95 protein-coding genes, 3 tRNA genes and 3 pseudogenes (2 of these 101 only partly in view) are annotated in these 115,343 nt (G+C 41.8%); 43 read left to right on the forward strand and 58 right to left on the reverse strand.

Annotated elements, in window-relative coordinates; translation table 11 throughout:
* From groL to NRI_RS02690, 4 genes are all read right to left on the reverse strand, one after another.
* A protein-coding gene (gene groL / locus NRI_RS02675; protein WP_015816424.1) for a chaperonin GroEL crosses the window boundary here: on the reverse strand, positions 1-1,373 show its 5' portion. It extends 274 nt beyond the left edge of the window; the window shows 1,373 of its 1,647 coding nt (coding positions 1-1,373); the start codon lies at positions 1,371-1,373; the stop codon falls past the left edge of the window.
* On the reverse strand, positions 1,373-1,669 hold the full coding sequence (locus tag NRI_RS02680; protein ID WP_015816477.1) for a co-chaperone GroES: 297 nt from the start codon (positions 1,667-1,669) through the stop codon (positions 1,373-1,375). Before NRI_RS02680 ends, groL begins: the two co-directional genes overlap by 1 nt.
* 146 nt (positions 1,670-1,815) lie before the next feature.
* On the reverse strand, positions 1,816-2,727 hold the full coding sequence (locus NRI_RS02685) for a hypothetical protein (protein WP_238522977.1): 912 nt from the start codon (positions 2,725-2,727) through the stop codon (positions 1,816-1,818).
* A gap of 32 nt (positions 2,728-2,759) precedes the next feature.
* Positions 2,760-4,523 (reverse strand): SurA N-terminal domain-containing protein, encoded by a 1,764-nt coding sequence (locus NRI_RS02690; protein ID WP_238522978.1) that lies wholly within the window; start codon positions 4,521-4,523, stop codon positions 2,760-2,762.
* Positions 4,524-4,528: 5 nt separating this feature from the next.
* Between NRI_RS02690 and NRI_RS02695 the strand changes: the two genes are divergently transcribed.
* Positions 4,529-5,707, forward strand: coding sequence for a CCA tRNA nucleotidyltransferase (locus tag NRI_RS02695; RefSeq protein ID WP_015816479.1), 1,179 nt, complete (start codon positions 4,529-4,531; stop codon positions 5,705-5,707).
* Between the two features lie 223 nt (positions 5,708-5,930).
* Here NRI_RS02695 and NRI_RS02700 read toward each other — a convergent pair whose 3' ends face one another.
* Positions 5,931-6,824 carry a hypothetical protein gene (locus NRI_RS02700; protein ID WP_015816489.1) on the reverse strand — a complete coding sequence of 298 codons (894 nt, stop codon included), beginning with the start codon at positions 6,822-6,824 and terminating at the stop codon, positions 5,931-5,933.
* A gap of 296 nt (positions 6,825-7,120) precedes the next feature.
* Positions 7,121-7,753, reverse strand: a complete 633-nt coding sequence (locus NRI_RS02705) for a 3,4-dihydroxy-2-butanone-4-phosphate synthase (RefSeq protein WP_015816490.1) — start codon at positions 7,751-7,753, stop codon at positions 7,121-7,123.
* A 1,166-nt stretch (positions 7,754-8,919) separates the two neighbouring features.
* Here NRI_RS02705 and NRI_RS04290 point away from each other — a divergent pair.
* From NRI_RS04290 to NRI_RS02745, 9 genes and pseudogenes are all read left to right on the forward strand, one after another.
* Positions 8,920-10,206: pseudogene (locus NRI_RS04290) on the forward strand (DNA translocase FtsK); the annotation flags it as partial.
* 78 nt (positions 10,207-10,284) lie between these two features.
* Positions 10,285-10,455: pseudogene (locus NRI_RS04295) on the forward strand (DNA translocase FtsK); the annotation flags it as partial.
* Between the two features lie 177 nt (positions 10,456-10,632).
* Positions 10,633-12,063, forward strand: a complete 1,431-nt coding sequence (locus NRI_RS02715; RefSeq protein ID WP_015816483.1) for a hypothetical protein — start codon at positions 10,633-10,635, stop codon at positions 12,061-12,063.
* 40 nt (positions 12,064-12,103) lie between these two features.
* A complete protein-coding gene (locus NRI_RS02720; RefSeq protein WP_015816493.1) occupies positions 12,104-12,850 on the forward strand; it encodes a hypothetical protein in 747 nt (248 codons plus the stop codon).
* A 53-nt stretch (positions 12,851-12,903) separates the two neighbouring features.
* Positions 12,904-13,722 carry a hypothetical protein gene (locus NRI_RS02725; protein WP_015816484.1) on the forward strand — a complete coding sequence of 273 codons (819 nt, stop codon included), beginning with the start codon at positions 12,904-12,906 and terminating at the stop codon, positions 13,720-13,722.
* A gap of 51 nt (positions 13,723-13,773) precedes the next feature.
* Positions 13,774-14,610 (forward strand): hypothetical protein, encoded by an 837-nt coding sequence (locus NRI_RS02730; RefSeq protein WP_015816494.1) that lies wholly within the window; start codon positions 13,774-13,776, stop codon positions 14,608-14,610.
* Between the two features lie 51 nt (positions 14,611-14,661).
* Positions 14,662-15,393 carry a hypothetical protein gene (locus NRI_RS02735; protein ID WP_015816485.1) on the forward strand — a complete coding sequence of 244 codons (732 nt, stop codon included), beginning with the start codon at positions 14,662-14,664 and terminating at the stop codon, positions 15,391-15,393.
* Positions 15,394-15,672: 279 nt separating this feature from the next.
* Positions 15,673-15,939, forward strand: coding sequence for a hypothetical protein (locus tag NRI_RS04180; protein WP_148205720.1), 267 nt, complete (start codon positions 15,673-15,675; stop codon positions 15,937-15,939).
* 300 nt (positions 15,940-16,239) lie between these two features.
* Positions 16,240-16,656: a hypothetical protein gene (locus tag NRI_RS02745; protein WP_015816486.1), complete on the forward strand. Its 417-nt coding sequence runs from the start codon at positions 16,240-16,242 to the stop codon at positions 16,654-16,656.
* A 402-nt stretch (positions 16,657-17,058) separates the two neighbouring features.
* On the opposite strand, the gene NRI_RS02750 is transcribed toward NRI_RS02745, so the two are convergent.
* The 9 genes from NRI_RS02750 to greA form a co-directional block, all read right to left on the reverse strand.
* Complete coding sequence (locus tag NRI_RS02750) at positions 17,059-17,823, reverse strand: GNAT family N-acetyltransferase (protein ID WP_015816496.1); 765 nt, start codon at positions 17,821-17,823, stop codon at positions 17,059-17,061.
* Positions 17,824-17,851: 28 nt separating this feature from the next.
* Positions 17,852-18,289 carry a hypothetical protein gene (locus NRI_RS02755; RefSeq protein WP_015816497.1) on the reverse strand — a complete coding sequence of 146 codons (438 nt, stop codon included), beginning with the start codon at positions 18,287-18,289 and terminating at the stop codon, positions 17,852-17,854.
* A gap of 469 nt (positions 18,290-18,758) precedes the next feature.
* Entirely contained in the window at positions 18,759-22,478 is a 3,720-nt protein-coding gene (locus NRI_RS02760) for an FAD-dependent oxidoreductase (RefSeq protein WP_015816498.1), read from the reverse strand.
* Positions 22,479-22,751: 273 nt separating this feature from the next.
* On the reverse strand, positions 22,752-23,207 hold the full coding sequence (gene fabZ, locus NRI_RS02765) for a 3-hydroxyacyl-ACP dehydratase FabZ (protein WP_015816499.1): 456 nt from the start codon (positions 23,205-23,207) through the stop codon (positions 22,752-22,754).
* 6 nt (positions 23,208-23,213) lie between these two features.
* Positions 23,214-23,834, reverse strand: a complete 621-nt coding sequence (locus tag NRI_RS02770; RefSeq protein ID WP_015816505.1) for an OmpH/Skp family outer membrane protein — start codon at positions 23,832-23,834, stop codon at positions 23,214-23,216.
* Positions 23,835-24,029: 195 nt separating this feature from the next.
* Positions 24,030-24,770 (reverse strand): 3-oxoacyl-ACP reductase FabG, encoded by a 741-nt coding sequence (fabG, locus tag NRI_RS02775; RefSeq protein ID WP_015816500.1) that lies wholly within the window; start codon positions 24,768-24,770, stop codon positions 24,030-24,032.
* A gap of 433 nt (positions 24,771-25,203) precedes the next feature.
* Entirely contained in the window at positions 25,204-25,659 is a 456-nt protein-coding gene (gene rnhA, locus NRI_RS02780) for a ribonuclease HI (protein WP_015816501.1), read from the reverse strand.
* A gap of 416 nt (positions 25,660-26,075) precedes the next feature.
* Positions 26,076-26,855: a class I SAM-dependent methyltransferase gene (locus tag NRI_RS02785; protein WP_015816507.1), complete on the reverse strand. Its 780-nt coding sequence runs from the start codon at positions 26,853-26,855 to the stop codon at positions 26,076-26,078.
* 2 nt (positions 26,856-26,857) lie between these two features.
* Positions 26,858-27,331, reverse strand: a complete 474-nt coding sequence (gene greA, locus NRI_RS02790; RefSeq protein WP_015816502.1) for a transcription elongation factor GreA — start codon at positions 27,329-27,331, stop codon at positions 26,858-26,860.
* A gap of 291 nt (positions 27,332-27,622) precedes the next feature.
* Here greA and lpdA point away from each other — a divergent pair, with 291 nt between their 5' ends.
* On the forward strand, positions 27,623-29,008 hold the full coding sequence (lpdA, locus tag NRI_RS02795) for a dihydrolipoyl dehydrogenase (RefSeq protein ID WP_015816517.1): 1,386 nt from the start codon (positions 27,623-27,625) through the stop codon (positions 29,006-29,008).
* Positions 29,009-29,041: 33 nt separating this feature from the next.
* On the opposite strand, the gene NRI_RS02800 is transcribed toward lpdA, so the two are convergent.
* On the reverse strand, positions 29,042-29,686 hold the full coding sequence (locus NRI_RS02800) for a hypothetical protein (RefSeq protein ID WP_015816509.1): 645 nt from the start codon (positions 29,684-29,686) through the stop codon (positions 29,042-29,044).
* A 2-nt stretch (positions 29,687-29,688) separates the two neighbouring features.
* Positions 29,689-31,479 (reverse strand): translational GTPase TypA, encoded by a 1,791-nt coding sequence (gene typA, locus NRI_RS02805; RefSeq protein ID WP_041351507.1) that lies wholly within the window; start codon positions 31,477-31,479, stop codon positions 29,689-29,691.
* 321 nt (positions 31,480-31,800) lie between these two features.
* On the opposite strand from typA, the gene NRI_RS02810 reads away from it, so the two are divergent.
* Positions 31,801-34,251 carry a DNA polymerase I gene (locus NRI_RS02810; RefSeq protein WP_015816510.1) on the forward strand — a complete coding sequence of 817 codons (2,451 nt, stop codon included), beginning with the start codon at positions 31,801-31,803 and terminating at the stop codon, positions 34,249-34,251.
* A gap of 99 nt (positions 34,252-34,350) precedes the next feature.
* Here the strand turns inward: NRI_RS02810 and NRI_RS02815 are convergent, their stop codons facing one another.
* From NRI_RS02815 to NRI_RS02885, 15 genes and pseudogenes are all read right to left on the reverse strand, one after another.
* Entirely contained in the window at positions 34,351-35,172 is an 822-nt protein-coding gene (locus tag NRI_RS02815) for a cytochrome c oxidase subunit 3 (protein WP_015816519.1), read from the reverse strand.
* A 35-nt stretch (positions 35,173-35,207) separates the two neighbouring features.
* Positions 35,208-39,336: pseudogene (gene rpoC / locus NRI_RS02820) on the reverse strand (DNA-directed RNA polymerase subunit beta').
* Between the two features lie 57 nt (positions 39,337-39,393).
* Positions 39,394-43,470, reverse strand: coding sequence for a DNA-directed RNA polymerase subunit beta (gene rpoB / locus NRI_RS02825; RefSeq protein WP_015816512.1), 4,077 nt, complete (start codon positions 43,468-43,470; stop codon positions 39,394-39,396).
* 36 nt (positions 43,471-43,506) lie between these two features.
* Entirely contained in the window at positions 43,507-43,920 is a 414-nt protein-coding gene (locus tag NRI_RS02830; protein WP_148205722.1) for a ribosomal protein L7/L12, read from the reverse strand.
* 41 nt (positions 43,921-43,961) lie between these two features.
* Entirely contained in the window at positions 43,962-44,486 is a 525-nt protein-coding gene (gene rplJ, locus NRI_RS02835) for a 50S ribosomal protein L10 (protein WP_015816513.1), read from the reverse strand.
* An 11-nt stretch (positions 44,487-44,497) separates the two neighbouring features.
* Positions 44,498-45,127 (reverse strand): ribosomal L1 domain-containing protein, encoded by a 630-nt coding sequence (locus tag NRI_RS02840; RefSeq protein ID WP_015816522.1) that lies wholly within the window; start codon positions 45,125-45,127, stop codon positions 44,498-44,500.
* Between the two features lies 1 nt (position 45,128).
* Positions 45,129-45,551 (reverse strand): 50S ribosomal protein L11, encoded by a 423-nt coding sequence (locus tag NRI_RS02845; protein WP_015816514.1) that lies wholly within the window; start codon positions 45,549-45,551, stop codon positions 45,129-45,131.
* Positions 45,552-45,579: 28 nt separating this feature from the next.
* On the reverse strand, positions 45,580-46,101 hold the full coding sequence (gene nusG, locus NRI_RS02850; RefSeq protein WP_015816523.1) for a transcription termination/antitermination protein NusG: 522 nt from the start codon (positions 46,099-46,101) through the stop codon (positions 45,580-45,582).
* A 13-nt stretch (positions 46,102-46,114) separates the two neighbouring features.
* Positions 46,115-46,333, reverse strand: coding sequence for a preprotein translocase subunit SecE (secE, locus tag NRI_RS02855; RefSeq protein WP_148205724.1), 219 nt, complete (start codon positions 46,331-46,333; stop codon positions 46,115-46,117).
* Positions 46,303-46,375, reverse strand: a tRNA-Trp gene (locus tag NRI_RS02860). The genes secE and NRI_RS02860 overlap by 31 nt, the downstream gene beginning before the upstream one ends.
* A 5-nt stretch (positions 46,376-46,380) precedes the next feature.
* Positions 46,381-47,673 (reverse strand): elongation factor Tu, encoded by a 1,293-nt coding sequence (tuf, locus tag NRI_RS02865; RefSeq protein WP_015816524.1) that lies wholly within the window; start codon positions 47,671-47,673, stop codon positions 46,381-46,383.
* Between the two features lie 29 nt (positions 47,674-47,702).
* Positions 47,703-49,781, reverse strand: a complete 2,079-nt coding sequence (fusA, locus tag NRI_RS02870) for an elongation factor G (RefSeq protein WP_015816516.1) — start codon at positions 49,779-49,781, stop codon at positions 47,703-47,705.
* Positions 49,782-49,789: 8 nt separating this feature from the next.
* On the reverse strand, positions 49,790-50,317 hold the full coding sequence (gene rpsG, locus NRI_RS02875; RefSeq protein ID WP_015816525.1) for a 30S ribosomal protein S7: 528 nt from the start codon (positions 50,315-50,317) through the stop codon (positions 49,790-49,792).
* Between the two features lie 11 nt (positions 50,318-50,328).
* Entirely contained in the window at positions 50,329-50,697 is a 369-nt protein-coding gene (gene rpsL, locus NRI_RS02880; RefSeq protein WP_011452072.1) for a 30S ribosomal protein S12, read from the reverse strand.
* 66 nt (positions 50,698-50,763) lie between these two features.
* Complete coding sequence (locus NRI_RS02885) at positions 50,764-52,803, reverse strand: ATP-dependent DNA helicase RecG (protein ID WP_238522979.1); 2,040 nt, start codon at positions 52,801-52,803, stop codon at positions 50,764-50,766.
* A 156-nt stretch (positions 52,804-52,959) separates the two neighbouring features.
* Here NRI_RS02885 and NRI_RS02890 point away from each other — a divergent pair, with 156 nt between their 5' ends.
* The 5 genes from NRI_RS02890 to NRI_RS02910 all read left to right on the forward strand — a co-directional run bounded on the left by NRI_RS02890 (position 52,960) and on the right by NRI_RS02910 (position 57,963).
* Complete coding sequence (locus NRI_RS02890; RefSeq protein ID WP_015816530.1) at positions 52,960-54,375, forward strand: complex I subunit 4 family protein; 1,416 nt, start codon at positions 52,960-52,962, stop codon at positions 54,373-54,375.
* Positions 54,372-55,748 (forward strand): NADH-quinone oxidoreductase subunit N, encoded by a 1,377-nt coding sequence (locus tag NRI_RS02895; RefSeq protein WP_015816527.1) that lies wholly within the window; start codon positions 54,372-54,374, stop codon positions 55,746-55,748. Before NRI_RS02890 ends, NRI_RS02895 begins: the two co-directional genes overlap by 4 nt.
* Positions 55,749-55,974: 226 nt before the next feature.
* A complete protein-coding gene (locus tag NRI_RS02900; protein ID WP_015816531.1) occupies positions 55,975-56,655 on the forward strand; it encodes a biotin--[acetyl-CoA-carboxylase] ligase in 681 nt (226 codons plus the stop codon).
* Positions 56,656-56,831: 176 nt separating this feature from the next.
* A complete protein-coding gene (locus NRI_RS02905) occupies positions 56,832-57,602 on the forward strand; it encodes a polyprenyl synthetase family protein (RefSeq protein ID WP_015816528.1) in 771 nt (256 codons plus the stop codon).
* Positions 57,603-57,890: 288 nt separating this feature from the next.
* Positions 57,891-57,963: transfer RNA gene (locus tag NRI_RS02910), tRNA-Thr, on the forward strand.
* Between the two features lie 161 nt (positions 57,964-58,124).
* Here the strand turns inward: NRI_RS02910 and NRI_RS02915 are convergent.
* Positions 58,125-58,964 carry a glutamine synthetase gene (locus NRI_RS02915; RefSeq protein WP_238522980.1) on the reverse strand — a complete coding sequence of 280 codons (840 nt, stop codon included), beginning with the start codon at positions 58,962-58,964 and terminating at the stop codon, positions 58,125-58,127.
* A gap of 145 nt (positions 58,965-59,109) precedes the next feature.
* On the opposite strand from NRI_RS02915, the gene NRI_RS02920 reads away from it, so the two are divergent.
* The 3 genes from NRI_RS02920 to NRI_RS02930 are packed head-to-tail and all read left to right on the forward strand — an operon-like array spanning position 59,110 to position 61,490.
* Positions 59,110-59,862 (forward strand): MlaE family ABC transporter permease, encoded by a 753-nt coding sequence (locus NRI_RS02920; protein WP_015816542.1) that lies wholly within the window; start codon positions 59,110-59,112, stop codon positions 59,860-59,862.
* A complete protein-coding gene (locus NRI_RS02925) occupies positions 59,852-60,580 on the forward strand; it encodes an ABC transporter ATP-binding protein (protein ID WP_015816543.1) in 729 nt (242 codons plus the stop codon). The genes NRI_RS02920 and NRI_RS02925 overlap by 11 nt, the downstream gene beginning before the upstream one ends.
* A complete protein-coding gene (locus NRI_RS02930) occupies positions 60,573-61,490 on the forward strand; it encodes an ATP-binding cassette domain-containing protein (protein WP_015816544.1) in 918 nt (305 codons plus the stop codon). The genes NRI_RS02925 and NRI_RS02930 overlap by 8 nt, the downstream gene beginning before the upstream one ends.
* A 152-nt stretch (positions 61,491-61,642) precedes the next feature.
* Here NRI_RS02930 and tsaE read toward each other — a convergent pair whose 3' ends face one another.
* Positions 61,643-62,059 carry a tRNA (adenosine(37)-N6)-threonylcarbamoyltransferase complex ATPase subunit type 1 TsaE gene (gene tsaE, locus NRI_RS02935; RefSeq protein WP_015816545.1) on the reverse strand — a complete coding sequence of 139 codons (417 nt, stop codon included), beginning with the start codon at positions 62,057-62,059 and terminating at the stop codon, positions 61,643-61,645.
* Between the two features lie 161 nt (positions 62,060-62,220).
* Here tsaE and NRI_RS02940 point away from each other — a divergent pair, with 161 nt between their 5' ends.
* From NRI_RS02940 to NRI_RS02955, 4 genes are all read left to right on the forward strand, one after another.
* Positions 62,221-62,808 carry a ribonuclease HII gene (locus NRI_RS02940; protein ID WP_015816546.1) on the forward strand — a complete coding sequence of 196 codons (588 nt, stop codon included), beginning with the start codon at positions 62,221-62,223 and terminating at the stop codon, positions 62,806-62,808.
* A gap of 190 nt (positions 62,809-62,998) precedes the next feature.
* Positions 62,999-63,466 carry a hypothetical protein gene (locus NRI_RS02945; protein ID WP_015816547.1) on the forward strand — a complete coding sequence of 156 codons (468 nt, stop codon included), beginning with the start codon at positions 62,999-63,001 and terminating at the stop codon, positions 63,464-63,466.
* Between the two features lie 195 nt (positions 63,467-63,661).
* Positions 63,662-65,914 carry a transketolase family protein gene (locus NRI_RS02950; protein ID WP_407635189.1) on the forward strand — a complete coding sequence of 751 codons (2,253 nt, stop codon included), beginning with the start codon at positions 63,662-63,664 and terminating at the stop codon, positions 65,912-65,914.
* A gap of 228 nt (positions 65,915-66,142) precedes the next feature.
* Positions 66,143-67,519 (forward strand): proton-conducting transporter transmembrane domain-containing protein, encoded by a 1,377-nt coding sequence (locus tag NRI_RS02955; protein WP_015816550.1) that lies wholly within the window; start codon positions 66,143-66,145, stop codon positions 67,517-67,519.
* Here NRI_RS02955 and mnmG read toward each other — a convergent pair.
* Together mnmG and NRI_RS02965 are read right to left on the reverse strand one after the other, a co-directional pair.
* Positions 67,511-69,397: a tRNA uridine-5-carboxymethylaminomethyl(34) synthesis enzyme MnmG gene (mnmG, locus tag NRI_RS02960; RefSeq protein ID WP_187146002.1), complete on the reverse strand. Its 1,887-nt coding sequence runs from the start codon at positions 69,395-69,397 to the stop codon at positions 67,511-67,513. The genes NRI_RS02955 and mnmG overlap by 9 nt on opposite strands.
* Complete coding sequence (locus NRI_RS02965) at positions 69,394-70,014, reverse strand: hypothetical protein (protein WP_015816551.1); 621 nt, start codon at positions 70,012-70,014, stop codon at positions 69,394-69,396. The genes mnmG and NRI_RS02965 overlap by 4 nt, the downstream gene beginning before the upstream one ends.
* A 90-nt stretch (positions 70,015-70,104) precedes the next feature.
* Between NRI_RS02965 and NRI_RS02970 the strand changes: the two genes are divergently transcribed.
* The 5 genes from NRI_RS02970 (at position 70,105) to nuoF (ending at position 75,843) form a co-directional block, all read left to right on the forward strand.
* On the forward strand, positions 70,105-70,434 hold the full coding sequence (locus tag NRI_RS02970; RefSeq protein WP_015816552.1) for a hypothetical protein: 330 nt from the start codon (positions 70,105-70,107) through the stop codon (positions 70,432-70,434).
* 39 nt (positions 70,435-70,473) lie between these two features.
* Positions 70,474-71,025, forward strand: coding sequence for a LolA family protein (locus tag NRI_RS02975; protein WP_015816553.1), 552 nt, complete (start codon positions 70,474-70,476; stop codon positions 71,023-71,025).
* 409 nt (positions 71,026-71,434) lie between these two features.
* On the forward strand, positions 71,435-71,971 hold the full coding sequence (locus NRI_RS02980) for a nicotinate-nucleotide adenylyltransferase (RefSeq protein ID WP_049751178.1): 537 nt from the start codon (positions 71,435-71,437) through the stop codon (positions 71,969-71,971).
* Between the two features lie 492 nt (positions 71,972-72,463).
* Entirely contained in the window at positions 72,464-74,197 is a 1,734-nt protein-coding gene (gene recJ, locus NRI_RS02985; protein ID WP_015816555.1) for a single-stranded-DNA-specific exonuclease RecJ, read from the forward strand.
* A gap of 404 nt (positions 74,198-74,601) precedes the next feature.
* Entirely contained in the window at positions 74,602-75,843 is a 1,242-nt protein-coding gene (nuoF, locus tag NRI_RS02990; RefSeq protein WP_015816557.1) for an NADH-quinone oxidoreductase subunit NuoF, read from the forward strand.
* 58 nt (positions 75,844-75,901) lie between these two features.
* On the opposite strand, the gene NRI_RS02995 is transcribed toward nuoF, so the two are convergent.
* The 6 genes from NRI_RS02995 to gyrB all read right to left on the reverse strand — a co-directional run bounded on the left by NRI_RS02995 (position 75,902) and on the right by gyrB (position 86,049).
* Entirely contained in the window at positions 75,902-77,200 is a 1,299-nt protein-coding gene (locus tag NRI_RS02995) for a bifunctional folylpolyglutamate synthase/dihydrofolate synthase (RefSeq protein ID WP_081436407.1), read from the reverse strand.
* Positions 77,201-77,626: 426 nt separating this feature from the next.
* Positions 77,627-79,279, reverse strand: coding sequence for a tRNA uridine-5-carboxymethylaminomethyl(34) synthesis GTPase MnmE (gene mnmE / locus NRI_RS03000; RefSeq protein ID WP_015816559.1), 1,653 nt, complete (start codon positions 79,277-79,279; stop codon positions 77,627-77,629).
* Between the two features lie 3 nt (positions 79,280-79,282).
* Positions 79,283-81,481 (reverse strand): outer membrane protein assembly factor BamA, encoded by a 2,199-nt coding sequence (gene bamA, locus NRI_RS03005; RefSeq protein WP_238522981.1) that lies wholly within the window; start codon positions 81,479-81,481, stop codon positions 79,283-79,285.
* Between the two features lie 40 nt (positions 81,482-81,521).
* Entirely contained in the window at positions 81,522-82,622 is a 1,101-nt protein-coding gene (rseP, locus tag NRI_RS03010; RefSeq protein ID WP_015816561.1) for an RIP metalloprotease RseP, read from the reverse strand.
* A 208-nt stretch (positions 82,623-82,830) separates the two neighbouring features.
* A complete protein-coding gene (locus tag NRI_RS03015; RefSeq protein WP_015816562.1) occupies positions 82,831-83,670 on the reverse strand; it encodes a 4-(cytidine 5'-diphospho)-2-C-methyl-D-erythritol kinase in 840 nt (279 codons plus the stop codon).
* A gap of 27 nt (positions 83,671-83,697) precedes the next feature.
* Positions 83,698-86,049 carry a DNA topoisomerase (ATP-hydrolyzing) subunit B gene (gene gyrB / locus NRI_RS03020; RefSeq protein ID WP_041351511.1) on the reverse strand — a complete coding sequence of 784 codons (2,352 nt, stop codon included), beginning with the start codon at positions 86,047-86,049 and terminating at the stop codon, positions 83,698-83,700.
* Positions 86,050-86,475: 426 nt separating this feature from the next.
* Here gyrB and bcp point away from each other — a divergent pair, with 426 nt between their 5' ends.
* The 4 genes from bcp (at position 86,476) to gmk (ending at position 90,872) form a co-directional block, all read left to right on the forward strand.
* Entirely contained in the window at positions 86,476-86,964 is a 489-nt protein-coding gene (gene bcp / locus NRI_RS03025; protein ID WP_015816564.1) for a thioredoxin-dependent thiol peroxidase, read from the forward strand.
* 168 nt (positions 86,965-87,132) lie between these two features.
* The gene (locus NRI_RS03030; RefSeq protein ID WP_015816565.1) at positions 87,133-88,539 is read left to right on the forward strand and encodes a sodium:solute symporter family transporter; all 1,407 of its coding nucleotides are present in this window, start codon (positions 87,133-87,135) and stop codon (positions 88,537-88,539) included.
* A 31-nt stretch (positions 88,540-88,570) separates the two neighbouring features.
* On the forward strand, positions 88,571-90,226 hold the full coding sequence (locus NRI_RS03035) for a pentapeptide repeat-containing protein (RefSeq protein ID WP_015816566.1): 1,656 nt from the start codon (positions 88,571-88,573) through the stop codon (positions 90,224-90,226).
* 25 nt (positions 90,227-90,251) lie between these two features.
* Complete coding sequence (gene gmk, locus NRI_RS03040) at positions 90,252-90,872, forward strand: guanylate kinase (protein WP_015816567.1); 621 nt, start codon at positions 90,252-90,254, stop codon at positions 90,870-90,872.
* An 83-nt stretch (positions 90,873-90,955) separates the two neighbouring features.
* On the opposite strand, the gene NRI_RS04080 is transcribed toward gmk, so the two are convergent.
* Together NRI_RS04080 and NRI_RS03050 are read right to left on the reverse strand one after the other, a co-directional pair.
* A complete protein-coding gene (locus tag NRI_RS04080) occupies positions 90,956-91,357 on the reverse strand; it encodes a hypothetical protein (protein WP_015816568.1) in 402 nt (133 codons plus the stop codon).
* 54 nt (positions 91,358-91,411) lie between these two features.
* Positions 91,412-92,137, reverse strand: coding sequence for a type 2 periplasmic-binding domain-containing protein (locus NRI_RS03050; protein ID WP_015816534.1), 726 nt, complete (start codon positions 92,135-92,137; stop codon positions 91,412-91,414).
* Positions 92,138-92,341: 204 nt separating this feature from the next.
* On the opposite strand from NRI_RS03050, the gene NRI_RS03055 reads away from it, so the two are divergent.
* Positions 92,342-93,538, forward strand: coding sequence for a citrate/2-methylcitrate synthase (locus tag NRI_RS03055; protein WP_015816570.1), 1,197 nt, complete (start codon positions 92,342-92,344; stop codon positions 93,536-93,538).
* A 161-nt stretch (positions 93,539-93,699) separates the two neighbouring features.
* On the opposite strand, the gene NRI_RS03060 is transcribed toward NRI_RS03055, so the two are convergent.
* Together NRI_RS03060 and eno are read right to left on the reverse strand one after the other, a co-directional pair.
* The gene (locus tag NRI_RS03060) at positions 93,700-94,623 is read right to left on the reverse strand and encodes a SurA N-terminal domain-containing protein (protein WP_015816571.1); all 924 of its coding nucleotides are present in this window, start codon (positions 94,621-94,623) and stop codon (positions 93,700-93,702) included.
* Positions 94,623-95,864 carry a phosphopyruvate hydratase gene (gene eno, locus NRI_RS03065; RefSeq protein WP_015816572.1) on the reverse strand — a complete coding sequence of 414 codons (1,242 nt, stop codon included), beginning with the start codon at positions 95,862-95,864 and terminating at the stop codon, positions 94,623-94,625. The genes NRI_RS03060 and eno overlap by 1 nt, the downstream gene beginning before the upstream one ends.
* Before the next feature lie 79 nt (positions 95,865-95,943).
* On the opposite strand from eno, the gene ppa reads away from it, so the two are divergent.
* The gene (gene ppa, locus NRI_RS03070; protein WP_015816573.1) at positions 95,944-96,462 is read left to right on the forward strand and encodes an inorganic diphosphatase; all 519 of its coding nucleotides are present in this window, start codon (positions 95,944-95,946) and stop codon (positions 96,460-96,462) included.
* A gap of 264 nt (positions 96,463-96,726) precedes the next feature.
* Here ppa and NRI_RS03075 read toward each other — a convergent pair whose 3' ends face one another.
* The 11 genes from NRI_RS03075 to ribA form a co-directional block, all read right to left on the reverse strand.
* Positions 96,727-97,302 (reverse strand): 3'-5' exonuclease, encoded by a 576-nt coding sequence (locus NRI_RS03075; RefSeq protein ID WP_322785198.1) that lies wholly within the window; start codon positions 97,300-97,302, stop codon positions 96,727-96,729.
* Positions 97,244-97,600: a 3'-5' exonuclease family protein gene (locus NRI_RS04245; protein WP_015816776.1), complete on the reverse strand. Its 357-nt coding sequence runs from the start codon at positions 97,598-97,600 to the stop codon at positions 97,244-97,246. The genes NRI_RS03075 and NRI_RS04245 overlap by 59 nt, the downstream gene beginning before the upstream one ends.
* A gap of 59 nt (positions 97,601-97,659) precedes the next feature.
* A complete protein-coding gene (locus tag NRI_RS03080; protein WP_015816575.1) occupies positions 97,660-98,889 on the reverse strand; it encodes a glutamate--tRNA ligase in 1,230 nt (409 codons plus the stop codon).
* 98 nt (positions 98,890-98,987) lie between these two features.
* The gene (locus NRI_RS03085) at positions 98,988-99,545 is read right to left on the reverse strand and encodes a glycerol-3-phosphate acyltransferase (RefSeq protein ID WP_015816576.1); all 558 of its coding nucleotides are present in this window, start codon (positions 99,543-99,545) and stop codon (positions 98,988-98,990) included.
* 226 nt (positions 99,546-99,771) lie between these two features.
* Positions 99,772-101,697 (reverse strand): type IV secretory system conjugative DNA transfer family protein, encoded by a 1,926-nt coding sequence (locus tag NRI_RS03090; RefSeq protein WP_015816577.1) that lies wholly within the window; start codon positions 101,695-101,697, stop codon positions 99,772-99,774.
* A gap of 31 nt (positions 101,698-101,728) precedes the next feature.
* A complete protein-coding gene (gene virB11, locus NRI_RS03095) occupies positions 101,729-102,724 on the reverse strand; it encodes a P-type DNA transfer ATPase VirB11 (RefSeq protein ID WP_015816578.1) in 996 nt (331 codons plus the stop codon).
* A gap of 6 nt (positions 102,725-102,730) precedes the next feature.
* On the reverse strand, positions 102,731-103,972 hold the full coding sequence (locus NRI_RS03100) for a TraB/TrbI/VirB10 family type IV secretion system protein (RefSeq protein ID WP_015816579.1): 1,242 nt from the start codon (positions 103,970-103,972) through the stop codon (positions 102,731-102,733).
* Positions 103,950-104,108 (reverse strand): hypothetical protein, encoded by a 159-nt coding sequence (locus tag NRI_RS04205; protein WP_015816580.1) that lies wholly within the window; start codon positions 104,106-104,108, stop codon positions 103,950-103,952. Before NRI_RS04205 ends, NRI_RS03100 begins: the two co-directional genes overlap by 23 nt.
* Positions 104,109-104,114: 6 nt before the next feature.
* Positions 104,115-104,840, reverse strand: a complete 726-nt coding sequence (virB9, locus tag NRI_RS03105; RefSeq protein WP_238522982.1) for a P-type conjugative transfer protein VirB9 — start codon at positions 104,838-104,840, stop codon at positions 104,115-104,117.
* Positions 104,824-105,501, reverse strand: coding sequence for a VirB8 family type IV secretion system protein (locus NRI_RS03110; protein WP_041351643.1), 678 nt, complete (start codon positions 105,499-105,501; stop codon positions 104,824-104,826). The genes virB9 and NRI_RS03110 overlap by 17 nt, the downstream gene beginning before the upstream one ends.
* 274 nt (positions 105,502-105,775) lie before the next feature.
* Positions 105,776-106,837, reverse strand: a complete 1,062-nt coding sequence (ribA, locus tag NRI_RS03115; RefSeq protein ID WP_015816535.1) for a GTP cyclohydrolase II — start codon at positions 106,835-106,837, stop codon at positions 105,776-105,778.
* Positions 106,838-107,066: 229 nt separating this feature from the next.
* Here ribA and NRI_RS03120 point away from each other — a divergent pair, with 229 nt between their 5' ends.
* The 8 genes from NRI_RS03120 to NRI_RS03155 all read left to right on the forward strand — a co-directional run bounded on the left by NRI_RS03120 (position 107,067) and on the right by NRI_RS03155 (position 113,563).
* Positions 107,067-108,065, forward strand: coding sequence for a pyruvate dehydrogenase complex E1 component subunit beta (locus NRI_RS03120; RefSeq protein WP_015816583.1), 999 nt, complete (start codon positions 107,067-107,069; stop codon positions 108,063-108,065).
* A gap of 348 nt (positions 108,066-108,413) precedes the next feature.
* Positions 108,414-108,692, forward strand: a complete 279-nt coding sequence (locus NRI_RS03125; protein WP_238522983.1) for a hypothetical protein — start codon at positions 108,414-108,416, stop codon at positions 108,690-108,692.
* Between the two features lie 168 nt (positions 108,693-108,860).
* A complete protein-coding gene (gene zapA, locus NRI_RS03130; protein WP_015816584.1) occupies positions 108,861-109,184 on the forward strand; it encodes a cell division protein ZapA in 324 nt (107 codons plus the stop codon).
* Between the two features lie 5 nt (positions 109,185-109,189).
* Positions 109,190-109,273 (forward strand) — tRNA-Leu (locus NRI_RS03135).
* A gap of 27 nt (positions 109,274-109,300) precedes the next feature.
* On the forward strand, positions 109,301-110,602 hold the full coding sequence (tig, locus tag NRI_RS03140; protein ID WP_015816537.1) for a trigger factor: 1,302 nt from the start codon (positions 109,301-109,303) through the stop codon (positions 110,600-110,602).
* Between the two features lie 12 nt (positions 110,603-110,614).
* On the forward strand, positions 110,615-111,244 hold the full coding sequence (locus tag NRI_RS03145) for an ATP-dependent Clp protease proteolytic subunit (RefSeq protein WP_015816585.1): 630 nt from the start codon (positions 110,615-110,617) through the stop codon (positions 111,242-111,244).
* On the forward strand, positions 111,228-112,430 hold the full coding sequence (clpX, locus tag NRI_RS03150; RefSeq protein ID WP_015816538.1) for an ATP-dependent Clp protease ATP-binding subunit ClpX: 1,203 nt from the start codon (positions 111,228-111,230) through the stop codon (positions 112,428-112,430). The genes NRI_RS03145 and clpX overlap by 17 nt, the downstream gene beginning before the upstream one ends.
* Before the next feature lie 833 nt (positions 112,431-113,263).
* Complete coding sequence (locus NRI_RS03155) at positions 113,264-113,563, forward strand: hypothetical protein (RefSeq protein ID WP_011452136.1); 300 nt, start codon at positions 113,264-113,266, stop codon at positions 113,561-113,563.
* Here NRI_RS03155 and glyS read toward each other — a convergent pair.
* Positions 113,558-115,343, reverse strand: partial view of a glycine--tRNA ligase subunit beta gene (gene glyS / locus NRI_RS03160; protein WP_015816586.1) — the 3' portion only. Its footprint extends 305 nt past the window's final position; 1,786 of the gene's 2,091 nt are visible here — the last part of the coding sequence; its start codon lies beyond the right edge, outside the window; its stop codon occupies positions 113,558-113,560. The genes NRI_RS03155 and glyS overlap by 6 nt on opposite strands.

Below are 115,343 nucleotides of genomic sequence, written 5' to 3' on the forward strand. Positions count from 1 at the left end.
TTTTCAACAATCTGAGAAATAGGAGCCTTGAGCGCAGACTTCACGATATTAATACCAGCTTGTTCATCGTCATCATCAGAAGAGAGCTTTTCCAGAACAGCGATTGCACTAAGCAACGTAGCACCACCACCAGGAACTATACCTTCCTCAACTGCGGCACGTGTAGCATGTAGAGCATCCTCTACACGATCTTTGCGTTCTTTAACCTCAACTTCTGTAGCACCACCAACCTTGAGGACAGCAACACCACCAGCAAGTTTAGCAAGTCTCTCCTGAAGTTTCTCCTTGTCGTAATCAGAGGTAGTCTTGTCTATTTGCGTCTTGATCTGCTTGACCCTCGCATCAATGGATGTTTTTTCGCCCCCACCATCTACTATAGTCGTGGAATCCTTAGATATAATGATGCTCTTTGCAGTACCGAGATCTTCAACAGTAAGGCTCTCAACTGTCACACCCAAATCATCACTTACTAGTGTTTTAGCACCGGTAAGTATTCTAATGTCTTCGAGCATCTCGGATCTGCGATCACCGAAGCCTGGAGCTTTAACAGCGCAAGCTTTCAAGCTACCCCTCATTTTGCTAAGAACAAGAGAAGTAAGAGCTTCACCCTCAACATCCTCAGCAATTATGACGACCGCTCTGTTAGAACGAACGATCGTTTCCAACAGAGGAACCATTGGTTGTATGCTAGAAAGTTTTTTATTCGCGAGAAGGACATAAGGATTGTCAAACTCAACAATCATTTTCTCCGGATTTGTTATAAAGTAAGGAGAAACATACCCTCTGTCGAAGACCATACCTTGGACAACGGATACAGAAAACTCATCTAATCCTTTACCTTCTTCGACAGTAATAACACCCTCTTTACCAACTTTATTCATAGCTTCGGCAATCTTGTTACCGATTTCACTATTGCCGTTAGCAGAAATTGAACCAACTTGTGCTATCTCTTCCTCCGAATTTATCTTCTTGGCAACTGATTGAATATACTTCACAACCTCATCGCGTGCGCGTTTCATACCGGATTTAAGCTTCGTCCGGGACCTTTGAGCAGCGATGTGTTTGTGAGCATTTTTAATCATGTTGCCCACTAAGATAGTAGCAGTAGTAGTCCCATCCCCGGCTTTTTCATTCGCCTGTGAGGTAGCCTGGTTTAACAACTCGACTATCTTTGCAATTTTCTCATCTTCCGGTTTAAGGTTGTTAATTACCTTGCAACCATCCTTAGTTACTTCCGGGCCACCATAGGACTTACTCATTATGACTGGTCTGCCTTCAGGCCCAAGTGTTACACCAGCACTTGATACAACCAAGTCAGCCGCATCACGGATAACTTTCTGCAACTGTTCACCACTTATTACTTCGTTCGCCATTATTTACCCTCCTTAATAGCAATAATATCAGTCTCCTTCATCACCACGTATTCAACACCGTCATGCTCCACTTCGCTGCCTGCCCATTTCCTGTAAAGGACAACATCTCCCTCTTTAACACACATAGGATCCAGAGTGCCGTTTGAGTTTTTTGCACCTGCTCCAACAGCTACGACAAGACCCATTGTTGGTTTCTTCTTTGCTGAATCAGGAATATATATCCCACCAGCACCATCCTTTTCTTCATGAGGCCTAATAAGGACCTGATCATGTAACATCTTTAATCCAACTTTCATAAGTATCTTCTCTCCTATCAATCTCGATTAACCATTCTAATGACCTACAGAATCAAATATCGTAATCGCTGTGATATTTTTCAAGACCTACATCACATGCACATATGAATTTGCCAAGTTCTATTCTCAACAAATGAGTTATTTCGCTACAAACAAACGGATTGTTTCATTTGAGCAAACAGACTTGATAATCCCGCTACAAGTAGAGTGAACCTTCTCTCAGGAAAAAGCTTATATTGTGTTTCTAATTTTGGCAGCGCAAGTAGCATCACCTTAGCCCTATCCCGATAGAAAACATTTTCCAGTGCCTGATCAATAATTTCTAGGTCATAGAATTGCTTTTTACGCAAGTCCTGAATAATTTCATTTTTTGGAATGCCGCGTACGGCGCTCGTAACAACATCAAGAACCGCATCACAGTATTTCATCAAACTGCGAATCACTAACATCCCTTCTGTCTCCGAGAACCGACCTATACTATCGTAAAAGTCATGCACCTCCAGTGCGAAAATACTACGACAAAAGCTATTCACCGAAGGCGACGCAGGTTCACATAGAGTAAGCATATCATCCAACGTGATATCACGCGCACCAAAGTAGTGCTTGAACTTTAGCATTTCCGTATCTACTGCAAAGGCATTCCTTCTGAGATGTTGAACAAAAACCTTGATCGCCTCTACACAGAAATTCAAACAATACTTACTTGAATAATATGTGACTAACTCTTCTAGTGTCGCGTCTGAAAATACTATCCTTACCAGATCGTCCCTTTGTAGACGAACATTGAAGCCATCTCGAGAATATAAACAAAGATAATTTTCTATCTTTCCTATCTTCGATAGAGGAAGTTTTGGATCGTCATAAGTAAAAAATATTCTTCCAAAACAAGAGGGAGAGTGCAATTTCTCCAACAAAAGTCCATGCGGACAGTCCTTACAATAAACATGTTCTACCAATAGCTGCCCGTTTCTCTTGAAGATTTCCTGTATCTCCTTGACATAGGCCAAATAGATCAACTCAAGCTGACCCTCAAAAAGGAAAATCCGCTTTGAAGCCAAATCGCTAGACAGGAAAGTGGTTATGCCACACATTACAAAAGGTCTTTTACGAGATCTGAATTTACCTTTACCTTAAACTGCTTCATCGCAGCTTGAGTTAACTCACTTAGCATTGAAAACCCAATTTCTTCGCGCAGCTTAGCCTCAATTTCCGCAACTATTGACTCATCTAGCTCAGGATTTCTGTTACCCAGAACTTTGCCAGAGAAAAATTCCACATCCGACTCAAAAACTTTTGTTGTGCCCCCAGAATCAATCTGAAATACTTCTGCTATGAATTCATCAGGATAGTGGTAGCTCAGCCCTTTGCGCTTCGCAATCTCTGGTCGGTATAGAGCCACTTTTTCTGTGTTTTCTCCGTTTTCCTGCTGCTTCTGTAGAAGCTCAAATGCAACTTGCATTTGTCTTTTTTTAGACAGTGCTTTTATCACCTTGCTCCTAACTTTATTGAAAGGTTGCTTAGCCACTGGTTCAATAGAAGTAACACGAAACAGTATAAACTCATTCTTAGTAGTTATAGTTTCACCTATAGCACCTTCACCAATTGAAAAAACCTGCTCCAATAGCTCCTCACTTACTTTAACTTTCCTCCCTTCCTTATCCAACGAAAGTCGACAAACGGGAACAAGGTAATCTATTTCTCCACCATATTTTCCTACTATTGCTTTCCAATCTTCACCTGAATGAACCTCACTTCTTATTTCATCGACTATTTGATTTAGCTTATTTAGACGCATGAACTTTCGGAGCTCATTTAGATTTTTCTCTTTCTCCTCTGGAGAAACAGAAACTATTTTGACAACTGTGTAAACGTAAAACTTGCCCATATACTTTGCGAGGAACCATTTATTTCCATCCCATTGGATATTCTTCGGCAGAAAAGCTGGCAAATCTGTCTTAACTGAACCCTCTATCCGAGTTAGATCATTTGCGTAGAACTCTGGATTTGCAGAAATAGATTTCTTCATGCGCTCCGCTTCGTCACGTGAGTCGAACTCCACGTAATTGATGTAATACCTTTTTCCTAATTGCAGATTCTCAAAGCTTTTCTGTACATCTTCATCTGCTATTTCGACCAACTCGGGCTTTACATTGTCCTCCGAAATAAGGATGTACTCAGCAGTTCTGTACTCATCACTGAAAAACTTGTCCTTATTTTCTTCATAGAAAGATACGAGCTCACTCTCGGTTGGTACAGGCAGAATAGGCAACGCATTTTTATTGACTTTCGTAATACTGACCTCTCTCAATCCATATTCAAAATTGTAGAAAAGTTCAGCCAACTTCACATACTCACCTTGAATATTAAAAAACGGACCAAAAACAAAGTCTTTACCGATTTCACACTTCACCTTTCTTATATACTCTCTTTCCGTGAGATCGTTACGATCAAGAAAATCATCAAGTTTAGCTCGATCAAATTTTCCATTTTCATTAAAAGCAGGATTTTTCTTTATCTTGTCAATTGCGATCGAAGTATCAATATGGAGACCCATCTGCTTAAAAAGCTGTTCTATTACCTTATCTTGGATTAGGGTCGTGAGAACAATCCTGCCAACTCCGATATCCTTAAGCTGTGTATCTGTGAGTCCAAAGCCAAACATACTTTGAAAATAGCGCTCGTGCTTCTTGTACTCAGAAACGAAATCGTCAACCAAGATTTTCTCCCTTCCAACCGAAGCGACTACGTCAGACCTGCTACCCATAATGGATGCGTTTATTGCAGTAACCAACAGTGCTAGAATCAGGAGTACAAGGATTAACCATTTCGGAGAAAAAAGCTTCTTTAGTCGCATAGTCAATGAAGGTCGAAACAAGCTGGACTGAGGACCTAAGAACCCTCGTTCAAATAATACGTAATAATGGCGGAGAAGCAAGATTCGTTGGCGGCTGCGTGAGGGACCAGCTTTTAGGAAGAAAAATTAGTGATATTGATCTAGCTACAACCCTCAAACCGGAAAAAGCGATTAGGGCGCTCAAAATAAACGGTTTAGTAACTATTCCCACCGGGCTTAAGCACGGTACCTTCACTGTTCTAGTCAATTCAAGAGCAATTGAGATAACAACACTAAGACAGGACCTACAATGCGATGGGCGTCATGCAACTGTTTCATTCACAGATAGTTGGAAAAAAGATGCCCAAAGACGTGATTTCACATTCAACGCAATGTATATGGACATTGAGGGTAATATTTATGATTATTTTTCCGGATTGGAGGATTTACAGAACAGACGATTAAAATTTGTCGGAGAACCTCATCAGCGAATCGAAGAAGATTACCTACGTATATTGAGAGCATTTCGTTTCCAGGCATCTATTTGCAAGACACCGCTATCAGAGGAAATACTTCATGCTTGCACAAAGTACAGAAAAAAAATCTCTTCACTTTCGGGTGAGAGGATCCAAGGAGAAATGTTTAAGCTACTTTCTTATGTGAACTTCCTTAGCACAGTTTTCACAATGCAGGAAGCAAAAATAATAGACGAAGTTCTAGGTGCAAAAGTGTCCTTCTCAGGATTAGATTATGAAAAAAGTCGGCTTATACAGGATCATATCGCAGCTTTGACGCTACTCATAAGAAATACAGAGAGTAGCTATAACCTACAATGGCTGTATTCACGATGGAGAATCTCGAAAAAGGTACACCAGGCTATTTCAATTCTTTTAGAAGAAAAAGAAATGCACTGTCCAAAAAAGACCCTGGCAAAGCTTGGCAATGAACTCACAAGAAAATTGATTAAAATTCTGTACGCGGAAAATAAACTGACCAACACACAACATAAAAATTTTATGTTGGTCATAAATAACTCTGAAAGACCAATTTTTCCGGTAATGGGTAGAGATCTTATACCACTGGGTTATACCGGACCTGAGATAGGAAAGAAATTGAAGCAATTAGAATATCTATGGAGGGAAAGTAGTTGTGCCCTCAGTAAAAACGAGCTCCTTTTGATGGCAACTGAGAAACAAGCAAATTAATCCCATTTTTCAGATAACGCAGAACTGCAGAATCCAGCCTTAAAAAGTGAAACCTAGTAAATTTACGACACCAACCGAGGCAGGACACAAGTACTACTCATTTGATTAGAATTACTGCTCGACACGGCGTAAAAGATCTAAGAAGCATTTTCCCATATGTTTGTGTTCATAACCAAAAAACAAGATATCTCATCTTGTAGAACTCGCGCATACAATCAAGAACTTACCTACCCCGATCACTTTCCTTGGATTTTCTGTCAACAAAAGGTGTGAATCCAGCACTGATATTGCTTCCAACACCAACATTGGAGGCTTTCTCAGTGAAAATACCGAGACTATTATTCACCTTAGCTAAGGTAAGCAACCCTTGAGACCTATTTGGAACTCTTGTTGCAAGTCGTCCGAAATCTTCTCCCCTAATCAGATTAATAATAGATTCAAACTGAGTAGCAATGAACGACTGAATTTTACTCACCGAAAGACTTGCATTACCAGAAATGCCTTGAGCATTTAACCTCAATAAAACGGCTGCACTAACAACACCTGCCCTCACGAGATCTTTGAGTGAAACTTGCCCTTCCCTTCCGTATGTCTTTGCGCTTCGAGCATTTGACTCTATGCTTTCACCAGCCCTACGTCTTGGGTCCATCCTCGCTGCAATCATGCAGATGAGTAATCTCTTTAAAATTTCCTTTGCATCTTGCTTCTGCTTTCTTTCAGATAGCTTTGCAAGCAAATCGGTTCCAAGTTCTTCTTCGATTTCGTCTTTTCTTTCTTGCTCGTCTTCCCTTTCCTCTTCTTGCTCCTTTTCCCTAATTCTAAGCTGGTCCCTCTCTCTTGTATCTGAAGAACTTAGATTCTCGATAATATACTGGACTTCCTCTTTAAATAATTCTTTTCCGATTGGCAAAACCCTTTTCTTGCCCACAAGGATAACTATCTCCTCAATAGTGCGTAGTGGGAGACCAGATATCTGGGCAATCTTCTTCTGCTGTTCGTAAAAGTATTTGTAGAGTCTTTGATAGTACTTAGAATCTGCACCATCGAAGCTTGCTAATGCTTCTCTGATAGAACGCTTTATCTCATTGACAATTTCTTCAGCTACTTTCTTTTCCACAAAAACGAGAAACTGACCTACAATGATATAGTAAAACAAGTAAAAAAATTGCAACGCACATGCGACAGCAAAGAATCTGCCGCGCAGAAGGAAACTAAAGTAGACCACTATAACAGCGCTACATCAACCGCAACCACCCAGAACATAAAACGCATATACCACGAGGATCGAACCAGCTTTTCATAGATGACTGCATTAGGAGAAAAACGAGCAATCACAGACAAACAAAGGAACCCCCCAATAAGAGAGAAACACCCCCTAAGAAGCTCCATAAAGAATCCCCATCGTCTGACTAATTAAAAGAGAATGCTACTACCTTTCTCTTTCAGATAAGCAATTAAAAGATCTATGCTAGTAAGGCAAAGATCATGCTTCTTTGCAAATTCGCTTAAATAGGGCAGTCTAGCTGCATCACCAGCCTCATCAAGTATTTCACACAGCATGGATTCTGGTTTAAAACCAGCTAAACAAGCAAAAGTCGCAGCACCTTCGGTATGGCCAGAACGCACCATCAACCCTCCTTCTTCTATCATTAAGGGGAATACATGCCCAGGTGAAACAAAATGACCCTTTTTGACATCATCATCTACCAGCAGACGCATTGTACGAACACGATCACGAACAGATATTCCTGTACTCACACCCTCTTTTGCCTCTATGGTAGTGACAAATCTAGCAACGTTGGAAGACTCACATGAATCAGATCGCTTGATTAGCTCTAACTCGAGTTTTTCACATAAACTTTTAGTCACACAGACACATGGAAGACCACGACATTGTGTAATTACAAAATTCATGATCTCGCTCGTCAGTATTTGAACTGGTACCACTATATCACCCTCGTTCTCTCTATCACCGGAGTCAACAAGAACAAAAGGCTTATTTCTTTCTCTAAGCTGGCGTATTACCTCTTCTACCGTGGAAAACATTTATATAGCAAGTTAGGCAATGTATAGAGTAAAGCATGTTCCCATAAAAATCCAATGTCTAGGCCTAACGCAATGCAAAAATAACAGTCAAAGGTAACATACCTCTACCCGGGTGGTACGTACCCAAGTATTCTCATGATTCACACAATAACGTGTCTCCATAGTTGCGCTAAGGCCATTTACCGATCCATCTTTCGGTATTTCGCTCTCTTAAAGTGGTCTTAAATCAATGCTACACTGCTAACCCGTATCAAAGACAGGGCTCAGCGAGGATGGTACGAAAAATCAAAAACTTTCTTTACATACTTTTATCAATCACGTGCAGACTTGGATTGCTTTTTTTAATCATTTGCAGCTTAAAAAGTGGTGAGAACATACCTTCCTTTACCACTGCAGCAGAAGCACACAGCAGCAAATTGATATTTTTCGGTCGGTTAGCAGCAACTTATCTAATGACTCTAATCGGAGTGGGATTCTATCTACTCTGTGCGCTACTCATATGCAGTTTCGCCCTTTCCAGAGGGAAAGTAACACTCCTAGGAGTGTTACTTCTTATACTAATTACACTACTGTCAAAGGTGCCACCTTCCGATGAATGGCTATTCGGCTCATACGGGGGAATCGTAGGTTCATTACTCGCAAGTTATTTGGACCACCAACACGCGTCACACTTTTTGATAGCGCTGACAATCATTCTAGGCTTATGGATTTCCAATTTCCTCACGATCAGGAAAATGAAAAAAGTTATAAGAAAAGTATTTCGCACTGTGAAAGTGCTCGCCTCGTTACCGCTGTTACTGCTGAAGAAGAAATTAAAACCCAAGTCGCACAATAATAAGGGCAACACGGTTACACAAAAAGGGCATATACATAACGAGATGCTGGAAGAAGACCTTCCTGTAAAGTACACATACAACCTCATCAAAGAGAAGGAGCCACACGCAAATGAAGAAGATAAAGGTCAAACTTTGCCTGAAATAGATAAGAAAGCTTCCCATGAAGTTCTAACACCTACGATTGGACCCGAGAAAAAATCATCACTCAAGGAGAGGATAGAATCATCGGGTACAAAATCATTTTCACAGAAGAACTCTATTCCGGTTGATGAAGAACATGTCAAAACCGAAAAAACAAGCGAGTTTTCCTCTCTCAAAGAAAGCTCCATTATGAGAAAGTTTACGTCTCACAAAATCAGGAAGAAATCCAAATCCAGTACTTTTTCTATCAAGACAAACACAATACCCCCGCTTGAGCTACTTAAGGAACGTAACCCTGAACCTAAACAACCAGAAGATACACAAAAAGAAGGTGAGAATCTAAGAAAAGTACTAGAAGACTTTAAAATAGAGTGCAAAATGGTCGAGATCACAGTTGGACCTGTAGTGACGCTATACGAACTACAGCCCGCAGCTGGCATAAAATCATCCTCAATCATTGCCCTTTCAGCAGATGTTGCAAGAACAATGAGTGCTATCTCGGCAAGAATCTCGATCATACCAGGACGAAACGTAATTGGAATAGAGCTTCCAAATAAGCACAGAGAAGTCGTACTCTTGCGAGAAATTTTAGAATCACATGAGTACCAGACACATAATAAGGTCCTCCCCATAGCACTAGGTAAAAGCATCAATGGTGAACCAGTAGTCGTCGATCTTGTAAAAATGCCACATCTTTTGGTTGCAGGCACAACAGGATCCGGAAAATCCGTGGCAATAAACGCAATGATCCTCTCATTGATATACAAACTTGAACCCGACAAATGCAAGCTCATAATGATAGACCCAAAAATGCTTGAGCTATCCATTTACGATGATATTCCTCATTTACTTTCGCCTGTTGTAACAGACCCTAAAAAGGCTGTAGTCGCTCTAAAGTGGGTAGTCAAGGAAATGGAAGAACGCTACCGACTCATGACAAAACTCTCTGTGAGAAATATTGAAGGCTACAACAAAAAAGCTGAAGAGTTCATTGAGGAAGGTAAGCTTTTCGAATATGAGGAGACAATTGGAATAGATCCTACGACAAAAGAGAAACTCACTCGTACAAGAAGCATGGAACTCGAGAAGTTACCCTTTATCGTAGTTGTAGTTGACGAGATGGCAGATTTAATGCTTGTTGCAGGAAAGGAAATTGAAACATCCATACAGAGACTAGCACAAATGGCTAGAGCTTCTGGAATTCATATAATAATGGCAACACAGCGCCCGTCGGTGGACATCATCACTGGTGTAATTAAGGCAAACTTCCCAACTAGAATCAGTTTCGCGGTTACCTCAAAAATTGATAGTAGGACTATCCTTGGTGAACAGGGAGCGGAACAACTTCTTGGACGTGGTGACATGCTGTACATGGCCTCTGGCCAAGCACCAGTAAGAATACACGGACCGTATGTAAGTGATTCCGAAGTGGAGAAAATTGCAGAATATTTAAAAAAATCTGGCAGTCCGCAGTACAACGAGAACATTATGCTCGAGGAGGAATCAGATGAAGATGTAGCAGTCAGTGTCGCTGGCGGCGACGACTTTGGTTCGCTCTATGCCCAAGCAGTCGAAATAGTAAGAAAAGATAATAAGGTCTCGATCAGTTACATCCAAAGACGACTCTCAATTGGATATAACAAGGCCGCAAAACTTGTTGAAAAAATGGAAGAGGAGGGTATTGTTAGTCCGCCAAATAATGCGGGTAAAAGAACTCTCCTTTAGCAAATTTAGCACTGTCAACCAGAATAAACTTCGCAGGATCAAGAGGCAATCTCTACCTAGAGAGAATCAAGGCACTCGTAGCAAGTAATCTATTTTGCTAAAAAGTTAATAGTGCTTTCAGCGATAAAAAGTATTAATAATTTAACTATTATTTACCTTTAACAAAGGTTCAAGTAAATGGATAATCCAACTGGTAAGCAGCCTAACCCAACTGGGCACGGCAACGAAGAGCAAAACAATCCAGAACAACAACATGACAATGTAGGAGCATCCAGTAGTAGCGAAGAGGAAGAGATCTTTCAAGATGCGCAAGGTGCCGCAGGGGGAGCAGATGCACAGCAAGCTGCTAACGCAGAAGAGCCCAGTAGTAGTGAAGAGGAAGAGATCTTTCAAGAGGCAGAGGACGCCATAGGGGGAACAGATACACAGCAAAATGACCCCCAACCGCCTGAGGGAGAACAAGGTGCTGAAGGAAGAAGCCGAAGAAGAAGTAGATGTCGCCGTAGTCCTCGAGGAAAACCTCTTTCTATACCGGACACAATTGAGGAAGAGGGTGAACAACAATCAGAGCAAGATGCTGTAGAAGAATCAGAACAGCAGGACCCACAATCATCTGATGGAGAACAAGGTGCTGTAGGAGGAGCAGTACAGCAAGGTACAGACGTAGGAGAATCCAGTAGTAACGAAGAAGCTGTATCTATCCCTCAAAGGCTTGCTGCACAGCTATTTAGCCCTAGAGGCGTTGTAAGGATAACAGGCTACTCTCTTGCACTTGGATATGGATTTAGTACATCTTTCCTCCTTGCTGCACTTACATTTGTCAGAAACCCTGCTTTACAAGGGGCAGTTCGCCGACGTCTAACTGCAACAGGGCGTTTTAGCCCAGAAGACCTTGCAGCAATAGAAAGCCCTGCTCCACGAAGGCCACTGACACGCACCAGCAGCGCGATACTTCTTTTCGGAGATCTCTCAGCACTTGTGCTTGCCGCATTCTTTGTACTCTATGGAGCACTTGGACTATGGCTTGCAACTGGCACAATAAGCCCTCTTAGAGAACAAAGAAGAAATCCTGGTCCTAATAGGGACAGTGGAAACCCAGATGATAATCAAGACCAAGGTGCCATAGGAGGAGCAAGCGAGCACGAAGAAGCTGCATATGCCGCTCACACCCCTGCTTTGCAGTTATTCAACCAGGGTGTCCTCATAACAAGAACAGCTGGTATTCTCGCCGAGGGAAGTGGAATTTGGTACGCATTCTTAATTGTTGCATGGGCACTTCTCAGAAACCCTCGTTCACGAAGTATAGTTCGCCGACGTCTAACTGCCACAGGGCATTTTAGACCAGAAGACCTTGAGGGAATGGAAGGACCACAAAGACCATTAACACGTACTGCCAATATCACATCTCTTCTTGGGGATTGCATACTATGTATGCTGGCCATTGGAATTGTACTCTTTTTAGCACTTGGACTATGGCTTGCAACTGGCACAATAAGCCTTTCTAGAGAGCAAAGGAGAGATAACAACAATGATCACCAACCTCCTCAAGGAGAACTTGACGAGCCAAGAGCAGATGAAGCCCATCAAGGAGGACGAGATTTTGACTAAGTTTTTAGCTAATATAGTTTAGTAATATAGAAAAACGAGCATGTTAAACCCAAACGATAGAGGTCTTAATCCTAACGAAAACGAGGAAAACCCAGTAAATGAGCAGAATCAAGGTGCCGCAGAACAGCACGAACAAGAAGGGGCTCAACAAGATGATCCTCAACCGCCTGATGGAGAACAAGGCGCTGTAGGAGGAGCAGCCGCACAGCAAAATGACCCCCAACCACTTGATGGAGAACAAGGTGCTGTAGGAGGAGCAGGTGCCCCACACGATGACCCTCAACCGCTTGATGGAGAACAAGGTGCCGTAGGAGGAGCAGGTGCCCAACCACATCCCGAGGACAACCCATTACAGGAGTTAGCCGCGCTACTAGAAGATCGTATTGTTCTTGCCAGAGCATATGGTCTTTTTGCAATCATCTGTGCTGCTGGGTTTGCATATGCTTCCACTCCACGTATGCGGATGTTTTTCCGCAGACATCTACTAAGAGCAGGTCCATTTGGTGGAATGTTTCCAGAAGAAAGAATTGTACATAGAGAAGGACGACTAGCAGCACTCAGAGAGGGTGCAGTACTTTTGCTGAATATGCCGTTGGTGATGCTTGGTATACTAATGGCCTTATGCACGATACTTAAAATGTGCATATGGTGTCTAGCATATCTCGCATTTGATGCACTAGGCCTTTTTGAAGGACAAGGCGGAAATGAACCACCCCCACCTCCTCAAGGAGGACTTGACGAACCCAGAGCAGATGGGGTAAACCAAGAAGGGCAAAATCATCATTAAATTTTTAGTTGATGTTTGCTTGATATGGTTTAGTGAAATAGAAAGTAATAAATATGTTAAGCGCAAATGATAAAGATCTTAATCAGAGCGGTGATAGCACAGTAGATAATCAAAACCCGGGGCAAGGTGCTGTAGGAGGCACAGGACAAGAAGGTGAACAACAAGGTGCCATAGAAGGAGCAGGCGGACAACAGGATGCTCTACAACCATCTGGTGGAGAACAAGGTGCTGTGGGACAGCAAGAACAAGGAGGTGAACAACAAGGTGCTGTAGGAGGCACAGGACAAGAAGGTGAACCACAAGGTGCCATAGAAGGAGCAGGCGGACAACAGGATGCTCTACAACCATCTGGTGGAGAACAAGGTGCTGTAGGAGGCACAGGACAAGGAGGTGAACAACAAGGCACTACAAGAGCCCGAAGGAGACATAGACATCGCCATGGTCACGAAGGACAACAAGTTCTGGCAACAATCGAAGAGGGTGTAGAAGAAGAACAACAAGGGGGTGGAGAAGCACACAACATTGACGAAGGTCCACAGCCGGCAGGTGGAGATCCTCGCCTTCCTATTGGGGTTGTTACATGCACGCTTGCGGGCAATCTTTTCCTTCGCGAAGGGATCAGAACGGCATATGAAGAAGATCATGAAAGGAGCACGGAGTCTGGAGGACCTATTACCCTTGTGCTATTTGCCCTCGCTGGAATACTGTATTTGCTTACGTTAATTTTTGCATGGATGATGTATAGAGAAGGTTCTCTAGGCCTTGAAGAGGGAAATAGAGGAGATCCAGGAGCACCAGGCGGGGGAGGTCCAGGAAGGCTTGACGACCCAAGTGTAGATGAAGCAGGACAAAGACAGCGCGATCTCTCTTGAGTTTTCATTCAGGATCTGCTAGCAGTTTATCCATACAATAAAAAAGTAAATATGTTAAACTCAAGTGGTAAAGATTCTAATCAAAACGGTGATAGCACAGGAAATAATGATAAAAACCCCGAACAAGGTACTGTAGGAAGCACAGGACAAGAAGGTGAACCACAAGGTGCCATAGAAGGAGCAGGCGGACAACAGGATGCTCTACAACCATCTGGTGGAGAACAAGGTGCTGTGGGACAGCAAGAACAAGGAGGTGAACAACAAGGCACTAAAAGAGCCCGAAGGAGACACAGAGATCGCCATGGTCACGGGGGAGGAGAACAAGCTCTTGAAAGAAGAAGCCGAAGAAGAAATAAAAATCGCCGTGGTCGTCGAGGAAAACGTCTTTCTATACCGGAAACAATTGAGGAAGAGGATGAACAACAAGCAGAACAGCAGGACTCACAAACATCTGGTGGAGGGCAACAAGTTCTAGCAACGATTGAAGAGGATGTAGAACAAGAGGGCGAACAACAAGAGGGTGGACGACAAGGGACTGAAGGAGCGGTACAAGGACATGCCGAAGGTCCGGGAGGAAGTACTTTCCATTATATTGTTCTTGTTTTATTACTGCTTACAGGAAATTTTTGCCTTCGTGAAGGAACTAGACAGACACGGGAAAGCAACCGAGAAGCACCTAGAAGAGAAGCTAATGAGGTTAATCCCCTACTGCTATGCGCAGTGATAATATATCTCGTTGTGATCATTTTAGCGTTTTTTCTTTTGAGGAGAGGCAGAGAAGTAGACAATGGAAGAGGAGATACAAGAGCACCAGGCGGGGGAGGTCCAGGAAGGCTTGACGACCCAAGTGTAGATGAAGCAGGACAAAGACAGCGCGATCTCTCTTGAGTTTTCACTCGGAACCTGCTAGCAGTTTATTCATATAATAAAAAAGTAAATATGTTAAACTCAAGTGGTAAAGATCCTCATGCCAATGGAAATGGAGATACGAGAAATGACAATCAGAACCCAGCTCAAGGTGCTGAAGTAGTGCAGGAGGGGAACCAGGAACAAAATGATGATCAACAAGGGGTCGTAGGAGGAAACCAAAGTGGCACAGAAGAAGGCTGCAGCCAACAAGCAGCTGGGAGAGCCCGAAGAAGACGTAGGCGCATAAGAGCAGCGGGGGGGGGTCCGCATGAAGGTGTTGAGGAAGAGACAGGCAGCGTAGGAGGGGAGGATACCCATCAACTGGACGGTGCCGAACCACAAGGAGCCATTCCAGAAGGTGAGGAAGGAGAAGAGCTTCAGTACGTTTGCATACTCATTGTTGCTGCATTTTGTCTAAATTACATACTTCGGGCATCGCTTATTGATATAAGAGATCAGGCTAGAAGCATGCAGGGTGTAAGTTCCCCAGAAGGAAACGGAGAAAAAGAAAGCCCTCTACCACAAATCGATCCCTCCTACATGTTGATGGTGGGTTGGTTCTTGTATGCTTTACTAGCACTTGTAACGGCAACAGTAGGTTCCCTTGGATACGCAGGCAGGCGAGTGAGAAGATTTTTACAGAGTGGAGGAGCAGATACAGGACAGCATGAAGAAAATAACCAACAAGAAAGAGGGGAACTTGCTGGTGAACTTGATGATCCAGAAGCAGAAGGGCATGGTGAAGGCAAGGGTTTTGGTTGAAGCCTAAGACACAAAGAAATGTGTGGAATCCTAGTAACCATCTTAACGTCAGCACATCAGAAGATGAAGCGGATACTCAGGGAGCACAGGCAAGTGCACAAGAAGACGAGTACACTCCTACGCAAAATACACCTGACAACGAAGGGGCCGCATCTACAGTTCTAAATCTTGTGGAAGTGCCTAATGTAGGTACCGCAGCAGACCCAAATTCACTTGACCTCTTTATCATTATTTTTGCTACCCTGCTCACACCCTGTCTGCATTTTTTTATTGCATCACATGATCTCGTCTTCCCTCAATCGGACCATACGTACTCCGGATTTGAGGGAACTAGATCAAGAACACGAAATTGACTCTCCCGGGAATGGGGAAATTGGTTTACATCTTTTGCTATTCCCACTTTCCATATTGCTCTGCTTTTTATGCACTTGTTGGATTCTAGGATTGGAAATTGATATACAAGAAGCCGAGCAATCACCACAGGGAAATATTAACTATCCCGAACCAGGGGAAGGAGCACAAGGGCATGATGCAAGATCAGTATAACATTTCAAAAAAAATCAGTACCTAAGCAACTAGCAGCATGAATAACCTCGAGATACTTTGTCCTTCAATGGTATAAGTGCCCAAGTCATGCCTCACTTAGGAATATTTTTGGTTGCAGCAAATAAAAATTAACCGATGGATTAATACCTTGTCGTTCAGCGGTATAAGTGGTGCTAAGTGACTCAAGTCATAATTCAGTAAGGAATATTTCTGGTTGCAGTCAATAAAATAGTAAAGGAAAATTAATCGGATTTTTAATAAATTAAATCTATAATAAACTATTCGGTTAGAACACTACGCATGCCACATCCAAAGCACCGAAAACCAGTAACGTTAAAAGAGTTCCTACCTGAAGGCTTCATAGATTCTTCAGAGAGTGAAGAAAAATCATCTGCAGACGTAACATCTGGAGCACAGGGTGGAAAAGATACGTCAAATAATGCGGGAAAAGGAGGAACTGGTACAAGTTCCCCAGGAAAAGATACTGCTCCCCTGGCAGCTCCAGTGAGTCTTTCGCCAGAGATGCAATACCTGAAAAAAATTAGACAAGCAGCGAGCTGTCGGAACCCTTTTGGACCTTTTCCTCAGAGCAAAGTACCTTTTTCTCCTGAAGGCCTAAATCCATCTGAAACGGCACCAGCGTCAAGAGTAGCTGTAGGAAACGTAGAAACACACGAGACGGATCGCGGTAAAGGTCGTGGCGGTGGAAACACATGAAAACACCAAGAATTAACAGACTATAGTCTACTTTTCATAGTACTGTCGGTGGAAAGTGTGAGATCATATGGCGTACCTACTCTGTCAATCTCTGATGTATACTTGTCGATGTCTAAGTGAATGTACCTACTTACTTCCCCAGCAATATTTCTCTTAGTATCACAGGAAAAAGACGCATTGCTTTCTGTTCACCTAATGACATCCAGTCACAAATGCGTCTCCTGGTTTCTCTAAAAATACACTTCTTGAAACTACACAATAAAAAAGCGCACACAAAATCGATATATACTCAGTGACGCCTAGTTGGAAATTATTGCTGCCTGCACTTCTAAAAATACAGCACTCAGAAGCATACAACAGGAAAAAGCAGCTACAAATTCATCAGAAAAACATGGAATGTACTCAGGCACACTTTGAGTAGTACAATCCTAGCCCGCCGAGCATCTTGAAACCCATTTTCCTGTATAAGCTCTCAGAAATTGGATTGATACAGTGAGCAATTGCTACATCGCAACCTAGCTCCTTAACCAATGCAAGCCGCTGTAGTACCAATTGCACTCCTATACCACGTTGCCTATATTCCTGAAGCACACCATCAGCATAAAAACACGCTACGCGTTCATCAAGATAGAAACCACACACCCCCACGATTTTGCCATCCAAAGAAACGAGAAAAAATCGAAGCCTATTCGGATCAGCTTCTCCTATACCTCGAAATGATGGCACTAATACCCCGGGCCTATGCCAGAAAATTCTCGACGATAAATCATCAAATAACTGTACTTCTTCGAGTGTGGAAATCTGCGTAAATTTGACAGAAGTATCAATCTTACCCGAAGGTATTGTATATCTCGAAAGATCCAGGAAAGCTTTTTTCGGATTACTTGTGCGCCTGATATTATACTTACCTAGGTACATTTTTAGGACGCTCATACCTGGCTCAACAGCCCAAGACATGTCCCAACCACGCTCATTGAGCTTCGCCAGAATCGTTACAAACTCAGATTCAGTTATTGCACCCGAGCAAAACACATAATTGAACAAAGAGTCCTTGACGCCATTATAAACGATAAGATGATCCCCCACTGCAACAGTCTCCCAGTTGGAGATCTCCGCCAGATGGCAAACATACTGCTGAAGGTTACGAGAATGAAGCAAACCACTCATAGTTCACGGAATCCAGATCTTTGATGCATTAGTGATCAATACCTCGACCCGCGCTCGGTCCCAAACTAGGTGTAGAATCAGGTGATAAAATCGGACCTGCACTCTGATGAACAGGCGGAGAAACGCCCTCAAGCCTTAATACACCAGCTACCCTGCTGGCTTGTTGGGCTAATTCTGACTGCAACTCTCTAGCTTGGCTAACCACATCTGGTAAATTAAAGATGCTGAGGTCGGAGAGTTTTAACATCCCTTCGAGGAGGTTTCCCGATAAAAGACCCATTGCACCGCCGATCTGCTGGCCCACTTGATCTATGTTACCAGTTTGTGCAGAAATAACACTAGTGTTAACACCCTTTACCGGTTCAGCAACGTTCACAACGCCCCCACTCCCACCTTCTTTAGCCATCTTGGATTGGAGCATTGCCTGCTGCACTGAACCCATGCCACCGCCACCTGAGCCTTCCATAATCCTTAACTAAATTTTCAAAAACGCTTGCATGAATTCTACCATAGTGACAATAAAAAATCTCCTAAACACGGCCATCCTTTGCGCTAAACACCTCTAAGGAATACACTCTAGAACGTATAGCACGTGGGAACAAACCGAAATTATCCTCTCCTATCGAGAGTTGTATGTAGGAAAGATAAACCGCCGCCTCTCACTGCACATAAATAAAAAGAAGATAGAAGCTGTTACCCCTTACCGAAGTGTAAGTGAGAAAAATAAGCTAACACCTCTTGTGTAGATGAGAAAGACAAAAAAATTTTGAACAACCGATCTATCTCTACCAATACATCGCATGCACTACTCGTGCACAATACACCATTTTGCCTTTAATAGGTCATGAAACGGGAATACTCGCACTATTTTGTTCCACCCGAGCCTTATAACGTAAATTTCTGCATTTAATAGGTCATACAACAGAAGCACCACGTTATTTTTGTTCCATCTGGGACTTACAATACAAGTAGTTTAATTTTTCTGTTAGGGAGTTCTGTTTTAGTCTTTGAGAAAGAAAGTAAAAGTCCGTAATCTCCATATCCTGATCTTGGTTGACACAACTGTATACGTATTCTTCTTTCCCATTGATGTGTCTCCTCTGTATACACTGAGCGCATATACCTTGCATCATACACTGCATCGGCGAATTAATCGATGCAATCGCTTTTAAGTTGGGTTTGAGGATATGTCTATGCTTAGTAATAAATCTCTGTACAGCAAACATCAAGGAATCCGAACCTATAGTAATAACACGATCAAGTGCTCCAGCTTTTATAGGAAGTAATATTTCTCCTTTGATATACTTTTCTAGAGCCATTATCATATTACCCATAAGAGAAGCATCACAAGTCCTGTTAGAAGGAAATTTTCCTTCGTCGCAAACCCAGACAACACAGTCTGAAAAAGCCTCTATCATGTCCACCTTGAAACGATCGTTAAGCTTTTTGTAACCAGAAAAATAAAGCACATTACAGCCATTTTTTTTCATTGCCTCAGCTACAGAGAACAGCACTGCATTACCAAGTCCCCCTCCGATCAGAAGTACATTTTCATTTACTGGAATCTCAGTAGGTGTGCCGAGTGGACCGGTAAGAACAACCCTTTCCGCTACTTTCAGAAACTTACATAGATAGGAAGATGCACCTACCTCTATAACAATAAGCGAGATAATACCATTATTTTTGTCAACACAAGATCCTGTTAAAGCAATAGCCTCTATCTGGAAAGGAGAGTGAAAGTTTTGCAGTTTGTAGAACTGTCCGGGCATGAAATTCCTAGCAGCAAGTGGCGCACAAATACGAAGCTCATAAATATTATTTGTGAGAGCTACTACTTCCACCACCTCTGCCTTGAGCAGATGCTCCATCATCCCTAGAAATCTTCTGTTAGCGGTCTCGGGAGAGTAATCATTAACAATGTGCCTGTCGAAAGTAGGCTCTTTTGCAGGGATTGCACGGTAGTTATTGGCCTCACCGCAATCTAAGGTGTAATTGTTTTCCGCAACCTTAAGATCACCTACTTTGCTCTGGAGACTGTAGCAAGTAATGTCTGAAGCACCCAAACTGACATCACTAGATTTATGCACAGTGTGAGATCCTATCATGGAACCTGCTGATCTATGACAATGTGTATCACTCGTTTTTGATTCACTAGAAGCCCCACCGTTGCTACACTTATCACTGGATTCATGGTAGGCGAAGAAATTTTCAGCTATTTCTGAGAGAGGAGCTTTCAGCAGCTTCTCTGTTATGAGATGGTATTTATCTTTTGCACTAGCCATCGCACTAACAACGCTCCCAGCATAATTCTGATCTAGATCACCAAAAAAACTGATATTACCTTCCAAGTTATCGTACCATGAGGGAAATGTGTCCTTCAAAGCCGTACTGGCCTTAGTCCCTGTCGCTATAATAACGCTCCTTGCCTTTATTGTAAGTTTCTCACCATTTTTAAGACACAGTACTACTTCTTTTGCAGAGGCATACTCATCTAGGAGAATTTCTAATGGCTCAACCTCCTCGATGAACTCTACACCTTCACGTAGCGCGTTATCTAGTTCCTCGAAATTTATACGATATGCTGGACTATCCTGTATTCGCCTACGGTAAACTATCTTCACACCACCAAGCGATTTAAGAAATTGTGTCTTATTCTGCGTTGTTCTGAGCTTTCTAGCATGTGAAAGAAATTCGTATGCTATCAGCTTTTCCTCGTCGTTCCAATTTTTTTCTATTTCTAGAACACCGTATGTACTGATTAAGTAATCATATCTTTGTAAAAATTTCTCGACCTGAACCTTATAGTAAACGAAAGCCTCTGTTGCGGAATCCACAGCAGTAAGCCCCCCACCTACAACAACTACAGGCATACGCATTTGCAAGCAGGTCATCGAATCCTTTTTAAATGCTCCCCCAAGGTGAAGTGTCATTAAAAAATCTGAGGCAAACCGTACACCTCTAGCGAGAACATTAGTTATATTGGGGATATTGGGACTACCACTACCAACACACAGTGCTATATGCCCAAATCCTAGCCTGTTACAATCTTCAATGGTAAGGTTAGACCCAAATCTCACTCCACCAAAAACATGGAAGTTTTCCCTTCTCTCAAGGAGTAACCTTATCAATTTTAGGTAATTTTTATTCCATCTAACCGTGATGCCATACTCCATAACTCCACCAAACCCTTGAACAACTCTTTCATCAAGATTTTCGTAGAGCTCATTAATATCCCTAATTAATGCAAAGTCGTTCTTACTTTTGACTGAGCATCCATCCGCAATGGGAAAAATCTCTGCTGAACACAAATCTTTCCCTGCTGCAGTAAGATCTTCAGCACAATCTAGTCTGCGTGGCCCTGCTAAAGCATGCCCAGAACACTTATCTGAACAAGAACTTTTGCATTCATAACCCGCCCTTCCTGTATACTTTGATGGTAAAGACTCTATTTTGACACCATCTACTAAAACTACTGTGTGTCCCTCATTAATGAGATAATGCGCTAGGGTAAAACCAGCTGGACCAGAACCAGAAATAAGTACTTTCCTACCCGAGAGCTTCTTTGGAAACTGGTTTTCAGGATGTAAAGGATTCCACCTTGTTAGAAGGCTATAGATTTCAAAACCGAATGGTAACTCCAGAACAGCATCCAGAATTGCAGTCTCTATTCCCGGAATATTAACTGGCTCCTGCTTCTGGTAAATACATGAACGCATGCAGTCGTTACAGATCCTGTGTCCAGTAGCAGCACACATCGGATTATCGAGTGTCACAACAGCCAACGCAGCTATAATTTTACCTTCTGAGTATAATTTATTCATCTCAGAAATTCTTTGTCCAAGCGGACAACCTTTTTGTGTAATTCCCAATACTGATTTCCTATACCCTATCCCTGTCGAGGAAAAACCAGTTCTGCAGGTATCCTTTTTGCGGAAATGACATATTAAGCAATAACAAGCTTGATCCACACTGGACGCTTCATCCAATCCAGCATCGGCTAGGTAGAAACCATTACGTGGTTGATACCCACTCTTTTCTAGAATAACCAATCCATCCCTTTCAACACGCTCGAACCGTATAAGTGATTCAAAATTAAGCCTTTTAGGCAAATGAAATAAACCACCACAATATCCTTTGGGAGGACAGTTTGATAGAGATACACTAGAATGACACTGGCAAGTTTCCCCTGGGACACGGAAAGCGCCATCTGCCTTGTCTATGGCTTCGACCATATACAGTGCATACTGGGCAGCAATATTCAACTCTACCGAATATTTTTCTCGCTCCTTAAGCCATTCAAGGACTTTTTCCGCATACAAAAGTTCATCAAACTTGGGTGCGTTTAGAATAGTTCTTAGTCTTTGCTCTACTGTAGGAAGAGGTATTGTTTTTGTATATTCTCTTAAAGCAATCCTCTCAATAAAACTCCGCTTGCAGAGATGTATTGCGTTCGCTCTTCTTATAGAATTAGATTTTTCTTCAAATATCCCTTCTATACAGAAGAGTTTCACTATAAAGGCCTCTAAAGCAGATGCAAGTAAAACTATATCTCCCACTGGCTCCTTAAGTGAAGATAAGAATTTCGCATGCAGTCCTGCCAATTTTTCGGAATCATACAGTTCATCAACCTTTGGAAGACTGCGCCCAACAGACATTACAGTTAGAAGAAAAAATTCGTGCTAATAAAAAACGCCCAATCGCACTTCCTGAGTGTAGCACTCCTCAAAACTCTAACACAGCACTTTTCCACCCTTAAGTCAGGAGAACAATGGTCACACAGCGAAATCTGCACATCTTTACCAGGAAGGTAGCTAAAGGAAAACAACAGTTAGGCACTTGTGAAAAGCCCGCTCAAACGAAAAAGCGCATCGGAACAATATACCTGTTTGTTCGAATAAATTGAGAAAACGAACAATTTATTGCATTCATCATTCTGACTGAATTGTCGCCATAATTGTCGCCTCTACGCAGAGCTCATCAGCTATATAAGCCCCAGCTTCAAACTTCCAAAAACTCATTGATTTCTTTAATAAAGTCGCATTTAGGAGAACTTGAGTGTCCGGCAAAACAGGCTTTTTGAACTTCGCTTTCTCAATGGAGGCAAAAAAGAACGGCTTCTTATGGTACTTTTCCTCGACAGTCATCATAGCATATACACCAGCAGCCTGAGCAAGGGCCTCAATGAGCAATACACCCGGGGTAATTGGAAAACCAGGAAAGTGCCCTTGAAAAAACCAGGCATTAGAAACAGGCCTCCAACGACAAACTATAGACTGAGATTCCCTGTCAATCTTAACTACCTCGTCCAAGAAAAGGAAAGGATCCCTATGAGGGATCTTCTTTTTTATCTCCTCACAAGATAACAAGACGTCCCTAGCATCCATCACAGTCTACTTTTTCTTAGATTTAGCTGACTTCTTTTTTGAGTCACCCTGCTCAGAGAGACTGCCGTTAACATCAGATTTTATGTCAGAAGGTGCAGAACTAGACTTCACATCGCCCTCATCAGCTTTCGTCGCATCGAGTTTCGCAACAAGCTCACCTGTAATATCAGCAACTGTACCAGAATGGTACAACACTTGATTTGCACTCAAGACCAGGTCGAATTTCTCTTTGACAGCATAGTCATCGACAAATAGCTTCACTTTCTTTCCTATGTCCTCCACACGGGACATGTATTCATTCTCAATATCGGAAGCACTCTTGGCAGCATCTTTTTCAGCTGAAGAGACCTCATCTGAAAGAGCCTTTGCCTTCTCATCAAACGCCTCCTTTGAGAGGACATCTTTCTGTTTCTCAAGCCCTTTATACCTTTCCTCTATTGCGGCCCTAGTAGAAATAAACTTTTCCCGGACGGCACGCTGCTTCGCCTTTATGTCTTCCATAAGTGCTGATGCTTCTGAGGAACTTTCGAAGATGACATTTACATCGGCCACCGCGACCTTTAAATCGGCAAACGCTAAGTTAGTAGAAAGCAAAGAAACTACGAATAAAAAAGGAAGCTTACGCATCACACAAGGGATATTCAAAGACAGGTCGAAGTATACACGATAATGTCATCCAAAACCACTCATAATAAAAACCATTTCCCAAGAAAACAACAGGTAACTTCTATTAGAAAAAGCCAGCATAGCCAATGAGGGAAGCCGGACTTAATGTGCAATCTACTTGGATTAAACATCAAAAGTCCTCAGGTGCACACAGAACTATACCATCAACATTCCACCGTTCACGTGGAAAGTCTGACCTGTAATATAGCTTGCCATATCACTAAGGAGAAGAGCGACAATGCCACACAGTTCTTCAGGTAATCCAACCCGCTTCATCGGAATAGTTGGGAGCACTTGCGCAAGTTGCTCTTCGCTGAGCTTATCCGTCATGTTAGTTTTTATGAAGCCAGGTGCAATGCAATTCACCAGTACCCCCTTAGATGCGAACTCGCGAGCGAAACTCTTTGACATACCTATGATTCCAGCTTTTGCCGCACAATAGTTCACTTGACCTGGGTTACCCGTAGCCGCAACGACTGAGGAAATGTTCACTATTCTCCCATATCTTTGACGCATCATTAGCGCTGCAGCATTCTTGTTGAGTATAAAACTTGACGTCAAATTGACATTGATAACCTTCTGCCACGAATCTAGCCCCATACGTAGGGACAATTTATCATCCGTAATTCCAGCATTACAAACTAATCCATCCAGACCACCTAGTTTTTCCTTGCAGCCCTCTATAAGCAGGTGCACATTCTCCGAATCTGAAAGGTCCTGGACGATAACATGTGCTCCGCCGTCAATACTTGCATTCAGGGCGTGCAATTTTGCCTCTTTAGTACCCGAAATAACAAGTCTGGCTCCCAAAGTATGGAGATACCTAACCAAGGCTTCTCCTATACCTCCAGATGCCCCAGTAACCAGTATGCGCTTACCCCGGAGACCAAAATCCATATCAAGGACTGATAAAATAGAACCAAGAGGCAGTTTAGCACCATGCGTGCGCAAAAAACAAGAACAGATCGAGAACTATACACAACTGCTTCTAAACCTTCACGTTAATAAACCATTGGAGGAGCAAAATAGCCTTTTGGGTGAGTTCCAACCACATAAACTAACCCTCCGTGGTGACCCTAGATCGTCAAATCCTTTCTACTGCTTTGCACCATTTTTAGATATCTAATTCGTAACCTTGCACACTTCGCTTATTGAAACTTTGCCCATTCAAAGACTACGCAGAGATAGAATTAAAAGACCGTTTCGCCATCCACACCACATAAAAATCAGACTGCAATTCTGAACACTGGAAAGTCCCAATAAGACACCGTGGTCTCTTCATTAGAAGAAATTAATCACCAACGACAACACACCTAACACAACAAAAACTTTATTCAGGTTCGCAACTCATAAAAGAGGCAGCTTCTTTTCGCGCTACCTTATCAACAATCTCGTTATAATGGTCACCGTTATGAGCCTTGACCCACAACCATCGTACAGTATGTTCGGCTGCAATTGCATGTAGCCTGACCCACATTTCCTTGTTTTTCACGGCTGCTCCCGATGAGTTACGCCACTTATTTTTCATCCAACTCTTTATCCAAACAGTGATACCTCTGTGGACATAAGTACTATCCGTATACACAGTGACTCTTTTTCCTTTTTGCTCAAACGACTCCAGAGCTTTTATTACGGCAAGCAACTCCATCCTGTTATTTGTGCTATCCGCTTCTCTTCCGGAAATTATCTTTTCGTCGGCACCTCTCTGAATTATCACGGCAGCCCAACCACCGGGACCTGGATTACCTAAACATGCACCATCGGTGTATATCACGCATTCTTCCATACTGAAAACCCTAGATCGTCAATATCTTATCAATTCGGAATGAACAATGATATCGAATTATCCCTTTTCACACGCATAATTTGGTAACTATCAGTGCCATAACAGGTACATAGCTTTTGCAGCACTGACAAAATATCGTTTGAAATGAACATACTACCCTTCATTCCATGGTGTCTTAACACATGTGAAGCATCTTCGGGCTAGATTATTCATCTAACTCAACAAGTAGTTAGCCATAACTATCCTTTTTCTGCATTGTCTGAATGTATACACAACCCATTTGGGTTGAACTATGTGTCTAACTCGACAATAGTATCGATGCTATCCATTTCTGCACTGTCTTAACACATTTTGTCTTATTTTAGATCATCGAGATGACCCACAACTATAACAGTGCAAGTACTAAAAGCAGACATTCAGGCACCTTTCATTGCGACAAGCGCTAGTACTTCAAATGTGGCTTTGATTCCATCAGGACAAAGTCTTTCATATTCCGTTATGATTCTCTTGAGAGTGCCCATGGTGGTCATACCATAATTGATCCCGAAGATTGCACTACTTTGCGCAGTAGCATGTATGTCAGTGAAAAGCTTATCTACGCTTGAGTATTCGACTACTACTTTTTCACTCGTCACAACAGGAAGCACAAACCCAACTCTTTGTATAAGTCTTCCTGCATCCTTAATGTGAATAAAAGGAGAAACTCTAGGCACAAAACCATTACCATCATCTGCATTAAAGATAGCTTGTTTGAGTTCCATCAATGTCTCAGGACCAAAAAGACTAATAAGACACATACCCCCAACCTTCAAAGACCTGTATATAGCTGAAAAGGCGCCTACCAAATCGTTCACATGATGCATAAACATACCACTTATGACAAGATCGAAATTATTTTCCCCAAGTTCAAAGTTGTCATCTTCGACGACAATTTTCTTACCAGATACGGATGCTAGCATTTCGTGACACACGTCCAGGTGGACGATATTTTCAAAAGAAAGAGCTTCAAACTCTTTCAAACTGACAAGAAGTTCTCCCCTGTGGGCACCAAAATTGAGCACGTTATTGAAGTTACCGCTTATCTTCTCAAGCAGGAGTGCATATATCTCCAGTAAAAGGTAATAATGGGAGGCATCCACCCTAGCGAGACGCTTTCTACGGGCAATTATAGCTCTTGTATCGAAGAGACGCTTCAACTTTACCTAAATTCCACACCCAAGATTTTATAGGTTTTCTTACCACTCGGGAGATCTATTTCCACGATTTCACCAACCTCCTTATTCATTACTGCCTTTCCTATTGGTGAGGACACAGATATTTTTCCTTCCTTTATATCAGACTCGAGGTTACCTACAATTTGGTAGACCAAAACACTCTCATTTTCCATATTTTCTAGCGTCACGGAGGCACCAAATTTCACACGTTCGCCCGTAAACTGGGAAACATCTATCACTTCCGCTTCAGAAAGATGTAACTGCAATTCCCTTATTTTTCCTTCAACGAAACTTTGCTCCTTTCGGGCTTCATGGTATTCAGCATTCTCAGAAAGATCACCTAATTCTCTAGCCTGAGCAACTGCAGCTATAACTGACGGCTTCACCACTTTGACAAGTTTCTCTAGTTCTTCCTGAAGCTTACAATACCCCTCCCTAGTGATAGGTAACTTTCTCATCTTGTACCCTCCCAAAGACAAATATTATGCCAACAAAATAAAAGCAAGCGCCGTGATTCTACATCAAAATCCTCTAAGAGTACACAAATCATGATTTCTCCGGGACTAAAATACTTAATAAAGGAGACGGTACACAGTTTCCCTATCAGGGATTTTGCCCCTCGTTAGGGCAAGTCTGTGCAGCAGAGAACTAACCAAAAAGGAATTTCGGCGTAAAATAAAGAACAGAAAAAGATTTCCAGCACAAAATTTTTGTAATACCATTTAGGCTTGTGTCGCTTTTTTGTGAGAATGTCCGAGAAAGAGTTTGATGTAGTTGTCATAGGCGGTGGCCCTGCTGGATATGTGTGTAGTATAAAAGCGGCACAACTCGGTATGAGGGTTGCATGTGTAGAAAAACGCACTTCTCTCGGTGGGACTTGTTTGAACGAGGGATGTATCCCTTCTAAAGCGCTACTTCACTCGTCCTACGCTTACTACTCTGCTAAAAAGCACTTTGATGTTCTTGGTGTAGAATGCTCTGATGTAAAGTTGAACCTAACAAAAATGATGGAAAATAAATCCAGAATAGTGACGGAATTGTCCCAAGGCATCGAGTTTTTATTCAAGAAAAATAAGGTTACGCGGTTTACTGGAACGGGCAGCATAATAGACAATGGTGATACAGAGAAAAAATCCATCATTATTGACAAAACTGAGATCATACACACAAAGTATGTTGTTCTTGCAACTGGTTCCGAGGCGGCTGAGCTTCCATTTATAAGATGTGATGAGAAAAGCATCTTATCATCACGTGGAGCACTAGAACTGGACTCCGTGCCCAAAAGCATGATTATCGTTGGAGGAGGAGCAATAGGACTGGAAATGGCTTCCATTTGGTCAAGACTTGGCACTGAAGTCACCCTTATAGAATATGCGAACAGGATCGCAGCAACCTCAGATGGTGAAGTCAGCAACTATCTTCTGAAATCACTAACAAAACAAGATATCAAGTTCTATCTCTCCAGTAGGATTACGGAGATAAAAAAAGAAAAGTTTCTTTCTGCAACCTTTGAGAAAGATGAAAAAATAGAAAGTATATCAGCAGAAAAAATTCTAGTCGCCGTTGGCAGGCGTCCATACTCAGCCAATATCGGTGTTGAGCTAGAGAAGAACCCATCTGGTTTCATAAAGGTGGATAAGAATTTCCAAACCAGCATTCCTGGAATATATGCCATAGGGGATGTAATTCCAGGGGTAATGCTAGCCCACAAAGCCGAGGAAGAAGGGGTGGCTGTCGCGGAAATCCTAGCAGGTAGGACAGGCCACGTTGGATGGATTCCATCTGTGATATATACTCATCCAGAAGTTGCAAGTGTAGGGAAAACCGAAGAAGAATTGAAAGCCATAGGTGTAAAATACAAAGCCTCCAAATTTCCATTCGCAGCCAATAGTAGGGCTAAAACGACTAATGACACAGAAGGTTTTGTAAAGATGCTAGTAGATGAACACGACACCATACTTGGTGTGCACATAGTCGGAGCATCTGCCTCTTCACTTATCGCTGAAGCCGTCCTGGCAATGGAGTATGGTGCTTCAGCAGAGGATATCGCAAGGACCTGTCACTCCCACCCAGATCTAAACGAAGCAATGAAAGAAGCCGCCTTAGGAGCATTTTTCAAACCAATACACTCTTAAGTAATCCCAGTTTGGAATTACTTGCTACATGTTTTACAGTCCGTTGGTGCAGTACGGGTTTGTTTGTTGTGTATCATAAAGCAATTTCTCCTCTCTCTCCGTCATCGTAGAAAGTGTTTCGGTCATAGAACTTTGGCTTGCAAGCACATCGTCTAGAACTGAATTCAGTTTGTCAACATAGACTGATGATTCTCTACGGTCCACAACCGAAGAAAAAGAAGAAAATGACCCCAAAATAAAGAAAAAGACCATTAAGGCAGCATAGCCCGAAACTGCAAGCCTTCCCTCTTTGTAAAAAAAGGTAACAACTGTAACGCCAACAGTACTGATTACCTGAGCCAGTACTTCAGCAATGAAAATAGGTTGAATGCACCTGTTTAGCTTTTTCGACGGAACACTCCTATCTCTTGAAGGAGACAAAATTATACAAGCTTTTTCGTAGGCAGTTTTTATATTATTGCACGTACCACTTCTAGTATAACTTACATAAAGTACAGACAAAGAAATAAAAACCTGCAGCAAAATGCTCGTCGCCAGGAGTATGTAAGTAACTTTTTTTTGCCCACGCACCATGCTCAAAGCCATGGCTGCGCCCCTCAACCCCGCCACAAACAAGACTTCTAGGAATACGCCAAAATACTTACTCTGTACGTTTTTCTTGCTTTTTGGATACTTCATCTTTAGATGTTCCGTTTTTTCCTCATATTGGGATCCAATACCTTTTTACGCAACCTCAGAGACAATGGTGTCACTTCAACAAGCTCATCATCGTTAATATAAGCCATCATTTCTTCTAACGTCATCAGCAGGGGTGGACTAAGCCTAACCGCCTCATCACTACCGGCAGCACGAATATTGGTTAGCTGCTTACCCTTGAGGACATTTACATCAAGGTCATTACCTCTGTTGTGCTCACCCACTATCATTCCACAGTAGACTGGATCCTGTGGTTTTACAAACATTATGCCCCTATCCTGTAAATTGAAGAGTGCATAAGCAACAGCCTCACCTTGTCCATTCGATACCAAAACACCATTAGATCTACTATCTATTTTCCCAGAGTATGGTGCATACCCATAAAATACTTTATTCAGTATACCACTTCCTCTCGTATCTGAGAAGAACTTACCATGATATCCAATCAACGAACGTGCAGGAATATGATATACCAACCTCACCCTTCCTCCCGGATAGTTTTCCATCGATTGCATGATCCCTTTCTTTGTGTTTAGGGTCTCCATTACTATCCCTGCGTATTCTTCATCCATATCGATTGTAAGCTCTTCGATCGGCTCCATTTTTTGACCATTCTCGTCGATTTTTATCACTACCTTTGGCCGTGAAACAGATAATTCAAAGCCCTCTTTTCTCATGTTCTCGATTAGAACACCGAGCTGTAATTCCCCACGTCCCATAACTTCAAATTGCCCTTCTCCTTTTTCTTCCATTTTTATGGAAACGTTTGTCTTTATCTCTTGTAGGAGGCGTGCCAAAATCATACGAGAAGTTAGTTTATTTCCCTCTTTACCAGTGAAAGGAGAAGTATTGACAGAGATGTTTATGGAGATGGTAGCAGGATCAATTGGAATAGCATTAATTGGTATACCTACGGACGGATCACATACAGTATCAGTGACCGATGTATCTGCGAAACCAGCAATAGCAATTATTTCGCCTGCTTCTGCGTTTTCAACAACCTTCTTCACCATGCCTTCAAAAATTTGCAACTTAGTTATGCGGGAATTCTCTAACAATTCCCCATTCAAATTTATTGCCTTTACGAGTGCATTCACTGAAATAGAACCCTGCTCTATCTTGCCAATTAAAATCCTTCCAAGGAAATTGTCATTTTCAAGCATCGTAACAAGCATTGAAAAAGGTGCCTCTCTATCATATTTCCGGACAGGGGTGTACTCTATTACTGTTTCCAACAGTGGGACGAGGCTTTCTCGCTGATCATTGAGATCACGGACACACCAACCGTCTCTGCCAGATGCATACAAAACCGGAAAATCTAGTTGCTCATCATCCGCTTCCAGAGCGAGAAAAAGGTCAGATATTTCATTGATGACCTCTTCAATTCTCCTATCTGGACGATCAACTTTGTTTATTATCACTATAGGCCTCAATCCTACCTTAAGCGCCTTTGAGAGGACAAACTTTGTTTGCGGCATAACACCCTCCGCACTATCAACGAGTAGCATAACAGAGTCCACCATTGACAGGATGCGCTCTACCTCACCTCCAAAATCTGAGTGTCCTGGTGTATCTATCAGATTGATTTTCACATCCCCATAAGATACGGAAGCAACTTTTGAGAACATTGTAATACCACGTTTCTGTTCCAATGGATTCCTATCCATGCCGACTTCATCCAAGACATTTGCCTGCCTTAGCAGATTATTAGTTAACGTTGTTTTTCCGTGATCCACGTGAGCAATTACGGCTATGTTTAGAGTCTTGTTATTCATATAAACCCAGGGCTACTCGTGGAATTATAGCATAAATAATATTGAGGACACCGAGATTTCATATCAAGATGCTATTTTTTTTACAAAAAATTACGTGAGCAAATACAGTAGCTTGGGAACACACTAAATCTTGAAAAGCACACACAACGCATCGCCGAGAAGAATAAAATAATTAAGAAACTAAAAAACCTTCCTTAAATTGAGACAGTTTCATCAAATGATGAGCCAACAGTACAAGTCACTAATCCTATACAGTATAAAACGTGACTAACCATTCATATGTAGTACAATTCACACTCTGATACTAGGGAAAGGTACTCAATGTCTGAAACCTTAATGATAATAGACGCATACAACTTCCTTTTCAGTGCGTACTTTGCTCTGCCAAACCTTACACATAATGAACTGCCAGTGGGGGCGGTATACGGTTTCCTAAACATATTGCTAAAACACCTTCGAACCAAACCAGAATATTTAGTGGTTGCACTGGATAATGGCAAATCCACATTTAGGGAGACTATATACAACAATTACAAAGCAAACAGACCTCCAGTTCCTGGAAACCTGACCCCACAGTTCGCTCTTCTTAGGGAATGCGTAGATGTTTTAAATCTTAATCCACTCGAAATTGAAGGGTTTGAAGCTGATGATATCATAGCAACTCTGGTAAGAAAGTTTTCTAAAAGTGACCTAAAAATAAAAATACTCTCGACTGACAAGGATCTTATGCAACTTGTAAGTGAGAATGTACATGTCATAAATCCGATAAAGAACAGGATCATAGGGGTTAACGAAGTTAAGGAAAAATTTGGTGTATTTCCAACACAAATGACGGATTTTCTCTCCCTCGTTGGTGACACATCTGATAATATTCCAGGAGTACCTGGAATTGGTGTGAAAACAGCTGCAAAACTTCTTAACACATTCGGTGCAATAGACAACTTCAGACTTAACGAAGTTTCACCAGCAAGAATTAAAGAAAGTCTTCTTAGACATCACGGTCAGCTTACGCTATCAAGGAAACTGGTCTCGCTTGTAGATGATATAAACATTCAGTGTTCCCTCGATTGCATACGCTATCAGCAACAAGACGGTACAAAACTATTAGCCTTTCTAGAAAAATATGGCTTTAAAAACCTTATTCCAAAGCTAGTCAAAAGTACTCCTAAACAGTCACTACATGTTACAAAATCAACAAATAAAATCAATGATTTTAGTCTTAGTGCCAAATATGAAGGCCAGATAACCATTTATAAAAATGGAAAAGAAATCATTTTTAGTACACGAGAAACCTCAATCGTAGGAGATCTAAACACGGTCCAAGACCTACTTACAGATCAATCAATAAAGAAAATTTTTCATAGTGACAACATACCACACCCCGACCCTGCAAATGAATCTTTTGAGGATCTAAAGGTAATCGCTTATCCTCTGAATACTTTGAACACAGATCTTGAGTACTTGTTCTCACACTACCTTGGAGAAACTTCTCCAGAAGCATTTCATAAAAGACTAAATGAACTTTATGACAAACTACGCAATGCAATGTTCACAGAAAAGGTATTGACTCTCTACTATAAGGTGGACAAACCTCTGATTAATGTCATAAAACACATGGAAAAAAATGGCATATCCCTGGATGTAGAACAACTCCTCTCACTATCTACGCAAATATCAGGTAAATTAGAGGAGATAGAAAACAAGATTTTTGATACTGCCGGAAAGACTTTTTCTCTGCAATCACCGAAGCAACTCGGGAAGGTATTATTCGAAGAAATGCAGATACCTGTGCAGAAAAAGTTAAAAACTGGTTTGTCCAGTACAGACAACGAAGTGTTAACTAGCCTGAGTAGTCAGGGGTATGAGATCGCAGATTACCTTCTCTCTTGGAGACACTATATTAAGCTGAAAACTGCGTATATAGATCCACTTCTTCTTAAGGTAAATCCCAGCGAAAAAAAACATCGTATCTCCACTACCTATTCCACAACACTTACACTTACAGGCAGGTTGAGCTCGTCGAATCCAAATCTTCAAAACATACCAAGAGAAAAAAACATACGAAAAATTTTTACAGCAAAAGAAGGACATTATTTTTTATGTGCAGATTACTCTCAGATTGAACTAAGGATTCTTGCATACATCGCAAACGTAGAGCGTTTGAAATGCGCTCTTGCCAGTGGCACAGATCTACACACACTTACAGCAAGTCAAATTTTTAAAACGGATAAAATTACACCAAATTTGCGCAACAAAGCCAAGGCAGTGAATTTCGGCATAGTCTACGGAATAACAAACTTCGGACTATCAAAACAGCTCGCGATCTCAAAAGAGGAAGCAGCCTCATACATACAAAAATATTTCGATGAGTATCCAGAAATCAAAAGCTATATGAATCACATAAGAAATCAAGCAAAAAAAGATACTTACGTCAAAACGATAATGAACCGTAAATGTCCCATTCAAAATATAAATAGCGATAATCGTGCGATCTCACTCATAGCAGAGAGGTCTGCTATAAATGCTCCTATACAGGGTACTGCCGCAGATATAATACGCGCAGCAATGGTTCGAATGGCACAAGAAAAAGAACTACTCTCACATATGGTAATGCAAGTACACGACGAGCTTGTATTCGAGCTCGAAACAGATGCAATCCAACAACTAGCAAAAAAAATAAAGCAAATAATGGAAGAACCCCACGGAATACCACTCTTAGTAGAGCTGAAACACGGGCCAAACCTCGGAGAACTGGAGGTATTAAAACTATAGCAAAACTCCTGAACCCAAAAAGAGCCGAGCCCTACAACACGCAGGGCAAGGAAAATCAACTAGAAGACACGTATCCAGCGCCTGATGCATCAGTGCAGACTAAAAAGTTACACTCAGCCAGTACAAAAATACAAAGAGCAAAAGCCAGACTACATCAACAAAGTGCCAATACCAAGCAGCAAACTCAAGCCCCAAATGATTTTGAGCAGTGAATTGTCCAGCTCTGGCGCGAAAGTAGCAGACTGCAAGGAAAACCGTACCAATAACCACATGAAGCCCATGGAAACCGGTAGCTATATAGAAGTTAGATGAGTAAATCGCCTTATAACCTTCCTCAGCAAGAGCGAAAGTAGAATGGTAATATTCGTAGCCCTGCAGGCAAGTAAAAATCAAACCAAGCACCACGGTATACAAGAGCCCTCTGACAACGCCGTCGTTATCACCCTTAAGTACAGAACGATGCGCCCAAGTCACAGAAGCACCTGAGAGAAGAAGAATCATCGTGTTAAGAAATGGCAAATTCCACGGATTGACAGCTAAAATACCCTCAGGAGGCCAAGCCAATCTGACTCCAGGCCAGGGACCATCCATAACATATGCTGGGTCAAGCCAAGCCTTGAATATCGACCAGAAAAACGTAAAAAAGAACATCACCTCCGTAAAGAGGAACAACACCATTCCTATCCTCAATCCTCTCCGAACAATGGAGGTATGCGCTTTACCTGTGACACCTTCAGCTATAACATCACGCCACCAGTAAAACATACAAGCCAAAAGGAGCCCTGTGCAAGAAAAAAGCGCAAATTGGCTATAGGGAAACGAATGCATGAAAAACGCAGCCGACGCAAGCATCCCAAAAGAAGAAGCAGCTGTAAAAATAGGCCAGGGACTAGGATTCAAAACATGGAAACCACCACTCATATTCAACTACACCTCGAAAAACAACAAACAGCACACTACACGGAGGTCACGTCACTATCCACTCCAACAGACACCTGTTTACCTTGTCGTTCGCCGATAAACTCGCGCTTTAATTTATCGATAAAGTATCCAGCACCAACAGGTAACAGCCTGCCTGCTATAATATTCTCTTTCAGACCTCTTAGTCTGTCAACCTTACCGGCAACTGCAGCTTCAGTTAACACCTTGGTAGTTTCCTGAAATGACGCTGCCGAAATAAACGACTCTGTCTGCAAACTTGCTCTCGTAATACCTAACAGGACTGGTATATAAGAACAGCATCTCAACCCCTGCGACGCCATAACCTCATTGATCCGCTCTACACGAGACTTATCAATCTGCTCCCCAATAAGGAAAGTCGTATCACCAGCATCAGTGATCTCAACCTTTTGTAGCATCTTACGAATTATAACTTCTATATGTTTATTATTGATTTTAACACCCTGCAACCTGTAGACGCGCTGTATCTCGCTAATCATATACTCCGCAAGAGCCTCCAAACCAAGCACCCTGAGAATCTCGTGCAAATCTGGGTCACCATCCATGAGGGGCTCACCCCTTCTAATAAAATCACCCTCACTAACAATCAAATGTCTACCCTTTGGTACAAGGTACTCATAAGTCCGTTCTTTATCTTCACGCGACCTGACAATAACTTTCCTCTTTGATTTATAGTAATCCTTTGCGAATTCAACGTAGCCATCAATTTCACTAATCACTGCGTTAACTTTAGCTTTCCTTGCTTCAAACAGCTCGATCACGCGAGGCAGACCACCAGTAATATCACGAGTCGTCGTTGACTCCTTCGTGATCTTCGCAATCACGTCTCCAGCTTCAACAACATCGCCATTCGACACATTAAGTATCGCTCCAAGCGGCAGTAGATAAACCGCATCTTTAGAGTGCTGGCACGTTGCAACTGAACCACCCTCATCAAGTATCTCAACACGCGGACGCAACCCCGAAGAGTACTCTGCTTGACGCCAATCAACAACCATCCTATTTAGAATGCCGGTACTTTCATCATGAACTTCATTGTATGAGACACCTTCTATCATATCCGCATAGGATACCGTACCGGATGCTTCTGCTATTATAGGTACAGTGTACAAATCCCAGTCGGCTAACTTCTTCCCAATCGGAACGACCTCACCCTCTTTGACATATACGGTCCCACCATACTGCACCCTACCTTGGAAGTGTTCTATACCAAGAGAATCAACCAGCAAGATCTCAAACGACCTACTTAAGACAACATAGTTGCCATCACGGTCCGTAATCAAGTTCGCGTTTGTGAACTTAACCTTACCCCCACAAAACGCAACCATACTCGAATTTTCCACTCTGCGCGTCGCTGCACCACCAACGTGGAATGTTCTCATCGTGAGCTGCGTTCCAGGTTCGCCCACCGACTGGGCAGCAATCACACCTACTGCTTCACCAAGGGCAACCAACTTCCTATTTGAAAGATCTGCACCATAACACTTGCGACATATACCGTGTTTACTTTTGCATGTGAGAACCGAACGAATCCGAACCGAATCTATACCAAGTGACTCTATTCTTTCAATTGACTTATCATCGAACATCTCTCCTGCACGCACTATGACGGAACCATCCGATGGATCTATAATATCAGTCGCGGAAACTCTACTGAATATACTGTCACTGAGCGGTATAATCACCACACCACCCTCAACAGTAGCACGAACCACTAACCCATTCGAGGAGCCGCAATCCTCTTCAACGATAATGGAATCCTGTGCTACATCAACTAGCCTACGAGTCAGATAACCAGAGTTCGCAGTTTTTAATGCTGTATCTGCGAGTCCCTTACGGGCGCCATGCGTAGAGTTAAAGTACTCTAAAACGCCCTGTCCTTCCCTCAAATTTGATATGATCGGATTCGGGATAATCTCACCGGATGGCTTAGCCATCAGCCCACGCATTCCAGCAAGCTGCTTTATTTGCGCGGCGGAACCCCTAGCACCAGATTGTGCCATCATGAAAATGGAATTCATCTCTGCAACACTTTCGTACCCAGAAATTCCGTCCATCATGTCTTTTGCCACAAGGTCTGTACATTTTTGCCACGCATCAACAACCTTATTATATTTTTCGTGTTTGGTAATCAAACCCTCTTGATACTGAAACTCGTATTCCTTAACTTCTTCGTTTGCTCTTCTCACATGCTCCGCTTTTGTCGGAGGCACAACCATATCATCTTTCCCAAAGGAAATACCTGAGAGCGTCGCATACCTAAAACCCAATTCCATGATGCCATCTGCAAACTCAACAGTTTTGCCGTGACCACAAGTCCTATAGACTAAATCAACCAGATTGCTTATATCTCTAACCGTAAGCACCATGTTTATACTTTGAAACGGCACGCCTTTCGGAAGAATCTTGAATAACTGTAATCTACCAAAAGTTGTTGTATAAACCTTTATTTCACCATCTAGTTCAATTCCGCATTTGATTTTAGTATGAAGCCCAATATCACCATTTGCAAAAGCATACTCAGCTTCCCATGTAGCACAAAAAGTCACCGGATGAACAACATCTCCTTTCTCCTCGAGGCTCAGATAATACACACCTAGAACTATATCCTTAGATGGGACAATAATCGGCCGCGAATTCGCTGGATTGAGGACATTATTCGTCGACATAACAAGCAACCTAGCTTCAACTTGTGCCTCAATAGACAAAGGAACGTGAACAGACATCTGATCACCGTCAAAATCAGCGTTAAATGCAGTACAAACCAACGGATGCAATTGTATTGCCTTACCTTCAATAAGAACTGGCTCGAACGCTTGGACACTCAGTCTATGGAGTGTAGGTGCTCTATTCAAGAAAACGGGGTGCTGATGAATAACCTTTGCAAGTACATCCCAGACTTCTGGCTGTTCATTTTGCACCATCCTTCGAGCAGTCTTGATCGTCGGCGCAATTCCATAAAGCTCCAGTTTGGAATATATAAAGGGCTTGAACAACTCCAGCGCAATTTTTTTTAGGCAGACCACACTGATGGAGCTCTAGGGCCGGACCAACAACTATCACGGATCTCCCAGAATAGTCTACGCGTTTACCAAGGAGATTTTGCCGGAACCTACCTTGTTTCCCCTTCAGCATATCACTAATGGATTTGTAAGGTCGTTTGTTACTACCTTTAATAACTTTTGCACGACGCCCATTATCGAAAAGTGCATCTACAGCTTCCTGTAACATGCGCCTTTCGTTATTTATGATGATATTAGGCGCCTTCAGATAGATCAGACTTTTCAATCTATTGTTCCGGTTAATCACCGATCTGTACAACGCATTCAAATCAGAGGTCGCAAACCTTCCGCCATCCAACATAACAAGTGGCCTAAGATCAGGTGGCATTACCGGTATAACATCTAAAATCATATCAACAGGCCTACTGTCTGATCCAAGAAACTGTTCTACTAGACGGAGCGTCTTAATAATCTTTTTCTTCTTTACTTCAGAATTTGTTGCAGCCGCTTGAGAGCGCAATTTCACTGCCATCTTTTCCAGATCCAGTGAGGCAAGCATATGCCTAATAGCCTCAGCACCTATCATCGCAGTAAACGAGTCAGGACCGTATTCACGAACTGCGTTCATATAGGCGTCATCGGTTATGAGCTCGTTTTTAGTAAATGTAGTAACGCCCGGATCGATTACTATGTACATTTCAAAGTAGAGCACCTTCTCCACATTTTTAAGCGTCAAGTCCAACAAGATACAAATCTTCGATGGAAGAGATTTTAAAAACCATATGTGCGCAACAGGACTAGCCAGTTCTATATGCCCCATACGCTCACGGCGCACCCTAGAGGAAGTAACTTCTACACCGCACCTCTCGCAGATTACCCCACTGTATTTAATCTTTTTATACTTTCCACAGAGACACTCGTAACTCTTTGTTGGACCAAAAATTTTTGCACAGAAAAGACCATTTTTTTCTGGCTTGAATGTCCTGTAATTAATAGTCTCAGGCTTGGTGACCTCCCCATAAGAGAGAGACCGTATCTTATCAGCACTCGCAAGGGAAATCTTGATACCATCAAAATCAACCGAGCCGCCCCCGTTCTGGCGAAAACTCCTAAAATCTCCCATAAACAAAAAGTACCACCCCTATAGAAATCGAAAGCAAATATTATTTTTAATCAACTACTACCGTCCCGATACCGCTAATGGAAGATCACTAAAATCTTCCTTTCTTTCCAAATCGGAACAAAACTCAACATTTAAACACAAAGCCCTCAGCTCATTCATCATCACATTAAAGGACTCGGGAACACCATAGTAAAAATCATTATCACCACGTACTATCGAATCATATACATTGACGCGACCTACTACATCGTCAGATTTGATAGTAAGCATCTCCTGTAACGCAAATGTTGCACCATAAGCCTGCAACGCCCAGCATTCCATTTCACCAAAACGCTGTCCACCAAAATGTGATTTCCCTCCGAGTGGCTGCTGCGTTATCAAACTGTAGGAACCGATAGAGCGCGCATGAATCTTATCGTTTACTAAGTGATGCAATTTCAGCATATACTTGCATCCGACAGTAACCTTCCTATCAAACTTCTCACCAGTTACACCATCATACAGGACTTCCTGACCCGAAGGATCTTTACCTGCGAGAACCAAAAGCCTTTCTATCTCGTCTGTTTTAGGCCCTTCAAAAACCGAAGCCGCAACAGGAACACCCCTTCTCAAAGAACGCGAATATTCGACTATTTCAGTATCTGTCATCCTCTTAAGTCTCGCCATCATTTTCCTATCGTTCTTGTAAATCTCAAGAATCAACGACTTCACCTCAGAGTAGTTACCTTCATCGAGCAATTTCGAGATTTTTTTACCCAAATTATATGCAGCCCAACCAAGATGTGTCTCGAGAATTTGACCCACATTCATCCTTGAAGGTACACCTAAAGGATTAAGTATGATATCCACAGGTGTACCATCAGCTAAGTAAGGCATATCCTCAGCCGGAACTATCCTGGAAATAACACCCTTATTTCCATGCCTACCAGACATCTTATCACCTGGCTGAAGGGTATGTTTCACAGCAACAAAAACCTTGACCACCATCAGGACACCCTGTGCCAAATCATCATCACCTCGAATTTTTTCGAAATTCTCCTCATAGGTCTTGTTAATTTCGTCAAAGCGATCAACAAACCTCTGCCTCAAAAGCTTTATCGAAGAGATTTCATCAACACTAAGCTTCCACCAACTCTCCCTATCTATCTTTTCAAGAGCCTCTCCCGTAATCAAATCACCCTTCGAGATTGGTGCTAAAGTATTAAGAGCAACCTTACCAACCAACATCTCCTTGAGGAGCGAGTAGATATAGTTCGTCAACACCGCAAGCTCATGATCACGCCTTGCTTTTTCGGCATCAATCGCCTGTTTCTCTATTAACAATGCCCTACCAACCTTTTCTATACCTCGGCGCTGTAGTACCTTTACATCCACTACACAACCAGATACACCAGGCGGTAAGTACAGAGACGAATCTTTCACATCAATCGCCTTCTCTCCAAATATGGCACGAAGCAACTTTTCTTCAGGTGTCACAGGCGAACTACTTTTAGGCGTCACCTTTCCTACCAGAACATCTCCAGCCTCGACGTTTGCCCCAACACACGCTATGCCAAACTCATCAAGACAGTGTAAAAACTCTTCTGCCACACCAGAAACATCCCTTGTTATTTCCTCAGGACCCAGCCTTGTATCGCGAACAACGCATTCAAAACCTTCTAAGTGCACTGAAGTGAAAAGATCATCACGGACAACATTACTCGAAATGACAACGGAGTCCTCAAAGTTGTAACCACGCCACGAAAGAAAAGCCACCACCAAATTCCTTCCCAGAGCTAGTTCACCCTGTTGAATCGCTGGTCCATCAGCAAGAATATCACCTTTTTTAACACGCTGCCCCTGATAGACAACACAACGCTGGTGTATGCACGTATTGTGATTTGACTTTCTAAACTTACACAACGTATAAGAATCAATCCAGAAATCGTCCTTTGACTCCGACGCAACAACGATATTCCTGGCATCTATATACTGTACAATACCCGCACGTTTGGCAACTATTACGGCACCAGAACCACGCGCCACATAGCCTTCCATCCCGGTCCCGACCAATGGTGCTTCAGGCACGATAAGTGGTACAGCTTGTCTTTGCATGTTGGAACCCATGAGAGCTCTATTTGCATCGTCATTTTCCAGAAAAGGAATTAAAGAGGCAGCGACCGAGACTATCTGCTTAGCGGATACATCTGCAAACTGAACTTCACTACGTGGAATAAAAACATTTTCATAATTCCTACGACAGTACACCAGATCGTCGAGTATATAGCCTTCTTCATCAACACGAACGCTAGCTTGACAAATATTTGCCTTTATTTCATCAATCGCAGAAAGATATGTAACCTCGTCGGTAACACGGCCGTCACGTACATAGCGGTAGGGTGTCTCTATAAAACCATACTTGTTAATCTTTGCATATATAGCAAGACTATTTATCAGTCCAATAGTCGCACCTTCTGGTGTCTCCGTTGCACAGATTCTACCGTAATGCGTGGTATGCACATCTCGTACCTCGAATCCTGCCCTGCCTCTATTCAATCCACCCGGGCCCAAAGCTGATATACGACGTTTATGTGTAATTTCTGAAAGCGGATTAGTCTGATCCATGAACTGCGACAGTGCCGAAGACATGAAAAATTCACGAATGACAGCTCCAAGAATTTTAGAATTTATCATTTCACACGGCATCACCGTATCAAAATCGGCGGTTGCCATATTTTCGACAATGACCTTGGCCATTCTCACAAGTCCGATGCGAAACTGATTATCCATAAACTCTCCAACAGACCTAACGCGCCTATTGCCAAGATGATCTATGTCATCAACGTCCCCGACCTCCCTTTGTAAAAGGGCCAACTCTCTTACCGTACAAAAAATGTCCTCCTTCGTCAAAACAGTCAGACTCTCGTCATGACTCAGATTAAACTTAGCATTTAACCTGATTCTACCCACGTTCAGGAGATCGTATCTCTCAGGAGAAAAAAAGAGCGACTCAAACAGCTTCTCTGCAGATTCAATAGAAGGGATCTCACCTGGTCGAATAACTCTGTATATTGAGAGCATTGCCTCTTCATAAGAGCAATCGTACTGCAAAACGGTACTGAATATGTAATTACCCTTCAGCTCGACCAACTTAATAGAATCCACATCAAGAAATTCCAATTTTGCAACATGCTCCTTGGTCAACCTTGTACCATGTGGAAGAAGAACTTCTCCTTTAGCCGAAACAAGATCATCAGCAAGGTACATGTCCTTCATGACTTCCAAATCCATATAGCAATAACGCAACCCTTTTGCATATAGATTTCGCGCCAATACTATGGAAATCCTGTTACCCTTCGCTAAAACTAACTCACCTGTCTCCGCATTGATAAGATCGTACTGAAGACGAACCCCCTTGAACCTTTCCGGAACAAAGCAAACAGTCCACTTACCATCCTTCGTTAAGCGACACTCCGAGACCTCACAAAACTGAGCAAAAATATCCTTATTCGACAACCCCAGAGCTCTAAGCAAAAGAGTGACCGGAAGTTTTCTCTTTTTATCTATTCGAAAATACAATACGTCCTTAGCATCAAACTCAAAGTCCAACCAAGAACCCCTATAAGGTATGATACGCGCAATATAATTGAGCTTACCGGAGATCGACCTAGCCTTGTCATTATCGAAAAACACTCCAGGTGCACGGTGCATCTGAGATACGACAACCCTCTCCACACCATTTATTATGAACGTCCCGTTCTTAGACATAATGGGTATGTCACCCATGTATATCTCTTGTTCTCGTACATCCTTTACCGCTGGTTCAGTCGACACCCCCTCACCACCTTCACCAGATGTCTCATCACCAAAAACAACTAGCCTAAGTATCGCCCTGAGCGGCGCCGAGTATGTAATACCTCTTTCAACACATCCATATTCGTCATGCTTGGGCTCACCCATTCTGCAGCTCACAAACTCAAGGGAAGCCCTACCATATCCATCATTCACTGGAAAAACGGATGCAAAAATATCGTTGATTGAAGAGACAGCATCACCTCCACCTACAAACGAAGCGTAAGAATCCTTTTGGACTTTCACCAGATCAGGGAAGTCAAAAAGCAGCTCATCGAAGTATAACCTGTGAAATCCAGACATAAGAGAAGAAACAAGAAAACGATCTACGTAGAAGAGTTATTCTCCTTTCAATTCAGGTTCACATTCAGCTTCCTTTAAGATCTTTGCATATGCATCAGCCTTTTCTTTTGTGAGACCGGAAAGAACATCTACGGGGACAGCTTCAACTTTATCTTTAAGCTCCTTTAAACCCATATCTTGACCTAACTCTTGCTTGAAGATCGTCTTCAACGCTTTGATGGCATTTGTCTTCTTTTCACCGTAACCCTTTAAGATCAAGGTAAACTTGGATGCCTCACCCTTCTTTTCAACGGACTCAGATGTCGCAGGCGCAGCAGCTACAGCAGCAGGAGCCATAGCAACATCAGGCAAGTTTAAAACCTTTTTCAACTCAGCAGCGAGCTCAGCCGCTTCAACAAGGCTCAAAGATAAAATCTTTTGAGCAATTTCAGAACACTCAACTTTAGACACAAAAACCTCCAAAAAAACAGGTAAGGACAACAACTTTTTAATCAGCAATTAACATTAGCACTTTTCACATAGGAATCAAAATAACCTGCCAAAAGCCTTGCGGGACCATCCAAAGAGTTCACTAGCGCAATAGGAACAGCATTTATAGCATTGATGAGCGACAAGTACACATGCATTTCGTCAGGCAGTTTAGAAAACTCATCCATCAACCGACGGTCAAAGAGGACTTTATCATATTTGCCACCAAGAATTTCCAATCTATCTTTCCCATACTCAGCTGAAAACTTAAAGATACAACGTAGGAATTCCGGAACATTCTTACCACAGTGGACAAAAGCAACACTCTTAGAAAGGTACTCAGACAGGAAGGACAGACTTGAATTTTCAACAGCAATCCTGGCGAGCGAATTCTTCACAAAATTGAAATTACCCCCAAAATCCCACAACCTTTCACGAACACTAAACACTTCCTGAGCACTAAGCGAGGAAACTTTCACGACAAGGACAACTCTCTGCTCAAGTATCACCTCAAGCTTCGCCAAAAAAGCCGCTTTTCTCTCATTCATAACAAATTCCACTACAATGCTAGAAAATCTATAAAGCACCCATCTCCCATGGTACTACTCACACTAACGCTGCGCACATAACTTTGCAAGCCAACGTTCTTAGGCCGAGTCGCAAAGACAGATTCACAAAAAACCTGCAAATTCTCCCTGAGCTTATCGAAGCCCATACCTAAATTTCCAATTTTAGAGTGCATAACACCCGCCTTGTTAGTTTTAAAGAGCGCTTTACCCCCTAATATCGCAGCAACCGCAGCAGCAATATCGTGCGTTACTAAACCATACTTACTGTCTGGCATCAGACCCCGCGGACCCAGAATTCGAGCTATCTTACTTAATTTTGACATCATCGGGGGACTAGCTAGAGAATACTTATACCCCTTAACAAAATTCTTCTTGGCCTTAATTCTCTCTATAAGCTCTTCGCCACCACACGTTACGCTCTCATCAATCACCTCAGCCATCTGCGGTTCCCCACAAAAAACAAGAACACGCCCAAAATAAAAAGGATATTTAAAAACGCAACCTACCTTAACAGAATCTTTTGAAGAAAAATGAACCGCGACGTCAACTGACTCATTAAACTTGCACGCTTTTCCAATTAACTTTCTTAGAGCATCATCTGCACTTACTATCTCTCTCATTCTAATCTCCTGTCACCTTTATGCCCATTGATGCCACTTTTCCCGTAACCATCCGAACAGCAGCATCAAAACTCCTAGTGTTCATGCAACCAATCAATTCCCTTGCAATCTCAGATATCTTACTTTGCCCAACCGAAGCTATAATACTTTTCCCTGGAGTAGAAGAACCTTTACTAAACTGCAAGAAAGATTTTATGACATCCGTAGAATTTTTACCCCTCACGACAACATCAAAAGTTTTATCCTGATATACAAGAACCCTCACTCTTATGTTACCTGCAAGTGAAGCAGTCAACTCATTACACGCCTGACAGAACTTCATAAGATTGACCCCTTTTGGTCCAAGCGACGAAGCTATAGCAGGAGTCGGAGAAGCCTTACCCGCTGGAACACGCAACTTTAACCTAGCAACAACTTTCTTCATACAGCAACACTAAACACAAAGAACAACACTATTCAACTAACTTTAGCTGATCCAAATTGAAGGACACCACCACATCCTGGCCACAAAAAACTATCTTTACTTTGGCCTTCGATGTTCTTTCGTCGATCTCATCAACCTCACCCACACATGCCTCAAAGTATTCACAGAGAATAGCAACACGCGAACCAACCGAAATTTTTCCAGATTCGGGTGCAACCTCAGGAGAAAGCATAAAATTTCTCATTTCGTCAATATCTTTATCCGACAAAAACTTAGGCGAACCAGCCTGATTAAGAAATCGGCAAGGAATACCATACAAACTGCGCATTATGGAGACCTCGTTTAGAAAAGTTGAACCCGGAGCAACCTTGATAAAGATATAGCCCGGAAGAAACCTCTTGGAAGCAGAAGCATCAAACCTTATAAGAGCCGGTGAGAAGAGATCAACAACCTTATCACTGCAGCGACTTTTGATAAGGTCGCACACCTTTGATTCACTGCCGGACCTTACACGCAGAACACACCAAGTATGATCGGAATTACTACTCATACAAGCCAAAAGTTTAGTAAAAAAACCGGACCATTAAAAAAATAACATAATCCACAAATGCAAAAAGCAGCGCAAAAACCGACGTAACGGAAAGTGCAAAAAGGGAAAAAGACACAACCTCCCTCCTGGACGGCCAAGCTATACCTCTAAATTCCGCCAAAACGCTACGAAAAAAACTTACCCAAAACATACATACAAGAACAGGAGCGATAGGACTCGAACCTACAACCATCGGTTTTGGAGACCGAAACTCTACCAATTGAGCTACGCTCCTAAGATTCAACTCTTCACGGCTTTCACAACTCTGAACATCTTTGCTATTTCAGCATCGGTCTTAGAATCCATAATCTCCAATACTTGACCAGCGCCTACTGTCACTCCCCCCTCTCTGATTGCAAACCTGGACCCTTTCTCCATTGCGATCGGATTCAAGAGCTCTACAAAAATCTCCAAATCATCGCCTGGCATGACAATTTCCACCCCATCCACAGGCAAGTATGCTGTACCAGTAACATCTGTCGTACGGAAATAAAACTGCGGCTTATACCCAGACACAAACCCTGTCCTTCTACCACCTTCCTCTTTTGTAAGAGTCACAATCCTCGCTCTCAACTTCCTATGAGGAGTAATTGAACCCGGCTTACAGAGAACCTGTCCCCTACATACATCTTCTCTTTTCGAACCACGGAGAAGGATACCAACATTAAATCCAGCCTCACCTTGTTCAACAAGCTTGTTAAACATTTCGACACCAGTACACGTAGTTTTTTGCGTATCCCTTATACCAACAATCTCAACTTCATCACCAACTTTGATACGGCCCCGCTCGATTTTTCCTGTAACAACAGTCCCACGTCCGGAAATGGAAAAGACATCCTCAATAGACATGAGAAAATCACCATCAACCGCCCTTTCAGGAAGTGCAACATACTTATCGCACGCAGCAAGCAACTTACGAATAGAACCCTTACCAAGGTCACTTTCCTCACCATTAAGCGCCAATAGCGCGGAACCCCTTATGATTGCTGGATTACTTCCATCATCATTATCCTCTGGTAAATCGAACCCATGTGATATCAAAAGGTCTTTGATGTCACTTTCAACAAGCTCCAGAAGCTCCTCATCAAGCTCAGAAGAATCACACTTGTTTATGTAAACGACTATACTCGCAACACCAACTTGCTTCGCCAAAAGGATGTGCTCCTTTGTTTGCTGCATGGCACCATCTGTACCCGCAACCACAAGTATAGCACCATCCATTTGCGCAGCACCCGTGATCATATTCTTGATATAATCCGCGTGTCCTGGACAGTCCACGTGTGCATAGTGACGCTCAGGAGTCTTATACTCAACGTGCGCAGTGGAAATGGTAATACCACGCTGCCTTTCTTCTGGGGCCTTATCAATATTGTCATATGCCCTAAAATCAGCTTCATAGCCACCACCTTCCTCTGAACAAAACTTGGTAATCGCAGCAGTCAAGGTCGTCTTTCCATGATCAACGTGTCCTATCGTACCTATATTTAAATGCGGTCTATCATTGACGAAGACCTGCTTCTGTTTAACAGCCATTTCTACTTCTCCTTATTATCTCACAACATCTAATTAGCAACACGCTTGTCAACCAGCTCAGCAGCTATATGGTCGGGCATTTTTGCATATTCTTTGAACTCCATCGAGTAGCTAGCGCGCCCCTGGGTAGACGAACGCAAATCATTGACATAACCAAACATCCTAGACAACGGCACAACACCAGAGATAACTCGTGCATTACCCTTAGCCTCCATTTCAGCTATTTTTCCTCTTCTGCTATTCAGGTCACCAATAACCGTACCAGTATACTCCTCAGGTGTGACGATTTCAACACTCATGAGAGGCTCCATAATCTTAAGCCCTAGCTTTTTAGCCGCTTCCTTAAACGCATCTCTCGCTGCAATCTCAAACGCAAGCACACTAGAATCCACATCGTGGAAGGCTCCATCTATTAGCGTCACTTTAAATCCGATGATTGGGTAATTAGCTAACAGCCCTTTGTTCTTTACAGAAACCAAGCCTTTTTCAACACCAGGTATGTATTCCTTTGGTATAGCACCCCCCGTAATCTTGCTCTCAAAGAGAAACTCCCCATCATCATATGGTTCAAACAACATTTTCACACGAGCAAACTGACCTGCACCACCGGTTTGCTTCTTATGTGTATAATCTATTTCGTAGGACCGCGTGATGGTTTCTCTATAAGCAACCTGAGGGTCACCAACATTCACATTGACATTAAACTCACGCTTCAGTCTGTCCAAAATGATCTCTAAATGCAATTCCCCCATACCCCTGAGTAAGGTCTGCCCTGTTTCCTCGTTACTCGCAACTTTTAATGAAGGGTCCTCTGCACATAACCTAGCTACAGCCAGCGCCATTTTCTCCTGCTCAGCTGTGGACTTCGGCTCAATTGCAATTTCAATCACTGGATCAGGCGCAGAGATCCTCTCCAAGGTTAACACCTTCCCAGAAGCGCAAAGCGTATCACCAGTACTGGTATTTTTAAGTCCTGCTAACGCGACAATATTACCAGCTGTTTCACTTTTCACGTCTTCTCGCGAGTTAGCATGCATCAGGAGCATTCTCCCAATCCTTTCTTTATTATCTCCATGAGAATTAATCACTACGTCTCCGCTGTTCAGAGTACCCGAATAAATTCTCACAAATGTCAACGAACCAACATAAGGATCGTTCATCACCTTGAACGCGAGGCCAACAAAAGGAGCCTTTGGATCCGGCTTTATATTTACTTTCTCACCCTTTTCATTCTCACCAACGATATCTTTTGTATCAACCGGAGAGGGAAGATAATCCACAACTGCATCAAGTAATGGCTGCACGCCCTTGTTTTTAAACGCAGAGCCACAGAGAACAGGTACAAAGTGATAGCCAATCGTACCAGCCCGAATTGCCGCCCTTATCTCCTCCTCAGAAATCTCCTCCCCACCGAAATACTTATCCATGAATTTGTCGTCTGTCTCGGCAATCTTTTCCATCAATTTTTCCCGATACAAGGCGGCTTGTTCGGCCAAATCTGCTGGAATCTCCCTATACTCAAATTTCGCACCGAAATCATCTCCTTGCCAGTAGATAGCCTTCATCTTTACGAGGTCTACAACACCAACAAACGACTCGGACACACCGATAGGTAGCTGAACTACTACAGGATTCGCACTGAGCTTACTCACTATCATTTCAGCACAACGATAGAAATCCGCCCCCATTCTATCCATTTTATTGACGAAACACAGACGTGGCACATTATGCTTATCAGCCTGCCTCCAGACCGTTTCGGACTGAGGTTCCACACCTGCTACACCATCAAAAACTGCAACGGCACCATCTAAGACCCTCAGTGAACGCTCAACCTCTATTGTGAAATCAACGTGGCCAGGCGTATCAATGATATTAATTTTCGCACCCTTCCACCAACACGTAGTTGCAGCAGAGGTGATAGTAATACCACGCTCCTTCTCCTGCTCCATCCAGTCCATCGTCGCAGCACCTTCATGGACTTCCCCAACGGTCCTATTTACACCAGTATAAAGGAGTATCCTTTCTGTCGTGGTGGTTTTACCAGCATCAATGTGAGCCATGATGCCTATATTCCTTATTTTTTCTAACTCAACAGACGAAGCCGACACGAAAACACCTACCTATTACCACCAATATTGTTACTAGGATTGCTTCTTCTAGCACCCCCAGTATTGAAAAACCTAAAATGCGAAAATGCGCGGCCAGACTCGGCAACTTTCACATTCTCCTCAAACTTCCTGAACGCACCACCATGACTAGAATGAGCATCCAAGAGCTCCAGCGCTATCTTATCTCTCGAACACATACCTTTCCGCTTGCGCGCTTCAGATAGCAACCACCCAAATGCAATAAACCGAGATCTCTCTTCCTTTATTGGGACTGGGATTCTATAGTTCACACCCCCAGCTCTGAAGGAACGCAACTCGACAGCCGGAGAAATATTCGACAGCACACCCGTCAGCACATCCATCGCTGGAACTCCAAGCTGCTTTTCAGCTTTCTCCATAGCACCATAGACTATCTTCTCCGCCAGCGCACGCTTACCCTTTTTCATCACGTGATTTATAAACTTCGCAACGATCTTGCTGTTATACTTTCGATCCGCAGAGACCTCACGTTTTTTGGCTACATTCCGTCTAGACATCTAAACTCCTGTCAACTCTTCTTAGCACCATACTTAGATCTTCCTTTTTTTCTTCCTTTGACACCCTCGGTATCAAAAACCCCTCTGACTATGTGGTAACGCACACCAGGTAAATCCTTTACACGTCCACCACGTATACAAACAACAGAGTGTTCCTGAAGATTATGCCCCTCACCAGGAATATACGCAATCACCTCAGCTCCACCGGATAATCTTACCCTTGCAACCTTCCTCAGCGCAGAGTTCGGCTTCTTAGGTGTTGTCGTGTAAACCTTAGAACATATCCCTCTTTTCAAGGGATTCTTATTAAGCGCCGGAACCCTGTTTATCCTAGCAGGAGTCTTCCTGGGCTTCCTAACCAACTGATTGATCGTAGGCATCAAATATAATTTAGACCGAAAACAAAATTTTTCCGAAAATAGGACACAGCGCGGATTCGAGCCGAGCTACAGGTAATAATTATTATCTGAAAAAAAGACTTTTATCAACACCTCATATTGAGCTATCCTGCCCATATTTATAGCATCCTGTGCTTCCCTTGATGCACTATCAAAAAATGAGTGTTCGAAAGGTCTATCTAAGAACTTAAACTTGTAAAATCCGGATTGCCTGACCCCGAAAATATCGCCAACACCCCGCAGTTTAAAATCCTCTTCCGCTATGAAGAAACCATCACTAGATTCTCTAAGTATCTTTAACCTCTTCTTTCCGTTTTCGGTGATTTTCTGGGAATCATACAGGAGAATGCAGAAAGAATTTTTGTTTCCGCGACCCACTCTACCCCTAAGTTGATGGAGCTGAGCCAATCCAAAATGATCTGCATCTTCAATAACTATTACGTCCACATCAGGAATGTCTACACCAACTTCAACAACGGTCGTGGCAAGTAGTATTTTCGTTTTACCATTGCGAAAGAGAGTGAGTTTCTCCTCCATTTTTTGCGCTGACAACACCCCATGGACACAATCTACTTCATCGGCAAAGTGCTTCTTAAGCAGTCGAAACCTTTCTGTTACAGAAACAACTTTTGAATTTTCGCTTTCCTCAATCACAGGACAAATCCAGAACACTTTGGATCCTTTTCCGAGAATCACTCTAATTCTCTCAATGAGCGTTGTAATTTTGCTTTTTGTTACTGTAGAGGTAGTTACAAGTGGTCTAGACTTAGGTTTTTCCCTAAGGTTGAGCAAGGTGATCGAACCAAACAACACTTGCCCTATTGTCCGAGGAATCGGGGTAGCACTGACGAGTACCAGGTCGGCCCCAGGATTCTCTCTGATCAACTTCGTCCTTTGATTTGCTCCAAATCTATGTTGTTCATCTATAACCAAGAGTCCCAGATCAAAGAAAAGTACCTCAACAGCCAAAATTGCATGCGTGGCAACAATGACTTTCACATTCCCAGATCTAATGTCTTGTAAAAATTGCTCCCTCGAACAAGCAACTTGTCCCCCAGTTAGAAGTACAGGTTTGAGTTCCGGAACCAATTTTTGCAGAACCTCAAAATGTTGCTTAGCTAATACAATAGTTGGTGAGAGTAAAACGACTTGCTTACCCATCTCCACTGCATTAAGCATGGCAAAAATCACAACAAGTGTCTTTCCACTTCCGACATCACCCTGTAACAGCGCTATCATTCTTACAGTTTGCCCCTGCAACACATGTATTTTTTCTATCACCTCTTCCTGACCCGCTGTTAAACTGAATGGCAATCGTGAACGTAAAAGAGCAGTCATGCTGCCATCACCTTTTATGGGCTCCTTCTTCTGATTCAAGACTTGAGCATATAGACTGTTATTCACCAAATGCATTGCAAGAATCTCATCATAAGCAAGCCTTTTGCATGCCTGTTCGAACTCCACTTCGGATGATGGATGGTGCAACTGCTCAATTGCTTTTCCCCATGATATTAGGCTGTTCTTTTTTAGGGATGCTTTTTCTAGCCACTCTTCAGGAGGTTTAGATGACTTGAGCAATCTGTCAACTAAAGACAAAAACTGGTGGTTAGTAACACCATCCGAAAGTCGATATTTTGGCTCGAACGCGGATAGTTTAGCCAGTTCACTGAGTCTTAATATCTTGTCAGGATGAAACATTTGAGCACTTGCTCCCATTCTCCCGTTTACAAGGTACCATTCCCCTATTTTTAGCTTCCTCTGTAGGTAAGTTTTTGCAAAAAAAATCACTTCTAAGGAATCTTCATTTTTGTCTTTGAAAAAAAATTTGTGAAATCGTTTTACTCGTCTGAATCTGTGAAAATGCTCCTTTGATCCCTCGTACCTTGCCTCAATCGTTACAAATTCCCCCTCGACTGAATTTGCGATCGCCTTAAAGTTACACCTATTTACAAATCCCCTTGGCTTATAAAGCAATAGATCGACAACTCTACTTCCAGAAACAAGGTTACATACCACCTCGAGCATCTTCTCCTCGAGTAGAAAAATCTTATCTATTGGATCAAACAAGTCGGCCATGTGATTCGCCACCGATAAACGGATTTAGACATTATATTGCATTCAAGATCAAATCTATGAAACGCTCTTCCTGAAAAAGAGAGTACCACCCAATCCTGAACACAATTACTACAGCCCAAACAAGCCCTAGTTTTAGATGACAGAATTTATTTACTTGTACCACCAAGGATGGTACAACTTGTGCTCGTTCGTTGTTCAAGAGGTGTTATCCCTGGCCAAATAATGACGCCACTGTTTCTAGCGCTTCCCTTACTTGCGTCACTGCTTGTACCGTTTTTTGTTTCGAGCAGTAGATACTATCTTTCCGTTCTCTTTTCTGCATCCACATTTTTAGCTTCAGTCATTGTAGCTGCGCGTGCTGGTTCTGAGTTTATGGTCTTCCAACTGGGAGCAATCACCCTAAAAGCGGATGAACTTTCATGCGTAATGCTGCTTTTGACGTCCTTGCTTACGATGCTCTGCGTGATCATGGCAAAGGACAAGTCCCCTGGTTATTTTGGCCTGTTGTTTTTGCTTGAGTTCGTGCTTGCAGTGTTCTTTTTGGCAACGGATTTACTTACTTTCTACATAACGTTTGAGCTTTCGCTCATCCCAATTTTTTTCATTATTGGTCTTTGGGGAGGCAAGAAGAGAGTATATGCAGCGTTTAAGATCTTCTTATACACACTGTTTGGATCGGTTGGATTTCTGATATCGATTTTGTACCTATTTGCAGAACTTGGGACACTCGAAATTAGCTCCTTGGTATATTTAGTGGAGAACACAATCCCGATTGCAGCACAAAAACTTATTTGGATTGCCTTCTTCCTTGCATTTGCCGTCAAAATACCGATGTTTCCATTGCATACTTGGCTGCCGGATGCGCATGTTCAGGCACCAACTGAAGGTTCAGTAATGCTTGCAGGTGTACTGATAAAACTAGGGACATATGGAATGCTCAAAGTCTTGTTGCCAATTTTTCCGTCACTTAGCAGAGAATTCTCTACTTTAGTACTTTCGCTAAGTGCGATTGCAGTGATCTATACCTCGTTAGTTGCACTCGCACAGACAGACATAAAGAAATTAATTGCATACTCGTCGATTGCACACATGGGAATCGTGACTGCTGGTCTTTTTGCATTCAATATTGAGGGGTATAAAGGAGCCGTATTTCAAATGGTAAGTCACGGTTTGGTTTCCTCAGGGTTATTTTTCTGCATAGGCTCCATCTACGACCGTAGCGCAACAAGACAAATCGCTGACCACTCCGGCATAATGAATTTCGCTCCCAAGCTAGGATTTGCGTTTGTGCTCTTTTCACTTGCGGCAATTGGCCTTCCTGGTACCGCAGGCTTCGTGGGTGAGTTCCTTGCACTTACAGGGCTATTTCAAAGCAGAGAGACGTTTGCGATACTCTGTGCTACTGGTGTAGTTTTAGGAGCATGTTATATGCTCTACCTTTGCAAACGAATCATATGGGGTACTCCTGAAGGCAAAATCTTTCGAGATATTCACCTACACGAGTCTATACCTCTCATTACTTTAATCATCCTAGTGATGTTTCTGGGTCTCCACCCAAGCCTTCTTCTTAATTTTTTGAGATGAATCAATATCTGTTTTTACTACCTGAGATTACACTTTTTATTCTTTCTTGTTTGCTGCTTTTCTTAAAAAGCAGGAATGAATTTGGACTAATTGCAGTATTGATTACTTTAGCAGCGACATTTTTCAGTCAGACTTGTACATCAGTCGAAATCCTAAACGGGATGCTATTAATTTCCCCTTTCACACAGAATGTCAAGCTTGTAATACTTGCTTTTACATGTGTCTTTTTCATACAGGCCATCGCAGTGAAACAATCATACTCAAAAAATTTTTCAGTTTTAGTACTGCTTTCACTACTTGGAATGCTACTCTCTGTTTCGTCAAGCACTTTAGCATCCCTATACCTAGCTGTGGAACTTCATAGCATAGGACAATACATACTGGCTTGCATAAAACATAAATCGATCAAGAGTGCAGAGGCAGGTGTGAAGTATACACTTCTAGGAACATTCATGTCAGCAGTAATGATATATGGAATATCGTTAATCTTCGTGGTCTCTGGTGACCTTTCACTAAAAAGCCTTTTTATAGCGAACAGTAAGATCCACTCTATAGGAATTCTGCTATTCATTTCAGGACTAATGTTTAAGGTTGCTGCTGCACCCTTTCATGCATGGATAGGTGACATCTACGAAGGAGCTCCTACGGTTTCTACAACATTTTTTGCTGTGCTACCAAAACTTTCACTCATCGTGGTGTTAGTTTCACTTATCTCTAACTTAGAACCTATTGCGTACACTGGATCCACCTACTCTACTGAGCTAATGGAAAATTCTCAGTATCTTAGGAACATACTCTTCACTTCTGGCATTCTATCCATTGCTTTTGGTACGTTTTCTGCATTTGGACAAAAAAATATTAAGAGATTTATAGGATTTGCATCTATTGCACACGTGGGTTACATGCTGCTTGGGGTAAGCAACTCAGCAAGTTTGTCGTTTGGAAATCCAGGAATTGCCTATGCACTGGTATATTCGTTTACAAACCTTGGCATTCTTTCTGTCGTATTAATGCTGAAAGACAAACATATCACTTCTCTTAAAAAGCTCAGATGCTCGAATAACTTGGTTGCTCTTGCATTTGTGCTCTTGCTCTTCTCCTCCGCTGGAGTACCACCGTTTATAGGGTTCTGGAGCAAGGCATATGTAGTGAAGACTCTCGTTGAAACAAATCACATTCCTACTGCCATTTTTTCAATGCTTGCTGGCGTGATTTCTGCTTTTTACTACGCAAGAATAGCTAAGGAAACCTACTTTACAAACATGGCAGAAGAGAACATCGAAGCAAGCTTGAGACATAATACACTTCTCACTTCAATAGTCGTTTTGTGTGCACTGTTCTCAACATTTGGGTTTGTACTTCTGATCTATTAATCCGTGCAATTATCATTCCCAATGTCAGTTTCTCGTACACAGAAGTTGCTACTGCGCCTGTATAGTCACGATCAGCATTACAACTGTATCGCGTACATACTTAATATCCTCTCTTCACATGTTTCGTTGGGACTGGCCCTTCGTTGCAGCAGCATCGGTTCGATATTAAGCTATTTTACAGAACATTCGTTAAATATGTTCTGTTTTGCTAATTTGCACTCCTCTAATGTTTTCGCGTCCTCTTAACTTAATACGCCTCAAGTCTCCAGAAAACACGAATGATGCTGTAAAAGACTTTATCTCGAAGGACAATTGTACACTCCTCATTGGAGAAAAACCGCTTTTTGGAAAAACAAGAAATGGGAAAAGTGATTGGAAAATCATGGAAGGCAACCTTTTCATGAGTATTGGTCTATTCAACGAAGATGTAAAAACAGGAGAAATTGTTCTTAAGGTGGTTGTTGCAATAGGTGAGTTACTCTCAAGCTGGATAAAGAATCTTCAGTATAAGTGGCCTAATGATATCTTAGTTGATGGGAAGAAGATTTGTGGAACATTACTGGAATATAATTCTGGCAAATTAGTCATAGGAATAGGGATAAATGTGTTACATTCACCATATGAATGGACTACCTGTTTAGACAAATACCACCAGATTTCTCTCAATGAACTTTCACTACAGATCCTAGCTTCACTTAGAGAACACGAGAGCAAACCAATTGAACAAATCATTACAATATGGAGAAGTAAGGCATTCTTACTGGGAAAAGAAATCGACTTTAATGCAAACGGAAAATTAGAAAGGGGGTTTTTCATTGACGTAGCACCAGATGGCGCTCTCGTGCTCGAAGATCTCTATACTAAAGAGCAAAAAAAATTTTATTCGGGGTCTATATGTACTACGTAATTACCGCATACCTTGTATACATTGGATTATTAGGCTGGTGCAGCTGGAGAATCATACAGCGATACATCGATTCTCAACGAAAGTTACGTGATCTTGACTACCGAAGGTAAGACATTACGCTGCTATATCCCCCTATTTTCGACATTTTTTATTCGTAATGTGCACCAAAATCAGATATGACAGTTAAAAAGAAATTGCAAAAAGCATCAAGACTGATCCACGAGACTCTAAAAGAGAATCTATCTCTATTTCCAAGTGAAGATAAACTTTTTCAAGCAATCAGATATTCCCTCCTTGCAGAGAGCTCACATATTCGTGGATTTTTAGTGTTAGAACTTGGCACATTATTCAATATCCCATACGTGGACACTATAGAAGTTGCCGCTGCAATTGAAATGATCCACTCTTTTTCACTCATCCATGACGATCTCCCCGCCCTAGATAACTCAAATGAAAGAAGGAATCAGCCTGCATGCCATATTGCTTTCCAAGAGAGCACCGCCATACTCGCCGGAGATGCCTTGTTAGTTTTAGCTTATCAGATACTCAGTCATTATGGTGCACCGCTTGTACAAAGGACTTCCAAATACGTATTAGAAATGATCACAGGACAGGTTCATGACGTCATAGGTAGTTCTACACTCACCGCAGATGAAATCAATAAAATGAAATCTGGCTCACTTTTTGCATTGAGTTGTTCTAGCGTTGGTCACCTTGCGAATAGTGCACAAAGCGAGCTGACTGTATTAGAAGCATTTGGGTACGAAATAGGCATAATTTTTCAAGCTGTGGATGATATAAAGGATGGAGACGCTAAAAATGACCCTCAAAAGAGTATCACTGTTTCTCTCAAAAAGATTAAGGGAATTATTGACACAACATTTCTGCTTGAAAAAAAGACACTCATAGACGAATTAGTTAGCTTGATTATCAACGGATCGCTCTAAGAATCCGCAGAACAAAAATGCTAACTTACAGGATCCGTTTTTGGGCTAAATGGGTTATCAGAAAATGATTTAGCCGACACAAAGTCAAAAATACTCGAGACCAATTGGACAAACACTCAACAGAAAGTACCAACGCGACTACAACTAAAGTGAACCTCAAAACATATTTTCGAAGATAAGTGAAGCATTTCAGCTATATACGCCAATTTCTCTTACTACAACCAGCCAGTATACCTTAGGAAGTTAGTATTGTTTGCAAAGCAGGATTGTAGTAAGATTCCAAGTGCTGCCCGCGTGGCTCAATTGGTAGAGCAACTGACTTGTAATCAGTAGGTTGGGGGTTCGAGTCCCTCCGCTGGCACGCCTTCCTCTTTTTCTACAGCAGTAGCCTGACACTCTTTATTTCTATGAACACGTCGCCCACCTGTGTTCCGCCAGTTGTACTTCATCTACCGGCCACGTTTTGAAGAAAAACACACCTTACAATCCAAGTTTATCCACCACCGATTCTGAGGAATTTAGCTAGTGACGGCATAAACACTTTCCCACGCCAACGTCGCCTGCATGATTCTGAATTCCAACACTATTCATACACATCACACCTTCAAAACAACCGTGCTCACCGCCATGAATTATAGCTTCAGAGTATGAAAGTGGCAGCCTATCCTGAAATGCCTCTGCATATTGACTCTCTCCAAAATTTGGCGCTTTTGGAACGACTTCATTGCAAATACCATACTCGATCGCCCGCATTATTTGTCCCAATACTTTTGAAGGTACTGCATCCGCCCCCGCTACTCTATGCTCTATCGTGTCATAAGTAACTCGTACAGCATTAGTTTTGTTCTCTTCAAAACCCCAATTTATAAACCTGGGTGTGAACTTATCGTAATATTGGAAACGCCTATAGGACTCAATACTGGGAGCGAAGCACAGCATAGAAGAACGCATTAAATGACAAAATCCACCAACAATAAAGCTTCTTAGCTTGGGCTCTAGCCTGGTGATATTTTTTTGAGACTCTTTATCGTGCAAACTGACATGAACATGCAAGGCACTTCCAGGCTGGTCCAAGCGTAGTTTGGCTGAAAAATCTGCTATTCCACGTACAAGACTCTTAAAGTTGTTTATCTCATTTAAAAGAAGAGATATGTTATCAGTCGGAAGTGTCGAGATTTCATATTGTCCATCCCCTCTTTCTTCAGCAACACCTTCAATCAAACCAAAGTGCTGAGAAACCAACTCCTTAAAGAACTCGATTTTTTCACTACTGTAGAATTCCAACTCGATCCCTAATTTTATCCCAAAGTTAAACCGTTCATTCAGAGTTGCCAGAGTCATATTAGTTACATTTTCCCACAATTATCACCTATATCTTTCGAATCTGAAAGTTCATCAAGAACACAGTGAACTTGATTACCTTATCTTCAATTGATATAAGAGCAGGACGATCTTTTCTACTTTTCTGACTAGAAAAGAACATTCGTGTTCGTACGGACATTGCACGATGTATAATCATATTAAAAATACAATTAAGATCCTCGGTGATTTTACGCTTTTCAACCTAAACATCTTCCTGAGCGGTAGGAAGATGTATTTTCTAGAAATAATAAAACAGCTATTCCTGATAGGATATTACTCGATGCCAATCGTTGCATTTTCTGCTGTGTTTATGGGAGCAATGTTAGCGCTCCATACCTATACTGGCCTTGATCTTTTTCAATCACAAACGATGGTTGCGCAAATCCTAGCAAAATCGATCACTCGGGAAATAGGACCCGTTGTTGTTGGTATAGTAGTTGCAGGACGAGTTGCTTCGACAATAGCAGCAGAGATAGGAACAATGCGAGTTACAGAACAAGTGGACCTATTGAGGTCACTCTCGATCAATGTGCATGCGTACCTTGTACTTCCCAAGATCATCGCAGCATTGATTTCTTTTCCTGTGCTAGAAATAATTTCCGCACTGTTTGGAATGCTTGGTGGTTACCTTATAGGAACATATAAATTTGCCTTTAGCAAAATGCTTTACATATCAGACACACTTACCTTTATCACGTACGCGGATCTTATGTCTGGAATGACAAAAGCATTCTTCTTTGGCTTTATTACAGCAAGTGTAAGCTGCTTCAATGCTTTGAGAGCCACACATGGTGCAAAAGGGGTCGGAATAGCCGTAACGAACTCAGTGGTGGCATCCTTTGTCCTAATACTGTTGTCAAACTATCTGATTACATTAGCGATATTCCATGGAAAATAAGATCAGTGTTCGTGGCCTTTCGGTATCTTTCTACAACAGAAGCATCTTAGATAACATAAACCTCGATCTCTCTCCTGGAGAAAATTTATCCGTGATTGGTAAGTCTGGTGAGGGTAAATCCGTTTTACTCAAGTCGATTATCGGACTTATACCAAGAAACAAGGGTGTGGTCTTCGTTGACGGTAAGGAAGTCAAAGAGAATGTAGAAGAAATTATGAAAAAACACAATATAGCAATCTCTTTTCAGAACGACTGCCTTTTCGACAGCATGACAATCTTGGAAAACTTATGTTTCCCGCTGACCCAAAGGAAAGGAATGAGTAAACAAGCAGCAATTGAATTATCCAAGAAAATCCTTTGCAAGACTGAGCTACCACTCACGATCTTGGCATCATATCCATCGGCACTATCTGGAGGAATGAAAAAGAGGATAGCCGTCGCAAGAACGATTATCACACAGCCAGAAATCATCTTCTTTGATGAGCCAACAACTGGACTCGATCCAGTAACTGCTAACAAGATAACAGAGATGATCAGAGAATATACCATGCAAGAAAAGGTCTCCAGTATAATCGTGACACACGACCTTAAGTGCAGCAGAAAAGTTTCAGACAGAGTTGCTATGCTGCACTTGGGGAAGATCATATGGCAAGGAGACACGGGTTCATTAGACACAATCGACAATCCATATGTAAAAGACTTTCTTTCGTATGCTTAGAATAGATGGAAAAAATATCGGTTTTGCTAGGGAGGGAATACAGATTCTCTCAGATGTAAACTTCTCCGTGAAAAGTGGCCAGATTTTGTGGATTAGAGGCGATAATGGAACTGGGAAAACAACACTTTTACGCATCATTGCGGGGGTGCTCAAAACCTTTTCTGGAAGCATATCATTTTATTCACAGGAAGAAGCCAGAAATAATGAGCTAAAAGATATTTATAATGAAGAAGGAAAACAACATGATAAGACACTCAATACAGAAAGAATTGAAAAAAAGGAAAACCTAGCCAGAAACCACACTGAAGTAGAAAACAAGTCAGTTAAACAATCAGAATATACGCACTGTCCTTATAAAATTGTCAACAATCAAAGCCTGGGTGACACACACAACAAACTAAAAACTGCAAATGTGGCAGAGAGCGCTTTGTGCAATAAAGCCAAGCATGATGAGAAAAGAGAAACCAAGAAGTTTATGGGCACAGGTGTTGGAGAAAATTTTACTCAAAAAATTCAGCCTCATAGTGAGATCACTTATATTGGAGAAAAACTAGCCTGTGATGAGGAACGTACTGTACTAGAGAACCTCTATTTTTGGGCGAATCTCAGAGATCGTACCCATTTACTCCAAGCTACATTAGAATTTTTCGACCTGACGAAAATATCGAACATAGAAGTAAGAAAACTCTCTAGCGGCTGGAAGAAAAGAGTGAGTCTGTCAAAATTGCTGCTCTTCAACTCGAAGATTTGGATACTTGATGAACCTTTTATCCATCTGGACAAGAAAAGTATAAAACTATTCACAGAACTCTTCGATTTAAGACTAGCACGCAATGGAATTATCTTGCTCGTGCATCATAATGAATTGGATATCGATGATAAAAAAATAACGGGACTAGAGCTAGGCTGATCATTCAGTAAGCAGAACTCAAAACGCACCTTGCATTCTGATTTTCTAAAATTCACACAATTGAGATGGCTGCGCTTTGTAAGCCATCAGAAATACGGTACGTAATAGCATCATCAGAATTGCGCTTGCAAAACCAAAACAGCAACGCTTCATCAATCTAAGCGAAGCATTCTCTTATCGTCTCCTATCACGGTGATTGTAATATGAAGAATTCCAGATGCATTAACAGAAAAATTCTTCATAACTTCAGGCCACTCTATTAGACAAAAGTAGTTTTTGAGGACCTCCTGCAATCCAAGTTCGTACAATTCTTCTGTACTCTTAATACGGTAGAGATCAAGGTGAGCTACATCACAAGCATCAGATCGATATATGTTTACGATACTGTAGGTTGGACTTTGCACGATTAAATCCATCTTTGCGAAAAGACATCTTATTATTTCAGCAGAAAGGTGTGTCTTACCAGCACCAAGGTCTCCATATAACAAGATAGTTCGTTTGCCTTCCAATATGGAAACGATCATCTTGGCGACTTGGTTTATTTCATCAAGAGCATATTTTATTTCCATCTTCTCGGTGTAAGCTAACCAGAAATGATATCACCACACCAAAGGTTGCCTAGCCTACCATTTTAAAATCACTCTCTGCAAAGTAAAATCACGAAGTTACTATACTCTGGGCACTCACAAATTCGTCATTGCGAAAATAGCTCAATATCTAAATCTAGTACATGGTATACAGAAAATCAGAAAATGGACTCATTGCAGGAGTAGATGAAGTGGGAAGAGGTTGCTTAGCTGGACCGGTCGTGGCATGTGCAGTTATTTTAACAGAAAATCTAGCAATCCCCGGGGACTCAAAAGTACTTTCTCCTGCTGCAAGGCTATCGTGGTATGAGAAAATTATGAGTAACTCCTATAATGCTATAGGAATGAGCACTGTGAAAGAAATAGAGACAATGAATATTCTGAATGCAACCTTGCTGGCCATGGAAAGAGCACTAGAAAGACTTCCCGTAGTACCAACAACAGTACTTATAGACGGTAGAGATATTATTAATAATGCAGCAAAATATAAAGAAGTAAAAAGTGTAGTCTCTGGTGATAAGATTTATGAAGAAATAAAGGCTGCCTCAATTGTTGCAAAGGTTACTCGGGATAGGTGGATGGAAGAATTAGACCTGACATATCCGTATTACCGTTGGAGATTTAACAAAGGTTATGGAACAAAGGAACACCTCGAGGCACTAGCAAAATACGGAGTTACAGATCACCATAGAAGAAAGTTTGCTCCAGTAAAGAGGATGCTTCTTAGATAAAATGCAAATCAAAAAGAAAAGGATTATGCTTCGTGATTTTGTTTTGAGACACGTATTAATCGTAAAAGTTGAACGATTGCACTGCTGCTGCAGTGAAGTTGATATTAATCGTAGGATCTTAAGATAGATTGGAGACTTTATAGAACTCAACAACCGGTAATATTTCGTGAGTTAAGCTAGCTTGTAAGATATGGGAAAGCTTTATGTTTTTGTAAAAAAAATTCTTGTACGTTTCTACAATGCGGTTGCACCGTCGAAAATATTTTCTGTGAAAGTTGAGGGAAAGAAGAAGCCCTTTTCCAAAGTTCTCCAGTTAATAAAGTACGAAAGAGAGAAAATACCTCTTCCAAAGGTTACTCTGCCCGAACTTCACGACGAGAAAGATGAAAAGCTAAGTGGGGCCAACGAGGAAAGCGCATTCCAGCACTACTACTTGTATCAGTTTATAAACACGGAAAAACAACAAGAATTCGAGAGAAGACGCAAGAAAAACCAAAAGCAGCTAGCACACGTGATAAGTTTTATGCACTTTCTGTCAATGACTTATCCAGCATCAAAAGCTAGATGTGGTCCAGCAATGAACGTGCGTCTGTACAATCCAACCATTCAGTCGGTTACCTTTAATGTAGGCAAGTCAGAAAACCAGCTTGGCAGATAGAAATCTGCCCTTCAATGACAACTCAAAGATCAGAAGTACGGTACTTGCTTATAATTTCTCTTTATTAACCTTTAAACAGGTAACAACAAAATGTATGCACTTGAATATCGTCCAGTGTTAAAACTAAGGACTCAGGAATTAGCATGTGTTATAATCTCCCTTTTCTCATGACCAGAGCAAATAACTATGAGGAGGATGTCTGCAGCAATACGCGCATTGACTATAGATGCAGTGAGCCGTGCAAATTCTGGGCATCCTGGAATGCCCTTGGGAATGGCAGATGTCGCAACTGTCCTCTTCACAAAGTTCCTCAAGTTTTGTCCTAACGACCCTGACTGGCCTGATAGAGATCGTTTTGTATTGTCAGCAGGCCATGGCTCGATGCTATTGTATTCTCTACTGTACCTAACCGGTTATCCGGACTACACGATTGAAGAACTCAAAAATTTCAGGCAGTTGCACTCGAAAACACCTGGACACCCTGAGTACAGGATCGCAAAAGGAATAGAAAATACGTCTGGACCTCTTGGACAGGGTCTTGCAACGGGCATAGGAATGGCACTTGCAGAAGCAACATTAAACAGCCGCTTCGGGAATATCATAGACCACTATACTTACATCATTGCTGGAGATGGATGTCTTATGGAGGGAATCAGCCACGAAGCAGCATCTTTTGCTGGCCACATGAAACTCCGTAAGATAATACTTTTTTTCGATGACAACGGAATTTCAATCGACGGGAGCACATCATTATGCTCATCAGATAATAATCTAAAACGTTTTGAAAGTTATGGATGGGATGTGCAGCAAATAGATGGCCACGACTTTGCTGCAATAGAGGGTGCAATAGCAAATGCCAGATCATCTGATAGGCCATCTCTGATTGCGGCAAAAACAGTGATAGGCAAATTCATGCCAAAGGAAGGTACCAACAAGACCCACAGTGGTGGCCTCACACGAGAAGAAGTAATCGCATTTAGGAAAAGGTTGGAATACACATTAGAAGAATTCTCTATCCCCGAAGACGTCCTACGGAAGTGGCGCTCCTTGGGCAGTCTAGAAAAATATCAGGAATGGCAACTCGCTTACAATAATCTTCCTGCAGAAGTTTCATTAGCCTTGGGAAAAACAGGAGCCAGCCGTAACACTGATTTTCTTTTGAGCAGTTGCAAAGCCTCAACCAAAACACAAGGTAATCCTTCAAATGAAGAAGATTATATTTCTGCATCAGTAACACCTTATCTAGAGGGTATGAATAATTCCTATGGAGAACCTCAAAAGCAGAACGACGTAAATGGTGGTGTGTGCAATAGTCCTGAACTACTGATATCCAGAGATAAACAAGCATTGTGTCATACTACAACCTCAGACAGCAGTATTGGTAAGTCCAACTCAAAAAGCTCAATGCAAGATCTATGCACCGAGCCACAAGAATATCATCCACTAAAATACACAGAGATATTCGATGAACTGAAGAATTTCAGTCAAGAAGTTTTCTCCGAAGCAACAAGGCAATCTTCAGGAAGAGTGGTAAAATTTCTCACAAGTAAAATACCTGAGATGCTTGGTGGTTCGTGTGATCTTACTGACTCCAATAACGTGATCCCAGAACCATTTAAACCAATAAGTGCCCGTAATTATAATGGTAATTACATACACTACGGTGTCAGAGAACATTTCATGGGAGCATGTATGAATGGTATGGCTCTACACGGAAACATTATTCCATATGGCGGAACTTTCCTTATCTTCTCAGACTATATGAGGCCCTCTATCAGGATGTCTGCGTTGATGGGTCTACAAAGCATATATGTGATGACGCACGATTCAATAGGTGTTGGTGAAGACGGACCGACTCATCAACCGGTTGAACAGCTAGACAGTTTAAATCTTATTCCAAATTTGTATGTTTTCAGGCCATGTGACCATATAGAGGTAGTGGAATCCTGGCAAGCCGCTTTGAGTATTACAAATGCACCGTCAGTAATAGTTTTGTCTCGGCAAAAGGTAAATTATTTGCAAAGGGAATTCCCAGAAGAAAACATGTGCTGTAAAGGTGCATACCTGATAAAGAAAGCATCTCAAAAAGCAAAGGTTTCCCTTTTGGCAAGCGGGTCCGAAGTTAGCATCTGTGCTGAAGTTCAAAGTGCATTGGAAAAGTTAGGCTATCCAACAGACCTGCTATCTGTGCCCTGCATTTCCATTCTCAAGAGAAACTCAACTAACCAAAATAGGAAACAATTAATTGAACCTGACAGCATACCATTTGTTGTCGAAGCAAGCTCAGGTTTAATGATTAGCTCCATGTTTGGTGTGGATTCAGAGTCACTTTTTAATATCACGGAGTTTGGTGTATCCGCACCGTACGATAAGGTGTATAATCACTTTGGTTTGACTGTTGCAGCTGTATTAGAGCGTTGCCTGGAAAAGTTATCGAAGTTCGCGTGACAGATGGTTTGTTTGCCTTCTCATCTGCGTAGAGCTGCCCCATTGAGGTGAGTTCTATAGGTGAAGTCGGTTTGTACGGTCTCGTGATTGCCCTAGCTATCTCAACTCTTCCCTATTTACGCTGCAGTAGGTGTCACTGATTTTGGAGAGGTGTAGCAGTGAACACAAATATATTGCTTCACAAAATTGATTTAACATACCACATATATAGGAAGAGTTGATTCAAGAATGTACCAAACTCTTTTAATCCTAGAGGTGATCTCACCCCTGCTTGCCGCGCTCTTATTGGTCTTTTCAAATGGGAAAGTCTATAAGCGTGCGCTCTTGCTTGTTGCACAGACGTTTGGTATTGGCAGCTCAATCGCGATATTTGCACACACCTCACAAGGAACGAAAATATCACTCACGGTTGGTGGATGGGAGTCCATCTACGGAATCGAAATTGCAGCCGATCACTACACGGCAATTATGCTACTTCTCCTCAATACGGTCACAGCCCTGACCGTACTGCACTCATTCCAGAAAGATAGAGAAAGTCTTTTCTATAGCATCTTGATGCTGTGTCACACTGGTCTTTCGGGGATGGTAATATCAAACGACCTATTCAATATTTATGTCTTTCTCGAACTCTCCTCGCTAGCAAGCTACACGCTTGTTGCAACTAAAGGGACACAAGAATCATATAAAGCAGCATTTGAATATCTCATAATTGGAACAATTGCTGCAACGTTCTACTTGATTGGAATCGGACTCATATATGCAGTCACTGGACACCTGAATGTTGGAATCATCACCTCCATGTCAGACATAGTACTAAGTTCACATGTCGGCAGGGCAGGTGCAACACTCGTAATACTTGGCATAATAGGCAAATGCGCTTTATTTCCTCTACATTTCTGGTTGGTACGTTGTTATAGCGCTACAAGCACAACCGTAGCAGCATTTTTGTCGGGAGTGAGCTCAAAAGTTGGGTTGTATCTATTAGCTAAGTTTGTGTACACGATCCTTGGTGCACGTGTCTTGGTCCTTTCTGGCTTTCCTTTGAACATGGTGATACTGATTTTAAGCACGCTAGCAATTTTTGTATGCGGTCTGCAGGCAATCACAACGCAGGACGTAAGGCAAATGCTTAGCTATTCCAGCATTTCACAAATTGGTTATATCTCCTTGACACTTTCACTTGGATCTGATTACTCTGTTTCGGTTGCAATGCTCCAGATGCTTGCACACGCAGTGACCAAATCAGGACTGTTCATGCTAGCCGGAGGACCAATACATCAGACTGAAAAAAGACACAAACAGTCGCCCATGAGAAACATCTATCTTCTTATTGCAACACTCAGCTTAGCTGGAATCCCCTTTACAGCGGGGTTTCTAGGAAAGCTTGAGCTCCTTCTTCTCACGGTACACATGCACCACTATTTAACTTTGCTGATTCTGATAATTGGAAGCATTATCACTGCGATCTATAGCTGGAAGATTTTCAATGCATTACACAATTTTGAAGCAGGGAATTCGATCCTATTTCACGTACCGCTGTCAGCACTTTCTCTGATAAACATTGTCATTCTACTAACGAGTGGATTCTTTTTGAAACTAATTTAACTGGTTAAGAGCCGGATCCAAATCCTTAGGAAAAGACTGGGATCCTTCAGCACTTAATCTTCTCAAATGGATCAAAATTGACACAATTGCAGCAGGCGTAACACCTGAAATCCTCTTAGCCTGGGCAAGCGTTTCCGGACGCACAGCTTGAAGTTTTTCTATTATTTCCGATGAAAGGGTCTTTATAGCACCAAAGTCAAAGTTTGAAGGAATAACAACTTTCTCGTTATTTCGAAGTAGCTTTATATCCTGCTCCTGCCTGAGTAAGTACGGCTCATATCTAGCGTTAATAGTAAGCATTTCTCTATATTCTTCCGGCACCTCAGATAACTCAGACCAAATTCTCAACAAATCTTCAAAACCAAAAAGCGGTTGTGTTATAAGATTCCACGCACTTTTCCTTACTCCATCCTGAGCGACTGAAATCCCTTCAATTTTTGCTAGTTCGTAAGGAGTAGTTGAAAGTTCATTAAGCTTACTTTTGTACTTATGAAAAGTTTCGTATTTCTTCCTGTACGCTGCGTAGCGTTCTTCATCAACCAAACCTACTCTATATGCTTTTTCAGTGAGTCGAAAATCCGCGTTATCAGGACGCAGATTAAGCCGATACTCTGCCCTAGAAGTAAATAACCTATATGGTTCACCGTTGGTACCAAGCGTGATGAGATCATCTATCATCACACCAATATAACCCTCGGACCTACTAATTATCAGACCTGCACCCGCAGCATTACTTCCAGCAACAATACCCTGACCAGCCGCTTCTTCATAACCCGTCGTTCCATTTATCTGACCAGCAAAATAGAGATTTTTTACCCGCTTACTCTCCAAGGTAGAACGTAATTCTCTTGGGTCAATATAATCGTATTCTATCGTATACGCGTATCTTGCCACCCTTGCTTTTTCAAGACCCGCGATACTGCGAATAAATTCTTCCTGTATCTCCTTAGGAAGGGAGTTGGAGATCCCATTTGGATATATGAGTTCTGAGTCTAAACCTTCTGGTTCTAGGAAAATTTGATGGCTATCCTTCTCGGCAAAACGGACAACCTTATCCTCGATAGACGGACAATAGCGTGGCCCCCTAGCAGATATACCATTTCTAATTGCAGAAAATTTAAGTGAATTTCTTATTATCTCGTGAGTCTTACCATTTGTATGAGTTATATAGCAAGAAACCTGTGGTACCGTTATTTCAGTATTCATATATGAGAACGGTATAGGCGGCGAATCACCTGGCTGCTCAACAAGCGCAGAATAATTGATAGAGTCTTTGTAAAGACGTGCCGGGGTTCCCGTCCTTAACCTAGCAATTTTGAAGTGTCGCCTGAGTGTATTTCCCAAGCACTGGGATGCCTTTTCACCAAACCTACCACCCTCTACCCTCTCCTTACCAGTCTGAATAACACCATTTAAGAAAGTCCCAGTAGTTAAAACAGCAGCACTACATCGGATAGTTCCGGTTTTTTCTCCGACAACACCCATAAGACGATCATTTTCAATAACAAGATCAGTGACATGGTCTTCAAGAATACTGAGCTTCTCATACTTGGTAAGCAACCCAAGCACTGCACACTTGTAAAGTTTCCTATCAGCCTGGGCGCGAGGACCCCAAACAGCAGCCCCTTTGCTCCGATTAAGTATCCTGGAATGTATACTGGCTCTATCTGTAGCCAGAGCCATGACACCCCCCATGGCATCTATTTCTTTTACGACATTGCCCTTCCCTATTCCCCCTATCGCGGGATTGCAGGACATCTCACCGATGTTCATTACACTGTTTGTCACGAGGAGAGTTTCGACACCAAGCCTTGCGGATGCAGCAGCAGCTTCAACTCCAGCATGACCCCCGCCAATCACAACAACGTATTGCATCAATCACGAGGAAAAATACGCAACATGAACTCTTTAGGCTCAAAGGTAGTATTGATGTGCAACCCTAAGTCCATCAAAAGCCTCTTTATGTAGTACAAGTGTGATCTATGGTGCTCTGGAAGTTCTATTTCATCCTCGGAACCAGAAACAATACAGTCAAACAATTTAAGTCGCTTTTCATCTATTGGAGTATCAGAAACCACAGCGAACTTCAGCTCCATATCGGCTGCAAAGACATCAATTTTAGCATAGTCGGTAAGCAATCTACTTAGGAGGAGCAACGAATGCAACATCAGGACAAAAAATTCGTCCTGGATAGATTCAATACCAAAGTGGAAAACTGCCTTTTTTCCTTTATAGAGCAAATACTGCTCAATATCTGCTAATGCTCTCGCACCTTTACTTCCTTCGAGGAACATATACTGCAGGACACGCAAGTTTATGAGCATTCGAGAATTTACCTCAAGCAACTCGTTAAAATCAAAGGCCTTTGGGTCATCTCTATTGACCTCGACCAACAAACTCAATAGAGAAACACAATTACCAAGATCGTGAAAAACGCTAGAAATTAATAAATTCAATATACTTTGAGTCTTACAATCCTTGTTAAATATAGACATCTAATTGACTAGCTACCCTTTTAAAGGTTAACATGGTCGCAGGAGTTTTGATACAGAGCAGCTTCAAGAGTTTAGATATCCGGGGGTTTTATGGCTGATAACATAAAAGGTGATGATGCAGATTTAGATTTGGATCTCGAAAATTTATCCGAAGAATACATGGCTTCTGTGCAGGAGCAGATTAAGAAATTCACTGAGAATCCAGAGGTTCTCCAGAAGGCTTTGGCTCCTTTTATGAAGCTCCAAAGTGAGTATATGAAGGACCCTGAAAAGCTTGGTAGCCTTATGTCTGGCATAGAAGGAGCAGGTGAGGATACGTTTAAGACTGAGGTTCAGGAATCACTGAAAAAACTGCGCGCGCGTCTTGCAAAAATGGATAAAAGGCTTGACGAGATTATGGCGCTCTTGTCTAAGAAATAGTACTGAGAGTTTTACTTTTTCTTTTTAATTGGGTGTGCAGTGTCAGTGAAGAGGTTTGCAGTTTTGTTCTGTGTCCTCGCTTTTTGCTGCGTGCGTGCGTCTTGCGCCCTTGATAATGCTGAGCTAGTCAGTTATCTGGCCTCACTCAGGACGCTTTGCGCTACCTTTGTTCAGTATAACCCTGATGGCACACTCAGTACCGGAAGTCTTTTTCTTTCTGTCCCTCATAAGTTCAGGGTTGACTATCACGAGGAAGGTGTCTCTGTCGCGATGAACAAGGGCATGATCACTTATCGTGATGCCACTTTAAAGGAATCCAGGAGCTTCTTCGTCGGTAAGTCGGATCCTCTATTATTAGCAATATCGGATCTCGGAGCCTTACATAGGTATAAACAATCTATTAGGGGTGGACTCTTTTATCTTGAAAGATCCTCGAAAAACAGAAAGTATGTCCTCGTGCTTAGCCATTCTCCAGCCGAAATAAGGGAAATACTTTTTGAGGACGACTCTAAACAAATAACTAGAATGATTCTTAGCGATGTGTGCTATAATGCCAGCCTTGATAGGAGCATTTTTGATATAATCAAGTGATTCCTGCCTAAATAGACACATAAGAATCTAAATCGCAGTTTTACCTCTTTTATCATCTTGTTTTAGGTCTAGGCAAGAACTTCTAATCAACGAAACGATAACGGATGGATTCTCGCTCACATGCATTACTCAATCAAAGTAGAGTTTCTTAAAACCCACATTACCAACACAAAGAGCTTCTTTATCGATGTCAGAAAATATGATACGGTTCCGAGCGCTTCAGATGCTTCAAGTGTGAGCAGCAATCGTGTACCTACTTCTTTGACATCTTTATTGTATATCGACCCCGTTTCGCCCTAATGTTCATCACCATTATTGTTGCTAAAAAGGATTTGACAAAAACAGACCTTCGATAATATTCTCCGCTTTCGAACATTTACCTATCATTTCCCGACCATAATCTTTTCCGATGTCATTGAAAATAGGACTACTAGGGGGATCCTTCAATCCACCACATACTGGACACTTATATATTTCTTTGGAGGCGCTAAAACGCCTGAATTTGCATCAAGTTTGGTGGCTCTTTTGTAGGAAGAATCCACTAAAGCAGATTTGTTATATTCCCTGCGACATTAGGGTTGAAATGGCCCGCACATTGATAGGTATTAATAAGAAAATTAAGCTCATTAATAGCGATGACGTATATACCTATAAGACTCTCAGGAAGTTGACTTCTCAATACCCGCATTATGATTTCACATGGATTGGGGGCATGGACAGCATAATGACAATTCATGCATGGGAAAATTGGAAAGAAATTATCCGAAAAGTCAGATTTGCACTTTTCGACAGAGAAAATTTCCTCCATAAATACATGAGATCAAGATTTATTTCATGTGTGGATAGAAAACGCGTCTCACCTGTACTAATTAAAAAGAAAGATATTTCGTCAACTTTACTTCGCAGTGAAAACGAATGGTACAAGCGTGTTTCAGAACCTAAATGATGCAATACGGTGAATATCTAAAATTCAGTCCTATAATTGGGATTGCAAGGTAGGAACCATAGCATCTATAAGCAATTACCGTGGTGCACACAACCTATCATAATGCTATTAAGAACCTGCATATCCGCCTTAGGTAAGTGTGGAGTATAAACCATTCAAAGGATCACACAGCGTGACAGGCTCACGTCCAGCTATGATGTGATAAACACTATAGTCTCCAGGTGTTTAATAAATAACTATGGTATAAGAACTATATACAGGGCAAACATGAAATACCTTTGTTAGGCACCCACAATTTACATGCAGATCCTAGTGTAACACAACAGGAATATGATCACCTTAGAAAGGACTAAACTGAGAAAAGTAAAGCAACTCCTATGGGTCTATTCTAGCACGTAAGACTTATAGATCCGAGAACAGCGTCGAAAATCCTGTATGATCCCTGTAGAATATACATGAAAGTCACTTCATCGAAATACATTGTAAAAGACAATGCAACACCCTAGAAAATCAATTAAAGGAAGTGTCTGGATTCACAATCACGTACCATCTAAAGAACTGCTCTTCCTAAGACAAAAATTTGGACTGTCACTAACAGTTGCATCGGTCTTATACAATCGCGTTGGAGCAGATGACGATATCGCAACTTTCCTTAATCCGAAACTCAAGCATACTTTACCGGATCCGTTCAGTCTGCTTGGAATGAAAGAAGGAATAGAAAGGATACTAAGAGCAATATCTGAAGATGAGAAAATTGTTATCTATGGTGATTACGACGTTGATGGCGCAACCTCATCTGCGCTTTTGAAAAATTACTTCAGAGAGATAGGCAAAAAGGTTGACATATATATTCCAGATAGAATTACTGAGGGTTATGGCCCTAACAAAGCTGCATTCATGCAACTAAAAAAAGAAGGGTACACACTTTGCATCACAGTGGATTGCGGCATCCTAGCTCACGCTGAAATAGAAGTAGCAAATACAATTGGCCTGGACATAATAGTTGTAGATCATCACATAAGCGCGGATGTAATACCTCCTGCCACGGCTGTAATTAATCCAAATAGAATTGACCAACCTAATGTGGCATATACTGAGCACTTAGCAGCCGTCGGAGTATCGTTTCTACTACTTATAGGATTAAATGTTGTCCTAAGGGCTAAAGGGTTTTTTGATAATAAAAAGGAGCCCAATCTTATAAATTACCTAGATCTCGTTGCATTAGGTACAGTATGTGACGTCGTTAGACTTACTGGAATCAACAGGGCTTTTGTTAAGCAAGGGCTAAAAGTGATCGACCAAAGAAAAAACTTAGGATTAAGTATACTCACCAAAGAATTGAAGCTCTTCAGTACCCTGGAGGCATATCACTTAGGTTATGTGATAGGACCACACATAAACGCAGGAGGAAGAATATCCCAATCTTCGTTAGGAAGTAGGTTGCTATCAACCCAAAACCCTGCTGAAGCAGAAGAGATAGCTACAACTCTCTGTGTTTTAAATCTAAAAAGAAAAGAAATCGAAAGAGCAGCACTCCAGGAGGTTATTACCCAAGTAGAGAAGACAAGTAAAAAGATCATTCTTGCAGCAAGTGCAAATTGGCACCAGGGAATAATAGGAATAGTTGCTTCAAGGATTAAAGATCTTTACCACCTTCCAACGATCATTCTCAGTATTGACGGTAATATAGCTAAGGCAAGTGCACGTTCGATAAAGGGTGCAAACATAGGAATGGCGGTTATAGCCGCAAAAGAAAGTGGCTTAATAATAGAAGGTGGAGGTCATAAAATGGCAGCTGGATTTTCATGTGAAACAGAAAAAATTCCAGCAATAAGAGAATTTTTTGAAGAGTACTTCAAAGAGGTGGATACACAAGAAAGCATCCATATTGATAGCGAGCTTTACATCGATACAATCACGAGTGACCTTTGTGATGACCTGAAAATTCTAGCACCTCACGGCTCGGGCAATCCCGAACCTAAATTTGTGCTCAAGGATGTGAGAGTCGTCACTAGCAGGGTTATTGGTGAGGATGGCCATATCGCATGTACACTGAGAGATGTAAGGACACACACAGTCATTCGCGGGATTGCATTTAGGGCAGATCCTATACTGAAAGAGGCAATTCTAAATTGTGAAGTCACAAATTTTCTTGTAAAGATAAAAGCTGACAACCTGGGATATAGCAACAAACCTCAAGTAATCATAGAAGATGCATCAACTTAAACAATCAAATAACCAGCCCACACCCGGTGCACTTCTCTGGAAGAAAGAAATTATGGAAACTTGACAGATAAAGCAGTGATATCTAGACGGATATTCATCACATCATCCGATTGATTTACATCAACCTCTAGCCAGGCCCCACCAGGGTCATGTCATATGGAAACATTAAGCTCACATAAAATGAGCGCTGTGATCATGCATTCAGTACTTGGAATGAAGTTATGCAGGAATGCTAAAACTCACACAGCAGAAACTCTGCAAGTATACATACACCAGAATTACAAAGGGATCGACCAAAAATAAATTACATTCCCCTCCCAGACACTGAACATAAAAAAAGACATTTGATGTTATGACTTTCTCTCTAACCTTTTGTATAATCTCGCTGTAAGACAAAGAGAATCATGCTCAAACCAGAAGATAGAATCTTTAGCAATATACAAAAAAGAGAAAGCATCACATTAAGTGAGGCACTCAGACGCGGTGATTGGAAGGACACCAAAAAATTTCTTGATAAGGAACCTGAATGGATCATAGAAGAAATTAAAAAATCTGGTCTAAGGGGAAGAGGAGGTGCAGGTTTCCCGACAGGAATAAAGTGGAGCTTCATGCCAAAAGAGAAAGAGGCTGGCAAACCGTCGTACCTAGTAGTGAATGCAGACGAATCAGAGCCAGGTACGTGTAAAGATAGAGACATAATACGTTTCGAGCCACATAAACTCATCGAAGGAATAGTATTAGCAAGTCATGCGATGCGCATAGACGTATCGTATATTTACATACGCGGGGAGTTCTATAACGAATCTCTTGTTCTAGAAAAGGTCATACACGAAGCAATGGATGCGCATCTTATTCCTGAGCAACTCAAGATTTTTGTTCATAGAGGAGCCGGAGCCTACATCTGTGGTGAAGAGACAGCCTTACTCGAATCACTTGAAGGAAAGCGAGGCATGCCGAGAATGAAACCTCCTTTCCCTGCTGGATGTGGGCTATACGGTAAGCCCACCACAATAAACAACGTGGAAAGTATTGCATCGGTCCCTACAATACTCAGTAGGGGAAGCGATTGGTTTGCAAATCTTGGTGTCAAAAATAGCTGTGGTACGAAAATATTTTGCATCTCCGGTCACGTAAACAAGCCATGTAATGTCGAAGAGGCATTGGGAATACCGCTAAAATTTCTGATTGAGAAGTACGCAGGTGGTGTCATAGGTGGCTGGGACAACCTTCTTGCAGTGATACCGGGCGGATCATCAGTACCAATGATCACTAAGGAAGTTGCAGAAACAGTCACGATGGATTTTGATTCTCTAAGAGCAGTAGGTTCTGCCCTTGGGACTGGCGGCATAATCGTAATGAACAAAGAAACTGACATAATACGGGCCATAGAGAGACTTTCACATTTCTATATGCACGAATCATGTGGTCAGTGCACACCATGCCGAGAAGGTACAGGCTGGCTGTGGAGCTTAATGAAACAATTAAGTGAAGGTAAGGGAAAAAAATCCGATGTCGATTTCTTATTACAGCTCACAAAACAAATCGAGGGAAATACTATATGCGCACTAGGTGATGCAGCTGCCTGGCCTATACAAGGTCTTATAAAAAACTTCAGGGGCGAGATAGAAGCACGTCAAAAAGGGTGATATTACCTGTTCGCTCAGAGACAATAAGGGAGCAGTCACTTGATTCGAGAGAAGCAGCTTAAGAGAGACAGCCCTCGATTTCACCATAACTGACGATGTCGCGAAAAAGAAATAGTGATCCACATAACAGAATCTTCTTGATACCTGAATCTCTACTGAGAATATGATGAAACGCATCTTCGAGAGAAGAGCTCTTTCTACATTCCAAGCCTAGCTCAAGAATGGGTTGTGCGATTTCTTCAATCGTCTTACTACGTGGCTCACCTTGTACACACACTACTGAGATACTCTCGATATTCTTGAGAAGACGGGATACAAACTCCTTTGTATCCTTATCTCTTGTCATGCCAAGAATGATATGGATCCTCCCTTTATCCAACCAATCAGAAATAGTTTTAGCTCCAGAAGGGTTGTGCGCTCCATCCATGTAGAACTCCCAGTCTTCCGGAAGCATACTAACGAGCTTATTGTTTTTGCCCCGTATCAATTGTAATCTAGCTGGCCAGTCCGCATTTCTAATACCGATACTGACACATTCAACACTAATTGCATCACAATTATACCTACTATTCAAAATTGTTGCTGCAGCAATTGCATTACCTGCGTTCCCAATTTGGTGTAAGCCTCTCAAATTGGGGAGTGGATATTCCTCCACATGTGAACCAACACTAAACTGTAACGTCTTCCCATCATTCCCGACGTCCCACTCATGCCCTTGCCTAAAAACAGGAGCTCTTTTACTCTTGGCAACATCCTGTATGATGTCCATAGCTTCGCTATGTTGTCTTGCAATAACGCAGGGAACTCCATCCTTGATAATACCAGCTTTTTCATATGCAATTTGAGCAATAGTTGCACCTAAATAAGAAGTATGATCAAAATCTATTGCCGTGATAATTGTCGCTATTGGCTTAGAAAAAACATTTGTTGCATCTAGCCTACCACCCATGCCAGTTTCAATCAGAGAAAAATCAGCATTACTACGCGAGAAAGCCAAAATCGCAGCAAGTGTGGTCCCTTCAAAAAAAGTTAATTTTTCGCCCTGGGAAGCAATTCTCACATCTTCTAGAACATCGTAGAGAAACTTATCACTTATTTCCCTGTTACAAAGCACTATTCGTTCGTTAAAGTATCTTAGGTGGGGTGACGTATAAACATTCACCGAATAACCTGAAGCCTGAAGTATTGCTCGAAGAAATGCTGTCGTAGAACCCTTACCATTCGTACCAGCAACATGTATGACTGGTGGCACAGACAAATGTGGACTTTCAAGCCTTTGCAACACACTTATTACTCTATGTAATTTCAGATCAATTTCAGTAGGCCGAGCACCTAGTGGCTTAGGCCAATGCGGCATATATACAGGCATCAGGTATCAGAAATACACATATAAAAAGCGATGAGAGTTTAGCACAGATGCACTTGCTTCGTACCATAAATCATCCTAGTGTAATAACCAATGCAGAAAAGACATTTTCAATGTTGATGTACTTTCGCACAGAAAAATATCAAAAACTCTCTGTAGTGCTCTCACTAACATGCAAAAGATGTTTTCAGTATTAGTGCATCATTACTGCAAAAGCATTGAAAGCTCTATATAATACTTTTACCAGCATGCAAGAGATATCCTTGACATTAACGTGCACCATACAAAAACCCGTCCAAAACCCTATACAGCACCACGGAGAAAAAGATAATTTCTTAAACGTGAAAATATGTCATCTGGTATGGCAATATTTTTGCACCAGTCCAAGCAATCCGCCAGATAAATAACGACATGATCTCATTTACCTATGCAAAACGAGGAAAAAATCTCATCCAAGATGTCATCCAACTTAATCTCACCTGTGACAGATGCAACATGATTGGCCGCAAGTTTAATTTCCTCTGCCGCAAGCTCGATTGGAAGATCTGTATTAAAACGTCCCAGATGCTCTAAAGCATTTTCCAATGCCAGTCGGTGCCGCGCACGTGTAATGATGTGCGCTTCAATATTTGAAGACGAAATAATATCAAAGATTTTATCAAGAAGAAGCTGCATACCTTCTCCTTCATACACGGATACACATATGTACCCCTTATCTTGCCAAAATGACAATTGCGTAGGCGCGATGTCAGCCTTCGTCACAACTTTTACTACAGGAATTTCTAGCCTCTTTGCTGTCGTAAATAATTCATTGAATCCTCCGTCGACGTCATCACTACACTCATCATCATCTGGATCGTGCTCCTGTATCATCCCATGATACAGCACATTACAATCTTCCTCCTTATGCCGTTCATGAAGAATATCTCGCAAATTGAGATCCCTCTTCTCAATATCCGGATAGTTTATATTCTTACTTCCAATACCCGACTCATCCGATTGTATTTCCGAAGCCCAGTCACTTGAACCCATAAGCTTATCCACATGTCTTTGATCAATGTGTATGTGCTCTCTACTTTCCAGATCCCCCATTTGCCTGTCCAGATGTCGCTCAATAACGAAGTTTGCTACATCTTCGCGTCTTGCATTTGTAACATGCAATTCGGTTATATCTCTAAGAAAGACAATTACATCCGCTTCGGTTGCTTTTTTGAGCGCCCTAGCTATACCCATTTTTTCTATTGCATCACAGGTTTCCTGGATTCCAGCCGTATCTGATAGGATCAGTGGATAACCATGACAATCTAGTCTTACCTCAAGTATATCTCTCGTAGTACCGGGAATATCGGTAACAATTGCAAGATCCCTTTTAGCAAGATAGTTAAAAAGAGTTGATTTACCTGCATTGGGTTTCCCAACTATTACAACCGAGAAACCTTCTCTAATTTTTTCCCCAACTTTACCGTCAGCAAGATAATGAGAAATGTCGCGTTGTATAGCAAGGATCGATTGTTGTATCTCTACAAGTACGGTTTCTGGTATTTCTTCATCTGGAAAGTCTATATAAGCCTCCAAATACGAAAGCACTTTGATTATTTTACTACGTAGAGAGTGATATCCTTCAGCTAATTTCCCTGATAAATGCCGAGAGGCTTGTTTTAATTGTTCCCGCGTCTCAGCGTTAATTATATCTATTATGCCCTCTGCTTTAGTGAGATCCATTCTGTTATTCAGAACTGCTCTCCTGGTAAACTCACCCGGCTCAGCAGGTTTGAACAAAGTAGAAAGCTTCTCACTGATATACCGCAGAACTGCTATGCTACCATGTGAATGCACTTCAACAACATCCTCACCAGTAAAACTCGCAGGAGAAGCAAAATAAATAACCAATACCTCATCGATCAGGAGCTGCTCATCGAAAAGTCTTGTAAAATACGCAAACCTAGGACGCGGTCGCTTGATATCTAACCCGAGGACTTTTAGAGCTTGTAGCGCATCTGGCCCAGAAATTCTAAAAACGGCTACACCCGACTTCCCAAAGACAGTAGAAAGCGCGTATATGGTTGACATTCGCTAGAATGGTGACACTATACCGAACTTTACAGTCTTCACTTTATCTCCTTTTCCCTCTACCAAAGCCTTAGCGACATCCACTCTCAGGACACCAAACGGACTATTCCATACTAAACCCGCGCCAACACTACTCCTTAAAGCATGTGAGTCATAAACTTTTTCCGTAGTAACATCCACACCCGTTAAAGTACCAACCTCATAGAAAAAAGCAGCTTTCAAATCAAGCTCTACAGGCAGCCTCATCGGCACTTGCACTTCCGCAGTACCAAGAATGAAAAAGTTTCCACCTAAGGCATCGTCCGTTTCGACATCACGTGGACCAATGCCAAGATTATCAAACCCACGCATTTCGTTGAGGAAAAACCTATTGGCAACATCAACGCCTTGTCCAGAATATCCAAATATATTGCCTGCACGCACAATGAGGCTCAAAACCGCGCTTTGATCAAAAACAGAAACAAAGCCACCAGCTTTAAAATCAGATCGTAAGAACTTAACATCTCCGCCAATGCCAGCAAATTTGTTACCGAATCTGACTCCGTAGCCGTATCTAGGAACAAAATAATTATCCAGTTTATTCAGGAAGAGCGAATAACTAACCGCAGAGAGAATTTTGGTTCCAGCGCTACTCTTGACAGATTCAGGCGCATCACCCTCAACATCGAAAATCTTATCGAAGCTCAATGAATAACCAAGGTGCAAACGTAAATCATCTCTAAGAGAGTAACTCACTGAACCATCACCACCAACAGATGAGAATTTGTACAATCCATTCGCCTTTTCATTACGGTTCTTGTAAAAGACAGACGCACCCGCTGTGATAAATGTGTCGAAGATTCGTTTTCGCTGAAACTCCATAGAGTAATTACTTCCCAAAGAAGCTTTTTGCAACTCAACAACTAAACGATCGGATGTACCAAAAAGGTTATTCTCAACAAAGGAAAAGTTTCCGAAAAAACCAACATCTGATCCATAGCCACCACTCAGATTTAGCGTCCCAGTAGGACGCTCTTTTACTCTTACCTCCAGTATGAGATTTTGACCATCAATTTTATGTTCCTCTATGTAAACCTCGTCAAAAAAACCTAAATTAAGTATCCGTCTGCGCGAATCCGCAACTTTACTAGGTTGGTACAAATCATTCTCGCTCAAGAGCATTTCGCGCCTGATGACTGTATCCTTAGTCCTTGTGTTACCACTTATGTTAATCTTTCGAATTCTATATTTCTTCGTGCTAACAACATGATACGTAAGATCCACCCTACCATTAGCATCAGGATGATATTCAGGAACAACATTGACAAACATATGTCCCCTTTCATTCAGTACACTTAGCAGCGTTAAGGCATTTTCCCTCACAGCACCTATATTGAAAACAGCACCCTCCCTTATCCTGACCTTTTCTTTTAGATCACTTATCTCTATCTCACCTTTCTCTGAAACAACACTTACCCTACCGAAGCTGTACCTAGCCCCCTCTTTTAGCTTGAAAACTAGAACAACACCATCTTCATTTTCTCTCTCCTCGAGGCCCTCTAACGCATAGTCAAAATACCCCTTTCCTTGATAAAAATCGGCCAATAAATCCTTATCAAATTCTAATTTCTCCCTTGAGTAGTAGTGCGCCGTACCAAAAAGTCTTAGTATGCTCTTTTCCCTGCTCCTGATAACATGCTTGAGAACCCTATCAGAATACGTCGTATTACCCTCAAACTCTATTGCTCGAATAACAGTAGGCTTGGCTTCCTTTACCGTCACCTCGACATCTACATTATTCTCATCTATTGGAACAATTCTATAACTAATAGCTGTTTTCTCTACGACAGAATCTCTATAGTAGCTCTTCAGAGCAGTTATACTGTTCTCAAATTCGTGAACATCAAAGATCGCATCTTTTTTGTACACAAGAATTTTATCGATCGCTGCTCTACTAAGAAGTTTATTTCCTTTAACTACAACATTACGGAGTATTGGGTTCTCCTGCAGTTTTACCTCTAGGATGCCAGCTGTCAGATCCAGCTCCACACTGCTGAACAAACGTGACGCTGTAAGCCTTTTAAAAACTGCATTTAACTCATCAGAAGCTACATCCTGCCCCACTTCAACATGCAGCAATCCTCGGACCGTTGTCTCGGAGACTCTTTTATTGCCAGAAATTCTAATTTCGACTACCTCATCCGCAAAGCAAAAACTTGACAAAAAAAGAAGCCAAACCAAAAAAAAGTTTTTTTCGCATCAACTACCTGAGAACAAAACGAATATCGTTAAAAACAGCAAAAACAAGGATAGCTATCAATAATAACATCCCTGCTCTTCCTGCCCATTGCTGAAAGCCAACCGCTACTCTATCACCCTTAATCCATTCAATCAAATAGAAAAGCAGGTGCCCACCATCAAGCATCGGTATAGGAAAAAGATTAAACAAACCAAGATTGATCGATAACATTGCCATGAACCACAAAAACATGGTGAATCCCATTCGCATTGACTGTCCGGAGTATTTAGCAATTTTTATTGGGCCGCCTATTGCATCGGTTTTTGCTTTTCCCGCAATCGTCTGCCCGAGCAGTTTTAGCGTTGAATGAACAACATTACCAATCTCAATCAAAGAAAATCGCATTGCATCCAGGACTCCAATTTCGCTACGCTGAATCTTTGATGCTTCTATTCCAAGCTTTGGTAGCTCCTCACGATTACCGAATATATCTTCTCCAACTTCAATCCTTGGAGTTACAGATATGGATATCTCATCACCATTCCTCGACACAGTGAAAGATACCGCACTATCACGATTCAGGTAAATGAATTTTCTAATTTCATCGAAACTCACGATAGGCTTATTGTTCATTGTTAAGATCCTGTCCCCAACTCTGAATCCTGCATGTGCCGCCGGACTATCCCTAATAACAGATGCTACCACTGGCTCAACAGTGACTTTTCCAAAACAACCATATAGGAAAGATAGAATCAAAAACGCAAAAACAAAATTAGCAAAAGGACCACCAAAAATAACAAGCGCTTTTTGATATAGAGGTTTACAATTCAGAGTCTGAGCTCTCATGCAATCATCCATCATACGGATTTTCTCAAAATCTGTAGCACTGCTCTCATCTAAATCTCCGAACATTTTCACGTACCCACCAGCCGGAATCATAGAGAGCTTCCATCTGGTTCCCGACTTGTCATTGAAGCCAAATAATTCTTTCCCAAATCCAATTGAAAACTCTTCTACTTTCACACCAAACATTTTGGCAAAAATATAGTGCCCAAACTCATGTGCGAAGACAATCACAGAAACCACTAGCACAAAGGATGCGAGATATAAAAGTAAGCCACCCATCAAACCTTAAAACTAAACTCAGGACTAACTAAACCTTACACCGAAGTGTCATTCTATGTACAGGGTGAAAAGATAATTCTCCAGCGCTAAATAGACAGCACATGACGATCTCTCTATCAAGAGTCCAAGACTAGTACCAACTAAACGTAAAATATCTTCAGAAATACCGAAAAACTACTGATATGCAAACATAAGTAAACATTCGCAATTACAGTGAAACATGTGCAATCCTAACCCACCACTTATGGTGACACATTAATTCTGAGTGGGCAGCTTTTAGATTTTCTACAGTGTCGAAAACACCTATACATGTGGGACCACTCCCACATAGTTTGGCAACCTTATTTCCTCTACAATTTTTAATACTTTTAAGTACATCACTTATCACTGCTGCAATTTCGATAGCAGCATCAGTTAAGTCATTCGGAAGAGAAAGCATATCCTCAAACGTCCGATGAACCTCTGCAAGATTAGACTCAGCTGAAAAAATTCTTCCTCTTTCACGGAAATTTTTATATACTTCGGCAGAACTAACAGGAAAGTTTGGACAAACTAGTAGTATTGGATATGCAAGCTTCAACTCGGGTAATGGAACGATTTTTTCACCCATTCCTGTTACGTGGCACGGACGACTATAAAGACAAGCCAAAGTATCAAAACCAACAGATAAAGCTACTTGATTAAGCAGCGCTTCCGAGATATTGCATAGCCTCCCAAAATATCTCAGTAACGCGGCTGCATCTGCTGAACCACCACCTATACCAGCAGCGACAGGAAGATTCTTCACTACAGTAACGTTGAAATAACGCTTTGCATAATCATTAACAAAGCTAAGAACGCGAGTCACCGAGTTATCCGCACCTATTACTTGGGATGCACCAATGAATTTGACTGAGTTCTCAGTGGCAGACGTAGGAACAATTGTTATCTCATCGTACAGATCATCCGTGAAACAGAAAACACTATCGAGCAGATGAAACCCGGACTCATTCCTTCCTGTGATAAGCAAAAAAAGATTAATCTTCGCCGGCGCTCTGAGGGTCAACATTGCAACCCAAAGATAACAAGAAAGGGATCACACATCTATATTGCTTGCATTGAGCGCATTATTGACAATAAAGTCCCTACGCGGACCAACGGCGTCACCCATTAACATGGAGCACATCTGATCGGCTACGGCTGCCTCTTCTATAGTCACCTTAAAAATTGTTCTGTTAGAGGGATCAAGGGTGGTGGACCACAACTGTTCCGGATTCATTTCACCTAGACCTTTAAACCTTTGTAAGACCATGCCAGCTCTGGCTGCTGAATCTGCATCCCTAACAAAAGCAAGAACAGAGTAGTACTCTTTATTGTTGAATCTTGCAAAACCGGGGTAAAAAATATCACTAATAGCCTCACGGATTTTAGCCATTTTCTCGATATCCTCAGACACAAAAAGTGGAGAGTACTCATACCGATTTCTCAACCCTTGGAAAGTGCGCTCAAAAAACAAGCTACTATCTTCACGAACAACAGTCCAAGTACCAAAAGAGGTAAGAGCTACCCTTTCAGCAAGAAGCTGAGGATCGGCCGTTTCGCCGCACAGAAAAACCACTTCCAAAATCTCCAATGGTATCCTATAGTCAAACTTTTCAAGAATTTTCGAGAGAACCAAACATTGCTGTACGATGCGCTTCAATGCTTGACCGGTATATACCTCACCATTGGCACCTATTAACTCTTTGCCTTTTATAATGCGCTCCAGCAGGTATTCCTCAAGAGCTGCATCATCACGGAGATAAACATCTGTGCCCTTCCTCATCACCTTATACAACGGCGTTTGAGCAATATATAAATACCCGCGCTCAACGATCGGGCGTGCATAACGAAAAAAAAACGTCAGCAAAAGCGTCCTAATATGCAGACCATCAACATCAGCATCTGTCATGATGATGACTTTGTGGTACCTGATTTTATCAATATTAAATTCCTCTTCTCCTATGCTAGTGCCCAAAGCAGCTATCAAATTTCCTATCTCCGCTGAACCTATAACCTTATGAAATCGCGTTTTCTCAACATTAAGAATTTTTCCTCTTAATGGCAAAACAGCTTGAGTTTTTCTATCCCTACCTTGTTTTGCCGAGCCTCCTGCTGAATCACCCTCAACAATCAATAATTCTGAGAGCTCAGGAGATTTTTCTTGACAATCGGCAAGCTTCCCTGGAAGGGTTGTTATTTCCAGTCCGCCCTTTCTACGCGTCAGATCCCGTGCTTTTTTTGCTGCCTCTCTTGCTAGAGCAGACTCGACTACCTTCTTTGCAATCACTCTTGCAGCACTAGGATTCTCCTCGAGCCAACTTGCCAATGCATCACTGACTACTTTTTCTATTACAGGCTTGACCTCAGAACTGATGAGTTTCTCCTTAGTTTGAGAGGAAAATTTTGGATCCGGAAGCTTAACAGAGAGAATTGCGGTCAGACCCTCCCTTACATCCTCACCGGACACAACAACTTTTTCCTTCTTAATCAGGTTCTCCTTGACAATGTAGTTATGCATAACCCTTGTCATCGCACTCCTAAGCGCAGCAAGGTGTGTGCCACCGTCTTTTTGCTTTATATTGTTTGTGAAGCAAAGTACATTCTCGTAATAAGAATCATTCCACTGAATTGATATGTCCATCACAATGGAATCAACTCCACCCAAGATCCTGATTGGACTCGGGTGAATAGGCTGCTTGCTTCGGTCCAAATAAGCAACAAACTCTTCAGTACCACCCGAAGAGAAAAAAATTACCTTTCCTGTACTACCACCCTTCCTCATATCAAGCAGGGAAACCTCTAGTCCAGGGTTCAGAAACGACAGCTCTCTAAATCTATTCTCAAGAGTGCTAAAGCTAACCTCTGTCGTGTTTTTAAATGTACTCCTAGACGGAAGAAAATGAACTAATGTCCCAGTTTTATCACCACACTCCCCAGTAACAGACAAAGAGCGTACTGTTTCACCGTTTCTAAATTCCGCGAAGTGAATTTTACCATCTCTGTAGATTGTCAGCTTCAGCCAATCAGAAAGGGCATTTACTACCGATACACCGACACCATGAAGACCACCAGATACTTTATAACTGCTCTGATCAAATTTCCCACCAGCATGTAGTTGCGTCATAATCACCTCGGCTGCAGACACCCCTTCTCCATGCATATCCGTAGGCATACCGCGCCCGTTGTCCTTAACTAAGATCGACCCATCAACATCAATGACAACCTCTATCGCAGTGCAATAACCCGCAAGGGATTCATCTACGGAATTATCAACAACTTCATACACCATTTGATGCAACCCGGATCCATCATCAGTGTCCCCGATATACATCCCGGGTCTTTTCCGAACGGCTTCAAGACCCTTTAATACCTTTATCGAATCTGCTGTATAATCCGTGTTACTCAATGTGATTGAAATAGTGTAAAAGCCGTAGGAATTGTATCAGAAAGAACGTTATAGTGAAACATTAGGCCGTAAGAAATCCACACAGCCACTTACAATAGGTAAAAATATTATTTTTCGCTCTGTGAAAAATTATAAGCCTAAAAATGGCTCAGGTACCTTTTTCTGACTTTACTAGCTACCAGGAAGAGTTTTTCGCCCAGTGATCTTTTTGTTACAATTCTAAAACAGCAGTCTGTAGGCGGATAATTTGTTCAATTTTTATATTCATCTGGCAATTATCAATAGTAGAAGCACCTGCAATTATTCTCTTTAAGGAACAAAATCTCCTTCTAGCAGAGAAATAACTAATAATGGATCTACTTTGGGTCTTTCGTTCTACTACCACCAGTGATACAAGTTATCAGTTAGACATGGTAGAAGTCCCTTATGAACACTTTGGAAGTGGATGATCTAGCTCCCTCTTTTTGTCTCCCTTCAAGTATGGGTGGAATGGTAAGTCTGCAGGACTTTTTAGGGAAGGCTGGTCTTGTAGTTTATTTTTATCCGAAAGATGATACTCCAGGCTGCACTCAGGAAGCAAAGGATTTCAAGGAACACATCGCGGAGTTTAAAGAGCTCAATGTTGTTGTTATTGGTATATCAAAGGACAATCTCAGGGCACACAAGAATTTCTCCACAAGGTACGCCCTACCTTTTCACTTATTATCTGACGAATCAACAGAAACCATACAAAAGTACGGAGCTTGGGTAGAGAAATCCATGTTTGGGAAAAAGTACTATGGAGTAGAACGCAGTACCTTTGTCGTGGATCTGAATGGAAAGGTTAGAAAATTATGGAGAAAAGTACAGGTATCGGGACACGTTAAGGAGGTTCTAGACTTTTGTAAGAGCGATCAGTTCAGGCATGCATCTTGAACTTTCCCAGTTGTTCTCGTGAGGAACGAGCTAGCCTTGCTCTTAATTTCCTAACGGTGAGATAGATTTTCATGAGAAGTATTTTCCTTTTCTTCGCCCCGTGTGATTAATATATTTAGCTTCGTTTAAATTATTACCTGAAGCTTGCTCGCTGGAATTGCATTATAGATGTTTTACACTCACCTACTCGCGGTAGGACTATACTTTCTCTGTATTTTTCTCTTTGGGTTCGTTCGTAAGAGAGTTAGTGCATCATTTAAAGAATACATTCTTGCAAATAGGTCGGTGCACGAGATAATAACCGGAATAAGCCATGTTTCTTCCGAAATCAGCGTAGGAACCTTTACTGTGGCAGCAAGCATGATTTACACAACCGGCTTCTCGCGGCTCTGGGTTGATCTAGGATTCTTTGTGTTTAGCATACTCTCCTGGCGACTCTTAGCTGGACGTTTAAGAGTACAGAGTGAAGAGAGCAAGGATGCACTTACCATTCCGCAATATCTCGCAAACAAATTTGATAGCAAAGCAGTTGGAATTTTTGCATCACTGGTCATTGCTCTTTTTACCACGACATACATTGGTGCAAATATGCTTGGTCTTACAAAAGTTCTTTCTAAAGTGATAAGCCTTGAATCTAATATGGTGGCATTAGCAGTGCTGATTGTCACTTTGTTGTATACCACTATAGGCGGCTTTAGATCTGCTTCCCACGTGAATGTTCTTCAGGGAGCAATAATGGTTTTAGCGACTTGCATACTACCGCTCTCACTGCTGACAAAGTTCGGCTTAGAGCCACTAAGCACTTTCTTAAAACAGAGTGGATCAAGTGGTATTGCGCATTTCGACATTACACAAGCAATATTTTACTTTAGCTTCGCCTCGGTAATGTTTGGGACACCACACACAATTGGGAAATTCTTAGCTATAAAATCTCCTGACAAATTGAGCACAGCTCGGAATACAAGCATTATCATAAACATCATAATCTATCTTGGCATTGCAATATCTGCAGTGTACGGAAGAAAATTACTTCCATCTATGAAAGATACAGAAATGCTACTTTTGAACCTAAGCGAAATGTTTTCCTGTCCACTTTACGGTAGCATGATAATAATCGCGATCCTGGCCGCTGTAATGAGTACGATAGATGCTCAACTGATATCAAGTGCAAGCTGCATATCTAACGATATCTATAGACACATTACATCGAACAGAAATGATACACATCTCATTCTCGCTACAAAACTTATGACAATATTTGTAGGTGCATTAGCGCTTTCAATCTCATTAATTTTCAACCAATCTGTTGGAAAACTAGCAATCTTTTCTTTGACGGGGCTGGGTGCTTCAATAGGACCAGTGATATTATTCAGTCTGTACGCAAAAACTAGAAATAAAATACCAGCTCTGCTTGGCTTGACTTCTGGAACAACGGCAACAATACTTTTGACAATCTTTAACACCTCTGACATTCACTACAACATGTTGCCTGCGTTATGTATTACAGTTGTAATAATGCTAGCTTCGTCCTGTATAACTGGACGCACGGTAAAATGTGTTGGGTCTAACAATTAGAGTTATTGTATCTAGCCTGAATCGGTTGCCTATGAAAAATTTAATCCCACTTTTTTTAGTCGTTATTGTTTTTTTTGCTTCTTCTGATTGTTACGCTGCCTCGCCAACCAAGAAAGAAATCATTGAATTTCTAAAACTACGGAATAAAGATCACAACGTCGTGTTGGATTTTAAGGAACGCTTTGGTGACAGACTGACAAATGTTGATTTCTCCGGACTGGATCTTGGTAAAGTAACGTTCGATGGAATGATAATAGAGAACTCTTCTTTCGATCGTGCGATTTTCACCAGTCTTACAATCAAAAATAGCATCGTAAATAACTCTACCTTTTACAATACAATTATCTACAAAGGAGATATCATAAGCAGCCAGTTGGATGGCGTGTCTATTATCGAATCGGATTTAAACAACACACAAATAGAAAAATCTGAGCTAAAAAATGTCAGAATTCTGAAGACACATGCTCCATCGCTTATACTCAATGATAGCGAACTAAACAGAATCCTAATCAGAAACTCCGATATTTTGGAGGCCAAATTTGAAAGGACCGTCCTTGCTGCAAGTGAAATTTCTGGAACTGATCTCTCCAATATGAGAATGGAAGATTCAAAAATTACCGATTCTCAACTAACAGCCTCAAAACTCATAAATGCAAAGATATCTGGAAGCACACTTACAAACAGCACCTTACACGGAATAGAATTATCAGGTTCTCGCATGCGTGATACTCAGGTGTTTTCCTCAGAGATAACTAACTCCGACCTTCATCAAAGTAGATTGTACAACTGTCATTTAGAGAAAGTAAGTACGCTAAACACCGATCTTAGCTATACATCAGTTGAAGGTACCTCATTTATCAAAACCGACTTCTCCTCAGCATCTCTGGAGGGATTACACATAGGAAGCGCAACTTTTTCAGAATGCTGCTTGTGTAACTTTAGCTCACAAAACATTACGATCGATTCATCAGCAATAACCCATTCGTCTATAGGCAACGTAAAATTGTATGACAGCGAAATTGCAGATACCTCGCTAAAAGATTGTAGTATTGCAAATCTTACTATCTCTAACTCGGAGTTTCTTGATACCGTACTTTTGGACGTCAATGGCAAGAGCATTGCAATCAAGCATACGCAAATAGATTCTTCACTTCTCCAAGGGGATTTTTCAGATATAACAATAGAGGACTCGCAGATCGTGAAGAGTTCTTTAAGGAATCTCAAACTACAACTGCTGCGGCTGCTGCATTCTCATATAAACAAAACGCAGGTCGGAGATGGAACGATATCTAAAAGCAATTTCTTGGCTAATACCTTTATAGACAGCTCGGTGGACAATTTGACAATCGCTAAGTCAAGCTTCGCTGAAAACGATTTTGCTGGAACAAATATAGGAAATATTTCATTTATAAAGACGCTTTTCACAGAAAAATTTATAGAAGGCGTTTCTTCCAAACTCGCCCAAATGGGAGCAATTGTCGGATTATCGAATTTTGAAAAGCTCATTGCAAGTGGAACGCATGATTTCACAGATGTAAACTACTCAAATATCGACTTCAGTAAAATTGATTTAGGAAAGGTAAATTTCAAAGGAGCAACATTAAGGGGAAACATTTTTAGTGAAAATAAACTACACGATGCAGACCTTACGGAAGCTGATCTAGAAGGAAGCACCTTCCGTAAGTAAACGTTAACTCAAAGGAAGATTGCGCATGCGGAAGGGAATTCTGTTTATAATCTCCTCCCCTTCTGGTGGAGGAAAGACGACGGTAGCGGATTTCTTAGTCGGTCAGGACCCATCTATTAAGCGGTCCGTTTCATTTACCACCAGACAACCACGCGGAAAAGAAAAGGATGGTATAGATTATTATTTCGTAAGTAAGGATGAATTTAATCGATTGCTACAAAAAGGAGAGATGCTCGAGCATGCAACAGTTTTGCAAAATCAATATGGGACCTCACACACATACATAGAAGAAACTCTGGCACTTGGTACAGATGTTCTTTGTTGTATAGACTGGCAGGGAGCTGACCAAATTCGCAAGAAGACCAGTTGTATTTCTATATTTCTTCTACCGCCTAGTTTGCAACAATTAAAAACACGTCTAACCAACAGAGGCACAGACACAGCCGACGTTATTGAATACAGACTAAAAGTTGCACTTGAGGAAATTCAACATTTCTCAAAGTATGACTACGTACTTGTGAATGATAACCTGACAGAAACAAAACAAAAGGCACTCTCAATCATCATCGCAGAGAGAGAGAAACTTGCACAAAACCGCCAAACAGTAGAATGCTTTGTGGCATCACTACTCGAACAAACCACATGATACGCACTGTAGTAAGTATCGCCCTATTGTGCAGGAACGAACTCCTGCTGTCTAGAACAGGAAACTAAATAGTGCTCGATAAGTTATTTCCCTCTTCCCTTGTGCATGCCGTGAGAAATCAAGGACTGTGCCTTCACTTTCAGTTGCCATATACCCATCTTGGAAAAATTAGATCCCATAAGATTTTTTAACGTCGTCATGTATAGCATGTTCCTTTTTATTACCATACTGGTCCACTTACCTTGAGGCTTTGCTATTCCGACGATCTTTAGATCTGAACCAAGATGCTTATTCAGTTCCTCTAAGTCTATGCTTCTGTAATATTGATCTTTTATTCTGCGCTGCTTCTCCTTGTGGTATTCTTTGTGCTCATCGTCTTCAACTGTACCAGAAAACTCCTCTTCACGATCAACACCAAGAAAAAAAAATGATCCCAGTGCATAAAAGATTACCAACAAGACTAAACCAAGAACTATGTAAAGCATTATACCCCCTTATAGAGATTACACGCAGGACCAAATCACAAACTACACAAAGTACTATGCTCCCTTGTAAAACCCGAGTTCACTATAATTGACCTCTCCCAAGAAAAGAAACTTCACGAATTCTCTAGACTGATTAATTCCTTCATTTTCCAAAATAGTGATGCTATACCTGATCTCTGGGTATAATTCTTGTGGTACCTCGAACAGCCTCCTAAGCCCAGCACTCTCGTGTTGGATGGCAATACTTCCCGGAAGGATAACAAATGCACCGCTTTCAATAGCCGCGCGACCTAAATTCTCGAAATTTTTCACTCTTACTGATCTACCTGGACATAATTTTAACACAACATCATTGATTATGTTTCCCATCACATTACCAGGATCCGGTACGATAAAAGCAGAATGCCTTTGTGCAATTTTTAAAACCGTGGTCAGACTATCACATTTGCCTATTAGGGCCATTATTGGACTGCTTTCTGCGATACAAACGTATAACTTATCGGATGCAAATGGCACTCCACTCAGCTCTGGTTTTTGCCCTAAATGAACAATAGAAACAACAGCATGATGTCCCTTTTCTGGGTCTGCAGATAAAAGGTCTGAGTTCTCAAAATCAGCAGTAATAATCATTAACCTTTTTTGAGCATAATCTTTAATAATTTTCCGAAAAGGAATACTCAGACTACTATCAACTGCTATGTGTAAATCCGATATCGCAAATGAATTGAGAGGTACACACAGAATCAGAGCACATAAACCAAAAGCAAGAATACGCAACATACAAAAGGAATAAGCAATAGAATATCAGCTTTTGCCAGCGCAGCATATTTCCCTTTGCAAGAAGTCGTTCTTGTGCGAGAATTGAAACTCTGGGGTTTATATAGGTACTGTACCTGCATACAAAATTAGAGAAATACCTGTAGAATTTTGTTAACCACGCAGCAAGAGCCATTATAGTACTCAACTGGAGAATATTGAAAGAAGATGAATTCTGAAAAAGTAAAAGTAAATGTGGAGGAATTTTTAAAAAGCACAGCTGGACCCTCCGGTGTCTCTGCCTCTTTGGAACCAAGGGGATTCTTTTATGATCCAGGGTATGCAAAAACTGCTCCTTGCAAATCTAGCATTACTTTCATAGATGGTGAAAACGGGATACTTTTGCACAGGGGCTACCCAATAGAGGAATTGGCACAAACTTCTGACTTTTTGCAGGTTGGCTACCTTCTCATTAACGGCAAACTTCCAGATTCCATTGCTACGCGAGAGTTTGAAGAGAAGATAAAGCACGTACCGCAGCTTCCTGAATGCGTCTTAAAAAATATCCGTTCTTTCCCAACAAGTGCACACCCGATGGCAGTTTTAATCTCTGCACTTGCTTCGCTCGCCTCAGTGTATGGAGAAATGGACTTTCATGAGAAGAAGTTACTTCTAGTTGCCTACACGCCATGGCTTGTAGCGTATATATACCGACACATCAATTCTCAGGAGTTCATTGAACCTGACATCAGGCTTCCTTACACTGAGAATTTCCTGTACATGATGTTTGGTGAGAAAAAGCCCAAAGATGCGGAAATCTTGGACAAAATCTTTATCTTGCATGCAGACCATGGTCAAACTGCTTCTACCTCTGTTGCACGGATGGTTGTATCCTCAGGAGCAAGCCCAATTGTCGCATGTTCTGCGGCTACAGCTAGTTTATGGGGACCACTGCACGGTGGCGCAAATGAGCGAGTCCTAGAAATGTTGAGAGGTATCATTGAAAGCGGTGAGAACGTAGAGAACTTTATTGAGCGCGTTAAAAGAAAAGAAGAGAGACTTATGGGTTTCGGGCACAGGGTGTATAAAAACTATGATCCTCGTGCAGCCATATTGAAGCAAAAAGCTCATGATGTGCTAAAAGCCGATTCACCTATTCTAAAAACTGCTGGCAAACTTGAAACGATTGCAACAAGGGAAGAGTACTTTCTGAGTCGCAAATTATACCCTAATGTCGACTTCTATTCGGGAATAGTGCTGGACGCACTAGGGATACCATCCTGCATGTTCACACCGATTTTCGCACTTGCTAGAACAGTAGGTTGGGTTGCACAAATCGCAGAATTCTTGAGTGACAGTGAACAGAAACTTTGTAGACCTAGACAAATTTACGTAGGCGAACCAAGAAGAAGCGTACACGGTTAATCAGCTTTTAGTGGTTCTCCGCATGAGCGTGGAACCACATAAAAATTCCCAAAGGACCACTTTGTACCACATTTTGGGCGTTGTACACCGGTTCTATGCAGTCGCTGAAGCCTGGATCGACCGCTTTGCACCGGAAAATATACCCAACAAGAATAGTATCGTCACTTACTTGTGTATTTGACAACGTGTATATTTTCCCGCAATTTCAGAGAGAGCTCCTTTAACGCTTCTGTAATCTTCTTTGAGTATATGAACTTGATTAATTGTCCGCGTAAGTGATCAGAGTCCAGAGCAAGATTAAGTATAATGCGCTCATCCCTTCTTACTTCTATATCGTGCTCCATAAGAAACAAATCCTTGCGATCCTTTGCTTTCAACTCAGAAAGTTTCCCAGAATAAAGAGTCTGATACATACCAACAACATCCGACTTAGGTGAAACTAAACCTTTATATTCAACTGAGAGAACAAAATCATTTTCCTTATCAAGCACTTGGAAACGACTCCCATCTACTTCTTCGGAGACTTTGCCTACAGCAAGCCGAGAAACTGCGTCCCTAATATTAGGCTGCAATCCATCAAGTCCTAACCAGCCAAGCTCCTCAGTAGACCCATTACTGTTAATCCTCTTCAGTTTGAAAGTATTCTTTTTTTTGAGTAACTCACGTTTAATTGCATCAAAATCGCTATCATCAATTCGCACTCTAGGTCTAATGATCTGGTCAACAACTTCAGAGAGAAAGACCTGCTTTTTCAGATATTCTTCAAGCAACCCCACATGCGCCCCACGATTGATTCCTAACGCTTGAAGATGCTTAAGTGCTGCATCATATTTTTGATCAGAAAAAGGAAGTCCAACCCTTTTTGCATACTGGTAACACACTTCCAAGTCTATCATCTGCTCTAAGGCTGCAGAATAAGAGAGGTCAGACTTTTCTCCAAGCATTACAACAAGGTTTTGATAGTTGTGCACATCTTGATTCGAGATGATCACATCCCCAACCATAGCAGCAGTTTTAACTTCAATGGAGTAAGATGGCAAAGAAAAGAAAGAAAGAAGAAAAACAACGCAAATAACTCTAAACATCACACAAATACCTCCTCCAAACGAAGTACCTCATTGTACTTAGCAACTCTCTCTGAGCGACTTAAAGAACCAGCCTTGAGAAAAGCACCTCCACAAGCAACAGCTAGATGTGCTATTGAAACATCCTCGGTCTCCCCTGAACGGTGTGAAATGACTACTTTATATCCGGCTTTTCTAGCTAGTTTTATGCTCTCAATCGTCTCTGTAACGGTACCGACTTGGTTAATTTTCACGAGCACCGCATTGGCAATACCACTTTTTATTCCCTTTTCTATTATCTTAGGATTAGTAACGAAAATATCATCCCCGACTATGTGGATTTTATCAGAAAGCTTTCTTGTCATTACCTGCCAGGACTCCCAATCACTCTCATATAGCGGGTCCTCGATAGAAATAATATCGTACCTTCCTATGATCGCAGAATAGAAATCGACCATTTCGTTCACATTCAGAAATTTTCCATCGATACTATATTTTCCATCTTTGTAAAAAGTCGAAGAGGCCGCATCAAGAGCTATTTTAACGCTCTCTTTATTATCACCGATGGCCTCAGAGAGAAGTCCAAGTGTCTCTTCAGTAGAAGAAAGATCAGGCGCGAAACCACCTTCGTCACCAACATTCGTACTTTTCCCATATTGTTTTAGAAGCGCCTTCAAACGGTGAAAGACCTCTGCTGCCTTTTCCATACTTTCTCTAAAGGAACGATGTCCAACCGGGCAAATCATGAACTCTTGGATTGCCAACATATTATCGGCATGCACACCACCATTTATGATATTTAACATCGGAACGGGAGGAACATATACAAAATCGTCACCCTCGCTGGTGAGTAAGTTATGGAAAACAATACACAAAGGAATGCCCTTAACACTTGCATTTGCCTTCGCAACTGCAAGAGAAACAGCCGTGATTGCATTAGCTCCAAGCACAGACTTATTTGTTGTACCGTCTAATTGAATCAAAAGAGAATCTATCTCAGCTTGAGCAGCGACACTCTTCCCCATAATGGCCGGAGCGATAATCGTGTGGACATTTTCTACAGCACGCAAGACACCTCTCCCAGACAGACGCGCTTTATCGCCATCGAGCAACTCACAGGCCTCTAGGACTCCTTTTGATGCACCAGAAGGTGCTATCGCGCACCCGACTCTACCACAACTAGTTGTAACCTCAACCTCGATTGTAGGCCACCCTCTACTGTTGAAAACCTCACGGGCTTTTACTTTTTGTATGTGGTGCATAAGTTAACGGGATACAGAAACGCTTGTTTGTTCTCAGTACTTCTGTTAAACATTCATTCTAGCAATTCGTGAGAAGGATATGAAGTGTTATAGCCGTATTAGACAACCAGAAAATTTCCCATTAGAAGCAAATGTGATTGTCGAGATTCCGGCTGGAAGCAATGGTGTAAAATACGAGATCAATGATGATGGACTCGTTTGTGTCGACCGCTTTATTCCTGTTAGTATGCATTATCCCTGTAATTATGCTTTCATTCCAAATACTCTAGGAGGAGACGGCGATCCTCTCGACGCATTGGTAGTCACCAGATCACCTTTGATGCCAGGATCATTAATCCGTGTAAAGGTGATAGGGGCATTTGTAATGCGCGACGAAAAAGGAGAGGACGAAAAATTACTCACCGTACCGATATCGAAAATCGATCCATACTATACCAACTTCAATGAACCGGGAGATTTTCCCAGTATCTTCCTTGAGCAGATCGAGCATTTCTTTCGGCACTACAAAGATCTTGAGAAGGATAAATTTGTCGAGGTCGTAGGTTGGACTAACGCTGAAGCTACACATAAAGCTATCAGTAAGTTCCTTAAGAGTTAAACGCACACCAGTGCTAGACACATAGATAGCTCCATATCCAAATCTCATTGCCTAAAACTATGTGTTCTGATTTTCGTCACGGAAAAGAGTAGGCATTGAGATGCTTATGAAAATACGCAATCTCCTCCTTGTACCAAGGAGATACAAATGCTTTGATTAAGCGCTCAAGCTCCATATAATGTTACCGACGTTAACAATCCACCACTAGAAACAATTTCCACATCGCTTTTCCAGAAAGAAAACTGTAACCAAGTGCCTTAGGATTTAAAAACGCACTATCTCACTTCCCTTAAGAGATCGTAAAAAAGGCAAATAACTAGGATTATCCCTTTCATTTCTTTCGAGATAGCGCATCAACTCATGTAGGTTTCTTGCGTAACTCTCCTCTGAAACCGTCCCCTGGTGCCTGAGTACAGTTAAGTAGATCAAGTAAGTATTCAAAACATCTATCTCACAATAATTTCTAATTTCTGTGATTCTTCCAGCATCATACATAGCCGTAACCTGCGCACCATCGATACCAAGTTTTCCGGGTAATCCGAGCGCTGTGCAGACTTCACTCATCTTGACCCTGGCTGAAACTCCATACTCAGAAAGCAAATCAATCAGGTCGGTGTGCCAATTCACGCTATACCTGTTATTGTAACTGTTCCACTTATCACCGGAATGATAAAAATTACGAGCAACAACGCCATAACGCATCGCGCGGTATTTTAAGACAGGAAGATCGAAAGTCCTACCATTGAAAGAAACGAGCCTAGGTAGTGACTTGCATACATGATCAAAAAAGAACTGTACTAATTCTTTTTCGCTGTAGCACTGAATATCTCCAGAAGCAATTTTTTTTTAGCTGAAAAAACTCACAATCATTTTTACAAGTAAGTGTTGCTTTGAGGAGAGATATTACAATAACCCTGTGAAAGGGCTGCCTGAGGAATGGGTTCTTACCATCTGTAATGTCCAAATGATAATTCTCCATAGCCTTTCTCATTGCGACAACATCTTTACCTTTAAACCCGGTAAGTACCTCACACAGACCTGTATCTGGAACGGTTTCTATATCGAAGACAACTATGGAATCCATATCATTCAAGCCAAGCAATTTTCCCTGAGAAACAAACCCCAACCAATTGCACATAAGTAAATTGCAATCTTCAAAAAGGGTAATCTACACACGGATATTTATTGATGAAAAACTCATTTGAGAGAGTCGTGCAACTTTTGAAGAACAATGTCCTTACCAAAGATTTGCATAATTTCCACCACGGAAGGGGAGTGTTCTTGCCCTATTAAAGCCATCCTCAGATTCGTATAGACCTCTTTAGCAGAAAATCCAGAAAGAGAAATATACTCTTTCAAAATTTGCTGTAAACTGGAACCCCAATCGGTATTTTCCAGTAGTTTTAGTACCTCCTGCAGCAAAATCCTATCTACCTCGAGACGCAAATCAGTAGACCAACAAAACCGGAGATTATCTTTCAATTCAACAATTGAGGAACACTTTTTTCTAAACAGTTCAACAAATGCAATGAACGCACCATCAGAAACTATTATTTTTTCTCTAACAAGACTCCGAACCTCTGAGGCTATTCTCGCAATTGGTAATCCACTGATGTAATGAGAATTAAGGCTGTAAAGTTTTTCACGGTCAAAGCGAGCAGGAGATTTGCCAACTGCTGCGATATCGAAAAGATCTATAGCCTCCTGTATGGAGAATATTTCTTTATCACCATGACTCCATCCTAGCCTAAGCAAATAATTGAACATCGCTTCAGGAAGTATACCTGCAGTTCTATAATCTATTACGTCGACAGCGCCGTCCCTCTTTGAGAGCTTAGCACCATGTGTATTGTGTATTAGCGGTATATGAGCAATCTCTGGTAAAGACCAACCCATGCCTTCATATATTAGTTTTTGGGTAAAAGTATTCGTAATATGATCAGAACCCCTTATTATGTGAGTTATGCCCATATCGTGATCATCAACAACCACTGCAAGCATGTAGGTTGGGCTCCCATCCGACCTGAGAATCACGACATCATTGATGCTATCACCATCAACTGAAATCTCACCTAAAATCAAATCGGAAAACTTTACTGTCTCATCGTGATTTACTTTAAGGCGCACCGCACCATTATCATGATAAGCCTTACCCCGATTCAAAAGCTCAAGTGCAACTTCTCTATGCCTATTAACATTGACAGATTGGTACACAAGCACATCATGAGAAAGTGAAAGCCATTTAAGGCCCTGCAAAATTGAATCTAGATAAGCCGTATTCGACCTAGCTAAATCAGTATCCTCAATTCTGAGAAGGAATTTACCACCATACCTTCTAGCATAGAGAAAATTAAATACAGCAGTCCTGAGACCACCAATATGCAAATTACCTGTAGGAGATGGCGCAAACCTTGTAACAACGTCCATTCACGAAATGCGTTCAATAACTCTGAAAACATTAGCACCCGACCCTCCACTAGACAAGATAAAGACTCACGGACCCTATCACTATGCTAGGCTAAGCCCTATCTGGCCTGGAGGAACTCACGAACGTTGGTTGTATGCTTTATAAAAATGAGCACTGTTCCGGCAAGTATCGGCAAAAATACGTAGAGCTCCAGCAAAGCACAAGAACACACAGCACCAATAAAACAGGCAATCAAAGAGGAAATGAAGGGCTGCCTAAACAAAACAAAAAAGATCCCCCACGTGCATACAGCAACAATGAAAACTAGCGGGACCAAAACAAAGTAAACACCCATCATTGGTGCAACTCCCTTACCACCTTTAAATGCCATGTAAACAGAAAAAACATGAGCAAAAACTGCAACAAAACCCACTGTAGATGCAAACATATCACTACAACACTGGGTTGCTAAGAAAACTGGAATAGCTGCCTTCAAAAAGTCCAGAGCAAAGACAACCGAACCAAAACTTAACCCCATTACTCGGGTCATGTTCGTCGCACCAATGTTACCTGATCCCCTAGTACAGATATCAACTCCAAAACAAGCAGATATACACCGACCAAAAGGGATCGCTGCAATAACGTAAACGAAAATTATGAAGGCAAGGTAGTCCATTTCGAAAGCGGAAGCATAGCACTCATTTTAACGCAGTCAAAACTGACATTGAACCCCTCCCTCATGAAGTGTGAGAGCTTACAAGCACCGAAAAAGACCTTCAGTAGCGGAAACTCCAAGTACCATAAAAATCACTAAACCAACCTATTGCTCTTATACTTCTTTCTGTCTTGGTATATAGAAAGAAAAACAACAATAAGATGTAGATCTTGGAAAGTACGCAACCTCATGCCATGTTTTCTTCGTTCTCTTCGTCCGTGTCATCTAAAAAATCGGACAAATCCTCTTCTTCATCTAGATCCTCAAAGTCTCCATCTTCGTAATCAGAATCATCTAAAAGAGACTCGTCCTCGAGAAGCGCTTGATCTTCATCTATAGCCAATGGAGCATTCTCCTCTAATTCCTTAGCCTCCCTTTCCTTACGCATCTTTTCTTCAAATTTTTTTGGATCAAATGGTTCTTGGGTCGGGATAGAAATAGGATCGAGAATTTTTTTCGTGAAAAAAGTATCTTCGTAGTACCGTATCTTTTTTGATTTGATAGGGTAGGTAGATTCAATTAATAGAATCTGCTGATCACGCGGCAACATTATCACCTCCTGAGGCAACAGAAGCGCACGCTGAGTCTCAGAAATATGCAGCGACCTCGATGCAGGATTCAAGTCAAGAAACTTCGGTTTGTTAAGCGATTCCTGTGCAACTGTCTTATTCCCAACCAACTGGGAAATTAAATTTGCCGTTTCTATGTTGTTTGCAGCAAAAGTAATTCTGTAGGTAGAGTTCGAGAGAAAAGAGTTCATTCCTGCTTCTTCGTAGATACCTTTTAACTGCTCCGTATCTTGAATGATAAGAAACAGACGGACGTTGTACCCACGAAAATATGCGATACCAGTTTTAAACTGTTCCATCTCACCAAGAGTAGGGAACTCATCCATCATAAATAGAACACCATACGGTTCATCTTTCTGTGGAAGATGCCTACACAAAAACTCAGTTGCTTGTTGATAAAAAACCTGCATGAGCGGCTGTAACCTCGTCAAGTTATCCGGCGTAAGACCGACGTATACGGTGGTAAGCTCTTTTTTGAACTTCATAAAATTAAAGTCACTAGTAGCTGTCGTGGTATCAATAAGCGGGTTTGCCCACAATTCAAGCGAGGAGTTCATTGTCGATATCACACCAGATCTTTCCTTATCCGCCTTTTGAAGAAAAGCAGCAATGTTCATATAGGCAACTGGGTGAATCTTTTTACCCATTGTGTCTAATGCAACAGCGAGACTATATGTAACATCATCGCTTCTCATCACTCTTACTACCTCTCCAAAGGACTTTACCTTTTCCGGTACCGCAAGGATGTACAGCACTACTCCCAGAAAAAGACTTCGGGCTTCATTCACCCAGAAATCCTGTTCGGGCATTAGGAGGTTAGCGATTTTTTGAACATCATCCACCATCTGCCCAGGTTTCGAACTAACCCAATCCAACGGATTATAGCAGTGACTTTTACCATCTGGGTCAGCTGGACTCCAACAGTAGACCTTCTGCCCCATCTTTTTCCTATAACCGCTAGTTAAGCTGAAGTTCTCAAGTTTGATATCGTGAACAACAACAGAATCTTCCCAGAAGAGAAGATTTGGGATAACAAAACCAACACCCTTCCCAGAACCAGTTGGAGCAAATAGTAAAGCATGCTGAAACCCCCCTGCAATGAGGAAACCTTTCTTATCTTTACCAAGCAGTATCCCTTTACGGCTTCTAAGTCCGATTTTTCTTATTTCCCTTTCTGTTGCCCACCTTGCATCACCATGCACAGATTCTTTCTTTTTGAATGGACGCCACTCAATAATCGGTGCACGAAGCATATAAAAGACGACTCCAAGTATTCCAAATGGAATGCCTAACGAGACAGCAAGTTTTATCTTTACAGCTGGGGCCCAAGCGTCCCAATTCTTGAAAAGATCACTTATATAGACAAAAATTGTCGGCCAAAGACGTGTAGGAAACCTGTCCAAAGATGGCTGCAAATCACGAAAGTTGAGGTGTTCTATTCCCCAAACTGCAACCACAAAAATAGCCGCTGACATGTAAAGGGCCAGGGCGAAAATGAACGCCAGCAGAAAAAATATCGTTACAATATTCCTAAGTTGTCTCATAACGCGCTCTGACTCACCCAATGCCTATAGCTCAATTACCAACCTCAAGCAGGTCCTTGGTAAGCAAGATCTCGGAAACAAATCTCTTCCCATGGCCCGCTCTTTTGAGCTGAACAATAACATCTACCACATTCATTATATATTCCTTAATTTGCTCAGGAGGAATTCCTAAACCGGCCTGCATTACCATAAGTTTCAGTTGTTCTATAGCCATCTTCGGAGCGTCCGCATGTAAAGTGGAAATCGAGCCTGGATGCCCTGTATTAATAGCCCTAAGAAAACTAAAAGCCTCTGCACCCCTTAATTCACCAACTATAATTCTGTCAGGACGAAGGCGCAAACATGCTTCTATCAGATCTTGAGCTGTAACATTAGCACGACCTTGTCCACCCTTTGAAGCAACTAAATGCACCCTATTCGGATGCTTAGACAACACTACCTCTCGCGCATCTTCGACCGTAATAATCCTCTCATAAGTCGGTATTTCGTGAAGCAGGCTATTGGTAAAAGTCGTCTTACCGGTCGATGTACCACCACTGATGATGATGTTCTTTTTTTCTTTTATTGCAAGTTCGAGGAAACTTTTTACATCACCACCCTTCAGAAGCTCGCGGAGACGATTATCTATATCAAGTGGAACATCACGACACTTAAGTTTCTCAAATGCGCCCATTGCTTCATAATCAGCAAGAGACAGTTGTATGCTGCTAGGCTTCCTTATTGAAATTACAACCGTCCCAGCTTCTGCAACAGGTGGCAAAACCAACTGAACCCGGCACTCATTCGGCAAAGCAGCAGAGAGAAGTGGAAACTCTCCACTGACATTTTGCTCGGTGGCCTGAGCAACCAATTTCGCAAGTCCTTTAAGATGTTGAAAGTCAAGCTCAGGAAGTTCAGATCTCATAATCTCACCCTTCTTTTCGATCCACACCTCCCCAGGTTTATTGATCGAGATCTCATTGACATCGCTATCCTGAAATAGCGCATCCAAGGGCTCCAGATATTTATTCAGAGCTGTGTATTGCATATTATGTCAGTTAAGCATTTTGTACTCTTGAAACGCAGCTCTCGGAAAGACCATGTCCTGGTTTACGAATACCTTAAGCCTTGTGCCCTGGTTCACAGTAATTGTTGGGTTCACGTCAGCCGTGCGCTTGACATAATCCGTCACTTGCTTTGAAGCATCTTGAATAGCTTGCACAGCAATAATCGCACCCGGAGAACCTTTCACCTTCGAGTCATCATCATTTTCATCCTTCAGTGACGGCCTCTTTTTAGGAGCACTCATCTGACTTTTACTCGGACCCATTATCCTATCTACTATCATACCGCTCGCTACCCTAGCTGTAGCAAGGAGGATAGATGTACTCATAACATTAGAAACTTTGTTATTCACAGTCCCTCTCACCCCAGCTCTACCAAGCGAATCCACACCATTAAAGCCACCCAGATTTATATCTATTCCGTTAGGGAGAATGATACGCGACCACGTTATATCAACTCTGGATTGCGTAAAAGAAATGTCTGTTGAGTATGAACCTATAAGCCTTGAGCCTTTAGGAATTAAAATCTGGTTACCTGATTCAGAAAAGACGTCCCGACTCACGACCGCGCGCACTTTCGCTTTCAGATCGGTGTTCACAGCTGTCTCAAGAACAGCATCCAACATTTTGCCCTCTGTGAGCACATAATCCAAATCCCCAACGTACCCAGCAACTATCTGCCCCGGCGTCCTGGTCAATTCCTTATCTTCAGGAGCAGTCGTATCTCTCTGTTGAAGCGATCTCCTTAACTCACCTAACTTACTCGGATCAAGAAGAGAAGCTGGATCGGAAATACTAATCCCACTAGACTGCCCTTCGGAAGAGGTAACCCCTCCCCCACCAAAGGCAATCATGGGAGTGCTTCTATTGTATTTATTTACGCCACTACTTACCTTACCAGGTGGATCCATAGCGCTGGACGCAGAGCTAGGTGGCGGAGGAAAAAATGACGGAAGAGACGGCCCAACTGCAGGCTTAGATGGAATAACAGGAGGCTTCTCTGGTATAGCAGGAACAGGTATTGCAGGTAACTTTGGAAGATCAGACATCTTTGGCGGAAGAAGCACAGGCGTGACATCATCCTTTGGCACGAGAAAATCCTCCTTCGTATCGGTTTTTATCTCCTTATCCGGGACAACCCTTTCTTCAACCTGAGTTTCTCTCGCTGGACTATGTGTATCTTCCTTCTGTGACTCGTTGGAAAAAAACTTATATGCAAAAAAAAAACCCAACCCCAACAATCAAAACATAGATGAGCTTCCTTTTAAGGTTCCCACTTTGTATTCCAGAACCTCTGTCACTAACCTCTACAGACTCATCACCTATACTAAACTCTTCCAAATCGTTGTTTTCCTTATTTCCGCGCATAACCAACTACTCCAAATCATTATTCACCACTTCCAACATGGAATCCTTGTAACGCAGATGCAATTTCTTATGCACACCTTCTATCACCATATAATCCTTAAACCGCCACATCCTAGCTCGAGTCTCACTCCGATCTGCATTCACGATGAAAATCCTAGGAATATTGCTTCCCTCAAATTTGAAAAAAGTGAGTCCAAGATTATTCATCACTTCTTTGAGCTCAAAATCTGCCTTCCCGCTAAAAGAGTAATTTCGACGAAGAGAACTATAATCTAATTCGTATAATTTACCCCCCACAGAAAGTTCACCCATACTTGAAGCATCCGAGGAGACCTCATCAGGATAGTGAAACCTTACCATATAGTTAGTCTCACTCACTTTCCTTTTTTTCTCGTCATCTTCGGAGGCACTAAGCAAATCAAACACGTAAGTACGCTTATCAGTAACTACAACCATGTTCGTTGAAAGTCCCTTTTCAAGAGGTCTCAGGAATATTTTTTCACCCACAGGATTTACACTCCAACCAACACTGTTGCCAAGAGCTATTGTTTTGATTTTCTCCTTATCAGAAAACTTTATAAAAGACTGATATCCATAACTCGTATCCACCCGGAAGATTGTGCTCTCCGAATAGACAAGAGTTCGTATACGCGGATCATGCTCTAGGGCATGTGCTCGCGTGCAGAAAAGTGCGAAAAACACAACAAAAAACAACTCACGAATGATCATCATCTACCTGATAAGAAACAACAACAAAACCAAGAGGATTGAGGCGCCTATCCTCTTCTGAAAGATCAAGGTCCATATAACTGTATCTGACAGACACAATCTTATTTGTGACACTCACCCCGCCATCACTACTTACGAATCTTATAGTAATTCTCATCTGAACCGTATCACTGTCTAGATGTCTTATGGAGCGAACTTCGTATTTAGAATCCGCTACATTAGCATATAAGTTGAGTGGACTTGTAGGATTACTCAAGGAGAGAGATCCCTTAAACATCGTATAAAGGCGAGGATCTGAAAATACCCTCACTGTAGTGTAGTAATCGTAACGATACGTTGCAGGATGAAAAACCTCCCTTGCCTTTACGTACTGCGTAACAAAATAATTCGTTATTGCCCTGTTTGCAGAATATTCCTTTACCGTAGCAGGATTGACGCGTGCTATGGTTCCGGTTTTCTTGGAAACCTCGATCACGAAAGGCTCTATCGTTCTTGAACTACTAACCGCGAATAAAGCAAAAACAACTAACATGAGGGCCACTATGACCCCCAAGTTCATCACCACAAGAAAGTTCCTTTGCAGAGTAACCCGCCCTATGTGCTCCTCGTACCAGTGGGCCACCTTTTGTTTCGCTTCGCTTTTGCTTTTGAAAAACCTCACCATACACCCATCAGAAATACAGAACGCAAACCACACTAGACAAGATCTAACAACAGTTCCTTAGTAAAATATCAACTCCCGTAGGCAAAACAACAAAAAAACAACACTGCAACCAAAAAAGAGAAGAACGAGAATCAGCAATTATGAACAGCACTCAGATATACTACAGTATCCAGCAAGATGCTACATAAGCAAAGGAATAGGTCGCAGCAATCCCACAAGAAAGACCACAAAAAACGTAAAGTAACCCTGAGTTAATTTCAAAAAGGTTAAAAACCTAAGCGATAAAAATATGCCCAAGCTTCTCAGATTTCGTCTGAAGGTATTTGCGATTATAGGGATTGCTCCTCATCAAGATTGGCACACGAGATGCAACGTCTACCCCTGCGGAACTGAGTTGACGGATCTTCTCCGGGTTATTTGTAATGAGCCTAACTTTTTGGATACCAAGATCTTTTAGAATAAGCTTTACCACTCTAAAATCACGCTCGTCATCCTTAAAACCAAGACAGTAGTTTGCTTCAACTGTGTCAAGACCCTTATCTTCTTGCAGATTATATGCGCGTATTTTGTTCGGTAATCCTATACCTCTACCTTCTTGCGAAAGATACAGTATTATTCCACCTACTGGATCCTCAGCAATCTTCTTAACTGTATCGTGTAGTTGATCCCTGCAGTCACACGATAAACTACCCAGCAGGTCCCCTGTATAACAAGAAGAGTGCACCCTAACAAGTGGCTCCTGTGAACTTAAAGGGTCACCTATAATGATTGCATAGTGCTCTTTCAAGATTGAGCGGTAACACACCATGTAGGAATCCACGTTCTCTCTTATTCGTATTTTTGCTTCTGAGACGCGAGTAATATGTTGCTGCACCAGCCCTCTCGATATTGCATCTAAATCCATTACTTGTAACCCATTGGAAAGAGCAAAATTCAACATATCTGTGCGTTCCGGGAATTCGAGTGTAGAAACAAGGACCTCTGGCAGAAGCTCAGCCATTTTTGCAAGCACTATTAGCAGCTCCTCTTCCTCACTAGCAGGAATAGTCTCTGCTAACCTCATCAATAATTCCAACCCCAACCTGAGTTCTTCAACTACTTTTAGAGATAATCTCACACTCTGATTATTTGAACTGCCGGAATGAAAACTAATGCGCTCCGCAGACAACAAAAGTGAGACTCCTACTTTTCCGTAACTCCTAAAGAATCCGTCTACATCGCATGAATCACGTGGAGCAGCAACAACGACCCTAGAGGAACTGCAAAAAATCACCGGGATACCAGCTTTGAACGCGCACAAAGCAAAAGCCACTTGACGCTCAGGGGACAAAGACATCGGAAACAAAAAGAAAGGCTAGAACGAAGAAAAACGACTTCATCTATATACTACCTAAGAACACAATCTAGGGACTGCTGATCAACAATCGGCACAACGCAAATGTTACCGCACAACCAACGCATTTGCAAAACTCACACTACAATGGGTTCTAATTTAAGAAAAAAACTAGCAAGGTAGCGCTAAGTGGACTATCATACTGTTCTGTTAGCCGATCTTTGAAAGCACAGTGACAAAAATCACAGTAAGGGAAGCAATAAGAAATGCAATGGCCGAGGAAATGCGCCGTGACTCCGACGTTTTCATTATCGGTGAAGAGGTGGGTAAGTATCAAGGAGCATATAAAGTAACACAAGGACTCCTCGAAGAATTTGGCGAAAAAAGGGTCGTGGATACGCCGATAAGCGAACATGCTTTTGCAGGCATAGCTACTGGAGCGGCTTTTGTAGGTCTGAGACCAATAGTCGAATTTATGTCATTTAATTTCTCACTACAAGCGATGGACCAGATTCTTAATTCTGCTGCAAAAACGCATTACATGTCTGGTGGACGTTTGAGCTGTCCTATCGTCTTCAGAGGACCTAATGGGGCCGCTGTTCAAGTAGGCGCACAACATTCACAATGTCTTGCTGCGTGGTATTCTCACATACCCGGTTTAAAGGTGGTAGCTCCATACTTTGCGTCCGATTGTCGTGGATTGCTAAAATCAGCGGTGAGAGATAACAACCCTGTCGTCTTCTTAGAAAACGAAAGGACATACGGGCTCGCACATACTCTCACTCCTGAGCAGGAAGCAGAGAATTACTTGGTTCCAATTGGAGAGGCAAACGTTCTCAGGAATGGTACAGATGTCACGATAGTGACGTTTTCGATTTGCGTAGGACTAGCACTTGAAGCAGCAGAAGCGTTAGAAAGCGAACATAACGTAAGTGTTGAGGTAATAGATTTGCGTACACTTAGACCGCTAGATTTCGAAACGATCATTAAATCCCTTAAAAAGACGAATAAATTAGTCACACTAGAACAGGGTTTTCCCGTCTTAAGTTTCGGATCTGAAGTATCAGCAAGGATCATGGAGGAAGGCTTCGATTTGCTAGATGCACCTGTGGTCAGAATTTCTGGCAAAGACGTTCCAATGCCCTACTCTAGTGCACTAGAAGAGCTAGCTCTTCCACAACTACCTGAGGTGATAGAGATCGTAAAGAGGGTAGCCACACGTAGGATCTAGTTGCTTACCTCGGTCGTAAATCCACGCTGCGATGCGTCAGGGGCTTGGGGCATCTGCCATTAAATTTGAAGCGGTGGGTATGGGTTGTGGCTAGAATCACTTATCAGGAAGCTCTGGTTCCATAAATTTATCTAAAGAACCGACAAGACACATCAACTATCCTCGTACTCAGCCCTTACCGCTTAAGCGAAATGAATCTACTAGAAGAAACACGGATTCAGGATCAGCCTATTGGAAGAATGTAGTGTTTACACGAAAATTGGCGAAGGGCTTCTTGAATGCTATTGTACATCTACGCAAATCGTGGGAAATTTCCCGATTTTTATAGCTAGTTGAAATAGTGAATTGGTGATACAGGAAGGCATGACGAAGAAAAATCCGGTTTCGTTTCAAAAACTTGACTTTGCACTGAAACACCTTGAAACAACAATCCTGAGAAGGATTCAACTTGAAAAAATAAAAAAACAGCAGGAATGTGAAAAATTATCAACCGAAATAGCAGAGCTGAAAAGACAAATAAGCGTGCACCTAAACGAAATTAAAACTCTGAGAAGTATAATCGGAGAGACTGCTGCAGGAATTAGTGAAGTCATAGAGATTATCGAAAAGGTCAATCATCAGCCATAAGTAATTGCATTTTGACTGGATCAGATTCCAGTAAATTAGACTGATCCTGGTAGACTTGTGATAAGTCTTCGGATTGCACTTCCATTTACCTGAGTTACACTGTAGGCAGTACGGGAAAGCAAGCTTTATTTGCAATACCTATCCTTCTCAGAGCACAGAAGAATTTCCATGAACACGCTCATAACAAAAAATATTACTATAAACGGTACCGAGTACAAGGTAGCCTGCCCAAAAGAAGACGAAAATCGCATAGAGTACGTTTCAGAACGATTGGATCGGCGGGTCAAAGGAATTGCAGCAGCGTCACATTCCAAATTAAACGACGCCACCCTGCTCCTTTTCGCTGCCCTGGAACTAGAAAATCTTCTCCTAGATACTACTACTGAAGATATAGCTTGTACTAGAAGTACAAAATATCAACAGGAAAAAGTTATTGAGTACGCTACAGCGACTATTGAAAATTTTATCAAGCACGTAGAGAATATGGGTTGACGCGTGCGGACGTGGCGGAATTGGTAGACGCGCTAGACTTAGGATCTAGTGGGCATCCCGTGGAGGTTCAAGTCCTCTCGTCCGTACCAGGATGCTTTAGGCTTAAGTCCATCTCTATGCTATTGAAAGAAGTTTGTAGTCACGGTTTAAAAAGAAAATACGAGGTCGAAGTACCGGCGTCTGCTATAGATGCTGGTTTCAAGGAGGCTGTTGAAGATAGGATAAAGAAAAACGTTTATCGGGGTTTCAGGAAGGGTAAGACTCCATTCGACGTCGCTGCGAAACAAGAAGAAGGCCTGATAGATAGTGTTATCGTCGACCAAGTCTACAGGCACTGGTACGACGTTAAACAAAGTGAAAAGCTCGTCCTTTTCAATAACCACGAAGAGATTATAGGTATAGACGCTACAGCGTACAAGGAGAGTAAAGCTGCCGTTAAGTTCACTGTCGAGTGTGAGCTCCTCCCACAGATCCCGAAGATAGACTTTTCCCAGGTGAGTGTCAAAACAAAAGCATTTGAGGTATCTAAGGAGGACGTAGAAAAGTATAAACAAAAAGTGAAGGAACAACTCGTCGACTGGGTCGATCTTACTCAATCTGACTCAATAGAGAGGGGAGATAGGGTTGTTGTGGATCTGCGCGGTAAAGTTGGCGATGAAGCATTTAGAGGTGGCCAGCTTGATAATTTTGAATGTCAGGTCGGTGATGGAAAAGTAATTGCTTCTCTAAGTGATGGGATAATTGGCATGAAGGTTGGTGAAGAACGCTTCATTCCAGTTTTGTTTCCGGAAGATTATCATGACATTGCAGTTGCAGGTAAAAATGCTGTTTTCCGTACTTTAGTAAAAAGTGGAAAGAGGTCGCAGAAAGTGTCAGATCCAGAAGCTGCACTACTCAAGTGGTTGTCCTGCAAAACAGATGACGAAGCTAATGAAAAAGTGAAAATGCTCGTCACCTCGGAATGCTCAAAAAGGATTAATGAACTTCTCAGGAGACAGATCGAAGCACAATTGGAGAAATATGATTTCCAAGTTCCAGAATCGCTTTTGGAAAGACAAGAACGCTATGTTAAGGTTGATCTTCCAAGCATTTCTGCAGATGATCTTAAAAAAGAGGCTATGCGAAGAACTAGACTTTCGCTTATTCTGGCTGAATTTGCGGCAGAGAGAAATATATCGATTGATAAGACCGACGTTGCTCGTCATCTGCTAAATGTTTCCATGGCTGCTGGTCTAGATTCAAGCTATTTAGCAGAGATATACAGAAACAATAAGGACTTTGCAGGTTCGGTAACTCTTAAATTAATGGAAAGTAAGATATTTGCTGTATTACTAGAAACCGTCCAGAAAGAAGCTGAAACTTCGACGGTTGATGAAATACTCAGTTTTACAGAAGAAAAAATTGGGGCACAGGCATAGATGCAAATGGAAATGGATACTCTTACCAGAGAAAAAATGAATCTTGTTCCGATGGTAGTTGATCAAACACCTCGGGGTGAGAGAGCGTATGATATATTTTCAAGACTCTTGAAGGAACGTGTTGTTTTCCTCACAGGACCGATAGAGGATGGGATGGCTAGTCTCATAGTCGCGCAGCTCCTTTTTCTCGAAGCAGAGAACCCTGAAAAGGATATTTTTATGTACATTAACTCTCCAGGTGGTGTCGTGACCGCTGGCCTTTCGATATATGATACAATGCAGTACATAAGACCATCTGTCTCAACCGTTTGTGTTGGTCAAGCTGCTTCTGCTGCCTCCTTGATACTCGCTTCTGGCGCAGAGGGGAAACGTTTTGCTCTTCCGCATTCGCGGGTGATGGTACATCAGCCCTCTGGTGGGGTGCGGGGCCAGGCAACCGATATGGAGATTCACGTAAAAGAGATATTACAGCTCAAGAGAATGATCAATGAGATCTACCGGAAACATACGGGTGAAACAATAAAGAAAATAGAGACATTGCTCGAGAGAGATACCTTTCTGAGCCCGGAAGAAGCAAAGAAGGTTGGCTTAATTGATGACATAATCACACAGAGGAAAGAGGGTAGTGGTAAACAAGAGTGATCTAGTTCCGAAGTGCTCTTTTTGTGGTGAGACGGAAGACAAAGTACGGAAACTTGTTGCGGGCATGTCTGCATTTATCTGTGATAGATGTATAGCGTTATGCTCTAACGTACTCAGTGAAGAAATTACTCTTGAAGCAGCTTCTGCGGAAAGATTCACTCCGAAGGACATAAAGAAATACTTTGATTCGTTCATCACAGCTCAAGAGGACGCCAAGAAAATACTTTCTGTTGCAGTCTATAACCATTACAAGTGCTTTGTGGGTAGTAGATCTAATTCGAAGGATGTTGAAATCACAAAATCTAATATTCTCATCATCGGTCCTACTGGCTGCGGAAAAACACTCTTTGCAAAGACATTGGCACGCTTTTTGAATGTACCGTTCGCAATTTGTGACGCTACAAGCATTACTGAGGCTGGATATGTAGGAGACGATGTAGAAAACATCTTGAGGATGCTCCTACAATCTGCTGACTACAACGTTGAAGCAGCACAAAAAGGAATAGTGTACATCGACGAGATTGATAAAATTTCCAGAAAGTCGGACAGTCCATCCATAACAAGAGATGTCTCTGGTGAAGGGGTTCAACAAGCCTTGCTCAAAATTATGGAAGGGACAATTGCATCTGTTCCTCCTCAGGGCGGACGCAAGCATCCAAACCAGGAAACAGTACAAATCGATACGACTAACATATTGTTCATCTGTGGTGGTGCTTTCGTCGGGTTAGACAATATAATTGCAAACCGTCGAAGCATTAACACAATGGGGTTTAAATCTGAGCTCCAAAGTAAAGAGGTTTCTCCAACAATACTGAAGAAAGTCGAACCCGAGGATCTGGTTAAATTTGGTATGATTCCTGAGTTTGTTGGACGGTTGCCAGTAATTGGCGTGCTTGATGAATTAACGGAAGACAATTTAGTAGAAATACTGTCGGTGCCAAAAAATGCACTAGTAAAACAGTATGTATGCTTGTTTGGAATGGATAATATACAACTCTCTTTTAGTGATGAAGCACTCAAAACAGTAGCTCGTGCAGCAATCAAAAGAAAGGTTGGTGCTAGAGGGCTAAGGGCAATTATGGAATCTGTACTACGTAATTACATGTTTGAACTCCCGAGTAACAAAGATGTTAAGACGCTTATTATCACGGAGGATATAGTGCGCGCAGAGATGGCAAACACTTAGTGCTGTTCCAGCCACTTGGACACCATGTGATTCATTATGGGGAATCTTTTTACGGTGTGAGATACCTGTTTCTCTCTCAGGAAGATTTTTTGTCAGTATAAAAGAAGTTCAGTAACGGTTTGCGAGCCGGCGATGTGTTTTGGGCTTTCTCTCCTTTATTTTTAATTCCAAAATTAGAAGGGTCACCTCGTGTCATACGTTAATTTGAGTGCTGTGAGATATAGAAAAAGCCCTAAGCCTAATAAGAGGGGCTAATGCTATGAGAATGAACGTAGCTACATTTCGTAAGTTCGTATACTTTAAGAAAATTTCTATCACGAACAACGCCCAGGACAGGCTTCTGTCTAAATAGATAATCCTTCAGCTTAGATATCCTTAAAGTTGCTAGTGTCACAAAGCTATCACTAATCATATTACAGTACTAAGAAGCACCTTAGAAATAGCACCTTCTTCACATATTTTCAAAATTTACTTCTGCAGAAGCACCATAAATTTAAATTCATCAGATGAAGTGCACACTTCTCCCAATACATAACGACCATATGTGCAAAATTTTTCTATTCAAAAAGTACCCAGGTACATCAAGACATAGGCAACCTACTATAGCAAGATAGTATTAAATACGGATTTCTCAACTTTTGCTTCCACTGGTTCAGCATTTAAGTTAAGTAATATGGCATTCGTTAATAGTAAAAGAGTGTATGATTAATAAATATACTTTTAAAGTGTTCTGTAACACTAGAAAAGAGTCAACTTTATTGTTCTGCCGGATATCTTTTAGAGCACCATAAAATCATACCCAACAAATGGATTGCTAACCGGAGATTCAGAAAATGACTGACGAATTCTTTCTACGGAAAATAATTGAGACAAATAGAAACAATGCAGAGAGAGCATTATGGCGGGCTGTAATACTTCAGGCCTTCATGGATTCCCTCACAGAAAGCAAGCGCACTGAGGATCGTCTAGCAAGAATTTCAGCACGCGGATGGCTTTTAGGAATGTGCCATGACTTTAGGATAGTGTGCGCACTTGCAGGATATGACCCATATTACGTAAGGAGAAGAGCCCAAAAATTTATGAATGAAAAAAAACAACTGAATCAGCTTCTCAGGAAAATAAAAGACTCATGAAAAGTTCCTGGACAGGATCTCAAAATCACATAATTCATTTAAAGTTTCACTTATTGAGAGTAACAAACCGATGCGATTCTTCCTAAGTTCAGGATCTTCAACATTAACAAGTACACTATCCATAAAAACCGTGATCGGCTTTAAAAGATCAGCACACCGTGAAAATGCCATTTCGAAATTACGCTCCTTTAGGGCATTACAAAAAAGTGACTGAAAAACCTCAAACTCTTGTACAAGGCTCACCTCTTCTGGCAGAACGAGTACTTTTTTACTAAACTTTGCTTTAGCAGAACCAGAAAAGCCCTTAAGGATACCCATCATCCTTTTGTGAAGCTGCACGAATTCAGCACCATCAGCTTGCTTAAGCCATTCAGAAATAGCAATACACTTCTCAGTTAGCACTAGAGGACGCGTGATTCCACCACTAACCGCAGCAAAAACTGCTTGGCTCACACCACTTTTAAGTAGTAGCGCCTTCAGGCGCTCGGAAAAGAAACTTAATGTGAAATTCACAACATCATCTTTCCGCTGCTTCTCTTCATCAGAGCTAGCACCAATTTTTTTGATAAGAGAAAAAAATAAAGACGAGGGATACAAATCAATCGCTTTCATTAAGAAAACCTGGAGTGGGACATCCAGTTTATTTTCTATGATGATACGCAACACACCAATAGCTGCACGCCTTATACCAAGCGGATCACGAGTGGAAGTAACTTTCTCTTTTACGCTGATCAAGCCAACTAAAGTATCTATTTTATCAGCTAGTGCAAGCGTCACTGTGACAGGAGCATTCGGGCAAACATCTGCCGCATCAACGGGCAAATAGTGATCCCTAACTGCATCAATAATTTCAACATCTGTCTCACCACCAAGGTTTAAGTAGTGAGAACCTACAAACCCAGCCAGTTTAGGAAAATCACGGACAAACGTCGTCAATAAATCCAGCTTGGCGAGCTCAGCTGCTTCTTCCACCTTTATAATGGAAGCGTTCGGTACCCAAAACGCAATAAATTTCGCCAATGCCCTGACACGTTGTACCTTCTCACGAAAGCTACCCAATTTCTTGTGAAAAATTAGCTGTTTCAGTTTTGGCCCCAGTTCACATAGAGGAGTCTTGGAATCAATCAGAACCATGGATGCTGCATCAGCCAATCTTGCTGTAATCACGCGCTCATATCCTCTAATTGGTGCATTACTAGAAATCGAACTCACAACCACAAATTTATTCAGCAATCTACCATTTTTTGACACCGGAAAAACCTTCTGGTGAGAAACAATAACTGTTTCTACGATACACTCATGGAGATCCAGAAATGATTGCGGGAATGATCCCATGAGCACATTAGGCGATTCGGTAATTCCAACAACCTCACTTAATAACTCCTCCGTCACGCAGACAGAAAATCCATGCTCGGCTTCTAGTTGAGATATTTGCGCTTTGATGAGATTCTCCCTTTCAAACTGTGACAGAACAACACCACCCTTCATTAAAAGGGACTTATATTCCTCAGCAGACGTGATTTTGATTTTCTTCAAGGCTGGGTCAACATGCGCGCCTATCGTTACTGCACCTGCAGTATAATGATGGAACTGCACGGGAATGACAGATTTTCCAAGCATGCAAACAATGCTTTTTATTGGTCTGATCCAGTTTAGAGAATAATTTCCCCATCGCATTGACCTAGGCCATGAAAAACTCCTAAGTATATCCTCAGTACGTTGTCTCATGACCTCATCTATACAGAGCACTTTTCCTACAACTGGAGCAAAATAATATTCT

The organism is Neorickettsia risticii str. Illinois (genome assembly GCF_000022525.1).
In the GTDB taxonomy this organism is placed as follows: domain Bacteria; phylum Pseudomonadota; class Alphaproteobacteria; order Rickettsiales; family Anaplasmataceae; genus Neorickettsia; species Neorickettsia risticii.

Excerpts from the sequence above, each read along its gene's own strand:
- NRI_RS02680 (WP_015816477.1), bottom strand. The coding sequence starts at position 1,669 with ATGAAAGTTGGATTAAAGATGTTACATGATCAGGTCCTTATTAGGCCT.
- NRI_RS02690 (WP_238522978.1), bottom strand. The coding sequence starts at position 4,523 with ATGCGACTAAAGAAGCTTTTTTCTCCGAAATGGTTAATCCTTGTACTC.
- NRI_RS02695 (WP_015816479.1), top strand. The coding sequence starts at position 4,529 with ATGAAGGTCGAAACAAGCTGGACTGAGGACCTAAGAACCCTCGTTCAA.
- NRI_RS02705 (WP_015816490.1), bottom strand. The coding sequence starts at position 7,753 with ATGTTTTCCACGGTAGAAGAGGTAATACGCCAGCTTAGAGAAAGAAAT.
- NRI_RS02715 (WP_015816483.1), top strand. The coding sequence starts at position 10,633 with ATGGATAATCCAACTGGTAAGCAGCCTAACCCAACTGGGCACGGCAAC.
- NRI_RS02720 (WP_015816493.1), top strand. The coding sequence starts at position 12,104 with ATGTTAAACCCAAACGATAGAGGTCTTAATCCTAACGAAAACGAGGAA.
- NRI_RS02725 (WP_015816484.1), top strand. The coding sequence starts at position 12,904 with ATGTTAAGCGCAAATGATAAAGATCTTAATCAGAGCGGTGATAGCACA.
- NRI_RS02730 (WP_015816494.1), top strand. The coding sequence starts at position 13,774 with ATGTTAAACTCAAGTGGTAAAGATTCTAATCAAAACGGTGATAGCACA.
- NRI_RS02735 (WP_015816485.1), top strand. The coding sequence starts at position 14,662 with ATGTTAAACTCAAGTGGTAAAGATCCTCATGCCAATGGAAATGGAGAT.
- NRI_RS04180 (WP_148205720.1), top strand. The coding sequence starts at position 15,673 with ATGATCTCGTCTTCCCTCAATCGGACCATACGTACTCCGGATTTGAGG.
- NRI_RS02745 (WP_015816486.1), top strand. The coding sequence starts at position 16,240 with ATGCCACATCCAAAGCACCGAAAACCAGTAACGTTAAAAGAGTTCCTA.
- NRI_RS02750 (WP_015816496.1), bottom strand. The coding sequence starts at position 17,823 with ATGAGTGGTTTGCTTCATTCTCGTAACCTTCAGCAGTATGTTTGCCAT.
- NRI_RS02755 (WP_015816497.1), bottom strand. The coding sequence starts at position 18,289 with ATGGAAGGCTCAGGTGGCGGTGGCATGGGTTCAGTGCAGCAGGCAATG.
- NRI_RS02760 (WP_015816498.1), bottom strand. The coding sequence starts at position 22,478 with ATGTCTGTTGGGCGCAGTCTTCCAAAGGTTGATGAACTGTATGATTCC.
- fabZ (WP_015816499.1), bottom strand. The coding sequence starts at position 23,207 with ATGGATGCTAGGGACGTCTTGTTATCTTGTGAGGAGATAAAAAAGAAG.
- NRI_RS02770 (WP_015816505.1), bottom strand. The coding sequence starts at position 23,834 with ATGCGTAAGCTTCCTTTTTTATTCGTAGTTTCTTTGCTTTCTACTAAC.
- fabG (WP_015816500.1), bottom strand. The coding sequence starts at position 24,770 with ATGGATTTTGGTCTCCGGGGTAAGCGCATACTGGTTACTGGGGCATCT.
- rnhA (WP_015816501.1), bottom strand. The coding sequence starts at position 25,659 with ATGGAAGAATGCGTGATATACACCGATGGTGCATGTTTAGGTAATCCA.
- greA (WP_015816502.1), bottom strand. The coding sequence starts at position 27,331 with ATGAGAAAGTTACCTATCACTAGGGAGGGGTATTGTAAGCTTCAGGAA.
- lpdA (WP_015816517.1), top strand. The coding sequence starts at position 27,623 with ATGTCCGAGAAAGAGTTTGATGTAGTTGTCATAGGCGGTGGCCCTGCT.
- NRI_RS02800 (WP_015816509.1), bottom strand. The coding sequence starts at position 29,686 with ATGAAGTATCCAAAAAGCAAGAAAAACGTACAGAGTAAGTATTTTGGC.
- typA (WP_041351507.1), bottom strand. The coding sequence starts at position 31,479 with ATGAATAACAAGACTCTAAACATAGCCGTAATTGCTCACGTGGATCAC.
- NRI_RS02810 (WP_015816510.1), top strand. The coding sequence starts at position 31,801 with ATGTCTGAAACCTTAATGATAATAGACGCATACAACTTCCTTTTCAGT.
- NRI_RS02815 (WP_015816519.1), bottom strand. The coding sequence starts at position 35,172 with ATGAGTGGTGGTTTCCATGTTTTGAATCCTAGTCCCTGGCCTATTTTT.
- rpoB (WP_015816512.1), bottom strand. The coding sequence starts at position 43,470 with ATGTCTGGATTTCACAGGTTATACTTCGATGAGCTGCTTTTTGACTTC.
- rplJ (WP_015816513.1), bottom strand. The coding sequence starts at position 44,486 with ATGAATGAGAGAAAAGCGGCTTTTTTGGCGAAGCTTGAGGTGATACTT.
- NRI_RS02840 (WP_015816522.1), bottom strand. The coding sequence starts at position 45,127 with ATGAGAGAGATAGTAAGTGCAGATGATGCTCTAAGAAAGTTAATTGGA.
- NRI_RS02845 (WP_015816514.1), bottom strand. The coding sequence starts at position 45,551 with ATGAAGAAAGTTGTTGCTAGGTTAAAGTTGCGTGTTCCAGCGGGTAAG.
- nusG (WP_015816523.1), bottom strand. The coding sequence starts at position 46,101 with ATGAGTAGTAATTCCGATCATACTTGGTGTGTTCTGCGTGTAAGGTCC.
- secE (WP_148205724.1), bottom strand. The coding sequence starts at position 46,333 with ATGGTTGTAGGTTCGAGTCCTATCGCTCCTGTTCTTGTATGTATGTTT.
- tuf (WP_015816524.1), bottom strand. The coding sequence starts at position 47,673 with ATGGCTGTTAAACAGAAGCAGGTCTTCGTCAATGATAGACCGCATTTA.
- rpsG (WP_015816525.1), bottom strand. The coding sequence starts at position 50,317 with ATGTCTAGACGGAATGTAGCCAAAAAACGTGAGGTCTCTGCGGATCGA.
- rpsL (WP_011452072.1), bottom strand. The coding sequence starts at position 50,697 with ATGCCTACGATCAATCAGTTGGTTAGGAAGCCCAGGAAGACTCCTGCT.
- NRI_RS02890 (WP_015816530.1), top strand. The coding sequence starts at position 52,960 with ATGGTACAACTTGTGCTCGTTCGTTGTTCAAGAGGTGTTATCCCTGGC.
- NRI_RS02895 (WP_015816527.1), top strand. The coding sequence starts at position 54,372 with ATGAATCAATATCTGTTTTTACTACCTGAGATTACACTTTTTATTCTT.
- NRI_RS02900 (WP_015816531.1), top strand. The coding sequence starts at position 55,975 with ATGTTTTCGCGTCCTCTTAACTTAATACGCCTCAAGTCTCCAGAAAAC.
- NRI_RS02905 (WP_015816528.1), top strand. The coding sequence starts at position 56,832 with ATGACAGTTAAAAAGAAATTGCAAAAAGCATCAAGACTGATCCACGAG.
- NRI_RS02920 (WP_015816542.1), top strand. The coding sequence starts at position 59,110 with ATGTATAATCATATTAAAAATACAATTAAGATCCTCGGTGATTTTACG.
- NRI_RS02925 (WP_015816543.1), top strand. The coding sequence starts at position 59,852 with ATGGAAAATAAGATCAGTGTTCGTGGCCTTTCGGTATCTTTCTACAAC.
- NRI_RS02930 (WP_015816544.1), top strand. The coding sequence starts at position 60,573 with ATGCTTAGAATAGATGGAAAAAATATCGGTTTTGCTAGGGAGGGAATA.
- tsaE (WP_015816545.1), bottom strand. The coding sequence starts at position 62,059 with ATGGAAATAAAATATGCTCTTGATGAAATAAACCAAGTCGCCAAGATG.
- NRI_RS02940 (WP_015816546.1), top strand. The coding sequence starts at position 62,221 with ATGGTATACAGAAAATCAGAAAATGGACTCATTGCAGGAGTAGATGAA.
- NRI_RS02945 (WP_015816547.1), top strand. The coding sequence starts at position 62,999 with ATGGGAAAGCTTTATGTTTTTGTAAAAAAAATTCTTGTACGTTTCTAC.
- NRI_RS02950 (WP_407635189.1), top strand. The coding sequence starts at position 63,662 with ATGTCTGCAGCAATACGCGCATTGACTATAGATGCAGTGAGCCGTGCA.
- NRI_RS02955 (WP_015816550.1), top strand. The coding sequence starts at position 66,143 with ATGTACCAAACTCTTTTAATCCTAGAGGTGATCTCACCCCTGCTTGCC.
- NRI_RS02965 (WP_015816551.1), bottom strand. The coding sequence starts at position 70,014 with ATGTCTATATTTAACAAGGATTGTAAGACTCAAAGTATATTGAATTTA.
- NRI_RS02970 (WP_015816552.1), top strand. The coding sequence starts at position 70,105 with ATGGCTGATAACATAAAAGGTGATGATGCAGATTTAGATTTGGATCTC.
- NRI_RS02980 (WP_049751178.1), top strand. The coding sequence starts at position 71,435 with ATGTCATTGAAAATAGGACTACTAGGGGGATCCTTCAATCCACCACAT.
- recJ (WP_015816555.1), top strand. The coding sequence starts at position 72,464 with ATGCAACACCCTAGAAAATCAATTAAAGGAAGTGTCTGGATTCACAAT.
- nuoF (WP_015816557.1), top strand. The coding sequence starts at position 74,602 with ATGCTCAAACCAGAAGATAGAATCTTTAGCAATATACAAAAAAGAGAA.
- NRI_RS02995 (WP_081436407.1), bottom strand. The coding sequence starts at position 77,200 with ATGCCGCATTGGCCTAAGCCACTAGGTGCTCGGCCTACTGAAATTGAT.
- mnmE (WP_015816559.1), bottom strand. The coding sequence starts at position 79,279 with ATGTCAACCATATACGCGCTTTCTACTGTCTTTGGGAAGTCGGGTGTA.
- rseP (WP_015816561.1), bottom strand. The coding sequence starts at position 82,622 with ATGGGTGGCTTACTTTTATATCTCGCATCCTTTGTGCTAGTGGTTTCT.
- NRI_RS03015 (WP_015816562.1), bottom strand. The coding sequence starts at position 83,670 with ATGTTGACCCTCAGAGCGCCGGCGAAGATTAATCTTTTTTTGCTTATC.
- bcp (WP_015816564.1), top strand. The coding sequence starts at position 86,476 with ATGAACACTTTGGAAGTGGATGATCTAGCTCCCTCTTTTTGTCTCCCT.
- NRI_RS03030 (WP_015816565.1), top strand. The coding sequence starts at position 87,133 with ATGTTTTACACTCACCTACTCGCGGTAGGACTATACTTTCTCTGTATT.
- NRI_RS03035 (WP_015816566.1), top strand. The coding sequence starts at position 88,571 with ATGAAAAATTTAATCCCACTTTTTTTAGTCGTTATTGTTTTTTTTGCT.
- gmk (WP_015816567.1), top strand. The coding sequence starts at position 90,252 with ATGCGGAAGGGAATTCTGTTTATAATCTCCTCCCCTTCTGGTGGAGGA.
- NRI_RS04080 (WP_015816568.1), bottom strand. The coding sequence starts at position 91,357 with ATGCTTTACATAGTTCTTGGTTTAGTCTTGTTGGTAATCTTTTATGCA.
- NRI_RS03050 (WP_015816534.1), bottom strand. The coding sequence starts at position 92,137 with ATGTTGCGTATTCTTGCTTTTGGTTTATGTGCTCTGATTCTGTGTGTA.
- NRI_RS03055 (WP_015816570.1), top strand. The coding sequence starts at position 92,342 with ATGAATTCTGAAAAAGTAAAAGTAAATGTGGAGGAATTTTTAAAAAGC.
- NRI_RS03060 (WP_015816571.1), bottom strand. The coding sequence starts at position 94,623 with ATGTTTAGAGTTATTTGCGTTGTTTTTCTTCTTTCTTTCTTTTCTTTG.
- eno (WP_015816572.1), bottom strand. The coding sequence starts at position 95,864 with ATGCACCACATACAAAAAGTAAAAGCCCGTGAGGTTTTCAACAGTAGA.
- ppa (WP_015816573.1), top strand. The coding sequence starts at position 95,944 with ATGAAGTGTTATAGCCGTATTAGACAACCAGAAAATTTCCCATTAGAA.
- NRI_RS04245 (WP_015816776.1), bottom strand. The coding sequence starts at position 97,600 with ATGTGCAATTGGTTGGGGTTTGTTTCTCAGGGAAAATTGCTTGGCTTG.
- NRI_RS03080 (WP_015816575.1), bottom strand. The coding sequence starts at position 98,889 with ATGGACGTTGTTACAAGGTTTGCGCCATCTCCTACAGGTAATTTGCAT.
- NRI_RS03085 (WP_015816576.1), bottom strand. The coding sequence starts at position 99,545 with ATGGACTACCTTGCCTTCATAATTTTCGTTTACGTTATTGCAGCGATC.
- NRI_RS03090 (WP_015816577.1), bottom strand. The coding sequence starts at position 101,697 with ATGAGACAACTTAGGAATATTGTAACGATATTTTTTCTGCTGGCGTTC.
- virB11 (WP_015816578.1), bottom strand. The coding sequence starts at position 102,724 with ATGCAATACACAGCTCTGAATAAATATCTGGAGCCCTTGGATGCGCTA.
- NRI_RS04205 (WP_015816580.1), bottom strand. The coding sequence starts at position 104,108 with ATGCGCGGAAATAAGGAAAACAACGATTTGGAAGAGTTTAGTATAGGT.
- virB9 (WP_238522982.1), bottom strand. The coding sequence starts at position 104,840 with ATGATGATCATTCGTGAGTTGTTTTTTGTTGTGTTTTTCGCACTTTTC.
- NRI_RS03110 (WP_041351643.1), bottom strand. The coding sequence starts at position 105,501 with ATGGTGAGGTTTTTCAAAAGCAAAAGCGAAGCGAAACAAAAGGTGGCC.
- ribA (WP_015816535.1), bottom strand. The coding sequence starts at position 106,837 with ATGTCTTTGTCCCCTGAGCGTCAAGTGGCTTTTGCTTTGTGCGCGTTC.
- zapA (WP_015816584.1), top strand. The coding sequence starts at position 108,861 with ATGAACACGCTCATAACAAAAAATATTACTATAAACGGTACCGAGTAC.
- tig (WP_015816537.1), top strand. The coding sequence starts at position 109,301 with ATGCTATTGAAAGAAGTTTGTAGTCACGGTTTAAAAAGAAAATACGAG.
- NRI_RS03145 (WP_015816585.1), top strand. The coding sequence starts at position 110,615 with ATGGATACTCTTACCAGAGAAAAAATGAATCTTGTTCCGATGGTAGTT.
- NRI_RS03155 (WP_011452136.1), top strand. The coding sequence starts at position 113,264 with ATGACTGACGAATTCTTTCTACGGAAAATAATTGAGACAAATAGAAAC.